The organism is Paraburkholderia sp. CNPSo 3274 (assembly GCF_024206475.1).
Classification (GTDB): domain Bacteria; phylum Pseudomonadota; class Gammaproteobacteria; order Burkholderiales; family Burkholderiaceae; genus Paraburkholderia.
The window spans coordinates 1-90,257 of the sequence record NZ_JAMBPR010000035.1; the positions used below are offsets into that span (position 1 = coordinate 1).

71 protein-coding genes, 1 rRNA gene and 3 pseudogenes are annotated in these 90,257 nt (G+C 63.4%); 42 read left to right on the plus strand and 33 right to left on the minus strand.

The window, feature by feature from the left end; genetic code table 11:
* Positions 1-54 precede the first annotated feature (54 nt).
* A 5S ribosomal RNA gene (gene rrf / locus M3I54_RS23335) occupies positions 55-168 on the plus strand.
* Positions 169-263: 95 nt separating this feature from the next.
* Here rrf and M3I54_RS23340 read toward each other — a convergent pair.
* Both M3I54_RS23340 and M3I54_RS23345 read right to left on the minus strand, forming a co-directional pair.
* Positions 264-842: a pyridoxamine 5'-phosphate oxidase family protein gene (locus tag M3I54_RS23340; protein ID WP_254340275.1), complete on the minus strand. Its 579-nt coding sequence runs from the start codon at positions 840-842 to the stop codon at positions 264-266.
* A 10-nt stretch (positions 843-852) separates the two neighbouring features.
* Positions 853-1,557, minus strand: coding sequence for an SDR family oxidoreductase (locus M3I54_RS23345; RefSeq protein ID WP_254340281.1), 705 nt, complete (start codon positions 1,555-1,557; stop codon positions 853-855).
* A gap of 188 nt (positions 1,558-1,745) precedes the next feature.
* Here M3I54_RS23345 and gcvA point away from each other — a divergent pair, with 188 nt between their 5' ends.
* Entirely contained in the window at positions 1,746-2,660 is a 915-nt protein-coding gene (gene gcvA / locus M3I54_RS23350; RefSeq protein ID WP_375542196.1) for a transcriptional regulator GcvA, read from the plus strand.
* 177 nt (positions 2,661-2,837) lie between these two features.
* Positions 2,838-7,679, plus strand: a complete 4,842-nt coding sequence (locus tag M3I54_RS23355; protein WP_254340283.1) for an NAD-glutamate dehydrogenase — start codon at positions 2,838-2,840, stop codon at positions 7,677-7,679.
* A gap of 33 nt (positions 7,680-7,712) precedes the next feature.
* On the opposite strand, the gene M3I54_RS23360 is transcribed toward M3I54_RS23355, so the two are convergent.
* Both M3I54_RS23360 and M3I54_RS23365 read right to left on the minus strand, forming a co-directional pair.
* The gene (locus M3I54_RS23360; RefSeq protein ID WP_254340284.1) at positions 7,713-9,629 is read right to left on the minus strand and encodes an AAA family ATPase; all 1,917 of its coding nucleotides are present in this window, start codon (positions 9,627-9,629) and stop codon (positions 7,713-7,715) included.
* A gap of 318 nt (positions 9,630-9,947) precedes the next feature.
* Entirely contained in the window at positions 9,948-11,246 is a 1,299-nt protein-coding gene (locus tag M3I54_RS23365) for a TAXI family TRAP transporter solute-binding subunit (RefSeq protein ID WP_254340285.1), read from the minus strand.
* Between the two features lie 705 nt (positions 11,247-11,951).
* Here M3I54_RS23365 and M3I54_RS23370 point away from each other — a divergent pair.
* Positions 11,952-13,310 (plus strand): aromatic acid/H+ symport family MFS transporter, encoded by a 1,359-nt coding sequence (locus M3I54_RS23370; RefSeq protein WP_254340287.1) that lies wholly within the window; start codon positions 11,952-11,954, stop codon positions 13,308-13,310.
* An 81-nt stretch (positions 13,311-13,391) separates the two neighbouring features.
* The gene (locus tag M3I54_RS23375; RefSeq protein ID WP_302059094.1) at positions 13,392-14,540 is read left to right on the plus strand and encodes a porin; all 1,149 of its coding nucleotides are present in this window, start codon (positions 13,392-13,394) and stop codon (positions 14,538-14,540) included.
* 209 nt (positions 14,541-14,749) lie between these two features.
* Here M3I54_RS23375 and M3I54_RS23380 read toward each other — a convergent pair.
* A pseudogene (locus tag M3I54_RS23380) lies at positions 14,750-15,022 on the minus strand (MFS transporter); the annotation flags it as partial.
* A 218-nt stretch (positions 15,023-15,240) separates the two neighbouring features.
* On the opposite strand from M3I54_RS23380, the gene M3I54_RS23385 reads away from it, so the two are divergent.
* Positions 15,241-15,954: a basic amino acid ABC transporter substrate-binding protein gene (locus tag M3I54_RS23385; protein ID WP_254340404.1), complete on the plus strand. Its 714-nt coding sequence runs from the start codon at positions 15,241-15,243 to the stop codon at positions 15,952-15,954.
* 63 nt (positions 15,955-16,017) lie between these two features.
* On the plus strand, positions 16,018-16,800 hold the full coding sequence (locus M3I54_RS23390; protein WP_254340289.1) for an amino acid ABC transporter permease: 783 nt from the start codon (positions 16,018-16,020) through the stop codon (positions 16,798-16,800).
* A 97-nt stretch (positions 16,801-16,897) separates the two neighbouring features.
* On the opposite strand, the gene speB is transcribed toward M3I54_RS23390, so the two are convergent.
* A complete protein-coding gene (gene speB / locus M3I54_RS23395; RefSeq protein WP_254340291.1) occupies positions 16,898-17,851 on the minus strand; it encodes an agmatinase in 954 nt (317 codons plus the stop codon).
* Between the two features lie 319 nt (positions 17,852-18,170).
* Between speB and M3I54_RS23400 the strand changes: the two genes are divergently transcribed.
* From M3I54_RS23400 to M3I54_RS23450, 11 genes are all read left to right on the plus strand, one after another.
* Entirely contained in the window at positions 18,171-19,865 is a 1,695-nt protein-coding gene (locus M3I54_RS23400) for a 5-guanidino-2-oxopentanoate decarboxylase (RefSeq protein ID WP_254340293.1), read from the plus strand.
* Positions 19,862-21,367 (plus strand): aldehyde dehydrogenase family protein, encoded by a 1,506-nt coding sequence (locus M3I54_RS23405; protein WP_254340295.1) that lies wholly within the window; start codon positions 19,862-19,864, stop codon positions 21,365-21,367. Before M3I54_RS23400 ends, M3I54_RS23405 begins: the two co-directional genes overlap by 4 nt.
* A gap of 146 nt (positions 21,368-21,513) precedes the next feature.
* Positions 21,514-22,611 (plus strand): PotD/PotF family extracellular solute-binding protein, encoded by a 1,098-nt coding sequence (locus tag M3I54_RS23410; protein WP_254340298.1) that lies wholly within the window; start codon positions 21,514-21,516, stop codon positions 22,609-22,611.
* A gap of 5 nt (positions 22,612-22,616) precedes the next feature.
* Positions 22,617-23,543, plus strand: coding sequence for an ABC transporter permease (locus M3I54_RS23415; RefSeq protein WP_302059095.1), 927 nt, complete (start codon positions 22,617-22,619; stop codon positions 23,541-23,543).
* Entirely contained in the window at positions 23,540-24,382 is an 843-nt protein-coding gene (locus M3I54_RS23420) for an ABC transporter permease (protein ID WP_254340300.1), read from the plus strand. Before M3I54_RS23415 ends, M3I54_RS23420 begins: the two co-directional genes overlap by 4 nt.
* Before the next feature lie 41 nt (positions 24,383-24,423).
* Entirely contained in the window at positions 24,424-25,497 is a 1,074-nt protein-coding gene (locus M3I54_RS23425) for an ABC transporter ATP-binding protein (RefSeq protein ID WP_254340301.1), read from the plus strand.
* Positions 25,498-25,584: 87 nt separating this feature from the next.
* Positions 25,585-26,379 (plus strand): transporter substrate-binding domain-containing protein, encoded by a 795-nt coding sequence (locus tag M3I54_RS23430; protein ID WP_375542198.1) that lies wholly within the window; start codon positions 25,585-25,587, stop codon positions 26,377-26,379.
* A gap of 43 nt (positions 26,380-26,422) precedes the next feature.
* Positions 26,423-27,181, plus strand: a complete 759-nt coding sequence (locus tag M3I54_RS23435; protein WP_254340308.1) for an amino acid ABC transporter permease — start codon at positions 26,423-26,425, stop codon at positions 27,179-27,181.
* Positions 27,181-27,837, plus strand: coding sequence for an amino acid ABC transporter permease (locus M3I54_RS23440; protein ID WP_254340310.1), 657 nt, complete (start codon positions 27,181-27,183; stop codon positions 27,835-27,837). The genes M3I54_RS23435 and M3I54_RS23440 overlap by 1 nt, the downstream gene beginning before the upstream one ends.
* 39 nt (positions 27,838-27,876) lie before the next feature.
* Positions 27,877-28,602: an amino acid ABC transporter ATP-binding protein gene (locus M3I54_RS23445; RefSeq protein WP_254340312.1), complete on the plus strand. Its 726-nt coding sequence runs from the start codon at positions 27,877-27,879 to the stop codon at positions 28,600-28,602.
* A 32-nt stretch (positions 28,603-28,634) separates the two neighbouring features.
* Positions 28,635-29,531 carry a LysR substrate-binding domain-containing protein gene (locus M3I54_RS23450; protein WP_254340314.1) on the plus strand — a complete coding sequence of 299 codons (897 nt, stop codon included), beginning with the start codon at positions 28,635-28,637 and terminating at the stop codon, positions 29,529-29,531.
* 21 nt (positions 29,532-29,552) lie between these two features.
* Here M3I54_RS23450 and M3I54_RS23455 read toward each other — a convergent pair whose 3' ends face one another.
* Positions 29,553-30,317, minus strand: coding sequence for an IclR family transcriptional regulator (locus tag M3I54_RS23455; protein ID WP_254340316.1), 765 nt, complete (start codon positions 30,315-30,317; stop codon positions 29,553-29,555).
* A gap of 217 nt (positions 30,318-30,534) precedes the next feature.
* Here M3I54_RS23455 and M3I54_RS23460 point away from each other — a divergent pair, with 217 nt between their 5' ends.
* The 3 genes from M3I54_RS23460 (at position 30,535) to M3I54_RS23470 (ending at position 35,089) form a co-directional block, all read left to right on the plus strand.
* A complete protein-coding gene (locus M3I54_RS23460; RefSeq protein WP_254340318.1) occupies positions 30,535-31,980 on the plus strand; it encodes an aldehyde dehydrogenase family protein in 1,446 nt (481 codons plus the stop codon).
* Positions 31,977-33,641, plus strand: coding sequence for an AMP-binding protein (locus M3I54_RS23465; protein ID WP_254340321.1), 1,665 nt, complete (start codon positions 31,977-31,979; stop codon positions 33,639-33,641). Before M3I54_RS23460 ends, M3I54_RS23465 begins: the two co-directional genes overlap by 4 nt.
* A 65-nt stretch (positions 33,642-33,706) precedes the next feature.
* Complete coding sequence (locus M3I54_RS23470; protein ID WP_254340323.1) at positions 33,707-35,089, plus strand: MFS transporter; 1,383 nt, start codon at positions 33,707-33,709, stop codon at positions 35,087-35,089.
* Positions 35,090-35,172: 83 nt separating this feature from the next.
* On the opposite strand, the gene M3I54_RS23475 is transcribed toward M3I54_RS23470, so the two are convergent.
* Entirely contained in the window at positions 35,173-36,090 is a 918-nt protein-coding gene (locus tag M3I54_RS23475) for an NAD(P)-dependent oxidoreductase (protein ID WP_254340325.1), read from the minus strand.
* Positions 36,091-36,343: 253 nt separating this feature from the next.
* On the opposite strand from M3I54_RS23475, the gene M3I54_RS23480 reads away from it, so the two are divergent.
* From M3I54_RS23480 to M3I54_RS23495, 4 genes are all read left to right on the plus strand, one after another.
* The gene (locus tag M3I54_RS23480) at positions 36,344-36,547 is read left to right on the plus strand and encodes a DUF3311 domain-containing protein (protein ID WP_254340327.1); all 204 of its coding nucleotides are present in this window, start codon (positions 36,344-36,346) and stop codon (positions 36,545-36,547) included.
* 75 nt (positions 36,548-36,622) lie between these two features.
* Complete coding sequence (locus M3I54_RS23485) at positions 36,623-38,035, plus strand: sodium:solute symporter (RefSeq protein WP_254340329.1); 1,413 nt, start codon at positions 36,623-36,625, stop codon at positions 38,033-38,035.
* Between the two features lie 15 nt (positions 38,036-38,050).
* Positions 38,051-39,727 carry an amidohydrolase gene (locus M3I54_RS23490; RefSeq protein WP_254340331.1) on the plus strand — a complete coding sequence of 559 codons (1,677 nt, stop codon included), beginning with the start codon at positions 38,051-38,053 and terminating at the stop codon, positions 39,725-39,727.
* Positions 39,724-40,731, plus strand: a complete 1,008-nt coding sequence (locus tag M3I54_RS23495; RefSeq protein WP_254340333.1) for a GTP-binding protein — start codon at positions 39,724-39,726, stop codon at positions 40,729-40,731. The genes M3I54_RS23490 and M3I54_RS23495 overlap by 4 nt, the downstream gene beginning before the upstream one ends.
* 52 nt (positions 40,732-40,783) lie before the next feature.
* Here the strand turns inward: M3I54_RS23495 and M3I54_RS23500 are convergent, their stop codons facing one another.
* The 3 genes from M3I54_RS23500 to M3I54_RS23510 all read right to left on the minus strand — a co-directional run bounded on the left by M3I54_RS23500 (position 40,784) and on the right by M3I54_RS23510 (position 44,927).
* On the minus strand, positions 40,784-42,103 hold the full coding sequence (locus M3I54_RS23500; RefSeq protein WP_254340335.1) for an MFS transporter: 1,320 nt from the start codon (positions 42,101-42,103) through the stop codon (positions 40,784-40,786).
* Between the two features lie 134 nt (positions 42,104-42,237).
* Positions 42,238-43,875 carry a GMC family oxidoreductase gene (locus M3I54_RS23505; protein WP_254340336.1) on the minus strand — a complete coding sequence of 546 codons (1,638 nt, stop codon included), beginning with the start codon at positions 43,873-43,875 and terminating at the stop codon, positions 42,238-42,240.
* A 197-nt stretch (positions 43,876-44,072) separates the two neighbouring features.
* Positions 44,073-44,927 carry an IclR family transcriptional regulator gene (locus tag M3I54_RS23510; protein WP_254340406.1) on the minus strand — a complete coding sequence of 285 codons (855 nt, stop codon included), beginning with the start codon at positions 44,925-44,927 and terminating at the stop codon, positions 44,073-44,075.
* Between the two features lie 377 nt (positions 44,928-45,304).
* Here M3I54_RS23510 and M3I54_RS23515 point away from each other — a divergent pair, with 377 nt between their 5' ends.
* The 4 genes from M3I54_RS23515 (at position 45,305) to M3I54_RS23530 (ending at position 51,570) form a co-directional block, all read left to right on the plus strand.
* Positions 45,305-46,720 carry an FAD-binding oxidoreductase gene (locus tag M3I54_RS23515; protein ID WP_254340337.1) on the plus strand — a complete coding sequence of 472 codons (1,416 nt, stop codon included), beginning with the start codon at positions 45,305-45,307 and terminating at the stop codon, positions 46,718-46,720.
* A gap of 604 nt (positions 46,721-47,324) precedes the next feature.
* Positions 47,325-48,794: an amino acid permease gene (locus M3I54_RS23520; protein WP_254340338.1), complete on the plus strand. Its 1,470-nt coding sequence runs from the start codon at positions 47,325-47,327 to the stop codon at positions 48,792-48,794.
* Positions 48,795-48,838: 44 nt separating this feature from the next.
* Complete coding sequence (locus tag M3I54_RS23525) at positions 48,839-49,846, plus strand: AAA family ATPase (RefSeq protein WP_375542197.1); 1,008 nt, start codon at positions 48,839-48,841, stop codon at positions 49,844-49,846.
* On the plus strand, positions 49,843-51,570 hold the full coding sequence (locus tag M3I54_RS23530; protein WP_254340340.1) for a cobalt chelatase: 1,728 nt from the start codon (positions 49,843-49,845) through the stop codon (positions 51,568-51,570). Before M3I54_RS23525 ends, M3I54_RS23530 begins: the two co-directional genes overlap by 4 nt.
* A 155-nt stretch (positions 51,571-51,725) precedes the next feature.
* On the opposite strand, the pseudogene M3I54_RS23535 reads toward M3I54_RS23530, so the two are convergent.
* From M3I54_RS23535 to M3I54_RS23555, 5 genes and pseudogenes are all read right to left on the minus strand, one after another.
* A pseudogene (locus M3I54_RS23535) lies at positions 51,726-52,118 on the minus strand (TSUP family transporter); the annotation flags it as partial.
* Positions 52,115-53,155 (minus strand): phosphate acetyltransferase, encoded by a 1,041-nt coding sequence (pta, locus tag M3I54_RS23540; RefSeq protein WP_254340343.1) that lies wholly within the window; start codon positions 53,153-53,155, stop codon positions 52,115-52,117. The gene pta and the pseudogene M3I54_RS23535, both read right to left, overlap by 4 nt.
* 164 nt (positions 53,156-53,319) lie before the next feature.
* Positions 53,320-55,131, minus strand: a complete 1,812-nt coding sequence (gene xsc / locus M3I54_RS23545; protein WP_254340344.1) for a sulfoacetaldehyde acetyltransferase — start codon at positions 55,129-55,131, stop codon at positions 53,320-53,322.
* Positions 55,132-55,312: 181 nt separating this feature from the next.
* Positions 55,313-55,717, minus strand: coding sequence for a nuclear transport factor 2 family protein (locus M3I54_RS23550; protein WP_254340346.1), 405 nt, complete (start codon positions 55,715-55,717; stop codon positions 55,313-55,315).
* A 151-nt stretch (positions 55,718-55,868) separates the two neighbouring features.
* A complete protein-coding gene (locus tag M3I54_RS23555) occupies positions 55,869-57,431 on the minus strand; it encodes a PLP-dependent aminotransferase family protein (RefSeq protein ID WP_254340348.1) in 1,563 nt (520 codons plus the stop codon).
* Between the two features lie 553 nt (positions 57,432-57,984).
* Between M3I54_RS23555 and M3I54_RS23560 the strand changes: the two genes are divergently transcribed.
* The 4 genes from M3I54_RS23560 (at position 57,985) to M3I54_RS23575 (ending at position 63,192) form a co-directional block, all read left to right on the plus strand.
* Positions 57,985-58,836, plus strand: a complete 852-nt coding sequence (locus tag M3I54_RS23560) for an ABC transporter permease (RefSeq protein ID WP_254340350.1) — start codon at positions 57,985-57,987, stop codon at positions 58,834-58,836.
* 24 nt (positions 58,837-58,860) lie between these two features.
* Positions 58,861-59,880 carry an ABC transporter substrate-binding protein gene (locus M3I54_RS23565; protein ID WP_254340352.1) on the plus strand — a complete coding sequence of 340 codons (1,020 nt, stop codon included), beginning with the start codon at positions 58,861-58,863 and terminating at the stop codon, positions 59,878-59,880.
* 40 nt (positions 59,881-59,920) lie between these two features.
* Positions 59,921-60,658, plus strand: a complete 738-nt coding sequence (locus M3I54_RS23570) for an ABC transporter ATP-binding protein (RefSeq protein WP_254340353.1) — start codon at positions 59,921-59,923, stop codon at positions 60,656-60,658.
* Between the two features lie 320 nt (positions 60,659-60,978).
* Complete coding sequence (locus M3I54_RS23575; RefSeq protein ID WP_254340355.1) at positions 60,979-63,192, plus strand: transglycosylase domain-containing protein; 2,214 nt, start codon at positions 60,979-60,981, stop codon at positions 63,190-63,192.
* A 233-nt stretch (positions 63,193-63,425) separates the two neighbouring features.
* On the opposite strand, the gene M3I54_RS23580 is transcribed toward M3I54_RS23575, so the two are convergent.
* From M3I54_RS23580 to M3I54_RS23610, 7 genes are all read right to left on the minus strand, one after another.
* Entirely contained in the window at positions 63,426-63,839 is a 414-nt protein-coding gene (locus M3I54_RS23580; RefSeq protein ID WP_254340357.1) for a hypothetical protein, read from the minus strand.
* 361 nt (positions 63,840-64,200) lie between these two features.
* A complete protein-coding gene (locus M3I54_RS23585; protein ID WP_254340359.1) occupies positions 64,201-64,989 on the minus strand; it encodes an enoyl-CoA hydratase in 789 nt (262 codons plus the stop codon).
* 30 nt (positions 64,990-65,019) lie between these two features.
* Complete coding sequence (locus M3I54_RS23590) at positions 65,020-66,246, minus strand: CaiB/BaiF CoA-transferase family protein (protein WP_254340361.1); 1,227 nt, start codon at positions 66,244-66,246, stop codon at positions 65,020-65,022.
* A gap of 29 nt (positions 66,247-66,275) precedes the next feature.
* Positions 66,276-67,085, minus strand: a complete 810-nt coding sequence (locus M3I54_RS23595) for an enoyl-CoA hydratase-related protein (protein ID WP_254340362.1) — start codon at positions 67,083-67,085, stop codon at positions 66,276-66,278.
* 100 nt (positions 67,086-67,185) lie between these two features.
* Positions 67,186-67,326, minus strand: coding sequence for a hypothetical protein (locus M3I54_RS23600; protein ID WP_254340363.1), 141 nt, complete (start codon positions 67,324-67,326; stop codon positions 67,186-67,188).
* A 99-nt stretch (positions 67,327-67,425) separates the two neighbouring features.
* Positions 67,426-68,385 (minus strand): 3-hydroxyacyl-CoA dehydrogenase NAD-binding domain-containing protein, encoded by a 960-nt coding sequence (locus M3I54_RS23605; RefSeq protein ID WP_254340364.1) that lies wholly within the window; start codon positions 68,383-68,385, stop codon positions 67,426-67,428.
* Between the two features lie 21 nt (positions 68,386-68,406).
* Positions 68,407-69,324 (minus strand): 3-hydroxyacyl-CoA dehydrogenase, encoded by a 918-nt coding sequence (locus M3I54_RS23610; protein ID WP_302059099.1) that lies wholly within the window; start codon positions 69,322-69,324, stop codon positions 68,407-68,409.
* Between the two features lie 296 nt (positions 69,325-69,620).
* On the opposite strand from M3I54_RS23610, the gene M3I54_RS23615 reads away from it, so the two are divergent.
* Positions 69,621-70,916 (plus strand): NAD(P)/FAD-dependent oxidoreductase, encoded by a 1,296-nt coding sequence (locus M3I54_RS23615; protein ID WP_254340372.1) that lies wholly within the window; start codon positions 69,621-69,623, stop codon positions 70,914-70,916.
* 127 nt (positions 70,917-71,043) lie between these two features.
* Here the strand turns inward: M3I54_RS23615 and M3I54_RS23620 are convergent, their stop codons facing one another.
* Genes M3I54_RS23620 through M3I54_RS23630 form a run of 3 tightly spaced genes read right to left on the minus strand, consistent with a single transcriptional unit; the run spans position 71,044 to position 73,820 of the window.
* Entirely contained in the window at positions 71,044-71,364 is a 321-nt protein-coding gene (locus M3I54_RS23620) for a DUF3331 domain-containing protein (RefSeq protein WP_254340374.1), read from the minus strand.
* A 44-nt stretch (positions 71,365-71,408) separates the two neighbouring features.
* Positions 71,409-72,392: a cytochrome d ubiquinol oxidase subunit II gene (gene cydB / locus M3I54_RS23625; protein WP_254340376.1), complete on the minus strand. Its 984-nt coding sequence runs from the start codon at positions 72,390-72,392 to the stop codon at positions 71,409-71,411.
* Between the two features lie 33 nt (positions 72,393-72,425).
* Complete coding sequence (locus M3I54_RS23630) at positions 72,426-73,820, minus strand: cytochrome ubiquinol oxidase subunit I (protein WP_254340378.1); 1,395 nt, start codon at positions 73,818-73,820, stop codon at positions 72,426-72,428.
* 248 nt (positions 73,821-74,068) lie between these two features.
* On the opposite strand from M3I54_RS23630, the gene M3I54_RS23635 reads away from it, so the two are divergent.
* The 3 genes from M3I54_RS23635 to M3I54_RS23645 are packed head-to-tail and all read left to right on the plus strand — an operon-like array spanning position 74,069 to position 75,321.
* Positions 74,069-74,599 (plus strand): lecithin retinol acyltransferase family protein, encoded by a 531-nt coding sequence (locus tag M3I54_RS23635; RefSeq protein WP_254340379.1) that lies wholly within the window; start codon positions 74,069-74,071, stop codon positions 74,597-74,599.
* A gap of 48 nt (positions 74,600-74,647) precedes the next feature.
* Entirely contained in the window at positions 74,648-74,890 is a 243-nt protein-coding gene (locus M3I54_RS23640) for a hypothetical protein (protein ID WP_254340380.1), read from the plus strand.
* A complete protein-coding gene (locus M3I54_RS23645) occupies positions 74,890-75,321 on the plus strand; it encodes a hypothetical protein (RefSeq protein ID WP_254340410.1) in 432 nt (143 codons plus the stop codon). The genes M3I54_RS23640 and M3I54_RS23645 overlap by 1 nt, the downstream gene beginning before the upstream one ends.
* A gap of 105 nt (positions 75,322-75,426) precedes the next feature.
* Here the strand turns inward: M3I54_RS23645 and M3I54_RS23650 are convergent, their stop codons facing one another.
* The 6 genes from M3I54_RS23650 to M3I54_RS23675 all read right to left on the minus strand — a co-directional run bounded on the left by M3I54_RS23650 (position 75,427) and on the right by M3I54_RS23675 (position 85,594).
* On the minus strand, positions 75,427-76,095 hold the full coding sequence (locus M3I54_RS23650; RefSeq protein WP_254340381.1) for a response regulator transcription factor: 669 nt from the start codon (positions 76,093-76,095) through the stop codon (positions 75,427-75,429).
* A gap of 31 nt (positions 76,096-76,126) precedes the next feature.
* On the minus strand, positions 76,127-76,498 hold the full coding sequence (locus M3I54_RS23655; RefSeq protein ID WP_254340383.1) for a response regulator: 372 nt from the start codon (positions 76,496-76,498) through the stop codon (positions 76,127-76,129).
* On the minus strand, positions 76,498-78,942 hold the full coding sequence (locus tag M3I54_RS23660) for a PAS domain-containing protein (protein WP_254340385.1): 2,445 nt from the start codon (positions 78,940-78,942) through the stop codon (positions 76,498-76,500). Before M3I54_RS23660 ends, M3I54_RS23655 begins: the two co-directional genes overlap by 1 nt.
* A gap of 89 nt (positions 78,943-79,031) precedes the next feature.
* Positions 79,032-79,862 carry an ATP-binding protein gene (locus M3I54_RS23665; protein ID WP_254340387.1) on the minus strand — a complete coding sequence of 277 codons (831 nt, stop codon included), beginning with the start codon at positions 79,860-79,862 and terminating at the stop codon, positions 79,032-79,034.
* Positions 79,816-84,567, minus strand: a complete 4,752-nt coding sequence (locus M3I54_RS23670) for an AAA family ATPase (RefSeq protein ID WP_254340389.1) — start codon at positions 84,565-84,567, stop codon at positions 79,816-79,818. Before M3I54_RS23670 ends, M3I54_RS23665 begins: the two co-directional genes overlap by 47 nt.
* Positions 84,568-84,832: 265 nt before the next feature.
* Positions 84,833-85,594, minus strand: coding sequence for a hypothetical protein (locus M3I54_RS23675; RefSeq protein WP_254340412.1), 762 nt, complete (start codon positions 85,592-85,594; stop codon positions 84,833-84,835).
* A gap of 135 nt (positions 85,595-85,729) precedes the next feature.
* Here M3I54_RS23675 and M3I54_RS23680 point away from each other — a divergent pair, with 135 nt between their 5' ends.
* The 3 genes from M3I54_RS23680 to M3I54_RS23690 all read left to right on the plus strand — a co-directional run bounded on the left by M3I54_RS23680 (position 85,730) and on the right by M3I54_RS23690 (position 87,878).
* Positions 85,730-86,278 (plus strand): carboxymuconolactone decarboxylase family protein, encoded by a 549-nt coding sequence (locus tag M3I54_RS23680; RefSeq protein ID WP_254340391.1) that lies wholly within the window; start codon positions 85,730-85,732, stop codon positions 86,276-86,278.
* On the plus strand, positions 86,214-86,714 hold the full coding sequence (locus M3I54_RS23685; RefSeq protein WP_309249632.1) for a DJ-1/PfpI family protein: 501 nt from the start codon (positions 86,214-86,216) through the stop codon (positions 86,712-86,714). The genes M3I54_RS23680 and M3I54_RS23685 overlap by 65 nt, the downstream gene beginning before the upstream one ends.
* A gap of 114 nt (positions 86,715-86,828) precedes the next feature.
* Positions 86,829-87,878: an acetylserotonin O-methyltransferase gene (locus tag M3I54_RS23690; protein ID WP_254340395.1), complete on the plus strand. Its 1,050-nt coding sequence runs from the start codon at positions 86,829-86,831 to the stop codon at positions 87,876-87,878.
* On the opposite strand, the gene M3I54_RS23695 is transcribed toward M3I54_RS23690, so the two are convergent.
* Positions 87,875-89,170, minus strand: a complete 1,296-nt coding sequence (locus M3I54_RS23695; RefSeq protein WP_254340397.1) for an NRAMP family divalent metal transporter — start codon at positions 89,168-89,170, stop codon at positions 87,875-87,877. The two genes, M3I54_RS23690 and M3I54_RS23695, sit on opposite strands and share 4 nt — an antisense overlap.
* Positions 89,171-89,608: 438 nt before the next feature.
* Between M3I54_RS23695 and M3I54_RS23700 the strand changes: the two are divergent.
* Together M3I54_RS23700 and M3I54_RS23705 are read left to right on the plus strand one after the other, a co-directional pair.
* Positions 89,609-89,719: pseudogene (locus tag M3I54_RS23700) on the plus strand (short-chain dehydrogenase); the annotation flags it as partial.
* 321 nt (positions 89,720-90,040) lie between these two features.
* Positions 90,041-90,257: PRC-barrel domain-containing protein (locus M3I54_RS23705; RefSeq protein ID WP_254340399.1), on the plus strand; the 217-nt coding region annotated here is incomplete at its 3' end.

Below are 90,257 nucleotides of genomic sequence, written 5' to 3' on the forward strand. Positions count from 1 at the left end.
CTTCTTCCCGATTGGCTGTGGCGCGATAACACCGCGACGCAGCAACCCGTCATGCCTGATGACCATAGCGAGCTGGTCCCACCCCTTCCCATCCCGAACAGGACCGTGAAACAGCTCCACGCCGATGATAGTGCGGATTGCCCGTGTGAAAGTAGGTAATCGTCAGGCTCCTTATGCTGTAACGTCCAGAACCCCGGTGTCTCCGAAAGAGAGCCGGGGTTCTGGCGTTTGGGCGCGTGGGAAATAAAAAACGGCTCGCCAATTTAAGGCGCGAGCCAGGTCCCGCGCCATTCGCCTTCTTCAAACACCAGACTGGCCCGCATAGGCCCTGCGGGATTCAGATCAAGATAGTCAATTCTCGATACGGTCACATCAATCAGGCAGAAGTTTTCGAATCCCGCTGATGAGTCGATATCTTCGGCGTGCTTCGTTGCATGCGCCTCGGCGGGAGACGCAACCGGTGTCGCGGGTGCAAGCGGCGTGCGATAGACGATCAACGTCCGAGGTCTGCTCGAGTTCCAGGCCGCTCTCGTTTCCAGGGGCGTCTCGACGATTCTCGCAACGCCGTGCAGCCTTATCTGGATCCCGCCGTCGAGATCACAGCCGACGAGCGATATGCGCGGGTCGCGCCTCAATTCGGACACCTTCGTAGACCGCACGTCGGTATGAAACACGACTGAACGCTGCTCGCGAGAGACACGGCGCAACACGACCGTCCGCACGGCAGGTGCCCCGTCTAGCGCGATCGTCGCGACCTGTAACATCGTGAAGGGCGAACGCTCTTTTCCCGCGTTTGCGCCCGCATGCAGGCGTGCCCAGACCTCATCGACGATCTGATCCATATTTGCCGCGTTACAGACCACGCACGATGCCGCCATCGACCCGGATGTTTTGCCCCGTGATGTATCCCGCGGCATCCGACAACAGGAACGCGACCGTTTGTGCGATTTCCTGTGTCTTCCCAAAGCGGCCAACCGGAATGCGGGCGACGATCTCGGGCGTTTCGGGCCAGCTGTCGATAAATCCCGGCAGTACGGAGTTGATTCGAATATTGTCCTTTGCGTAACGATCGGCATAAAGGCGCGTGAACGAACTCAATGCGGCGCGCAGCGCAGAAGAAACAGGCATGGCCTGCTCAGGCGCATCGGCGGCAAAGCTCGAAATATTCACCACCGCGCCGCCGCCTTGCTCGAGAAACGCAGGCGTCACGTGACGCAGCACGCGAGCGACGTTGAGCAAGATGAGATCGAGCCCGAGGTGCCACTGTTCGTCTGCGATAGAAAGCAGATCCCCCTTCGGCGGATGCCCCGTGTTGTTCACCACCGCGTCGATGCGGCCATACTTTTCGAGCGTTTCGCGAACGAATCGGTCGATACAGTCCGGCTCGGTAACCGAGCCCGTAAAGCCGAATCCGCCAAGCTCTCTCGCCAGTTCGGCCGCGCTGCCGGAGGGCGACATCAAGGCCAGTCGGTAGCCGCTGGCTGCCAGTTCGCGCGCGATCGCCGCGCCCATACCCTTGCCGGCTGCCGTGACGAGTGCTATTTTTTCTACTGCCATGGTGCTCCCTCCTTGAATTGGATTCAGCGCGTCAGAGCTACGCTGCATGAGACTTCGTCTGGAAACTGTATGGCGTTATGATTTGGTTGTCGAATGATGTTTTCTATCGTCTGACAATAAAATTCCTACTGGCTCATTGCTGGATCGCTGCTGGTTGATCGCCGGCTTTCCGCTAGCCAATATACGCGTTGAAGCACTCATTGAAGCCACGCCACCTGCCGCCGCTGAATGCGCTCCGCGCGTTCGACGCATCCGCCCGGCACCTCAATTTCCGCCTCGCGTCCGAGGAGCTCGGCGTCACGCAAGGCGCCGTCGCGCAACAGGTGCGTGTGCTGGAGGAAGCCCTCAATTTGCCCCTTTTCGCGCGGGGACCGCGGGGTCTCGCTCTCACGACCGAGGGGCAGACTTACTTCGCTGCCGTTCAACGGGCGCTCACGATCGTCGCCGACGCGACCGCGGCGCTGAACCGGCGTTCGACGTCCCTCACGATCAGCACGACGCCGTCATTCGCTTCGAAATGGCTGATACCCAGGCTAGCAGAGTTTGGAGAGAGCCACCCGGAAATCGACGTCCGTATTATTGCTGATGCGGCGCTTTGCAACTTCAGGTCCGATGGCGTGGATATCGCGGTTCGGCTCGGCAAGCCACCGTTCGCGAAAGGTCTCGTCAGCGACCTGCTATTTCCGTTGCAGGTGTTCGCCGTGGCCAGCCCGCAGCTGCTCAAGCCCGATTACCCGGTGCGCACGATCTCGGACCTGGAAAATTATGTGCTGCTCCACGATTCTCATGATCTGTGGCCGGAGTTTTTCAATGCATTGGGCTGCCCAAACGAACTGGGCACACTGAAAGGGCCGCACTTCAGTCAATCGTCGCTCGCCATCGATGCCGCCATTGCCGGGCAGGGCATTGCGCTCACGAGCGAACATCTCGTCGAGCGCGATATCGCGGCCGGAAGGCTGCGACGCCTGTTCGATTTTTCGTTGCCACTGTCGCTGGGTTACTACGTTGTCCTCCCGCAGACCAGCGTCCGGTGGGAGACGAGCCAGAAGCTGCGCACCTGGCTGCTCGCCCACTTCAAATCCGCATCGAAAGCGGCTACATAAGCGCGTTGAAGCGGGCGTTCGCAGCCAGCAAGTTCTGCGCCAATTCCGCATTGCATTGCAGCGCAGCGTCTCACCGAGAGGCAGCACGTGCGCACGCATTCATCGTTCGATCACCTTGCCGGTGCATAATGACTGAACCGCCGATGCAGTCGATGACTATCCGCCAAGGAGTTCGTCATGCTTGCGAGGAACGAAGAATTCGTCGCCCATCTGCTCTCCGACGTCATGGAATTTGCGCGGGCGCGCTTGCCCGAGCCGACATTCCAGATCGTCGAGCCATTCCTGCGGCACTACTACGATTTCGCCGACGCCGAAGATCTGCGTAGCCGCGGCATCGCCGACCTCTACGGCGCCGCCATGGCGCACTGGCGCACCGCGCAGCGCTTCGTGCCGGGCAGCGAGCGCATGCAGGTCTACAACCCGATCCTCGAACAGCACGGTTGGCATTCGGACCATACGGTCATCGAAATCGTGAACGACGACATGCCGTTTCTCGTCGATTCGGTTTCCATGGCCGTCAACCGTCTGGGCCTCGCCCTGCATTCCGCGCTGCACCCCGTATTCCGGATCTGGCGCGGCAAGGACGGCACGATCGAGCGTGTGGACGAGGGCGGCGCTAGCGCCGGCGACGGGCAATCGCAACTCGCCTCGTTCATCCATTTCGAGGTAGACCGCTGCGGCGACGCAGCAAAGCTCGACGAGTTGCGCCGCGACATCGCCAAGGTGCTTGGCGACGTGCGCGCGTCCGTAGAAGATTGGCCGACCCTGCTCGAGGCCGCGCGCACCACCATCAAGACGATGAAAGCGCGCGAAACGAGCGCAGAGGACATCGAAGCTCGCGCGTTTCTCGAATGGATGGTGGCCGATCATTTCACCTTCCTCGGCCAGCGCGATTACGCGCTGGTTTCGCATGACGGCGGCTACGCCCTGCGCGGCGAGGAAGGCTCGGGCCTCGGCATTCTGCGCGAATCGCTGCGCGCGCCGGGCACGCCCGACATCACGCCGCTGCCGCCCGCGGCCGTCGACATCATCAGCGGCGCGTGGCCCATTTTCCTGACAAAAGCGAACTCGCGCGCCACTGTGCACCGGCCCGGCTATCTGGACTATGTTGGGGTGAAGCTCGTCGGGGCGGATGGCAAGGTGTGCGGCGAGCGCCGCTTCGTGGGCCTCTACACCTCGACCGCCTATATGGTCTCCACCGCCGAAATCCCGATCGTGCGGCGCAAATGCGCGAACATCGTGCGGCGCGCGGGGTTTCTGCCGAAAGGCCATCTCGGCAAATCGCTGGTGACGGTGCTCGAAACCTATCCGCGCGACGAACTGCTGCAGTCCAGTGAGGACGAGCTTTTCGACATCGCGCTCGGTGTGCTGCGCTTGCAGGAACACCAGCGCACGCGGCTATTCGTGCGGCGCGACCGCTTCAACCGTTTCGTTTCATGCCTCGTGTATGTCTCGCGCGACAAGTACAACACCGATCTGCGGCGGCGGATTGCAAACCTGCTCGTGGAGGCCTTCAACGGCGTTTCCGTGGAGTTCACGCCGCTGCTTTCGGAGTCGGCTATCGCGCGGATTCATTTCGTCGTGCACGCCGAGCCCGGCACGATGCCCGAAGTCGACACGCACGAACTGGAAGCGCGGCTTGTGCAGGTCACGCGACGCTGGCAGGACGATCTGGCTGATGCGTTGCTCGACGCCTTCGGCGAAGAGCAGGGCACGAGTCTGTTGCATCGCTACGCCGATTCATTTCCACCGGGCTATCGCGACGACTATCCGGCGCGCACGGCGGTACGCGACATCGAGCTGATCGAGCGCGTGCAGGGAACGCCGCGCATTGCGATGAATCTGTACCGGCCCATCGAGGCGGGGCCGCGTACGTTCCGCTTCAAGGTCTATTGCGCGGGCGAAGCGATTGCGCTCTCGCGCAGCCTGCCGATGCTGGAACATCTCGGCGTGCGCGTGGATGAAGAGCGGCCTTATGTGATCGAGGCGCCGTCCTGCGCGCCTGCATGGGTCCACGATTTCGGCCTCGAACTCGCGGACGACGCCGAATTCGACATCGAACGTGTGAAGGGGCTGTTCGAAGACGCATTCGAAAGCGTCTGGAACGCACGCATCGAAAACGACGATTTCAACCGGCTCGTACTGCGCGCCTATCTGAGCGCGCGCGAAGTCACGATCCTGCGTGCCTATGCAAAGTATCTTCGCCAGGTGGGCTCGACATTCAGCGACGCCTATATCGAGCGTGCGCTAACCGGCAACCCCGCGATTGCCCGACAGTTCGTCGAACTGTTCATACTCCGATTCGATCCACGCGATTCACAGGCTCGGGAAGAACGCACGGCGCTCATGCTCAAGGCCATTGAAAGCGCGCTGGACCAGGTGCCCAATCTCGACGAAGACCGTATCCTGCGGCAGTTCCTCGGCGTGATCAATGCGACGGTGCGCACGAACTATTTCCGCCGCGAAGCCAATGGCGCTGAGCGGCCCTCGCTCTCGTTCAAATTCGATCCGTCAAAAGTGCCCGGGCTGCCCGAACCCAAGCCCATGTTCGAGATCTGGGTCTATTCGCCGCGCGTGGAGGGCGTGCATTTGCGCGGCGGGCGCGTCGCGCGCGGCGGCCTGCGCTGGTCGGATCGCCGCGAAGACTTCCGCACCGAAGTGCTGGGCCTCATGAAAGCCCAGATGGTGAAGAACGTCGTGATCGTGCCGGTGGGATCGAAGGGCGGCTTCGTCGTGAAGAATCCGCCGCCCGCGAGCGACCGCGAAGCATGGATGCGCGAGGGCGTGGCGTGCTATCAGACCTTCCTGCGCGGCCTGCTCGATCTCACCGACAATCTCGTGAACAACGCGATCGTGCCGCCGCCGGATGTCGTACGCCACGACCCCGACGACCCGTACCTCGTCGTAGCCGCCGACAAGGGCACCGCCACGTTCTCCGACTATGCGAACGCGATATCCGCCGAATACGGCTTCTGGCTCGACGACGCTTTCGCCTCGGGCGGCTCCGTGGGCTACGACCACAAGAAGATGGCGATCACGGCGCGCGGCGCGTGGGAGTCGGTCAAGCGGCATTTCCGCGAAATGGGCGTGGATACGCAGGCCACCGATTTCACCGTGGTCGGCATTGGCGACATGTCGGGCGACGTGTTTGGCAACGGCATGCTGCTCTCACCGCATATCAAGCTCGTCGCAGCCTTCGATCACCGTCATATTTTCCTCGACCCCAATCCCGATCCGGCCGTGAGCCTCGCGGAGCGCACCCGGCTCTTCGCGCTCGAACGCTCGAGCTGGGCCGACTACGATCCGGCCACGATATCGGCGGGCGGCGGCGTGTTCGCGCGCACCATGAAGACGATCCCGCTTTCGGCCGCGGTGCGCACGTCACTCGGCATCGAAGCGGCAGCGCTTTCGCCAACCGAGTTGATTCGCGCGATCCTGCTGGCGAACGTCGATCTGCTCTATAACGGAGGCATTGGCACCTATGTGAAAGCCGCGCGCGAGACCAACGCGCAGGTCGGCGACCGCGCCAACGACGCCGTGCGCGTCAACGGCTCGGAACTGCGCTGCAAGGTCGTGGGCGAGGGCGGCAATCTCGGCGCCACGCAGCTCGGGCGCATTGAATTCGCGCAGCATGGCGGCCACATGAACACGGATGCAATCGACAACTCAGCAGGCGTAGATTGTTCGGATCACGAAGTGAACATCAAGATCCTGCTCGGACTCGTGGTGGCCGACGGCGAGATGACGACGAAACAGCGCAACAGCTTGCTCGCGGAGATGACCGACGAAGTCGGACTACTGGTGCTGAGCGACAACTACTACCAGACTCAGGCGCTGTCGATCGCGGGCCGCTACGCTGTGGAACTGCTCGATGCCGAATCGCGCCTCATGCGCTGGCTCGAACGCGCTGGACGTCTGAACCGCCATATCGAGTTCCTGCCGACCGACGACGAAATCGCCGAACGCCAGGCCGCGAAACTCGGGCTCACGTCGCCTGAGCGCGCCGTGCTGCTCGCTTACAGCAAGATGTGGCTCTACGACGCGTTGCTCGACTCAGCCGTTCCGGAAGACCCGCTCGTCGCGGACTTGCTGATCGACTACTTTCCGCAGCCGCTGCAGCAGCGCTTTAGCGAACCCATGCATCGGCATCCGCTGCGGCGCGAAATTCTGGCGACGCATCTGACGAACGCGCTCGTGAACCGCGTGGGCTGCGCATTCGTGCACCGTTTGATGGAGGAAACCGACGCGCAGCCCGGCGAAATCGTGCGCGCGTGCATCATGGCGCGCGACGTATTCGGCCTTGACGATATCTGGCGCGCCATCGACGCGCTCGACAACCGCGTGCCCGACGACGTGCAGGCGCGCATGTTCGTCGACATAGCGCGGCTGCTCGAACGCGCGGCGCTTTGGTTCCTGCGGCATCTGCAGGCGGGCGCGGTGGGTAGCGATGGCGTGAGCACGCTGCTGGCGCGTTGCCGCGACGCCGCTCAGCGCCTCGCGCCGCAATTGCCGACGCTGTTGCCCGAAGCGGATCTCGAAGCGCTTTCGGCACGCCAGGGCGAGCTCGTGAAGGCGGGCGTCGAAAACGCGCTCGCGCTACGCGTGGCGAGCGGAGATATTTCGGTAGCACTGCTGGACATCGCCGATGTGGCGGCGGCGTGCGCCCGCCCGCTTGAGCGCGTAGCGGCCGCATACTTCGCCTTGGGCACGCGGCTCAATTACAGCTGGATTGGCGAGCGTGCGGCGACGCTGCCTACGCCGACGCATTGGGACACCATGGCGCGCGCGGCGGCGCTCGCCGAGGTGGCGCATCTCAAGCGCGCTCTCACGACGAGCGTGCTTGCACAAGACGCCGATGCCGCGGACGCACAAACGCTCGTGGACGCATGGTGCGCTCAGCACGAGGCAGCGCTTGGGCGCTATGGGCAGTTGCTTACGGAACTGCGTGCTTCGAGCGGTGTGAGTCTTTCCGTGCTGCTCGTGATCGTGAGGGCAATGGCGGCGCTCGAAAGGGCTTGATGACTCGAGCGATGACGGCGGTGGAAGCGGCTCTCACGCGGCGGCCGCTTCGGTCACCGCCTGCGTGCTCGCCACGGCTGCCGCATGCTCGCGAATCAGACGATAGACCGTCTCGCCGGGCACCGTCTCCGACTCGAGCAACTGATCGGCGATCGCGCGCAGCACCGGCTCGTTCGCACGCAGCAACACGAAGCACGCGTCGTTGAGTTCGTGCAGCAGCCCGTTCGCGTGCTCGATCGCCGTCTTCAACTGCAGGCCAGCAACCTGCTGCGGCAGGGCCGCGAGGCTGAACAGATTGCCATCCGCGTTGAAGCCGTGCTTCGACACCATGTCGAGGCCGATGCGCGAGGCCTCCTGCAAATCCTGCGCCGCGCCGCTCGATGCTTCGCTGAACATGAGCAGTTCCGCATTGCGCCCGCCCAGCAGCACCTGGATCTCGTTGCGCATTTCCGTCTCGCGATACAGGTACTTGTCCTGCATTTTCGTGATCAGCGCCACGCCCAACGCGCCGCCACGCGGCAAAATCGTCACTTCTTCGAGCACGCCGGTGCCGAGGAGGGCGGCGACGAGGCCATGTCCCGCTTCATGGATCGCAATGCGCGAGCGCTCGTCGTCCGAAAGCGCGCGCTCTGCGCCGTTGACGTCGCCAATGCGCGCAATCTTGGTCGCCTCGAGAAAATGCACCGCGGCCACTTCCTGCTTACCGGCTTTGCGCGCAACAAGACCCGCCTGATTCACGATCATCGAGAGCGTGGCCGGCGAAAGGCCCGTGGTCAGCCGCGCGAGCTGGTTAAAATCGATGTCGTCGGCTTTCGTCTTCAGATTGCCGGCGTAGAAGCGCAGAATTTCTGCGCGATCCTCCAGGTCGGGCAGACGCACCTGCACCGTGCGGTCGAAACGGCCAGGGCGGCGCAGCGCTTCGTCGAGATTGTCCGGATGATTGGTCGCGGCAACGATGATCACGCCTTCGTTCGACTCGAACCCATCCATCTCCGCGAGCAACTGGTTGATGATGCGGTTGCTTTCCGCCTCGACCGGGCCGCCGCCCGTATCGGTGCGCTTGCCGAGTCCGTCCGCCTCGTCGATGAAGATGACCGTGGGCGCGTTCTTGCGCGCGAGCTCGAACAGGCGCTTGACCTTCTGAATGCCCACGCCGTAATACTTCGCGCTGAAATAGCTGCCCGTGATGGCGATGAAATTCGCGCCGCATTCGCCGGCAAGCGCCTGCGCGAGGCGCGTCTTGCCAACGCCTGGGCCGCCCGTCATCAGCACGCCGCAGGGCGCGCGCACGCCCATGCCCGTGAACTGCGCCGGCTCGGTGAGCCACGCGCGCACGTCAGCGAGCGCGGCTTTCGCTTCGCCCGCGCCAATCACGTCGTCGAAGCGCAACGTAGGCGATTCGCCGAGCAATTGCGCGCCGCCGCCCATTTCCCGGCGCATGAACCACAGCAAGCCGCCTAGCATCAGCACGGGGAGCAGCAGACTGAGTGCGTCGCGCAGGCGGTCGAGGGCTTCTGTCCAACGCTCGGCGCCGATGCGCACATCGGCGTGCGGCAACCAGACGAGTTGCCAGGACGGCGTCGCGTCCGGCTTCAGATCGCCGAGTAGCAGGGCGTTCGCGAACGCGCCATTATGATCGGCCACATAATACTTTTCGCCCTTGAGCGTCGAGACGAGAATCGCTTCGCGGCTCACGCCGATTGCGGCGACATCGCGGTCGCGAATATCGCGCAGCAATTCCGAGGCATCTTTCTCGCGCTTCGTCCATGGCGACGCGTCATGCCGCATGTCGCTGGCGACACCGGTCAGCGCTGCAGGCTGGGACCGCGCAAGATTCGCTTCATGGTGCCAATAGAAAAAGCCAGCCGTCGCCGCGAGCGCGGCCGCGCATACACCCAATGCCACGTGTCGGCCAAAGCGTGACCACCGCGAATTCCTTGCCGGTTTCATGAATCCATTCCTGCCTGGCGTCGCCATGACGACGCCGGATAATCTATCGTGGGACTGGAGGCGCTCGAACGTCTCGCCTTGCGTAGTCCATGGATATTCAGGAATACGAAAACGACCCTTTTAATCGCGCTGCTCCTTTGGAATTATGCCTGCGTTGGGCGGTACGCGAATAAGAGGATTGGCGGATAAATACCTTTTAATCCGGTGATTTAGTGTGGGTGCCTGGTTTCTGACGGGGCGCGAACAGCGATCTACGCCTGTTTGGGGTGGTTTGCCGAAGAGGGCCAGACGATGCCAAGCCGGCTCGAACTTTTTCCGCTAACCCGTAGTTCGCTGCGCAACGTGTGCTATCCGGTCCCGCACGACACCGATCGCCTGCTTGAGCGCGTAGACGTCCTGAAAATATCGATACGGAATTCGTATCCGGCTCGCATTCGCGTCGATGTTTTCGATTTCTTCGCTCCATTGCGCAATCTGTGAGCGGGTCGGCTCGCTGTTGCTCCACACTTCGTCTTCCAGTGCCTTGATTTCGCGGTACCAGACCACGAGCCGCTTTTTCATCCGCGCTTCGAGCAGGCGCGGCAATGCCTGAAGCAAGCCGATCAGGAGCGCCGCGAACGGCACGAGGATCAACAGCCGTCGTTCAATCACACTCGCTAGCCAGAACGGCAGATAGCGGTACAGGAACGGCTGGCCGGATTTGAAGTAGCGACCGCTTTCGTCGGAGAGCGGGAATTCTTCCGTCTTCAGGTTAGGGAACGTGCCGAGCGGGGTGAAGTAATCTTCGCCACCGTGAACAGTGTGAGCCGCGTCGAGCAGCAGGTAGACGAGCGCGGGATGCAGCGTATCTTTCGAGACTAGCAGCGCCGTTGCTGCGAGCAGCGTGACGTCGGTGCGCGGCAGATCATCCGCGACACTTGTCGATGCGCGTGGCAAGACGATTTTTGAAAGCGACGGGAACTTCTGAACCAGCGCGTCGGCCTGCGCAAAATTCATCAACTTGAGACTGCTGTTCAGCAGCGTCTTCTGCATATCGGCGTCGGGCCTGCCGATGAAGAAAGCCGCGTCGATCTGGCCGCTTTCGAGCCCCCGATAAGCTGCAGGTGCATCCATTTGCAGCAGGGTGGAGTTCTGGCTCGTGATGCCACTGTAGCCGAGCAATACCTGCGCAACGTTGAGCAGGCCACTGCCGGGCACGCCCATCGAAATTCTCTTGCCACGGAGTTGCGACAGCCGGTCGATCGTCGTGTCGCCGCGATAGAACACCCAGATCGGTTCGTACGACACGGCGGCGATCGTCTGCAGACCGTCGGTCTCCTTCGGGCTGATGGTACCCGACTGGATGAAACCGACTTCGTAGGCGCTGTTCGGGTCTCTCAACCGCTCATAGTTCTCCACCGCGCCGGAAGAACTGCGGATATCGAGTTTGATGCCCGCGCGCTTCAGGATGGGCGCATATCGATCCGCGAAGCCGCGATAGATGCCGTTGTCCGCGCCGCTGGTCATGACGATGGTGCGCTGGAACGCGGGTGCGGCCACGATCGCCACCACCCAGCCAGACACTGCCAACAGAATGATTACGCCGATGATCAGGAAGTGCCGCCGCGCCCTGGTCATGGGGCCTTTCTGGCTGCGATGCAGTGCTGGATTGTGTCGGGGCATCGTTATCCACGCCTCCAGTATTCACCGCAGCAAGGATCGCGGTGCCATGATCCGCTGTGATCGAACATCGAAACGCATCGTAACGGACTCGTCAAGCATCAGGCAAGTGTGTCGAGTACCCGGTTGAGTCGCCGCCAAGGCTGCCGATTGGAAGGCCGCCACGCGTACAGGTGATGCGTCCGCGAAACTTCCTCCAGATTAAGATATATGAAAAAACATATGGAGGATATGAATTTGTCATTTTACTCGGCATATCTCCATGGCGTTTAATTGGCTCCGTCACATCGACCCATAGAGCCAGCGTGCTGCGCCAAAGGCTGAAAAAGACAGGAGACAACGATGTCAGCAACAACGCTGCGCAAGCGGCAGGTGGCGCTTGCGGACACACCGCGCGTCGGCATTCGCCACGGCGAACACTGCCCAGCGCGTTAAACCGGCGCGCGTCCCAAGACCTTTCAACGCTGCGCGTAACGCACAGCCTGGCAAGGCCCCCGATTCCCCGAAAAGCCCCGACGCAGCGCGCCTGCAACGCGCACCGCGCGGGATGGGACAGGCGCGCCAATGGGCGCCGCCTGGCCCTGACGTACCACCACAACCAGCTCGCAACGTAGTGCCTGAAGCGGTACGCATGGTGCGCAACCGCAATCTGAGGAGACAACCATGGCAATCTCACGCACCGTCGATGTGACGGCCTTCATCGATCGGCATCGCGTCTCGCGGTTTCAGACACTGGTCGTGACGCTCTGCTTCCTGATCGTTGCCATTGATGGCTTCGATACCGCCGCGATCGGCTTCATCGCGCCCGTGCTGCACTTGCAGTGGCAACTGCAGCCCGCGCAGCTCGCGCCATTGTTCGGCGCGGGGCTGGCAGGGCTGATGGTCGGTGCGCTCGTTTTCGGCCCATTTGGCGATCGGGTGGGACGCAAGCGGTTATTGCTCGTTTGCGTGTGCGCATTCGGGGTGGCGAGTGCGATGTCGGCGTTCGCGCCGTCGATCGGCGTGCTGATCGCGCTGCGCTTTCTGACCGGTCTCGGCCTTGGCGGCGCCATGCCGAACGCAATCACGCTCACTTCGGAGTACTGTCCGTCGACACGCCGCTCGTTTCTCGTCACGACGATGTTCTGCGGCTTTACGATCGGCTCCGCACTCGGCGGGTTCGCAGCCGCCGCGCTCATCGAGCATTACGGCTGGCGCTCGGTGCTGTTCGTGGGCGGCGTTGTACCGATCGCACTCGTGCCGCTCCTCGCGTGGCGGCTGCCGGAATCGGTGCGCTATCTCGCAAGCCGCGGCGAACATCGCGAGCGCATCGAACGCACGCTCGCGCGCATCGCTCCCGATGACGAACTCGCAGGCGCGACGTTCACGACGTCCGGCGCGAAAACGGGCGGTTCGCCGGTGAGTCAATTGTTCCGTCCCGAGCTGCTGCGCGGCACGCTGCTGATGTGGCTGGCCTTCTTCATGAGCCTGCTCGTGATCTACCTGCTGTCGAGCTGGCTGCCAACGCTGCTGCGCACGACCGGCGCCTCGCTGCGCACGGCTGCGCTTGTCACGGCGATGTTCCAGGTTGGCGGCACGGTCGGCGCGATCGTGCTCGGCTGGCTCATGGACCGGCTCAACCCCTGTTATGTGCTCGGTGCGAGCTATGCGGCGGCTGGCGTGTTCACGGCCGCCATCGGCTCACTCGCTGCAACGCCCTGGCTCGCGGCGCTTGCTGTATTCCTCGCCGGTTTTTGCGTTTCAGGCTCGCAGGTCGGCGCCAATGCGCTCACAGCGGCGTTCTATCCGACCGATTGCCGCGCAACCGGCGTGAGTTGGGCCAACGGCGTTGGCCGGCTTGGCTCGGTGGTCGGCTCGGTCGCGGGCGGCGCGATGCTCTCGATGGGGCTGACGTTGCCTTCGGTCTTCGTGATCGTCGGCGTGCCTGCGGTCGTTGCGGGCATTGCGATGACGGCACTCGGCCGCTGGCGAACGCAGGCGCTCCTGGCGCCGCAAGACGAATTGCTGCTGAGTGGGGAATGAACGGGGCGAACGCGCCGCATGAAGTGACATAAATAAAACGACGAACGCACGAGCGACGTCGATATGACTGGAGATCCTTTAATGAAAAAGTTCATCGCCGCGACCTGCGCGGCGTCATTCGGCATGGCGGCAAGCAGCGTGGCCCAAGCCCAGGGCAGTGTGACGCTCTACGGCATCCTCGATACCGGCATCGAATATGTGACGCATGCAAATCGCGAGGGCGACAGCCTCGTACGCATGCCCGGCATCACGGGCGAGATGCCATCGCGCTGGGGCCTGCGCGGCGCCGAACCGCTCGGCGGCGGTTTGTCCACGTTATTCGCGCTCGAAAGCGGCTTTAACGTGCGCGGCGGCGACAGCGGGCAGGGCGGGCGTCTCTTCGGGCGCCAGGCGTGGGTCGGCCTGGAAGGACCATTCGGAGTCTTGAGCTTTGGCCGTCAATACACGATGACGTTTTGGGCGCTGCAGGATTCGGATCTGCTCGGGCCGGACATCTACGGCGGCACCGGTACATTCGACAACTACGTGCCCAACGCTCGCAGCGACAATACCGTCGCCTGGAAGGGCAAATGGCACGGCGTAACGGCGGGTGCGACCTGGTCGTTTGGCCGCGACGCCGCAGGCACCGGCAACTCGCCCGGACAGGGCACCTGTGCAGGGCAAATACCGGGCGACTCGCGGGCATGCCGTCAATGGTCGGCGATGCTGCGCTACGACGCACCCCCGGGCTTCGGCGTCGCGGCCGCGTACGATCAGCAACGCGGCGGCCCCGGCGCAGCCGCGAACTTCTTCGACGGCGTGACACCACTACCGCTTACGGACTCGGGCGATACCGACTCGCGCATCCAACTGAACGGGTATGCCCAGCTCGGGCCGGTGAAGGTGGGCGGTGGCTGGCTGGGGCGTCGAGTCGACACGGTCTCGAGCGCGGTGCCGAACGTGCAATCGAATCTCTACTATATGACTGCATCGTGGTACGCGACGCCGGCATGGCTGCTCGATGGTGGCGTCTATCGCATGATCAACGGCGACCAGAACGCGCGCGGCACACTCGTTACGCTGCGCAGCACCTACCTGTTTTCAAAGCGCTCGGCGGTCTATTTGCAGGGCGGCTACCTCGCCAACAGCGCACATGCGGCTTACACAATAAGCCAGGGCGGCGCGGGCGCGTCACCGGGGGCGGGCATGTCGCAGCTCGGTGTGATGGCCGGCATCCGGCAGATGTTCTGACGCCTGGATGACGTCACGAAAGCGAGTGGAGACGAACAGGCACGGCACGCGGGCATCGAAAGCACGAGCATCGCGCCGACGACCAGCATCGCGGCCATCAGCCATATCGAAGTGTCACTGCTGCCGCTCCATTGCTTGACGAACCCAACGATATACGGTCCGAGAAAACCGGCGAGATTGGCGAGACAGTGGATCAGCGCGATTCCAGGACCCCAACTGACCATGATCCGCGCAAGCCAGCGGCGAGCGCCGACCCGATGCAGAAATAGATTGCTCTGCACTTCGAACAAAAAATAGCCGGGAAAAAAGATACCGGCGCCAAATCCGTACATCGCGTCGGAGAGCCCAGGCGCGTGTGCTATGTGCAGCTTCGCAAAGCCGACATTGACACGATCGATCGACGCCGCGAGATAGCCGAGCAGCAGAACCGGCAGGATGCGCACCGCGATTGAGGCGATCGCTAACGGGGAAGCGAGGCGCACGCGATGTTCAACGCACTCCGCTCGGCGAAGATGCGCCGGATGGTCGCGAGCGTTCGGGCAGCGTCCCGGCGCGGGACTGAAACGGGACGCCGACGAATTTTTGGCAGGTAGGTTTTTTTGTGGATTGCTATATACTTTTCGGACTTTTCTTGTCTCGGGGCGACGCCGCAGTGAAAAAATTCATTCTCACCCTTGCCGCCTCGGTGGCCGCCTGCGCTATGTGGTCTGCCGTCGCGCACGCGGAAGACCGCGAACTGGTCGTGGCATCGAGCGCCACGTATACACCGTTCGCGTTTGAAAACAAGGACAAGCAGATCGTAGGCTTTGACATCGACATCATCGACGCGATCGCCAGGCAGCAGCATATGAAACTGCGTATCGTGAACACGCCGTTCACCAGCATCTTCGCGTCGCTCAACAACGGAGACGTGGACCTGGTCATCTCAGGCGTCACGATCAACGATAAGCGTAAGCAGAGTTTTGACTTCTCGGCGCCATATTTCGATGCGCGCCAGTTGATCGCCGTGCCGAAGAACAGTCCGGTGAAATCGCTGAAGGACCTGGATGGCAAGAAGGTCTCCGTGGTGAGCGGTTCCACGGCTGACGATGTCATGAGCCGTGAGGTGGGCAAGACCAACCCGAATATCCGCCGATTCGAGAGCACGCCGCTCATCATTTCCGAACTGGTTTCAGGTGGTGTGGACGCGGCGATTGGCGACAACGGTGTCATTGCGTACCGGGTATCTCAGAACCCTGGCCTCAAGACCGTGGAAGACGCAAATTTCCCCAAGGAATATTACGGAATCGTCGTGCGAAAAGGCGACAAGGCCCTGCTGGACAAGATCAACGCCGGGTTGGCTGCGATCCGCGCAGATGGCAGCTACAACGTGATCTACAAGAAGTGGTTCAACCAGGACTTCAAGCCGCAGTAATGGTGTGATGCACTGGCGCGCACCGGGCCCCGCCCGCGCTTCGGCCTTTTATTGAAAGCGAGCATGGAAGACAGCAATCCGGTCATGTGGTTCGGGTGGTTCCGCCCGGACATCCTGGTGGAGTACAGGCAACTGTTCTGGGAGGGGGCGCTGGTCACGGTTGGCACGACGGTGGCGTGCGTGCTGATGGGCTGCGCCCTTGGCCTGTTATTGGCGCTGGCGCGGCTTGCCGACGCGAGGCATCAGCCGTGGCGGACGGTGTGCAAATATGCGCTGCGCTGGCCGTCTACGGCTTATGTGAGTTTCTTTCGTGGCACGCCGTTGTTCGTGCAGATCCTGCTGATGCATTTCGCGGTGATGCCGGTGTTCATCCATCCTGTGCATGGGCTTTTAATCAGCGGCGATCTGGCGCGTACCTTGAAGCAGAACCACGGGGCGCTGATCTCGGGTGTGGCGGCGCTAACGTTGAACTCCAGCGCCTATATCTCCGAGGTATTTCGCGCAGGCATCCAGTCGATTGCGATCGGCCAGAGGCAAGCGGGCCAGTCGCTGGGCATGACGCATGGACAGATGATGCGTTACGTTGTGATCCCGCAGGCATTCCGGCGCATGCTGCCGCCCCTGGGCAACAACGTGATTTCGCTGCTCAAGGACACGTCGTTGATCTCGGCTATCGGTCTCGGTGAAATGGCCTATGCTGCGCGCACCGTGGCCGGCGCCTACGGCCGCTACTGGGAGCCTTACCTGGCGATCGCGGCAGCATACTGGCTGATGACATTGGCGCTGACGATGGGCCTGCGCAGGCTGGAGGATCACCTGGCGCGGACCGATCACGTCGCGCGGTAACGCAAAAGACAAGGGCTGACGGCAGCGTAGGCTGCGTTAGCAGATTGCGGATGCGGTGATGATCGTCGCTCCGCGTTTCGCGAACGCTCGACCTGATTCACGCGCGGCGGTTTACACGCGGGAGCACGCAGAGCGCTTCGTATGCGAGATTGGCGCCAAGCAGCGCGGTGGTGCCGAACGGATCGTACGGCGGCGCGACTTCGACCACATCTGCACCCACCAGGTCGAGCCCCCATGCGCCACGAATGATTTCGAGGGCTTGCGGGACCGTCAATCCCGCGATCTCCGGCGTGCCCGTGCCGGGCGCGTAAGCCGGGTCGATTCCGTCGATATCGAAACTCAAATAGACCGGCCCTCCACCAACGCGCTCGCGCACCTCTGCCATCAGCGGTTCGAGCGAGCGGTTCCAGCATTCCTCGGCTTGCACCACGCGAAAGCCCTGTTCGCGACACCAGTCGAAGTCTTCGGCGGCGTAGCCGGTCCCGCGCAGACCGATCTGAACCACACGCTGGCAGTCGAGCAGCCCTTCCTCGACCGCGCGGCGAAACGGTGTGCCGTGCGCAATCTTCTCACCCATCATCGTGTCGTTGACATCCGCATGCGCGTCAACGTGAATCAGGCCAACCTTGCCGTGCTTGCGATGAATGGCACGCAGGATCGGCAGCGTGATCGTATGGTCGCCGCCGAGCGTGATCGGCGTTGCGCCGTGGCTCAGGATTGCGTCGTAGGCGGTCTCGATCCGTGCGATCGAATCGGGGAGGTTGTACGGATTGATCGCGACATCGCCGATATCCGCGACACGCAGCGAATCGAACGGCGCGGCGCGTGTCGCCATGTTGTACGGGCGCAGTAACACCGATTCGGTGCGAATCTGGCGCGGCCCGAAACGCGCGCCGGTGCGATTCGATGTGCCTAGATCGAACGGCACGCCGACGAAGCATGCATCGAGCCCTTCGGCATTCTGCACGTTGGGCAGTCGCATCATCGTCGCGATCCCTCCGCAGCGCGGCATCGCGTTGCCGCCCAGGGGCTGGAAGTATTCCATGTTCATGATTCGCTCCAGTTGCATTTGGTTAGACGCTTAAAAGCATTCACTGAATGCATTTTCTGCGCGAGGGCGGGACACGAACAATCGAAATAATTTCATGCGATGCATGTCTCCCAGTCATGGATCGGCGTAAACCCTTGCACTCAAGACACGGGTTTTCCTCAGGTCATGCAAGAACCTCATGCACCTCATGAAAACATATCGATTGTCCGCGCCGCGCGGCGCCGCTGAGAATGGTTTGGACAACGACGCAGATGCAGGTTCATAGGCCAACTGAGCCGGCAACTGCATCTGGCGGTACCAACCAGGAACGCGACCATCCATGAACTATCCGGAATTTACCGCCCGCTTCGAGGAAGCGGGCGCGCGGCCAATCCAATGGCCCCATACAACCGGCCTGACCTGCGGAGAGGCGCTCGTCACCCTGCTCGAGGGATACGGCGTCCAGTACGTTTTCGGGATCCCAGGCGTGCATACGGTCGAGCTCTATCGGGGTCTCGCCGCTTCGTCCCTTCGCCACGTCACGCCGCGCCATGAGCAGGGTGCGGGCTTCATGGCGGACGGCTATGCACGTGTGACCGGAAAACCGGGTGTGTGCTTCATCATCACCGGGCCGGGCATGACGAACATCGCGACCGCGATGGCGCAGGCTTATGCCGACTCCATTCCGATGCTGGTGATATCGAGCGTGAATGCACGTCGCGAACTCGGCAACGGAGACGGACGCCTTCACGAACTGCCGTCGCAGCGCGACGTGTTCGCCGGGCTGACTGCGTTCTCGCATACGCTGCTCGATGCTGCGGAACTGCCCCAGGTGCTGGCCCGAGCATTTGCCGTTTTCGGCGGCGCGCGGCCGCGACCCGTGCACATCGAGATTCCACTGGACGTGATCGTCGCGCCAGCTCGCGGCATGAACCTGATCCCGGCCGTGCTGCCAGCGAAGCCGGCAGGGTGCCCGGCGGCCCTCGCTGCGGCGGCAGACCTGCTCGCTACGGCGCAACGGCCGCTGATTCTCGCAGGCGGTGGTGCACTGCACGCCGCGGCCGAACTGGGGGAACTCGCCGAGCGCCTGCAGGCGCCGGTTGCGCTGACGATCAACGCCAAGGGGCTGCTGCCGCCGGGACACCCGCTGCTGATCGGCTCGACGCAATCGCTGCCGCCAACGCGGGCGCTGGTCCGCGAAGCGGATGTCGTGCTCGCGGTCGGCACCGAGTTGGGCGAAACCGACTATGACGTGGTGTTCGACGGCGGGTTTTCGATTGAGGGCAGGCTGATCCGCATCGACATCGACGCGCAGCAACTGATGCGCAACTTCAGTCCCGACGTGGCCATCGCCGCCGATGCGCGGCAAGCGCTTGGCAGTCTGTCGACGCGGCTGCATGAATGCGTCACGTCGGCGCTTCAGCGCGACTGGGGCGCGCAGCGGGTTGCGCTCGCGAGGCAGGCCGTGGAGGCCAGCTACGACGCGCCGACGCGCTCGCAGAAGCGCCTTGTCGATACGATCACTGCCGCGTTGCCACACGTCATCATTGCGGGCGACTCGACCAGCCCCGTGTATGCGGGCAACTTCGTGCACGATGCACCGGAGCCGCGTTCATGGTTCAACTCGTCGACCGGCTACGGCACGCTGGGCTATGGGCTGCCCGCGGCGGTTGGCGCGAAGCTTGCGGCACCCGATCGCCCCGTGGTGTGCCTGATCGGCGACGGCGGGCTGCAGTTCACGCTGCCGGAACTCGCCAGCGCCGTTGAAGCAAGGGTGCCCGTGACGGTTCTCTTGTGGAACAACTTTGGCTATGGCGAGATACGGCGGTACATGACGGCGCGCGACATCGTGCCTGTCGGCGTCGATATCCATACGCCTGACTTTCTCGCGCTGGCGCGCGGTTTCGGCTGCGTGGCCTGCCGCGTGGACACACCCGATGCGCTTGCTGCCGAGTTAAAGCAGGCCGTATCGCGCGACATCCCCACCGTGATCGAAGTGAACGAAGCAGACTGGTTTGCGCGGGTGCCGGCATGAAACAGCATGAATGGCTCGAGCCTGGCGTGGCACTGCGTACGCAGCTCTACATTGACGGCTTCTGGTGTGCGGGCGAGGGCGGCCAGCGTCTGCCGGTCGTCAACCCATCGACCGAAGCAACGATTGCCCAGGTCGAGGCCGGCAACGCCGCCGATGTCGATTGCGCCGTGCGTGCCGCCGCACGGGCTTTCCGCGCCTGGAAGAAGACAACCGGCGCACAGCGTGCAATTTTGCTTCGTGCGATCGCTCACGGCGTGAGCGACCGGCGCGAGCATCTGGCGGCGCTCCAGTCGCTCAACAACGGCAAACCGCTGGATGAAGCGCGAATCGACGTGAGCGACGTCGTCGCCACTTTCGAGTACTACGCGGGCCTGGCTGAACAACTCGACGCAATCGGCGAATCCGAGGTCGCCATTCCCAGCGACGACTATCAGGCGACCATCGTGCGCGAGCCAGCGGGCGTGGTTGCGCTGATCGTGCCGTGGAATTTTCCGATGGTCACCACGGCGTGGAAGCTCGCGCCCGCGCTTGCGGCCGGTTGCACGGTCATTCTCAAGCCATCCGAAATAACACCGCTGCCCGAGCTGGCGCTTGCGGCGATTATCGCGGACGCCGGTGTGCCGAGAGGCGTGGTCAACGTCGTTACGGGCACCGGCACCGAAGTCGGGGCGCCGTTGGCGGCACACCCGCTCGTCGCGAAGGTTTCATTCACCGGAAGCACGGCGGTTGGCGCGCAGGTCATGAAAACTGCAGCGGACACGATCAAGGGTGTGAGTCTGGAACTGGGCGGGAAGTCCTCCATCATCGTGTTCGCCGACGCGGATCTCGATCTCGCCACCGACCTCGTTGCAGGCGGCGCGTTCTTCAATGGCGGGCAGATGTGCTCGGCCACTTCGCGTGTGCTGGTCGAGAGACCTGTAGCGGACGCACTTGCCGCGCGTCTCGCAGACCGGGCGACGCGCACGGTCGTGGGCGATCCATTCAAGCCCGGCGTGCAAATGGGGCCGCTCACCAACCGCTCGCAGTACGAACGCGTGCGGCGCTACATCGCGCGCGGCAAGGCGGACGGCGCGCGTCTCGTGATCGAAGGCGAGGCGCCAGCCGGTCCCGGCTACTTCGTGAAGCCGACGATGTTCGTCGATATCCCACTCGAAAGCCCGCTGTGGTGCGAGGAGATCTTTGGCCCCGTGCTGTGTCTGCGCAGCTTCGATACCGAAGACGAGGCCATCGGCGCGGCCAACGATACCGAGTTCGGCCTGGTCGCCACGGTCGTCACGCGCGACGCCGGGCGAGGCAGGCGAGTGGCGGCCGAGCTGGAAGCGGGCGTGGTGTGGATCAACGCGCCGCAGGTCATCTTTCCTCAGACCTCATGGGGTGGCTACAAGCGCAGCAGCATCGGGCGCGAACTGGGTCCGTTCGGGCTCGCCGCCTTCCAGGAAATCAAGCAGGTGCTCATGCCTGCCGGGCGCGCCGGCGCTCCGGAATGCGTTCGCGGCGCATGAGCATTTGTCATGGCGCGCATGCAGAGATTTCGTTTGTTGCGGGTTATTGACGCACGTAGAGTCCATTCAAGCAGCACGTTCGCGTGACTTTTGGTAATGGCAGCGCGCAATGGGCAGCGGCCATACGGTTCAATCAGGAGATGACCATGCAGGGGATCAAGCTGGGGAGAAGGCAGGCCATTAAGGCAATCGGCACGGCTCTGGCGGCATCGGCGCTGCCCATGCCGTTCATCAGTACTGCCAGGGAACAGGAGAAGAGCTATGCGGGCAAGACGCTTCGTCTGCTTACCTGGTCCGACGATACCGGCGCAGCGGCCTTGCGTAACATCGCCGCCACGTTCAGCCAGAAGACCGGCGCGCAGGTGATCGCCGACCGCGCCGATGGCACCTCCGGCATGGTCGCGAAACTCAAGGCGGCCGGCGACCGGCCGACCTACGACGTGATCACGCTTGCCGGGGTCGGCGCCTCCGGTCTCGCCGATGCGGGCCTGCTGATGAAGCCGGACCTGAACAAGCTTCCAAACCTGAAAGACGTCGCGCCGCAGTACCGGACGGGTGCCAACGGATTCGGCGTCGGCTACCTGCTGTGGTCGGACGGGCTGATCTACAACACGTCCACCGTGAAGACCGCACCCTCGACGTACGAAGCACTTTGGGATCCGAAGTATGCGGGACGCCTGTTCCTTCCGCCGCCCGAGTGGGCCGAAGCGGTCGATCTGGCGATCATCGCCGCGAAGATGGCTGGCGGCTCCCAGCAGAATATCGACCCGGGTTTCAAAAAGCTCGCCCAGTTGAAAGACCGCGTGCTGACGCTCGGCGAAAACCCGAACCAGGTCGCCGATCTGTTCCGCACTGGCTCGCTCGATATTGGCGGCATCTATGCACCGGCATTCTTCCCGGACCAGATCCGCAAGCCCGAGTACAAGATGGCCGTGACTTACGGCATGAAAGAGGGCTTCGCAACCCAGCTGATGTTTACGGTGATTCCGAAGTCACATCCCGGCGATATCGATCTCATCCACGCTTTCATCAATCATTCACTCGATGCCGGCGTGCAGGGCCGCATGGCCGCCGACGTGCTCAATGGTCCGGTGAACTCGCGCGCGGTCATTCCCGCCGAAAGCCGCGCCTTCGTGCCGTCGCCGCAGCAGATCGCCGAGAAGGCCGTGCTTCATGACGACAAAGCGCTTGCCGCGTTGCAGCCTGCGTGGATCAAACGCTTTACCGAGATCTTTTCCGCGTGAGCGCCATGTCAGCACTCTCTTCTCGCCGCGCGGGCGCGCCGGCTTCTGCCGGGGAATCAACGGCCCAGCACAATACAGCAACGGCGCTGCCGCGCGTCCCGCCGTTGCTGCTGCTCGCGCCGATCCTCGCGTTTCTTGTCGTGCTGATCGCGGCGGCGCTCGCCGTGCTGCGGATGAGCTTCGGAACCCCAGGCAACGAGTGGCATGCCTTCACGCTCCAGAATTACGTCGACCTCGGAGACGCTTACTTCCTGCGCTCGCTCTGGCTGACCTTGCGGCTTGCCTTCCAGAGCATGATCGTCGCCGTCGTGCTGGCGATTCCAGTGGCACTCGCGATGGCGCGTACGCAGTCGCGCACCGCGCGGCGCCTCCTGCTTGCCGGCGTGCTCCTGCCGCTGCTGGTCAACCTGCTGCTGCAGGGCTATGGGTGGCTCGTGATACTGGGGCCCGCGGGCCTCGTCAATCACACGCTGATGGCCACCGGCCTGATCGAGCGTCCGGTGTTGTGGCTGTATCGCGAGAACGGCGTGCTGCTCGGACTGATTCAAACGGCCTTTCCGCTCGCCGTGCTTCCCATATCGAGCGCGATGCGCGCGGTGTCGCGCTCTTACGAGGAAGCGGCGGCTACCCTCGGCGCAAGCCGCTGGCAGACGCTGCGCCACGTGATGCTGCCGTTGGCGATGCCTGGCATCGTCTCAGGCGCGTTGCTCGTGTTCGCCTATAACGCGAGCGCGTTCGCGGTGCCATTGCTGCTGGGCGGACGCCGGGTGCCGATGCTCGCCGTGCTGGTGCACGATCAGGTGGCGCCGTTGCTGAACTGGCCCGCCGCGTCCGCCTCGGGTGTGGTCCTGATGGCTGCGACGCTTGCGGTGATGGCCATCTCGCAACGGCTGGTGCGCAACCTGCAACGCCACGCGGAGTCCCGCTCATGAATGCCTTGCGTATCCCCCTGACGATGCCCGGCCGCCTCAGTCGCGTGACGGGATTGTTCGCGACGATCGTGCTCGTTCTCGCCGCGCTGCCGATTCTGACGATGATCACGATGTCGTTCGGCAATTCCGACACGCTCGAATTTCCGCCGCAGAGCTTCGGCTTTCACTGGTATCGGGCCGCATGGCACACCTTCGTGTCGCCCGATGCGAGCGACGTGCTGTCCATGGGCACCGCGCTTACGACGAGCCTCGTCGTAGCGGTTTCAACGATGTTCATCGCCACCGCCGTCTCCGTGCCCGCTGCTTATGCGCTCTCGCGCTATCGCTTTCGCGGCAAGGCCGTGATCGAGCAACTGGTCGCGCTGCCGCTGGTTTATCCGCTCGTGATGCTGGGGCTTTCGCTGCTGCTCGTCTTCAATGTCCTGCCGGTGGAACTGGGCATGGGGCGGCTCGTCATTGCACACGTCATTCTTGCTCTGCCGTTCACGGTGAAGAACTGCGCGGCATCGGTTGCGTCGATCGGACCGGAGTTCGAGGAAGCAGCCTGCGTGATGGGCGCGAGTCCGCGGCGTGCGCTCGTTGACGTCGTGCTGCCGCTCATGCGCCCCGGCATTCTCGCCGGCATGCTGTTCGCGTTCATCATTTCGTTTAACGAATTCACGGTGACGTTCTTCCTCTATGGCATCAACACGATGACGCTGCCTGTCTGGCTCTACAGCCGCACCGTTTCGTCGCTCGACCCCACTGTGTTTTCGTTCGCGGTCTTCATCGGGCTGATCGACTTTGCCCTGATCTGGCTGCTCGAAAAGCTCGTCGGCGACGAAGGCGTGGCGCTCTGATCGCTGCTCCGTACGTGGTCCCCGGGCACAAAGGAACTCTCATGACCCATCTGTCTTTGCAGGGCATCACCAAGCGCTTTCACAACGCGTTCGCGCTCGACCATGTTGATCTCAACGTTCCGGACGGGAAGCTGGTGTGTTTTCTCGGACCTTCCGGCTGCGGCAAGACGACCCTGCTGCGTATCATCGCGGGCCTGGAAACGCCGACTTCCGGATCGGTGATGTTCGCGGGCCGCGACCTCACGCATGTGCCGGCGAACCGGCGAGACTTCGGCATGGTGTTTCAATCGCTCGCGCTGTTCCCGCATATGAGCGTTGCGGAGAATGTCGCCTATCCGCTGCGCTTGCGCGGCGTCGACAAGAGCGCACAAGCGAAGCGCGTGGCCGATCTGCTCGAACTGATCCAGCTTCCGCACATGGCGAACCGGCCAGTTACACAGCTTTCCGGCGGGCAACGCCAACGCGTGGCAATTGCACGTGCGATTGCCTCGTCGCCGAAACTGTTGCTGCTTGACGAGCCCCTCTCGGCGCTTGACGCGAAGCTGCGTGAAGCGATGCAGGTCGAAATTCGCCTGCTGCAACAGCGGCTTGGCATCACGACGATCATGGTCACGCATGACCAGCGCGAAGCGATGACGATGGCGGACGAGATCGTGGTGATGCAGAAAGGGCGCATCGCCCAGGTCGGCAGGCCGCTCGACATTTACCGCGATCCCGTGAATGAGTTCGTGGCGGACTTTATCGGCCTCGGCAACATTTTGCCAGTGACGCTCGAAGCCGACGCTGGTATCGCGCTGCCGGGCGGCCAGCGGATCGCCGTCAATGCTGCGATGCGCACGCCTGAGCGGGCGGGCGACATCCGCCTGCTCATTCGCCCGGAGGACGTGTGTGTACGGCCCGCGACTGCGAATCCCGGCCCGAACGTCGTTGCCGGCAAGGTGACGTTTGTCCGCGACGTGGGCGCGCAGATCGAAGCGACGATCGATTGCGACGGCTTCACGCTCACCGCCGCCACCACGCCCCGCGAGACGCCGGACCTCGAAGTGGGGCGGCCAGTGCTCGCCGAGATGCCAGCACACGCGTGGAGGCTGATTCCGGCGCACACCGGGCATTGAAACCCCGCAATGAACCTTTTTACCCCCAAGAGAAGCAGTTGGAAGGAGACACCCGTCATGAACACCACTCACTTCACCACGAGCCCCATGCAGCGCCTGGCGGCTCGCACCATCGCAGCCTTCGCGCTTGCCGGCACGGCTGCCCTCAGCGCGTTCGCACCGCTCGCACATGCGGACGCCCTCGACACGATTGCGAAATCGGGCGTCGTGCGTGTCGGCGTATTTGAGGACTATCCGCCGTTTGGGTCGATCGGGCCTGACATGAAGCCACAGGGCTACGACATCGACGTGGCCAATCTGATCGGGAAGGCCCTGAACGCGAAGGTCGAACTCGTGCAGGTGACCGGCGACAACCGCATGGCCTATCTGGCGGATCATAAGGCGGACATGCTGCTCTCGGTTGGCCAGACGCCTGAGCGCGCGAAGGTCATCGACTTCTCGCAGCCGTATGCGCCGTACTATCTCGCTGTATTCGGTCCGAAATCGCTGCCAGTGAAGAATGCGGGCGATCTGGCTGGCAAGACGGTCGCCGTTGCGCGCGGCACACTCGAAGATCTGAGCGTGTCCAAGGTGGCGCCACCCTCCGCGGTCATCAAGCGCTTCGACGATCCGAACGGCGCGATTTCCGCATTCCTGTCCGGCCAGGCCCAACTGCTCGTGGTTGGCAACGATGTCGGCGCGACCATTATGGCCCGTCATCCCGCCAACGATCCCGAGCAGAAGTTCTCGTTGTTCAGTTCTCCAGATCACGTTGGCCTGAACAAGAACGAGCCGCGCCTGAAGCAGAAGGTCGACGACGCCATCGCGGCCGCAAAAAAGGACGGCTCGATGAACGCCATCTCGCTCAAGTGGCTGCGCGCCCCGCTGCCGGCCAGTCTCTGATGCGCTCCGGCCCCCGCTTACCTGAACGATAGACGGCGCAGCGATGACTTACACATTCGACTTTAGTGACTTCGGTCTTTACGCGGGCATGCTCGCGCGCGGCGTGGAAGTGACGCTAGGCCTGACGGCGGTCTCGACCGTGCTGGGCGGCATGCTCGGCATTGCTGGCGCGAGCCTTGCCGTCGCGGGCCCGAGGTGGGTGCGCGCGCTGGTTGCGTCCTACGTCGAGCTGATCCGCAACACGCCTTTTCTCGTGCAGCTCTTCTTCGTGTTTTTCGGGCTGCCGGGCCTCGGCGTGCAGATCAACGAGATGCAGGCGGCGGTATTGGCAATGACCGTCAATCTGGGTGCCTACTCGACCGAGATCGTGCGCGCCGGCATCGATTCGATCCCTCGCGGCCAGCGCCAGGCGGCAATGGCACTCGGCTTGCAGGGGCGGCAGGTTTTCCGCCATGTCGTGCTGCCCCAGGCGCTCGCCAACGTCTTCCCGGCGCTGCTGGGCCAGGTGCTGATCGTGATGCTCGGCTCGGCCGTAGTCTCGCAGATTTCCGTGCCCGACCTGACCTATGCAGCCAACTTCATCCAGTCGCGCAACTTCCGCTCGTTCGAGAGCTACGTGATCGTCACTGTGATCTATCTGCTGCTGTCGATCGTGCTGCGGCTGCTCATCAACCGGCTTGGCAAGGGTCTCTTCGCCGGACGCACCGCACGCGGCGCTGGTGCCTCACGCACCTCTCTGCGCTCGCGGTTTTCCGGTCACGCCCGCATGGCTGCATCCCGCCTTTCGAAGGAGCGTTCGTAATGGTCGAGTTCACTCTCTGGGATATCGCGCGCAACCTGCTGCTCGCCGCGCGCTGGACCGTTTTGCTCTCGCTTTGCGCATTCGTTGGAGGCGGCATCGCGGGCCTCGTGCTGCTGGCGATGCGAGTTTCGCCAGTGGCCTGGCTGCGTCGCATCGCTGTGCTGTACGTCGAGCTGTTTCAAGGCACGCCACTGCTGATGCAACTCTTTCTCGCGTTCTTCGGGCTGCCCCTCGTGGGAATCGAAGTTTCGCCGTGGCTGGCCGCAACGGTGACGCTTATCCTCTACACGAGTGCCTACCTGGCTGACATCTGGCGCGGGTGCGTCGAAGCCGTGCCGCGAGGGCAGTGGAGCGCCGCAGCCAGCCTCGGCATGACATGGCCTCAACAGTTGCGTTACGTCGTCTGGCCCCAGGCATGGAAGATCGCCGTGCCGCCCACGGTCGGCTTTCTCGTGCAGGTGGTGAAGAGTACGGCGCTCACCTCGATCATCGGCCTGACCGAGCTGACCAAGACCGGAACCATGATCACGAACGCCGTGTTTCGTCCATTCCCGATCTACGCGATGGTCGCACTGCTGTACTTCGCGATGTGCTTTCCGCTCACGTGGTATGCGCGTGTGCTCGAAGGCCGTTACCAGCGCGGCCGCCACCGCTGAACACATGAACTTCAACGCTCTTCAGACGCAGGTTTCGACATGATTACCATTAGCAACGTATCGAAGTGGTACGGTCAGTTCCAGGTGCTCACTGACTGCACGACGGAAGTGAAAAAGGGCGAAGTCGTCGTGGTGTGCGGCCCGTCGGGCTCGGGAAAATCGACGCTCATCAAGACGGTCAATGGCCTCGAACCGTTTCAGAACGGTGAGATCAGGATCAACGGCGAGTCGGTTGGCGACAAGAAGACCAATCTGTCGAAGCTGCGCTCGAAAGTGGGAATGGTTTTTCAGCATTTCGAACTATTCCCGCATATGTCGATTACCGAAAACCTTACGCTCGCACAGATGAAGGTGCTCGGCAGGCGAAAGGACGAGGCCGCCCAAAAGGCCTTGGGGCTGCTGCATCGCGTGGGCTTGCGCGCTCATGCGGACAAGTTCCCTGGCCAGCTCTCAGGCGGTCAGCAGCAGCGTGTTGCGATCGCCCGCGCGTTGTCGATGGACCCGATAGCGATGCTATTCGACGAGCCAACTTCGGCACTCGATCCGGAGATGATCAACGAGGTGCTGGACGTGATGGTCGAACTCGCTCAGGAAGGCATGACGATGATGTGCGTCACGCATGAGATGGGCTTCGCGAAGAAGGTGGCGAATCGCGTGATCTTCATGGACCAGGGGTGTATTGTCGAAGACGATCTCAAGGAGGCGTTCTTTGCACAGCCGAAGTCCAGCCGCGCGAAGGACTTTCTTTCAAAGATCCTTCACTAGCACGCTCCCGTCAAACCGGACACGCGGATCCCATGCGACGCCTTCCTCCACTCAACGCATTGCAGGTATTTGAGGTGGTTGCCCGCCACCGCAGTTTCACCTGTGCTGCGGAACATCTGTGTCTCACGCAGGGAGCCGTGAGCCGGCAGATCCTCACGCTGGAGGACTACTACAAGTTTCCGCTTTTCATAAGAGGAAAGAAGGGGCTTACCCTGACGACCGAAGGAGAGATGCTGCTGCCCGTCGTGAAGGAGGGTCTCGCGCGCATCGAAGAGATGTCGCTGCGTTTGACGCGGCAGCGCACGGATCTCGCAATGAAGGTGCCGACCTGCATCATGCGCTGGATGTTGCCGAGAATCATGCGGTTTCAGGGGGAACACCCCGACTTGCTGGTGCAGATCACAGCAACCTGGCAGCATGACGTTGACTTCCAGGTCGAGCCGTTCGATGCTGCGATCATCTACGGTTCGTCCCCAGGGGCCGATGTTCACGCGGTGCCGCTCTTCGACGAGCGGATTACACCGGTATGCGCGCCGGAACTGCTGAACAGCAAGCCGCTCGCACAGTTCGACGATCTCTCGCATTTCACACTGCTGCACCCGACGCGAGACCATCGTGACTGGAGACAGTGGCTTGATCAGGTCGGCGCGACCCAGGTGGACGCGAACATGGGTCCGAGTTTCGAAACACTCGATCTGGCGACGAACGCGGCCATGCAAGGCTTCGGCATCGCAATCGGCGACCGGACGCTGGTCGATGACGACCTCGTGGCGAGGCGGCTTGTGATGCCGTTCGACAAGGTGATCGAAACGGGCGCGCGCTATTACTTTGTCTATCCCGATTGCGTGGCGCATCAGCCAAAGATGAAACTCTTTAGCGAGTGGATGGCACTGAATCGCCAACAGCAACCGGCGATGGCGGCTGTATAGGAAGACCGCAGGCGAGCGCGCTTACTCGCGGAACGTCTTCGCGGTTTCCGTTGCGGCACGCCTTAGGTCTGGCACGAAGGCGAGCAGGTCGTCGAGTGCGACGCGTCCGACCGGCGCCTGGACGGCGATTGCCGCGCACGCACGGTTGCGGTCCAGCATTACGGGAACGGCGATCGCGATCAAGCCCTGTAAATGCTCCTGATTATTGATCGCGAGCTGCCGGCGACGTGTCACCGCCAGCTCCTTGCGCAACGCTTCGCGGTCGGTGATCGTTTGCTCCGAATGCGCGCGCAGCGGCAGCGTGTCGATCATGCGGTCGCGCCGTTCCTTGGGCAGAAAGCTCAGGAGCAGCTTGCCGCTTGCCGAGCAGTGCAGCGGCACGTGCGAGCCCGGCTGCAGATGCATGCGCAGCGGCCATTCGGTCTCCACGCGGTCGACATAGACCACGTCGTTGCCGGCGAGCATGGTGAGATTGCAGGTCTCGCCAATCTTTTCGACGAGCTGTTCGAGCAGCAGATGCCGCGCCGCCGCCGGCCCCGCATGCATCAGCACGTTCACCGCCATCATTCTCACGCGTGCCGAACACTCGTACAGCTTGTCGTTGGCGCCGCGTGTGACGAGCCACGCGTCGGTGAGCTGGGTCAGAATGCGGTGCACCGTCTGCTTGGGCAAACCGAGCGCCTCCACCAGATCCATCATCGCCAAAGGATGGCCCGCCTGGGCTAGCGTTTCCAGCACACGGAACGCGCGGACTGCCGCCGCATTCGATTGGTTCGATGTGGACACGCTTGTCTCCTGCGTCGGGTGCATTGTGCGGTTGACGCTAGCTTTCCCGTCATTGTGCATCTCCCGGTGCGATTTTCGGGACTGGTGAAAGTCCCGAAAATCGCATATTCCGCGGCTCCATAGCCGTGTGTCTCCGATTGTGCGGGAATCGGGACTCGCATTCACGCGCCGATGAATAGATTGGCAGTACAGCCAATTATTTGATCGGAGCGCGCCGATGAATGTGAGAGAGACCGTTGCCAATGCCGCCGGTGCGGGCAAACCCGAAGCGCCCGCGCCGCAGGTCGCCGCGCTCGTGGCGCGAGCGCGTGCGGCGCAGCAAGCCTTCGAGTTCGCCGGGCAGGCAACCCTGGATACCGCTGCGGCGGCGGCCGCGTGGGCGATCATGGAGCCCGGCCGAAACCGCGAGCTTGCCGAGCGGGCTGTGCGCGACACAGGGCTCGGGAACGCCGAAGACAAGTTCCGCAAGAACTACCGCAAGACGCTCGGACTGCTGCGCGACCTGCATGGGAAAAAGACCTGTGGCGTGATTGCGCGAGACGAGGCCACGGGCATCGTCGAAATCGCACGCGCGGTCGGGGTGGTCGCGGCGATCACGCCATCCACCAATCCGGCCGCGACGCCGGCCAACAAGATCATCAACGCGCTCAAATGCGGCAATGCGGTGATCGTCGCGCCCTCGCCGAAGGGTTATGGCGCGTGCGAGGCGCTCATCGGCTTCATCCATACGCAGTTCGCCAAAGCGGGGCTGGACCCGGCGCTCGTGCAGATGCTGCCCGCGCCCGTGGACAAGACCGCAACCGCCGCGCTGATGCGCGAGGCCGACCTCGTGGTCGCGACGGGCTCCCAGGCCAATGTGCGCATGGCCTACGCCAGCGGCACGCCGGCCTTCGGCGTGGGGGCCGGCAACGTGGCCTCGATCGTCACGCGCACGGCGAACCTTCGCGATGCGGCGCACAAGATCGCCGCGTCGAAGACCTTCGACTACGCGACGAGTTGCTCGTCGGAGAACAGCGTCGTGATCGACGAGGCGGTCTACGACGCGATGCTGCGCGAACTCGCCACCTGTGGTGGCGTGCTGCTCGACGCGCAGCAAAAGGCGCAATTGCAGGCGGCGATGTGGACCGACGGCAAGCTGTCCTCGCGTTGCACCGCAAAATCTGCGGCACAGATCGCGCGCGCGGCGGGCCTCGACGAAGTGGCGACGCGCGAGAGCGCGTTTCTGATGGTCGAGGAAAGCGGCTTCGGGGCGAACCATCCGTTTTCGGGCGAAAAGCTCGCGCCTGTGCTCACGGTCTACCGCGCGCGCGATTTCGACGATGCGGCGGATATCGTGCGCAGCCTTTACGCGTACATGGGCGCGGGTCACTCGGTCGGCCTGCACACGGGTGAACCGAACCAAGCCGTGACGCTGGGTTCGAGGCTGCCGGTGGCGCGCGTGATCGTCAACCAGGCGCATTGCTTCGCGACGGGCGGCAACTTCGACAACGGCCTGCCGTTCTCGCTCTCGATGGGCTGCGGAACCTGGGGGCGCAACAACTTTTCGGACAATCTCGGCTTTCGCCAGTACCTGAACATCACGCGCGTGGCGTACCCGATCGCGGAGCACGTTCCCGAGCTCGACACCTTGCTCGGCGACTATTTCCGGAGGTTCGGCCAATGAGCGCGCCCGCCACGATCCGCGCGCTGATCGAAGCACGCGCCGCCCAGTACCCGGACAAGCCCTTCCTCCTGGCGGCGCCCGACGAAGGTGCCAATGAAGGTGCCAATGAAGGTGCCGAGGAGACTGCCAATTCGGCCACAACAGGCGCGACACTCACCTTCGGCGCGCTGCTCGAGCGCTGCCAGGCGCTCGAGCATGGTTTTCGCGACGCCGGCCTGAAGCCGGGCGACGTCGTTTCGGTCCTGATGGGCAACGGCATCCAGACTGCCACGCTGCTGCTCGGCGCGATGTACAGCGGACTGATCGCGCATCCGCTGAACCTGCTTTGCCAGGCGTCCCAGCTTGCCTATGTCGTCGAGCATTCGGATACGCGGATGATCTTCGCGAGCGCGCAGACCAGCATCGCGCTTTCGGCGGCGCTCGCCGCGCTGCGCGAGCAGGGCATGTCGCGCAACATCGCGCTCGTGCGTACGGAGCCGGATGCCGTCGCATTGCCGGTGCTGCCCGCGCTCGAAACGGCGGCCGCCGATGTGGCGAGCGCCGTGCCGGCGTCGTTCCTCACTGGCCTCGAGCCTGCGCCAGCGGAAGTCACTGGCGGGCCCGACTGTGCGGACATCGCCCTCCTGATGTACACCTCGGGCACGACCGGTGCGCCGAAGGGCGTGCTGCTCAGCCACGAAAACCTTTATGCGAACGCGCGCAACATCAGCCTCGAGCACCGGCTCGCCGACGATGACCGCGTGCTGGCATCGCTGCCGCTGTATCACATCAACGGCCTCGTCGTGACCTTGCTTGCGCCGCTCTGGCACGCGGGCTCGGTCGTGCTGACGCCGCGTTTCTCCGGGCGCACGTTCTGGCGCGACGCCGCCAGCTACGGCTGCACGTGGATCAACGTGGTGCCGACCATCGTCGCCTATCTCCTCAACGGCGACGCACCGCGCGGGCTCGATCTCTCCGCGCTCAAGTTCTGCCGCAGCGCGTCTGCTGCGCTGCCCGCCGACCATCATCGCGCATTCGAGGCGCGCTTCGGCATTGGTGTCATCGAGACCATGGGGATGACCGAGACCGCCGCGCCGGTCTTTAGCAATCCGTACGACGCATCGCAGCGCCGGATTGGCAGCATCGGCCTGCCATCGGGTGGCGAAGCGCGCGTGATCGATCGTGACGGCCACGAATGCGGGCCGAACGAGTGCGGCGAAATCGTGTTGCGCGGCGCGCAGGTCATGCGCGGCTACTACAAGCGCCGCGAGGACACGGCGAAGGCGTTCACCGCCGACGGCTGGCTGCGCACCGGCGACCTCGGCTATCGCGACGACGAGGGCTACTTCTATATCAACGGCCGCTCGAAGGAGCTGATCATCAAGGGTGGCGAAAACATCGCGCCGCGCGAGATCGACGAGGCGCTGCTACGCCATCCGGGCGTGCTCGATGCGGCGGCCGTCGGCGTGCCCGATCCCGCCTATGGGCAGGAGATCGTCGCGTTCGTGGTTCCGCGCGAGGCTCACTGGCAGGGCGCGCCCGACCCGGACGATCTGCGCGAGCACTGTCTGCGCGAGCTGGGCCGCTACAAGACACCGAGAGAGTTCCGCTTCGTGAGCGAACTGCCGCGCGGCCCTTCGGGCAAGGTCCAACGGCTGAAGCTCGTGACGCCCTCGGGCTGACACGCGCCTCGCACCAACGCGCATTCGCCCCGGCGACACAAAAGAGAGACTCAGGAGACGATGACATGAAGCAGCACGCGCAGCGCATCAAGACGCGCCATATCATTCTCGCGGTGATGTGCCTGATGTATTTCATCTCGTACATCGACCGCGTGAACATCGCGATCGCGGCACCGCTGATCCGCCACGAAATGGGCCTGAGCGCGGTGCAGCTCGGCCTGGTATTTTCCGCGTTCGCCTATCCCTATGCCGTCATGCAGATCATCGGCGGCTGGCTTTCGGACAAGTTCGGTCCAAAGCTCGTGCTCACCGTGCTCTCGTCGATCTGGGGCGCGGCGACGCTCGCCACGGGCTTTGCCGGCAGTGTCGCGATGCTCGTGGGGCTGCGCTTCGCGCTCGGCGTGGGCGAGGGTGGGGCGTTTCCCACGGCCACCCGCGCTTTCACGTACTGGATGCCGGTGGGCGAACGCGGTTTCGCGCAGGGCATCACGCACAGCTTCGCGCGCCTGGGCGGCGCCGTCACGCCGCCGCTCGTGCTCGCGGTGGTCGTTGCAGGCGGCTGGCGCGACGCGTTCATCTTGCTCGGCATCGCGAGCCTCATATGGACGGTGCTCTATCTCTTCGTATTCACGAACTCGCCGGAACAGAACCGGCGCGTCACGCCCGAAGAGACCGCCGAGATCGGCTATTGCAAGGGCGACTGCGACCGCGCGAAGCGCGCGGCGACACCGTGGCGCAAGCTCGTGCGGCGCATGTGGCTCGTCACGTTCGTCGACTTCTGCTATGGCTGGCTGTTGTGGGTCTATCTCACCTGGCTGCCGTCGTATCTGAAGGAGTCGCGCGGCTTCGACCTCAAGCAGCTCGCGCTCTTCACGGCGCTGCCGCTGCTCGCAGGCGTGGTGGGCGACACGCTTGGCGGCGTGGTTTCGGACAAGCTCTACAAGTGGACGGGCCGGCTACGCTTCGCCCGCTGTGCGGTGCTCGTGACCGGCATGGGCGGCTCGCTCGCTTTCCTGCTGCCCATGGTGTCCGTCGCGAACCCGATGGTCGCGGTGCTCTTCCTCTCCGCTTCGTTCTTCTTCCTCGAGATCACGAATCCGGTGCTGTGGACGCTGCCGCTCGATATCGCCGGCAAGTACGCGGGTACGGCGGGCGGCATGATGAACACCGGCTTCGGCATTGCGGGGATGGTGTCGCCGGTCGTGTTCGGCTACCTGATCCAGCACACCGGCAGCTATAACGTGCCGTTCATGATCTCGGCTGGCTTGCTGGCGCTTGGCATCGTCGCAGCGCTCTTCATCGATACCGCGCGCACGGTCGAGGCCGACGAGGAACGCGAGCGGCGCATGGGCCCGGAAGAGGCGGGGGCCTTCGCGTTCCTCGACAGCATGCCGACGGTGCGGCTCGAACGGCACACGCTGCGGCGCCCGCTGCGCTGGTGGCGCTGAGCCGGTGTGGACCGCACAGCGTTGTTCAGGGCATGCATGCGGCGGCCCCAAAGGCATCCGGGGGACCGCCGCGCAGGTACGCGTTACGCGCCGCCGTCGAGCTTGCGCAGGCGCCAGATGAGGCTCGACGTGTCGAAGCGGCTGCCGCCCAGGCGCTGCACGTCGCCATAGAACTGATCGACGAGCGCGGTAACCGGCAGCGCCGCGCCGTTGCGCTTCGCTTCGTCGAGACAGAAGCCGAGGTCCTTGCGCATCCAGTCCACGGCGAAACCGAAGTCGAATTTGTTGGCCATCATGGTCTGGCCGCGGTTGTCCATCTGCCAGCTCGCGGCGGCGCCCTTGCCGATCACGTCGAGCACGAGTGCCATGTCGAGCCCCGAGCGCTCGCCGAAGTTGATTGCCTCGGAAAGCCCCTGCACGAGGCCGGCAATGCAGATCTGATTGACCATTTTGGCGAGCTGGCCGGCGCCCGCCGCGCCCACCAGCGTCACGGCCGCCCCATAGTGGGCGAGCGTGGGCTTCGCGCGCTCGAAGGCCGTGGCTTCGCCGCCGCACATGATCGTGAGCTTGCCGTTCTGGGCGCCCGCCTGGCCGCCCGAGACGGGCGCGTCGATGAAATGCAGGCCATGTTCGGCGGCGCTCGCCGACAGCTCGCGCGCCACGTTGGCGGAGGCGGTCGTGTGGTCGGCGAACACGGCGTCGCGCGCCATGCCGGCGAATGCGCCATCCGCGCCGAGCGTGATGCTGCGCAGGTCGTCGTCGTTGCCGACGCAGGCAAGCACCAGATCGGCGCCCTGAGCCGCTTCGCGCGGCGTGGCGGCCGCGCGGCCGCCGTATTCGGCGACCCATTGCGCGGCCTTTTCGGCGGTGCGGTTGTAGACCGTGACGTCGAGCCCGGCTTTGGCGAGATGACCGGCCATGGGATGGCCCATCACGCCGAGGCCCAGGAACGCGACACGGCGTACCTGATTAGGGGCGGACGAGGATGCGGATTGGCTCACAGTGGCTCCTTGGGGTGGGGTTTGAGGCTGGGGCGGCTTCATTATCTCAGCTATCGGCGCGGCGCTTGAGCGGCGTCCGCACAAGGCTGCGCCGTCCGGGACGCGACCTGCACTCAGCCTGGACTCAACGATAGGGCGCAACTGGCACTAGCCTCGCGCGTTTTTGTCAGCCGATACTCGGTACAACAAGACGGCCTGGCTGGCCTTGCTCGCGATCGGAGCAGGGCGTCCAGGCCCGCAAAAGGAGACAAGGATGCTCAGGTATCTGATCGGAATCGGCCTGCCTTTTCTGGGCGTCATCGGCGCGCTGCCCTGGGTGGCCGCGCAGCAGGACCGCTACGTCTTTGGCGTGCCCTTCATCTACGCGTGGATCTTCGCGTGGTTCCTCGTGACCTCCGCGTGCCTTTTTGTCTGCTGGCATTTCTTCGACCGGCACCGCTACGCGAACGAGAACTAGCGAGCGCCAGCTGCGCAGACAGCATCCGGGCGCCACCGCCGCCCCTCCCACCGTCTCCACCCTGGAGAGCCGCGCATGTCCACATTCGTTTTCTCGCTCCTGATCGCCTTTTCGCTGTATCTCGCCATCCGCTCCCGGCGCGGCCACGGCAAGCAGAGTGTGCACGACTTCTTCGTCGCGTCGCGCCAGTTCGGCGTCGCGCTCGTGTTCTTTCTCACGGCAGGCGAGATCTACAGTATCGGCACGATGGTCGGCTTTCCGGGCGGCATCTATGCGAAAGGGCCGACCTACGGCATCTGGTTTCTCGGCTACATCCTGCTGGCTTACCCCATCGGCTATTTCATCGGGCCGCGCATCTGGGAGGTCGGCAAGCAGCACAACGCCATTACGCAGGCGGACCTCTTCAAGGGCCACTATCGCAGCCGCGCGCTCGAGCTGATCGTGGCGGGCTCGTCTATCCTGTTCCTGATACCCTGGGGCGAACTGCAGTTCACGGGCCTCGTCGCTGCGCTCAAGGGACTCGGCTGGCACGTTCAGCCGGTTTGGCTGATCATCGTTTGCGCCGCGCTTGCGTTCACCTATATCGCCATTTCCGGCGTGCGCGCCTCCGCCTGGATCGCCGTGCTCAAGGACATCCTGATGCTGCTCGCGATCGTCGTGACGGGCGTGGCCGCCGCGTGGATGGCGGGCGGCACGCACGAGGTCTTCCAGGCCGCGAGCCACCAGGTGAGCAACGCCATGACGACGCCGCAACTGCGCTTCTCCATGAGCACGATGCTGTTCCAGTCGCTCGGCTTCTACATGATGCCGTTCGCGGCGCAGGGCTTCTTCACGGCGCGCGGGCCCAACACGATCCGCCGTACCCAGATCGCGATGCCGCTCTACATGATGATGTACCCGTTCCTCGTGGTGGCCTCGTACTACGCGATCAGCGCGAACCTCAAGCTCGCCTCGCCCAACGACGCGTTCTTCGCCGCCGCCGTCCACCTGCTCCCGGACTGGCTGCTCGGCCTCGTCGCGGCGGGCGCCGCGCTCTCGGGGCTGCTCGTGCTGGCGGGCATCTGTCTCGCGATCGGGCCGATCGTCACGCGCAACCTCATTCCGAACCTGCCCGAGGCGCGCCAGAAGCGCACCGCGAAATTCGTGATCGTGGCCTATCTGGTGGTGTCGATCACCACCACGCTGCTCACGCCGAACCTCATGCTCTCGCTCATCAACACGACCTACTATGGCATCACGCAGTTCCTGCCCGGCATGCTGATCCTGCTCGCCGGGCGCCAGGTGCGGCCGGGTGCGGTGGCGGCCGGCATCGTCTGCGGCCAGGGCCTCGCGATCGTGTGCTACGCGCTGCATATCGGCTTCGGCGGCATCAATCTCGGGCTCGTATGCCTCGGCGTGAACGTACTCGTCGTCTTCGTGGGACATATCCTGTTGCGGCCGTCCGGGCGGCGCTATGCCATGCCCGATCCGCTTCACCGTCATTCATAGGAGTTGAGCCTGTCAATGAATCCGCAAGCCTCGTCCTCTTCTGCCGGTCAGCCGGTCACGGTTTTCGCGGCGCGCCGCATCCTCACGCTCAACCCCGGCCAGCCGCATGCGACGCATGTGGCCGTGCGCGAGGGGCGCATTCTGGCGGTCGGCACGAGCGAGGACGCCGCGCGGTGGGAGACGCAATTCGGCGCCTGCGCGCGGGACGACACGCTGCGCGACAAGGTGCTGATGCCCGGACTCGTCGAAGGCCATTGCCACCTGATGGAGGGCGCGGTATGGGATGCAGTCTACGTGGGCTACTACGACCGTCGTGGGCCGGACGGCACGCTGTGGCACGGGCTGCGCACGCTCGACGCGGTGCTCGAACGCCTCTCGGAAGCCGAACGCGCCATGACCGACGACGGCCCGTTGCTCGCGTGGGGCTTCGATCCGATCTACTTCGGCGCGGCCCGTCTTAAGACACGCGAGATGGACACGGTCTCGGCGAGCCGCCCGATCGCCATTCTCCATGCGAGCGTGCATTTGATGAACGTAAACAGCGCGATGCTCGCGCTCGCCGGCATCGATGAGGACACGGACGTGGACGGCATCGCGCGCGACGCGCAGGGCCAGCCCACGGGCGAGCTGCAGGAATTCGCGGCGATGTTCCCGATCTACCAGGTGATTGGCGGCAAGCTCGCGATCGCGGCCAGCGAGAAGCCGCACGCGGTCTGGAATTTCGGCCGCGTCGCGCAGCTCGCGGGCGTGACGACCGCGACCGATCTCGTGAACGACCTTTCGCCCGAGGGCAACCGGACCTTGCACAGCGTCACTGCCGACCCCGACTACCCGGTGCGCATCGTGCCCGCGTTCGCTCCGCAGCGTAATCCCGCGCAACGCGCGGCCGGCGTGCTGGAGGCGATGGCGGGCAATACCGACAAGCTGCGCTTCGGGCCCGTCAAGTTCATCGTCGATGGCTCGATCCAGGGCTTCACCGCGCGCGTGCGCTGGCCCGGCTACGCGGGCGGGCAGCCCAACGGCCTGTGGCTGATTCCGCCCGAGCAGCTGGTCGAGGTGTTCGAGCCGTACCACTGCGCAGGCCTGCAACTGCATATCCACACGAACGGCGACGAAGCGACCGAAGTGGTGCTCGACGCGCTTGCGACGCTGCTCGCGCGCCATCCGCGGCCCGACCACCGGCACACGCTGCAGCACTGCCAGATGGCGGACGCGGCGCAATTGAGGCGTATCCGCGCGCTGGGCCTGTGCGTGAACTTCTTCGCGAACCACATTTACTATTGGGGCGATGCGCACTACAGCCAGACCATGGGCCCGGACCGCGCGAACCGCATGGACCCGGCCGGTTCGGCGCAGCGCATGGGCATTCCCTACGCGTTGCATTCGGACGCGCCCATCACGGCGCTGAGCCCGCTTTTTACCGCTTGGTGCGCGGTGCGGCGCGAAACGGCCACCGGGCGCGTGCTGGGCGAGGCGGAGCGGCTCACGGTCGATGAGGCGCTGCATGCGATCACGCTCGGCGCCGCGTACACGCTGCGCCTCGATCACCTGATCGGCAGCGTCGAGGTGGGCAAGTTCGCCGATTTCGCGGTGCTCGACGAAGACCCGAGCACCTGTGCGCCGGAGCGCCTGAAGGACGTGCCGGTGTGGGGCACGGTGCTCGGCGGACGCGTCATGCGCGCCCCGCGATGAATCCCGCCGCCACGCCGCCGACCGTGCGTGAGCCGATCGACCTCGCGGTGATCGGCGGCTACCTCGGCGCGGGCAAGACCACGGTGGTCAACCATCTGCTGGAGGCGCCGCACGGCAAGCGCATTGCGGTGCTCGTCAACGACTTCGGCGCCGTGAATATCGACGCGCGGCTCGTGCGCGCGCGCAGCGACGACGTGATCGAGCTCGACAACGGCTGTATCTGCTGCACGATCGGCGGCGCACTCGTCGATGCACTCGCGCGCCTCGCCGCGCGCGAAGAGCGGCCGGACCTCCTGCTCATCGAAGCGAGCGGCGTATCGGACCCGGCGAAGATTGCCCAGGTGGGCTTGCTCAACGGCGCGTTTCGTCTCACGGCGGTGCTCGTGGTGGTGGACGCGCCGGAGCTCGTGCGCACGCTTGTCGATCCGCTGGTCGGCGCGATGGCGCAGCAGCAGATCGACAGCGCGAGCGCGGTGATCGTCACGAAGCTCGACCTCATCGCGCCCGAGTCGCGCGAGCGCGCCGTCTCGGATGTGCGCGCGCTCGCGGCGACCGATATCGTCGTGGCCGCGAATCACGGCCGCGTGCCGCTCGCACTGCTCTTCGACGCGAGCGCGCCGCAAACACCCGCACTCGCCGATGCCGGCCGCTGGCAGCATCGGCCTCTCGGGCAAAACGCCAGCGTGTTCCCCACCTTTCAGAGCCTGGCGCTAGCCGCGCCCGCTGTACTGGAAAAGGTGCGCCTGCGCGCGTGGCTCAAGGCGCTGCCGCGCACGATCCTGCGCGCAAAGGGCTTCGTGCGCGTGGTGGATGCAGAGGGCCGCGTCAGCACGCGCGTGTGCCAGGTCGCGGGCCGCCGGCTGCGCATGACGCCGCCCACACAGGGCGAGCAGGCGGCGAACGGGACGGAGAGCGTCATGGTCTTCATCGGATTCATCGATACGCAGACCGAAGGGATGCTGCGCGACGGACTGCTCGCGTGTTGCGTGCGTGCCGCCGCGTAGTGGCGCCATGTAGTGCCGCATTGAATGCCGTGCGCTAAGCGCGGCGAGCCACTCATCGCGCGCCGCTCATGGCAAGATGCCGCGAGTGATGCCGGCGGCCCACCCACGCGGCCGAGAGCGCGCTCACGAGACCCGCGAACATCGTATAGAGGCAGATGAGCCACGGATCGCCGCCGTTGCGCTGCAAAAGCCAGGTCGCGATGATCGGGCTGATGCCGCTCGCGAAGATGCCGGAGAACTGATAGACGAACGAAATGCCGGAGTAGCGCACGTTGGCGTCGAACAGCTCGGCGAAGAGCGCCGCCTCGGGCCCATAGACGGAAGCGTAAACCACGCCTAGCGGAATGATCACGGCGATCCATACGAACACTGGCGACCCGCCGCTGTGCTTCATGAGCCAGAAGCCGAAGAACGACGACAAGCCCGTGAAGAGCGAGCCCCAGAAATAGATGCGCGTTCTGCCGATGCGGTCCGAAAGGCGGCCGAAAAACGGAATCGTGAAAATCATCGTGAAAGCGGCGGCCATGACGGCGAGCAGGGCGTCGGTGCGCGAGAGCTTGAGCGTCTGCGTGAGATAGGCGATCGTGAAAACGGCGAAGACGTTAAAGAACACACCGTCGATGAAGCGTGCCCCCATGCCGGCAAGCACGTTGCCGGGATAGCGGCCGAGCACCTCGGCGATCGGCACGCGGACCTCGGCGCCCTGTTGCTTCACGCGTTCGAACTCGGGCGTTTCCAGCACACGCAGGCGGATATACATGCCGATTGCCACGAGCGCGAAGGAAAGGAAGAACGCGACGCGCCAGCCCCAGGCGAGAAACTGCGCATTGCTGAGCACGGAGGAGAGCAGGGCGACCACGCCCGACGCAAGGCAGAGCCCGATCGCGAGGCCAATTTGCGGAATGCTCGCATAGAGGCCGCGCTTGCCTTCGGGCGCGTATTCGAACGACATCAGCACGGCTCCGCCCCATTCGCCGCCAAGGCCAAGGCCCTGCGCAACGCGCAGGATGAGCAGCAGCGCGGGCGCCCACAGGCCGATCTGCGCATAGGTCGGCACCATGCCGATCAACACGGTGGCCACGCCCATGATTGAGAGTGTCATGATCAGCATGCTTTTGCGGCCGAGCCGGTCGCCGAAGTGCCCGAAGATGATGCCGCCGAGCGGACGGCTCAGGAAGCCCACAGCGAAGGTGCCGTAGGCGAGCATCGTCGAAATGAGGGGGTCGCCGCTCGGGAAATAAAGCTTGCTGAATACGATGCCGGCGACGACGCCGTAGAGGAAGAAGTCGTACCACTCGATGGTCGCGCCGATCAGGCTCGCAACGACCACGCGCCTCATCTGCCGGGCGTCGGTGCGGGGCAATGCGTTCATGGCTGTCTCCTTTTTGGGGCGCACCTGGTGCGGTGCGGTTCCTTGAAATGCAGGTATTTTCGTAAGGTATCCTTTGTTTGCTGCCTGTCGTTGCGGTGCTGCATGTACTACGTGAGCCCCTGCGCCGGGTGACTTCAGGGGTTGGTCTCGGCATGCTCCTGTTGCAGCCGGGAAAGGGTCGTGTGGTCCTCGAGAATCATGTCGGCGGCTTTCTCCGCGATCATGATCACGGGAGCGTTGGTGTTGCCGGAAACCAGCTCGGGCATGATCGACGCATCGACGACGCGCAGCGCGGCGAGGCCATGCACGCGCAGGCGTTCGTCGACGACCGCGGTCGCGTCGCGGCCCATCTTGCAGGTGCCCGCGGGGTGATAGATGGACTGGCTGAACTGGCGCGCCGCATCCAGCAACTCGGCATCGCTCTGATACCGCTCGCCGGGCACGAACTCGGACACGATGTGCGGTGCAAGCGACGGCGCTGCGGCGATGCGGCGCGCCACGCGAATGCCGCCAATCACGACGGGATGGTCGCGCGGATCGGACAGATAGTTGGCGCGAATGGCGGGGTACTGGAGCGGGTCGGCGCAGCGGATTTCGACGCTGCCGCGACTATGGGGCCGCAACTGGCAGACGGACGCCGTGAACGCCGAGAAGGGATGCGCGCCCTGGCCGGGCTTGTCGGCACTCAGCGGCTGCATGTGAAACTGGATGTCCGGGCGTTCCAGTTCGGGGCTCGAGCGCGTGAAGATGACCACCTGGCTTGCGGCCAGCGTGAGCGGCCCGGTGCGCCAGAGCGCGTATTGCAACCCGATCAACGCCTTGCGCAACGGATGGTTGACCTCGTCGTTGAGCGTGCGTTCGCGCGTGCGGAACACGAGCCGCACCTGAAGATGGTCCTGCAGGTTCTGACCGACGCCCGGCAAGTCGTGCAGCACGGGAACGCCGGCGTTGCGCAACACGTGCGCAGGGCCAACTCCGGAGTGCTGAAGAATTTGCGGCGAGCCGATCGCACCGGAAGCGAGAATGACCTCGACGCGCGCACGTGCGCGCTTCTTCACGCCGCCCTGCACATACTCCACGCCGACCGCGCGGCGCCCTTCAAACAGGATCCGGCTCGCCTGCGCCCGCGTTTGAACGATCAGATTGCTGCGTTTGCGCGCGGGCTTGAGAAAGCCCTTCGCGGTGCTCCATCGAAAGCCGTTATAGGCCGTCTGCTGGAAGTAGCCGACCCCCTCCTGGACCGCGCCGTTGTAGTCGTCATTGAGCGGGATGCCGATTTCCTGTGCGGCGGCGATGAAATGATCGGCAATGGGCCGGCGCAAGCGCAGGTCGGAGACTTTCAGCGGTCCGCCCACGCCGTGCCAGGCGTTCGCGCCGCGCTCCTGATCTTCGGATTTCAGGAAATACGGCAGAACGTCGGCATAACTCCAGCCGCGATTGCCAAGCGCGGCCCAACGATCGTAGTCCTCACGCTGCCCACGCACGTAGAGCAGACCGTTGAGCGAGCTGGATCCGCCGAGCACCTTGCCGCGCGGCCAGTCGATCTGCCGGCCGGCCACGCCTTCGTCCGGCTCGGTGCGGTAGCACCAGTCGAGCGCGGGGTTGTGCATGGTCTTGAAGTAGCCGACCGGGACGTGGATCCACGGATTGTTGTCCTCGCCACCCGCTTCGAGCAGCAGCACGGCGTTGCGCGCGTCGGCACTCAGCCGGTGGGCAAGCACGCAACCGGCCGATCCGGCGCCGACGATCAGGTAGTCGACCTCTTGGTCCATGAATCCCGTCTCCTCGAAATCCAGGAGCGGCGTGACATGCCGCGTTTTCGGATCAATGTCGGGGAAGGGGATGCCGACCGCAAGCGGCGATCGTGCGCACAGGCCGAAAGTGAAACGGAAACTGCCGAAACGGAATCAGAAGTCCACGGCGAAGCGCGCACGTTTTGCCGCCGAAGCGGCGACGAGCCGGCGCCCGTTCAGGCCAGCGAGAGCCCCTGAAGCAGCGGCGCGAGTCTGCTCGCCGTTTGCTTCATGCGGCCCACCGACTCCAGCAGTTCCTCGAGGGTCGCGCGCGCGGTCGGGGCATGCACGGCGAGCGCCGCGAGCACGCGTTTGCTGGCGGGGTCGCGCACCGGCACCGCAATCGCAACCATGCCGCGCACGAACTCTTCGTTGTCGATGCCGATGCCGCGCACCGCGAGCTGTTCAAGCTCGGCCTCGAGCGCCTTGGGGGCGGTCAGGGTGCGGTGCGTCATCTTTGTCAGCACGAGGCGTTCGAGCAGCGCGTTGCGCTCGAGCACGGTCATCTGCGAGAGAAAGAGCTTGCCGCTCGCGGTGCAGTGCAGCGGAACATGCATGCCCGGACGCATCTCCATACGCAACGGCTCCGTCGTCTCGACGCGCTCGATATAGAGAACGCGGTCGCCGTCGAGCGCGGTGAGATTGCAGGTTTCGCCTAGCGATTCCACCAGTGTGCGCAGCAGCACGCGGCACGAGCGCGTGAAGGTGTTGTTGGCCAGCGTGGCGAGCGCGAGCTGCGCGGCGCGCGGGCCCAGCGCGATGCTGCGGTCGTGCCCACGCGAATCGGGCATGTGGATCACGTAGCCGCGCGCTTCCAGCGAATCGATGAGCCGCAGCAGCGTCGCCTTGGGAATATGCAGCCGGGCCGACAACTGCGAAAGCGTATACGGCTGGCCCGCCGACGCCAGTTGCTCCAGCACCACGAGCGCGCGCAGCACGCGAGCGTCGTCCGCCGACGATTCTTCGCGCAGCGCGGGGGCGCTGTCTTGCGCCCTGTTTTGCGCTGGGTTTTGCCCTGGGTTTTGCGTCATCTCTCGCGCTGTGTCGCGCATCGGTCTCCTCCTGAAGGGCGTGGAATTGAGACGAATTGTTCGAGTTTCCGGGCACATTTCAGTATGAGCGCAAAGTTCACGGGGTTACGTAGCGGATTACCCCGATACGTCATGCAAATCATCCCCACGCTGTACCAGGCGATACCGGGCCACTGGCTCTACCTGCGCAATTCTGGTCTGCCTAGAATTTTTCCCAACAGAGCGAGAACGACGACAGCTTTGCATGGGATCAGAGTCAGGCGCCAAAGCGCCAACTCTATTCGACAGGAGACAGGCATGACGAACAGGCAGTCGACAGGGACCGCTCTCGCAGCGGAGCGTGCAAGCGTCTTCACGAAGCCTGTGGAGCATTGATCATGGGATACAGCACAGTCGATTCCGCCGCCGCCGGTTTTGCCGCAAGCGACTCCGGCTCCACGAAGTACGACCCCAAGTACGATCCGCTCGTCTCGCCGGGCCCTGGGGTCGGCAAGGATTACGCGCCGACCTACTGGGTCGCGACGGCGGGCAGCCCGCCCCCCGACGACGGCCCGGTCACGAAAGATCTCGACGTGGATGTCGCGATCATCGGTGCGGGCTACACGGGGCTCGCTACGGCGCTCTGCCTCGCGCGCGAGCATGGCATCAATGCAGCGGTGCTGGAGGCGAACCGCACGAGCTGGGGCTGCAGCAGCCGCAATGGTGGACAGGGGCAGAACGCCTCTGGCCGCCTCTCGCGCTCGCAATGGATCGAGCGCTGGGGCAAGGATGTCGCCCTGAAAATGCACGACGAGATTCAGCAGGGCTTTGATCATTTCAAGGAACTCGTGGCCGAAATCGATTGCGATCCGCAGCCGGGTGGCCACTTCCTGATCGCGCACCGGCCGCGCATGATGGCAAAGCTCGCCGCCGAGGCGAAGGTCTGGAAGGACGTATTCGGCTACCCGTCGGAGCTTTTGAGCGCGCAGACGTTTCGCCGCGAATTCATCGACGACCACGAGGCGGCCGGTGCGCTGCACGAGCCCGAAGGGATCGGCATACATGCGCTGAAGCTCGCGTTTGGCTATCTGCGCCTCGCACGTGCCGCTGGTGCAAGGGTCCATACGAGCAGCCCGGTGATGGGATGGGAAACCATTAACGGCGTGCACCACCTGCGCACGCCGGGCGGCGTCGTGCGGGCGCGCGCGGTTGGCATCGCGACCGGCGCGTACACGGCGCAGACGCTGCATCCCATGCTGCGCAGCAAAGTCATGCCGATCCTCTCGAACTCGATGGTCACGCGCCCGCTCACCGAAGCCGAGATCGCCGCCTGCGGCTTTCGCACGACTCAGGTGCTCACGGACACGCGCACGCTGCGCTTTTACTATCGGTTCTTGCCCGACGGCCGGTTGCAGATTGGCAGCCGCAGCGCGATTACCGGCGAGGACGCGCCCAATCCGCGCCACCTCGATCTGCTCAAGGAAGGCATGGTGCGCAAGTTTCCGGCGCTGCGCGGGGTGCAGATCGACTATTCGTGGTGGGGCTGGGTGGATGTGAGCCACGACATGATGCCGCGTGTGTGTCAGCCGGATCCCCGGCAATCGGTGTTCTACGCGCTTGGCTATGGCGGCAATGGCGTGTCCTATTCGCAGCAGGCGGGGCGGCGGCTTGCCGAGCGCATCGCGGGTAAGGGTGGGCAGCAGACGCTGCCGATTTTTACGTCGCCGCTGCCTGGGCATCCGTTTGCACCCTTCCGGCGGATTGGGCAGAGGTTGCTTTATTTGCAGTATTTCCGGCGGGATGAGAAGGCTTGATGGTGCGCTTTTTTGGCCTTTCCTTGTGTTCGCGTCGGTATGCGAGCGTTGCCCCTGTGCGGGGCGCAAAGAAAGCCGCTCAAACCGCCAGCGCCTGCCACCGTTCACCTCGCGACATTATTGGTGAATGGCTCCGGAGCGTCTGTCACCACTCGCCCCCAAACGGAGTGACAAGGCGCTCATCCCTCCGGCGGCGCTGCGCGCGCCGAAGGGCACAACCAAAAAACCGGTGGGGCACATGTGTTCTCGCGAATGCTCATTCGTACCATTCGGTTTCCCATGCAGACCCAACCGCAGCGCGCGAAGCGAGCAGCGGGATGAATGAGCGCCTTGTCACTAACCTGGAAGGTGCGAGGCGACAGACGCTCCGGAGCCACTACCCATGACGGCGAGTGGTGCAAGGGGACAGGCATTAGCGGTTTGAGCGGCTTTCTTTGCCTACTTTCTTTGCCGCGGCAAAGAAAGTAGGTGCCGCCCCGCACAGGGGCAACGCTGGCATACCGACGCGACCACTGGAAAACCCACAAAAACCAAAACACACCACAAAAAAAAGCGCCACCCAAAAGGCGCCTCGAGAATCGAACCCAAAATCTGTGGAGGTGACATGCAACCCCCGATGGACAACCATGAACTGAAATGCGGCCTCAAGCAGCGCCACATGACGATGATCGCGCTAGGCGGCGTGATCGGCGCCGGTCTTTTTGTCGGCAGCGGCGTCGTGATCCAGCAGACCGGCCCAGCCGCCGTGCTCTCATTCCTCATCACCGGCGGCCTCGTCGTGCTCGTCATGCGCATGCTCGGCGAAATGGCGTGCGGGATGCCCGCAGTCGGTTCGTTCTACGAATATGCACGCCTCGCGTTCGCCACCTGGCGCGGACCGGGCAAGCTGGCCGGCTTTCTGACCGGCTGGATGTACTGGTATTTCTGGGTGATCGTGGTCGCCGTCGAGGCGGTGGCCGGTGCCAAGCTCGTCCAGTTCTGGCTACCCGACGCGCCCGCGTGGATCATCAGCCTCGTGTTGCTCGTGCTCCTGAGCGCAACGAACCTGATCTCGGTGGGCAGCTACGGCGAATTCGAGTTCTGGTTCTCTTCGATCAAAGTGGCGGCGATCATCGTTTTCCTCTTTCTCGGCGGGCTCTATGTACTTGGATTGTGGCCGTCGTCGCTGCACACGAGCGCCGTATTGCCAACGCTGCTCAGCCATGGCGGCCTCATGCCCAAGGGCATCGGGCCGGTGTTGAGCGGCGCCGTCGCGGCAACGGGCTTTTACTTCGGCGCGGAGATCGTCACGATTGCGGCCGCCGAGGCGCGCGAACCCGCCAAGGCCGTCGCGAAAGCCACGAACTCCGTCATCACGCGCGTGCTCGTGTTCTACGTAGGCTCCGTGCTGCTCGTGGTCGCGCTCGTGCCGTGGAATTCGCCGGCCATGTCGACGCCCTATGTGAGCGCGCTCCAGGTGATGGGCTTGCCTGCCGCCGCGAACATCATGAACGCGATCGTGCTGACTGCCGTGCTCTCTGCGCTCAACTCGGGGCTTTATGCGGCCTCGCGGATGCTGTTCGCGCTGACCCGCCACGGCGACGCACCAGCGGCGCTCGCGAAAGTCAACCGCCGTGGCGTGCCGGTGCGCGCGATCCTGCTTGGCACCGTGTTCGGCTATGTGTCGGTCGTGATGTCGTACGTGTCGCCGGATACGGTGTTCGCGTTCCTCGTCAACTCGTATGGCACGGTCGCAATCTTCGTCTATCTGCTGATCGCCCTGTCGCAATTGCGCCTGCGCAAACGCCTCGATCCGGTGGCCGTTGGCGAGCTACGCGTGAAGATGTGGTGCTTCCCCTACCTCACATGGGTTGCGATTACGGGCATGGTGGGTATTCTCGTGGCGATGGCGTTCATCCCCGAGCAGCGCAAGCCGCTCTGGCTCGGCGTGGCGAGCCTCGCCGTGGTGCTCGTCACCTACGCATGGCTGCAGCGCCGCGCGCGCATCCGTGAGCGCGCCCGCGACTACGCGCCGTCCTTCGCGGCGTGGCCGCCCGCCGCTACAGAGACAGGTGCGGGCCGCTTCGGCAAATGAAGCCGCCGCCTGCATGCAGTCATGAAAGCGATAAGGAGGACGCGATGACCACAGAACGCGCGATGGAGGGGCCGGACCGCATGGTGTCGGTGCACGAGCGCTTCGGCTTCGATTCGAACTTGATGGTGCCGGCCTTCAGCGAGCGCGACGCCCACGTGCCGGACGTGGACGAGGCTTATCGCTTCAACCCCGAAGTCACGCTCGCGATACTCGCCGGCTTTACGCGCAACCGGCGCGTGATGGTGCAGGGGCTGCACGGCACCGGCAAGTCCACGCATATCGAACAGGTCGCCGCGCGCCTGAACTGGCCCTGCGTACGCGTGAATCTCGACGGCCATATCAGCCGGCTCGATCTCGTTGGCAAGGACGCCATCGTGGTACGCGACGGCCGCCAGGTCACGGAGTTCCAGGAGGGTATCGTACCGTGGGCGCTGCAGCGCCCGGTCGCGCTGATCTTCGACGAATACGATGCGGGCCGCCCCGACGTGATGTTCGTGATCCAGCGTATTCTCGAGCGCGACGGCAGCTTCACGCTGCTCGACCAGAATCGCGTGATCCGCCCGCACGCGCACTTCCGCCTCTTCGCGACCACCAATACGATCGGCCTCGGCAATCTCAACGGCCTGTATCACGGCACGCAAATGCTGAATCACGCGCAAATGGACCGCTGGAACGTGGTCGCCACGCTCAACTATCTGCCGCGCGAGGAGGAGGCCGGCATCGTGCTCGCCCGCGTCCCGGAGATGACCGACGACGTGGGCCGGCAGCTCATCGATTCGATGATCAGCATGGCGGCGCTGACGCGCAAAGGGTTCGCGACCGGCGATCTTTCCACGCTGATGTCGCCGCGCACCGTCATCGACTGGGCCGAGAACTGCCAGATTTTCCGCGATCCCGCGCTGGCGTTCCGGCTCACGTTCCTCAATAAATGCGACGAGGCGGAGCGGCCGATCGTCGCCGAGTATTACCAGCGCTGCTTTGGCGTCGAGCTGGACGCGGCGTCTACCGCGAGGGGCGGCGAGGGCGGCGAACTGCGGGAGCCGCGCGCGTGACGTCCGTGCCCACGCCCGAGGCCGTGCGCGCCGCGCTGCGGCGCGAGGCGCTATGCGCGGCCGCCGTGCGCGCGCTCACCGGCGACGCCGCGCTGCATTATCGCGGCGGCCGGCTTTGCCGCGAGTCGAGGCCCTTGCCGCTTCATGCGCCGCACCTGCGCAGCAACGTCTACGAGGACGCGTTCGCCTCGCTGCGTGGCGCCGCCGACGCCGCCGCGCAGCGGCTTCTCCATTCCGATGCAGCGTTGCACCGGCTGCTGTCTCCCGAAGCCCCGATCGAGCGCCTGCTGTTCGAGCTGTTCGAGCAGGTGCGCTGCGAGGCGCAATTGCCGCCCGGCATGCCGGGCCTCGCGCACAACCTGCGGCACCGGTTCGAAACGTGGTCGCGCGCCTGGTGCCGGGCGGGCTTGAGCGAAGGCCATCTCGGCATCCTGCTCTATACGGTGGCGCAGATCGTCTGGTCGCGCGTGAGCGGCTGGCCCGTGCTCGACGAGACCGAGGATCTGATCGAAGCGACACGCGCCGGCATCGTGCCGGAGATCGGCGTGCAACTCGCGGGGCTGCGCGCGAGTCGCGCGAATCAGCGCGCCTATGCGGCGCATGCCCGCGAACTGGCGCGCCGCGTCGCGACGATGCTCGACGACGCGCGCGCGGCGCGTGCAGGGGACGACGCCGAGCAAGCGCGCGCACCCGACGACGCATTGACGTCGTTCTCGCTGTGGGTCGACTTCGACGAAACAAGTGTCGAACTGCCCGCACTCGCGCCGACCGGCGTGAGCCGCGTGCTGGCCGAGGCGGCGGATGGCTATCGCGCATACACGACGCTGTACGACCGCGAGATCCGGCCCGCCGTACGCGTGCGCGGACCGCTGCTGCGCGAGTATCGCGAGCGGCTCGACGAGCGCATCGCCGCGTGCGGCATCAACGTCGCGCGGCTCGCGCGCGCGCTGCAGATGGCGATTGCGGTGCCGCAGCGCGATGGCTGGCTTTTTGGCGAAGAGGACGGCCGCATCGACGGTAGACGCCTCGCGCAGGTCGTCAGTTCGCCCGCCGAGCGGCGCGTGTTCAGGCGCGAGCGACTCGAGCCGCGCAGCGACTGCGTGGTGGGCTTCCTGATCGATTGCTCGGGCTCGATGAAGGCGCATATCGAGCCCGTTGCGGTGATGGTCGATTTGCTCGCGCGCGCGTGCGAGCAGGCGGGCATCGCGACCGAGGTGCTCGGCTTCACGACGCTCGCCTGGAACGGGGGCCGTGCGCGTGCGGACTGGCTAGGGGGCGGACGGCCGCCCCATCCGGGGCGCCTGAATGAGACCTGCCACATGGTGTTCAAGTCCGCCGACGAGACCTGGCGACGCGCTCGCCCGGCCATCGCCGCGCTTCTCAAGGCGGACCTGTTTCGCGAGGGCGTGGACGGGGAGGCCGTCGAATGGGCGTGCGCGCGGCTCGCGGGCCGCGCCGAGGCGCGCCGCATTCTCGTTGCGATCTCGGACGGCAGCCCGATGGACACGGCAACGGCGCAGACGAACGACGCCTTCTATCTCGACAACCACCTGAAGGAGGTGGTGGCGAGGCACGAGGCGATGCGCGATGTCGATGTGATTGGGCTGGGTGTCGGGCTGGACCTCAGTCCGTACTACCGGCATTGCGTCGCGCTCGACTCCGGTGAGGCGCTAGATATGGCGCGGCTGATCGATCTCGCGCGATGGATCGGGGCGCCGCGTTAGCGCAATGGGGGCGCCCCGCGCGCACCGATCGATTCCTGCGCCGGGCGCCCCCCAGACCGCCTTAGCCAACCAGCTCCTTCACCGCACACAGCACGAGCGAAGCGCCAATGATCATCAGCACGCCGAACGCCAGCCTGCGCATCGCGATGGAAGAAGGACACGCCGAACATGCCGCTCAGGAGGCCGCCACACACGCCGCTCACGAAAAAGCTGCGGTCGCCCGAGCGTTGCGCGAGCGGCGCGGGCCGCAGCGCGGCGCCCAGGCCGCCGTACAGCACGACGGCGCCGAGCAGCAATTGCAGCATGCCGGAGGCCGAGGCGCTCAGGTAGTCGAGCACCATTACGCCCACCACGACCGAAGGCAGCACACCTAGCGTCGCGGCCCCCACCGCCCGCCAGTCAATATGGTGGAGCTTGCCGGGCAGCGCGAGGCTGAATCCGCTCGTGGCGCCCATGACGATCATGCTGAGGCCGAAGCCTGTGATCGTCTGAAAATAGCTGGCCAAGCCGATCACGGCGATCAGCACCAGGACCTTCTCATGCGTCATGCTGCGTGGGGTTCCTTCGAATGAGTGACGTCGCGCTGGCGGGCCGTCTGCGCCTGGACCGCCGTCGTAGCGATCACGTAATAGATATCCTCGGGGCAGCAGCCGCGCGAGAGGTCGTTGGCGGGCCGGTTCAGACCCTGCATCAGCGGGCCGATGGCCTTCGCGCCGCCGAGACGCTCCGCGAGCTTGTAGCCGATATTGCCTGCATCGAGATTCGGGAACACCAGCACGTTCGCGTGGCCGCCGCACTGCGAATGCTCGATCTTGCGCTCGGCGATCTCCGCCACGAGCGCCGCGTCGAGCTGCACGTCGCCGTCCACGCAGAGCGCGGGGCGCTGCTCGTGCACGCGCCGTGTCGCCTCGATCACCTTGTCCACGCTCGCATGGTGGGCGCTGCCGCTCGTCGAGAACGACAGCATCGCGACGCGTGGCTCTTCCATCAGAAGGCTGCGCGCGCTGTCGGCGGCGGCCATGGCGATCTCGGCGAGCTGTGCGGCGTCGGGGTCCACTACGAGCGCGCAGTCGGAGAAGATCAGGCCGCCTTTATAGCGATGAAACGGCTCGCACAGCATCATCAGGAAGAAGCTCGACACGAGCTTGAACGACGGCTCGACGCCGATCAGCTGGATGGCCGTGCGCACCACGTCGGCGCTCGTGTGAACGGCGCCCGCTACCGAACCGTCCGCGTGGCCGAGACGCACCATCAGGTTGGCGAAGACGAGCGGTTTCGTGGCCTCCTCCCACGCAAGCGCGGGCGTCATGCCCTTGGCGCGGCGAAGCGTGACCAGTTCGTCGGCGAAGGCCGCGCGCCATGCGCTGCTTTGCGGGTCGATCAGCGTGATCTCGCCGAGATCGAGCGACTCGCGCGCAGCGGCCGCGCGGATCGCGCCCGGGTCGCCCAGGAGCATGATGCGCGCGATGCCCTCCTGGTTCGCTCGCGCCGCGGCGCCGAGCACGCGTGGGTCATCGGCTTCGCACAGCACGATGCGCATGGGCGCAAGGCGGGCGCTTTCGACGATACGGTTCAGGGCTTTCATGGTGTCATGGGCTCATGGGCTCACAAACGGATGGACTTACACCAGCGACTGGCGTGTCCAGACGAAAACCGGCCACAAGCGGGTGCACCGCCTGCGGCCGGCGACCGGACGCAGCCCGCGCACCTGCTTGCAACATACGGCGCGCGCGGGCTGCTGCTGGCCCTTCAGACGAAGTCCTTGTACTTGTCGAGCAGGCGCACGGGCTTCGAGAGCGCGTCGCGGCGGAACGGATCGCCAAGCTCGCGCGTGCACATGATCTCGACGATGGTCGTCTTGCCCTGGTTCATCTGCAGATCGATCGCGCGCTTGAGCGCCGGACCCACATCCTCCAGCTTGTCCACCACGATGCCTTCCGCGCCCATCGCCTTCGCGATCCCGGCGAAACTCGGGCTTTCCAGCTCGCCCGCCACGAAGCGGCGATCATAGAAGTCCACCTGGTTCTTCTTCTCGGCGCCCCACTGACGGTTGTGGAACACGACGGCCGTCACCGGAATGTTGTGGCGCACGCAGGTGAGCGTTTCCATGAGGCTCATGCCCCAGGCGCCGTCGCCCGCATAAGAGATCGCGGGGCGGTGGGGCGCGGCCACCTTCGCGCCCATGATGGTCGGGAACGCATAGCCGCAGTTTCCCCAGCTCATCGCGGCGAAGAAGCTGCGCGGCTTGTTAAAGCGCAGATAGCTGTTCGCGACGGAGTTGATGTTGCCGATGTCGGTCGACACCATGACGTCCTCGGGCATCGCCTTCTCGAGTTCGCGCAGCACCTGGCGCGGATGCAGATACTCGCCGCCGGTGGGCGTGCGCTCGTGCTTCTGCTCTTCGATCATGTCGAGGCTGTAGGCGTCGCGCTCGTGCGTCCACGAGTCGAGTTCTTTTTCCCACGCGGCCTTTTCGGTGGCGATCTGGTCGGCGCGCTCGCCGCGCGAGGCGTCGCTCGCGAGGGTGCGGTTCGCGAGGCGCTCGGTCAGCGCCTGCGCCGAAGCCTTCGCGTCGCCGCAAATGCCTACTGAGATCTTCTTCACGAGCCCGAGCATCTTGTGATCGGCGTCGATCTGGATGATCTTCGCGTCTTTTGGCCAGTAGTCCATACCATGCTGCGGCAGCGTGCCGAACGGTCCGAGGCGCGAGCCCAGCGCAATCACGACGTCCGCGCGCGAGATCAGCTTCATCGCGGCCTTCGATCCCTGGTAGCCAAGCGGGCCACACCAGAGCGGATGATTCGCCGGGAACGAATCGTTGTGCAGGTAGCTGTTCACGACAGGCGCGCCGAGGCGTTCGGCGAGCGCCTTGCACTCCTCGATCGCATCGCCCATCACGACGCCGCCGCCGGAGATGATGACAGGGAACTTCGCGGCGGCGATCAGATCCGCCGCTTCGTTCAGGCTTTCGGCGCCGCCGGGGCCGCGGTCGAGCCGGCGCGGCTGCGGAATCTCGGCCTTGATCTTGCCGTAGAAGTAATCGCGCGGAATGTTGAGCTGGGTCGGGCCCATTTCGGACATGGCGCGGTCGAAGCAGCGCGCGGTGTACTCGGCCATGCGCGCGGGGTTCGTCACGTGGCCCTGGTACTTCGTGAACTCCTGGAACATCGGCAACTGATTCGCTTCCTGGAAGCCGCCGAGGCCGATGCCCATCGTGCCTGCCTCGGGCGTGACGATCACGACCGGGCTATGGGCCCAGTAAGCCGCCGCGATGGCCGTCACGCAGTTGCTGATGCCGGGACCGTTCTGACCGATCACGACGCCGTGGCGGCCCGAGACGCGCGAGTAGCCGTCGGCCATGTGCGCTGCGCCCTGCTCGTGAACGACGGGAATGAGGCGAATGCCGGCGGGCGCGAAGATGTCCATCGCGTCCATGAACGCGGAGCCCATGATGCCGAACATGTCGGTTACGCCGTTGGCCGCGAGGGTTTCGACAAAGGCCTCGGACGGGGTCATGTCCTGCGGGCCGCTGGCGGTCTGGGTTGGGGTCTTTTCGCTCATCAACTGTCTCCAGTTATCGTTTGACGGAATGCCGTGTTTCGAATGCTATTCGGCGCCCAATGAGGGTCAAGGGATTCCGTCCTTGATGGGTGAATCTGAAATGGAATGGAACGTTTCGTTTCAAAACACTGGCGACCGATGCGCCGATGCGCCGGTGCGCCGCTGCGCCGATGCACTCGAGTCAGGCGGCCTGCTTCGGGCGCTCCTTGCGGAACGCGCGCTTCACGGCGATCAGGCCGTCGCGGAATTCGAAGAGATCGCAGCCTTCGGCTTCGATCCGCCAGCCTTCGGCATGCGTGCCGCTGAACACCCATTCGGATACGCCGCGATCGCCCGCGACGTAGTGGCGGCCGTCGCCCCAATGGGCGTCGGGGAACGTGCGAAAGACCGCTTCGAATGCGGCGCGCACTGCCTCACGCCCGACGAAGCGGGTGCCATACACCTCCGGGCCGCCGGCCGCGTCGAACACGCAGTCTTCGGTCATGAACCCCATCAGCGCGCCGGCGTCATGGCGGTTGAAGGCTTCGGAAAAGGCGGCGAGCGTGTCGGCCGTGACGGCGGGTTGGGCGCTGAGCGTGTCTGCCATACGTGTCTCCAGTGGAAAAGCCGGTGCCGTCCGGTGCGCGAGGACTCGCGCGCGGCACGGTATATCGACACGTTAGGGTTTGCCTGTCGAGGGCGGTAGCACCAGTGCGGGGCTTTCGCCTGGGCCAGCGCCCGGAGACTTCCTGAGCGACTCAGGCGGGCCGCTGCTTGCGCACGACCTGGGCGAGCGCGCGCACGCCGGGTTCGATTTTCTCGAGCTTGATGGCGGAGAATCCCATGCGGAACCACGGGCTGTGTTCGGCATCGTCGGCAAAGAAGACGCCGCCGGGCTCGATCAGAATGCCGGCTTCGCGCGCATCGTCTGCCAGGCGCGCGGAGTCCAGCCACGCTGGCCCCTGGACCCAGCACGACGCACCACCGCCGATCGGTACGTACTGCACCTCGGGCAGATGGGTGTCGAGCGCCGCCATCAACGCGCGGGCGCGCTCCTTGTAAGCATGCGCGAGCCGGCGCAGGAGCGCGTCGTGGTGTCCGAGCGCGAGGAACGTCGCGAACGCGCGCTGGATATAGGCCACAGGGTGCCGGACCATCAGGCGGCGCAGCGAACGCAACTCGCGCACGAGCTCTTGCGGGCCGACCACGTAACCGAGACGCAGGCCGGGGGCGAACGTCTTCGAAAGGCTGCCGACGTAGATCACGCGATCGGCCGTGTCGAGGCTCTTCAAGGCGGGATGCGGCGTGCCGGAGAAGGTGTTTTCGCTCTCGTAGTCGTCTTCGATGATGACGAAGTCGTGCTGCTGGGCGAGTTCGAGCAGCGCCTGGCGGCGCGCGATGGGCATGGTGGCCGTGGTCGGGCACTGGTGGCTAGGCGTGACGAACACGTAATCGCAGCGGGCGAGCGAGTCGCGAAGGCGTACCGGATCGACCCCTTCGCCGTCGATCGGCAGTTCGAGCAACTGCGCGTTACGATTCACGAAGATGTTGCGTGCATCGGGATATCCCGGATTCTCGAAGCCGACCGTTGTGTTCTTGCCGCAGAGCAGGTCGGCGACGAGATAGAGCGCCTGCTGGCAGCCGTTCGTGATGATGATCTCCTCGGGCATGGCGAACACGCCGCGCCGCGGCAGCACACGCGTGCGGATCTGCTGGATCAGCGATTCGTCGTCGCGTTCGATCAGGTCGGGCGCCCAGTTGCGGATCTCCATGATCGAGAGCGCCTTCAGGCAGCACTCCCGCCAGTCGTTGGTCGGAAAGAGCGATTGGTCGAACTGCCCGTAGATGAAGGGATATGCGTAGTTCTGCCAATTGGCTGGCTTGACGATGTTGCGCTGGGCAGAGGGCGGGCGCACGATGCGCGATTTCCACGCGGGCGGGGCGGCCAACTGCGCGCCATGGGGCTCGACGACGTCGGGCTGCTGCACCCGCTGCTGTACCCGTTGTTGCACGCGCTTTTGCACCGTTACGCCGTGCAGGCCCTCCAGCATGTCGGGGTTGACGAAGTGGCCGCTGCGTTCGCGCGAGACCAGATAGCCTTCTTCCACGAGCATCTGGTAGGCGAGCACCACGGTATTGCGCGCCACGCCGAGCTGCTCGGCCAGCTCGCGGCTCGAAGGCAAAGCGGCGTCCGCGGGCAACTGCCCGTCGAGGATCGAGGCCACCAGCATCTCGCGGATCTGGTGCTGCAGACTTGTCTTCGACTCCGGTGACCGTCGGAATTGCTGTGCCCAAAGGGCGGACGGGGTACGGGTCGGCATGCTTGCTCCTGTAATTGATGACAGCGGCGAGAGGACGTTTGAGCAACCGTATTGCAGCAAAATCGGCCAGTCAATCGACGCACGATATTCAACACTGGCCGTCCAAGTCGATTAGGTAAATTTCGGAGCGACTGTTCGCGATAAGACGGTCAGCCCTGCGCTTTAGGGTGGAAGCTCGACATGCTCGCGCTTGCCAGGCCCTTGCTGCGGCGCAGCGCGCCCGCTGGGCGGGCTTTCGGGCTCCGGGCATGCGTCGTTCAAATAATCGGAGGAAATCGGATGGAGGGTGCCTGCGGCGTTCCGGGAAACCGGGAAACAACGCGGGGGCAACGCTCGTCCGCCACTGGCCCCATCGGAACTTCCCGCCTGGTACTACCCGCCGCTTTATTGATTGAGAATGCTTGACTCAACGGGCGAGTTCGCAAGTGCGCAATAAAAGAAGCCGAAATTTGCCCTGGTAGCCGCTGACTATACTTGAATTGAGACGGAACCCGAACCGGACGCGGAGCTTCGCGCTGGCGTGCGCATTGTTTTTCAACTTGAGGAGACGGCGGTGAGAGCCTTACCCAGACTAAAGACGATGAAGCATCCCGCGGACTCGCCGATCGAGCCGGTGATCAAGATTCGCCGCGGCCACGGGAAATTGAATTCCTGGTGGTTGACCACTGCCGTGCTCGTGATATGCGTCGTGCTTTGGCAGGCGGTATCGATGGCGGGCATCTTCCCGGCGTTCGCGCTGCCCTCGCCGGCGGCGGTGTGGCAGGCCTTCGTCGAAATCGTCCGCAACGGATACGGCGGCCAGTCGCTGATCAGCGACATCCTGATTAGTTGCTTTCGCATCGTTATTGGTTTTGTGGGTGCGATTGCGATCGGCGTACCCATCGGGCTGCTCATGTCACGCAACAAGATCGTGTTCGACATCATCGATCCGCTGCTGCAGTTCGTCCGGCCGGTTCCGCCGCTTGCCTATATTCCGCTGCTGGTGGTGTGGTTCGGCATCGGCGAATTGCCCAAAGCCATTCTGATTCTGGTCGGCACCATTCCTGTGATCATCATCGGCACGATGTCGGGCGTGAAAAGCACGCCGCCGCTGCGCATCGAGGTTGCCCGCACGCTCGGCGCGACCAACGCGCAAATCTTCCGCAAGGTCGTGCTGCCCTCGGCAATGCCGGAGATCTTCACCGCAATGCGCGTGGGTATCGGCGTGGCGTGGACCTGTCTGGTTGCCGCGGAACTGATCGCGGCGAGCAGCGGCCTTGGCTGGCTCGTCCAGTTCGCCGGACAGGCCTTGCAGGTTGCCATCGTGATCGTCGGCATCGTGATCATCGGGTTGATCGGATATGGAATGGAGCTGGCGATTCGCAAGATCGAAAATATCGTCGTACCGTGGCGCGGACATAACTAATCGGGTAATCGGAGGAGACGAAAAATGAAAAGGATGCAATGGGTCTATGGTGTGAGCGCGGCTGTGCTTGCCAGCAGTTGTCTGGTTCCTGGCGCGGTTCATTCGCAGAGCAAGCCCGAGGTGATCATCGGCTACGAGGACAACGGCGCCGATCCGTACATGGTGTCGATGGCCGAGCATCTGTTCGAAAAGCAGATGAACGCCGATGTCCAGTACAAGCTCTTCAGTTCGGGTCCGGCGGCGATGAGTGCATTGGCATCGAACAGTCTTACGTTCATGTGCGGTCTGGGCGTTCCACCGCTCGTCACCGCTATTGCACAGGGCTTGCCGATGACCATCGTGTACAACCAGGAGCGCTATACCAATGCGGCCGGCATCGTGGTCAAGCCGGATAGTGGCATCCACGACGTCGCGGGGCTCCAGGGCAAGAAGATCGCGATCGTGGCCGGCTCGCAGGCCTCATTCGAGCTGGCGACCTTCCTTGCGGCTGCGCATGTGCCGTATGAGTCCGTCACGCAGATCAATATGGCGCCCCCGCAGATGCGCACCTCATGGGTGACCGGTGCGATCGACGCGGCGATCGTCTGGGATCCGGTATTCAGCGCGTTGCGTACGACTGGCGGCAAGGCAATCAAGACGGACGGCGATTTGCCGCGAGAAGCCTCGAGCTACAACGTCTGTATCGCCAACTCCGATTGGGCGAAGGCACATCCGGACCTGGTCCGCGGTTTCGTCGCGGCGCTCGACCAGGGCTATCAGGTGACGATGAAGGATCGCGACAAGGCGCTCGCCGAGATGGCAAAAGCGACGGGCGTGAGCGTGCCTGTTGCGACGAGCGAACTCGCCGGTTACGAGCTGTTTTCCGGCGCGGACCAGACCACGCCGAAAGTCATGGGGCTCGACGCAGGCGTCAAGACCTCCGCTACGTACCTGACTCTGGTGAACACGGCCAAGGTGCTCAACTCGATTGGCCGCATTTCGAGTGTGCCGGCGAATTTCGACAACAACGTCGCGCCACAGTACTCGAAACATCTAGCGCATTGATTGACTCATTGACTGTCTGACTGGCAAGCAGGAGACGAACTTGAACATCGTCATCGATTCGCTGTACAAGACATTCGGCGCCACATCGGCACTGGAAAACATCAATCTGCAGTTCCGCGGCGGCGAATTCATCACCGTGCTCGGCGCCTCGGGCTGCGGAAAGACGACCTTGCTGCATTTGCTCGCCGGTCTGACTTCGCCCACGCGCGGCAACATCTATGTCGATGGCGAGATCAAGGATCAGCCAGGGGCCGACCGTGTCGTCGTGTTCCAGCAGGCCGGCTTGTTTCCGTGGCTCAGCGTGGAAGAAAACATCGAGTTCGGGCCGTCACTGCATGGAGTGCCCAAGGCGCAACGCCGCAAGGAGTCGGCGGACATTCTGCGGATCATCGGTCTGGAGTCTTTCGCCCGGCACAAGCCCTATGAGCTATCTGGCGGCATGCAGCAGCGCGTGGCGATCGCGCGGGCGCTCGTGATGAAGCCGAAGGTGCTCCTGATGGACGAGCCCTTCGGCGCACTGGATGCGCAGACGCGTAGTTCCATGCAGACGTTTTTGACCGCGTTGTGGGAGCAGCTCCACTGCACGGTCGTCTTCATCACCCATGACATCGATGAAGCGATCTTTCTCGGTACGCGCCTTGTTGTGCTTTCAGCGCGACCTGGGCGGGTGGCACTCGACGTACCCATCGAACTGGAAAGGCCGCGTACGCCGGAGGTCGCATTCGAACCACACTTCCTGGATCTGAAAAAACGCTCGATGGGAATTCTTGCGCACTGATTTTGTGCGTGAACATGACGTCCGTGGGTGCGCCGACGGCGGGGTATCGTGTCGAAAGCGCGTTGCACGAGATCCGCTTCGACCTGACTGCTGTTTGACAGCACCGCATTCGAGCGACTACACAACGTGTGTGGATTGCCGGGTTCCATTCCGCGCGACATTCTTTCCGCGGCGCCGATGCCGCGCTTCGGGCGCGGCGGCGCCGCAGATTCGAAACAAGTGTAATGATCTGTTAGCGGCAGGCATCAAGCCCGGTTTTGCCGCGAGAAATGCGCCGGCGCTTTGGTACGATCCGGCCTTTCGTCCATTGCGCAGCCATCGTGAATCACCCGTATGTGTCGCTATTTCGTGAACTCTGCGCACGCTGGGTGAGCCGTGCCCGCTCACTTGCCGCCACCGCCGGCGCGAAGGCACGCCGCCTTCTCCGCGCGGCGCTGCACGGCGTTCGCCACCCGACACGTCGCGGCATCGCACTGGCGGTCGCTGCACCAACACTGTTTTCGCTGGCCTACACGCTGGCGCTTGTTCCGTTCACACCTCGCCTCGTTGATATCCGCAAGGCCCGGGTCGATCGTCCCGCGCTGATCCTTTCCGCCGATGGCAATGTGCTCGCCGAGTTCAAACCGGTAAATCGCGAGTGGGTCACGCTCAACCGGATTTCGCCGCACGTGATGGACGCCCTGATTGCGACCGAGGATCACCGGTTCTACGAGCATCACGGGATTGACCTCCAGCGCGTTGCGGCGGCCGCGCTCCATACGTTCACTGGCCGTCGTCAGGGTGGCTCCACCATTACCCAGCAGCTCGCGCGCAACCTGTATCCGGATGAAATCGGCCGCGCACCAACGTTGACGCGCAAGCTCAAGGAAGCGATCACTGCGCTCAAGATCGAATCCGTGTACAGCAAGGACCAGATCCTGGAGACGTACCTGAACACGGTGCCCTTTCTGTACAACGCATACGGTGTGGAGATGGCCGCGCGTACGTACTTCGGCAAGCCAGCCGCGGATCTCGATGTCCTCGAGAGTGCGACGCTCGTTGGCATGCTCAAGGCGAACAGCGCCTACAACCCGGTGCTCAATCCCGAGCGCGCGCTGGAGCGCCGCAACACGGTGCTCGCGCAGATGGTGAAGTTCGGCAAGCTCAGCCCGCGCGCGTATGCCTGGCTGAAACGTCAGCCGATCGACGTCAATTTCGAGCCCCAGTCCGAGCAGGTTGGCGCGGCTCCCCACTTCGCCGCCCAGTTGCGAAGGTGGCTGACTGCATGGGCGGATCGCAACGGCTACAACATCTATTCCGACGGGCTCGTCGTGCGAACGACCATCGATTCCCGGCTTCAGGCAATGGCAGCACAGGCCGTTGCCTGGCAGACCAGCCAGCTGCAGTCGATCGCCAATGGCGCATGGAACGAGCGTACGGGTTGCTGGCCGGGTAACGCGCTGTTCCAGTCGTTCATCAGGCAGACGGCGGAGTACCGCACAGCGCGCGACACGGGCCTGCAGGATCAGACCGCCATCAGGAAGCTTGCGACGGACGCTTCGCTTGTTGATGGCCTTTGTCATGGCAAGAGACAGGTCCAGGCCGGATTCGTGGCCATGGATCCGCGCAACGGGGACATCAAGGCCTGGGTCGGCAGCCGCGATTTTCACGACGAACCTTTTGATCACGTGCAGCAGGCACGACGGCAGCCCGGTTCCACGTTCAAGGCCTTCGTCTATGGCGCCGCCTTCGCGGATGGCGCACAGCCGGGTGACACGATCGTCGATCGCAACGTCGCGATCCCGTTGAAAGGCACTGCGGCATGGACGCCGACCGATCCCGAGCCGCCGACCGGCCGCCCGATGTCGCTGCGTGACGCCCTTGCGTTTTCACGTAACCGCGTGACTGCGCAGCTCATGCAGCGTGAGGGGCCTGCCAAGGTCGCCGCACTCGCGCGTGCGATGGGCGTGCGCGAGAGCCCACTGGATCCGGTGCCGTCGCTCGCGCTGGGCACGAGCCCGGTCACGCTCAGGGAGATGGTCTCGGCGTACGGCACGATCGCCAACCGGGGTGCCTATGTCGAGCCGCGCATGGTGACACGCATCGAGGATCGCAACGGCAACGTGCTCGCCGACTTCCCGGCCGCGCAGCCGGAGCAGGCACTTCCGGCCGCGGCCGCACTGAAGCTGGTCGACGTGATGCGCGACGTCGTTAATCGCGGCACCGGTAGCGACATCCGAACCCGTTTCGGGATTTACGTCGACGTGGCTGGTAAGACGGGAACAACGCAGGCCGGCACGGATAGCTGGTTCATCCTGATCCACCCCCAACTGGTTGCAGGCGCATGGGTGGGATTCGACGACGCACGCGTGACGTTACGCAACGACTATTGGGGCGAAGGTGCGCACAGCGCGTTGCCGGTGGTGGGTGCTTTCTATGACATGGCGCTGCGCGCACGAGTCATCGATGCGCACGCCCAGCTTGCGCCAGCGACCAATCCGTCGCACTCAGGCCATGCGCGAGCGCATCATCATTTTCTCTTCTGGAAATTCTGAGGCTCTTGCATCGCGGCAGCTTTCGCACCGGTGAGGGCGACCGGCACTTCTTCTACCGGCACAGGCTCGACCAGATGACGGGCGAATCCCGCCTGACGCGTGCGCTCCAGATCCTCGGGCTGGCCATAACCGGTAAGCGCCGCCAGTACGGGGGCAACGGGTGCCAGTTCCGCAAAGCGCCGTGCAAGGTCGCACCGGAAGTCCGCCAGACTTGTTCCAGACCAATGGCGTCACTATCCCTGCGGCATGACGACCTTCACGGACGCGGTGCTGCCGATTTGAAGAAGGCGCTCCCTCACCGCGTCTTCCCCTGCCATAACGACAACACCATAGACTTGACGCGGCGCTCCGTTACCACCGGCCGTCTGTTGGAGCGCCCCATTATCCGGGACAGAGCCAAATACAGCCTGGACTTTGAATCCGAGTGCAGTCAGGCTTTGCTTCTGCCCGGGACGATACGCATTGACTGAATTGGCCGACACTTTCATCGGTCGTGGATCTATTTCCTTTTTGGCAAGTAGCTGTTGGATGAATTCGTGCGACCCAGCATGGCAATCCAGGCTTGCGCCGATCTCACGCGCGTAGATCGCATTCGAGGCGAGGGCCGTACCAACAACGGCGCGCCGCATCAAATGAGAGAGTTTCACGGCAACCATATCCTTTGGCGCTTCAGCAGCGCAGAACTCGCACCACTGTATGAAGTTGCTCGCCGTTTGCCGGGCAACGGCCGGCCGAAGCCAACGTCGATCTGGCCGGCCCGATCGTGGCCGGCCGTATTGAAGCTCAATTCGGTGCTTCTGCGGGGCCGAAGGACTCGTATCGGCTTCTATCATCGGGGACGCCCAGTTCGCGCAGTGACCGTTTGATGAAAGCCATGAACGGCTTCGGACCCAGGAAGTAGGCGTCGAATGTGTGGTCGATGGAGAGACGTCACGTCCAATATGAACGTAACGCCGTCGGGTTCATGACTGTGGCGTGCAAGCATGCAGGCGCTGCGGCGGACAAAGACTATTTGGCCGCCGGTTGCTTTGGGATCTTCGTGAAGTCGGGCGGACGTTTCTCGAGGAAAGCCGATAGCGCTTCCTTGGCCTCTGCTGAGCTAACCCGCACCATGAACTCCTGGTTCTCTGCGGTTACAGCCTCGTTGAGCGGGTCGATAGAAGCCTGCTTGATGAGCCGTTTGCTCGCCAGCAACGCGCCGCCCGGTTTTGCAGCGAGCTTCTGGGCCGTTGCCGTGGCCGTCGCGAGCAGATCGTCGTCGGGCACCACACGAGTCGCTAGGCCCAGCTCGACCGCCCGCTGTGCTGTGAATGGCTCGCCCAGCAGGAACATTTCCGCTGCCCTCAGATGACCCACGCGCGCGGGTACCGAAAAGCTCGATCCGAATTCCGGCACCAGGCCAAGATTGATGAACGGCATCAGAAACTTTGCACTCTCGCCCGCGTAGACGAAATCGCAGTGGGTTAGCATCGTGGTGCCGCTGCCGACCGCCGCGCCCTGCACAGCCACGACGATCGGCTTGTCGAACGCGATGAGCGCCTCCATCAGGCGGCCCTGCGGAAAATCGCCCGGCTTGGGCGGACGATCGAGAAAGTCCCCGATGTCGTTTCCCGCGCAGAACGACTGCCCGACGCCATGCCAGAGCACAACGCGGACTTCCTCATTTTCGGAGGCCTCGTTGAGGATATCCGCGAGGCGCGAGTACATGTCTCCCGTCATGGCGTTTTTCTTCTCGGGCCGATTGAGTGCGACACGCAGAATGCCGCCGTCGGTATGTTCGGTAGTGATGTCACTCATGGTTTGCTCCAAACTTTCGTCGCGCCCGTGTCAAGCTAATTGCGCCTTGACGCTCGGCACCGTGCCGGTCTCGCGCAGGTTGTCGATGTCCTTCGCATCGAATCCCAACTCGCGGAGGATCGCGTCGTTATGCTCACCAAGGTCGGGCGCACGACGCGCAGGCACTTTGGCAACGCCATGCACCTGAATCGGATTGCTGATCGTCGAGGTCAGCTTGCCGCCGGCACCTTCGAGCGGAACGATGACATCGTTTGCGTGCAACTGCGGATCATCGATCACCTCCAGCGGTCCACGCACCGCGCCATACGTGACATGTGCGCCACTGAATACGTCGTGCCAGTGCGTCATCGGTTGCGCGTCGAAGACTTCGTCGAGAATGGCTGTGAGCTGTCGCATATTCGCCGTCAGCTTCGCGGGATCGGAAAACCGTTCATCGGTCAGCAGATCCGGGCGGCCAACCGCGTTCGCGACGGCGGCCACCTTGTCGGGTGTCACGACGAGAACGAACCAGGTGCCGTCCGCCGCGCGGTACACGTTGAGCGCTGCATTCGCGGGATGCTCGCGATTGTGAGGCGGAGCGAACTTCGCGCCGGCCAAAGCGGCCTGGATCGCAACGCTTGCCGACCAGACACCTGAGGCAAGGAGCGAAGTCGTGACATAAGATCCAATGCCCGTGCACTCGCGGCGGTAGAGCGCGGTGACGATCGCCGCGTAGATTCCGAGCGCTGTTGCATTGTCGCCGCTTCCGGCCACCGGCCAGGTCGGCGGTGCGCCGGCATCGCGCGTCATCGAGAGCAGGCCGCTACGCGCCCAGAACGCCGTGATATCGAAGCCGGGCATTTCCGCATCCGGCCCGCTTTCGCCAAAGCCGGTGAGATCCGCATAGATCAGGCGCGGGTTCCAGCGCGCCACGTCGTCGTATTCGAGCTTGAGTTTTTTGCGCGCGGGGTGGGGCGTATTGACGATGAAGACATCCGCCCACGCGACAAGCTGCTGGAGGACCTGCTGGGCGCTCGGCGACTTCAGGTTTAGCGTCATGCTGCGCTTGTTGCGGTTGGCTAGATGCCATTGATAGGGTTCATCCGCCGCTGGCTGTGGCGCGATCTTGTGCCCGTGTCTCCACGGGTCGCCGCCCGGCGGTTCGACTTTGATGACGTCGGCACCGAAGTCCGACAGGATGACGGCGGCGCCGGGCGCCGCGATGAAGCTGGAAAAGTCAACCACTTTGAGTCCAGCAAAAATGTTATCGCTTGCCATTGAATCTCTCCTGAATCGCGGCCTTTGTTTCACCGCCCCAGAAACTGCGGGGTGCGTTTTTCAAGGAAGGCGGACGTGCCCTCCTTTTTATCCTCCGTCCCGGCGCACAGTCCGAAGTAGGAGGCTTCAAGGGCGAGGCCCTCGCTCTGGTCCGCGTCCAGTCCCTTGTTCACCGCTTCGAGCGATAGCTTCACGGCGACAGGGGCGTTCGAGGCGATCGTCCTCAGAATGGCTTCAGCACGTTCCATGAGAGCGGCCGGCGCAACGACTTCGTTGACGAGGCCGATGCGCCAGGCTTCCTGCGCGCTGATCAGCTCCGCGGACAAAATGAGCTGGAGTGCGCGGCCCTTTCCGACGAGGCGCGGAAGCCGCTGCGTGCCGCCTCCGCCGGGCAGCAAGCCGAGCTTGACCTCGGGCTGACCGAGCTTCGCGTGCTCCACGGCAATGCGAAGGGTGCACGCCATGGCCGTTTCGCAGCCGCCGCCAAGTGCAAAGCCGTTGATCGCCGCTACCACGGGTTTGCCAAGGTTCTCGATCAAGTCGAGCACGGCTTGCCCGAAGCGGCTCGACTGCTCCGCTTCGATCGCGCTCGCGTGCGCCAGCTCGCTGATGTCGGCGCCGGCGATGAACGCCTTGTCGCCCGCGCCGGTGAGAATGACGCCGCGCACGGCAGCGTCCTCGCGCGCATCCTCGAAGGCCATTCGCAGATCCTTCCATGTCTGCGTGCTCAGGGCATTGAGCACTTTGGGCCGGTTCACGGTCACGTAAGCGAACGCGTCGCGCTTTTCGTACAGGACCGTTGCGAGCGTTGTGACTTCTGTCGGCGAGGTGTCAAGCACTGCTCCAGGTGATACTAAATTCGCCATGGTTGTTGATGGCATGATTAGCTTTCCTTATCGATAGCGTGACGGCAAAAAGCTCGCCGTCACGCCTTCGGTCTTAAATGAACGCGCTGAACCCGGTGATCGCCTTTCCGACGATCAGGTTCTGCATCCAGGTCTCAGCGAAGTGATAGAAGTCGCCGTTCGGCGGCGGCAGCTGCTTCGGGGTAGTCTTGTTTTCTGCGGCCGTAGTGGACATTTTGCGATTCCTGTTGCTCCGGCTTGAAAGCCCAGAGAAGACTTATTGAAGGGGCGACCGATCCCTCGATCGCGCCTGGGATTACGCGGCCGAATCCAGCTATTGATTGTGTTTCCGACTGCTAACATTCCGGCGCAGTTCAAGCAGACCGAGCAGAACTTCATCGCGCTCAGCCTCCAGCGACTCGACCGAACGCGACCCGGTCTCGGCGTGGACACTGTCGATGAGCTTCTTTTGCACGTCGGGGCTCAAAACTGGCGCGCCGAGGGTCTTCCACCAGGCCGTCATCGGGCCGCTGAACTGCTGGAAGAAGTGCTCGATGCCGCCTGGGCCGCCGCCGAGGTGGTTGAGCATCATGTTGCCCATTACGCCCCAGCGCAGACCCGGTCCCCACGAGAGGGCCGTGTCCACATCGGCGGCGCTCACCACGCCCTCGGCAACGAGGTAGTACACCTCGCGCGCCAATGCGGCCTGAAGCCGGTTTGCTACGTGACCGGGCATCTCCTTGTTGACCCGCACCGTGCGCTGCCCGATCGACGTATAAAAATCCGCCACGCGCTGGATGGTCGCTTCCGAGGTCTTTGCGCCGCCAACGATCTCGACTAGCGGGATCAAGTGGGGCGGGTTGAACGGATGCGCGATGACGCAGCGCTCGGGATGTGTCGCGGCGCCTTTCTGGATTTCGCTCATGGTCAGTCCCGACGAGCTGGATGCAATGATTATGTCGGAATGCAACAGCTCGTCGAGTTGCCCGTAGAGCTTTTGCTTGAAATCGATCCGCTCGGGTCCGTTTTCCTGTATCAGATCCGCGCCGACGAGTGCTTGCTCGAGCACGGGCGTGAACGTGAGGTTAGCGAGCGACGCTCCCGACGAGAGGCCCAATCTCGTGAGCGCCGGCCAGGCGGTCTCCACGAATTTTCTCAATGACGCTTCCGCGTTCGGTGCGATGTCGGTCGCCACGACATGCAACCCTTTGGCGAGAAACAACGCGGCCCAGCTCGCGCCGATCACGCCCGTGCCGATGATGGCGACGCGGCGAATGGGCTTGGTGTCAGTCATGTGATTTCTCCAATGTACGGGTCAGACTTCGGCGTAGGCAACCCCGGTGAGATTGCCTTGGGCATAGAGGAAGTTGCGCAGATTGCTTCCGTCGAGCTGTGCGGAATAGACCGAGCCACCCAGATCCGTGACGAACATTCGGTTACCGGCAACGTCGAGCGTGATGCCGATGCCTTCCAGCAGGTGGGTGATCACGATCTCGGGCGTTGCCGCTGCGTCGACCGGGGCGCGATTGACCGTGTTGCCGCGCGGGGGATCACCGCGGTCCGTCCAATACAGGACGCGGTTCGCGCGATCGAACTCGAGGTCGATCGGTTCCGGCAGATGGTCGAAGAGCACTTCGATGTCGGAGCGGGTGGCCGGATCTTCGCCATTCGGCATCTCCAGGTTCGCGCGGAAAATACGGCCCTGGTCGCCGTTGTCCGGGCCCTTTTGCGTCCAGTACAGCTTCCCTGCCTTGCGATCGACGGCGACGCCGACGCACCATTTGTTTTGGTCGTGCCGGTCGTTGTCGCTTCGCCCTGACTCGACCAGCGTTTCGACTTGAGAGCCGTCGCAGTTGACGCGCATCACGCGCATGCCTTCGCGGTCGCACCAATAGAGCTTGCCGCCGTCCTTGTCGAACTGAAGCTGCTTGGGTGTGTGCGTGACGCCTTGCGGGACGATGACGACGCGGTTGTTGCCGTCGAGGTCGGCGCGCTCGATCGAGCCGTCGTTGGCGCTCAGGGAACCGCCCATGTTGGTCCAGTAGATATGACCGGCGTCCGCATCCACTGCGATGCCGTCGGGGAGGCGGCAGTCCGTGACGATCGTCTTGCGATCAGAGCCGTCCGGATTCATCGAGTGAATGGAGTTGCTGCTCAATTCAAGGAAAAATAAACGTCCCGAGGCAATCGTTCCCTGAGAAACGTTGTCTGAGAGGGTGCGAGTCGTAGTCATTTGGCATCCTTAACAGGTTTGAGCGATGTCGATTTCGGAAGACCCTGCTCATGGACACCAACTTTATGAGTCGTCGGCGTGCGACTCAATTGCACGATGGTGTAACGACACCTTCGTGCAGGTGGGAAGGCTGGTCGTTCAACCCTGCACCCAAGGTGTAATTGCAGCTGTTTGCGGCATACCCTAAGTTGCGAAAGTACCGATGGGTCTCATCGGAGCGGGCGTTGTTGCCCAACCTGAGCATTGCCATCGGCGAAGAGTATTGGAAATCGTCTTTCATTCATTGAGTGCTTGCCATGAAAAAGCCAACTCGTGTCGTTATCGTAGGTGGGGGAATCGCCGGGATTCTGCTTGCAACCAGGCTCGGCGACGGGCTGGGCCGTTCGGGTGAGGCTAGTGTCACGTTGATCGACCGAAGCCCCACGCATATCTGGAAACCGATGCTGCACACCATTGCGGCAGGTACGCGCGATGTGAATCAGCAGCGCGTCATTTATCTCTCTCATGCGCGTGAACATGGCTTCACGTATCAACCGGGTGAGATGTGCGGACTGGACCGACAGCGGCGCGAAGTCCAGCTTGCCGCGATAGAGGCGCACGAGGGCGGCTTGATGCTCGAGCCGCGAGCCGTGCCATACGACGTGCTGCTGCTGTGTATAGGCAGCCGTGCGAACGACTTTGGCGTGCCTGGAGTCATGGAGCATTGCCATCTAATCGACAGCCAGCAGCAGGCGGAGGCATTCAACGTCGCGTTGCGCGAGCGTTCTCTTCGTTCTGTGGTCAAGGATGAGGTACTCAGGTTGGCGATTGTGGGCGCCGGTGCGACCGGGGTTGAGTTGTCTGCCGAGCTCAGTCATCTTTTCGAACTTGCGGCCGGCTATGGCGATCCCGCGATCAGAGAAAGGCTGTGCTTGACGCTGCTCGAGGCGGGGCCACGTGTGCTCCCGGCCTTCCCGCCGGAGATCTCGTCAGCCAGCCAGCAGCGACTCGAGAAAATTGGTTTTCGCGTCATGACCTCGACGGGCGTCTCCGCCGTCGAACCGGGCGGCCTGCGTTACGGAGACGGGAAACTTGCCGAAGCGGACTTGATGGTATGGGCTGCCGGTGTGAAGGCTCCTGATTTCATGCACCGGCTAGCGGGCCTCGAGACCAACCGGTCGAACCAGATCGTGGTATCGGGCACGCTGCGGGCGCTACAGGACGAAAATATTTTCGCGCTCGGTGATTGCGCTTCACTCACGCCGGAAGGTGTACAGCGTCCACTGCCTCCTACTGCGCAGGTCGCCGCTCAACAGGCGGAGCACCTTGCGCGCCATCTGCCGGAATGGATCCGTTACAACAAGCCACTTCCGGGCTTTGCATTCCGGGATTTCGGTTCGCTTGTATCACTGAGCGAGTACGACTCCTTTGGCACGTTGGGGCGCTTTGGCTTGTTTCCCGGGGGGCTCATTCGAGGCAAACTCGCCCAGCTGAGCCACGCGATGTTGTACCGACGCCATCAGCAGGCGCTGCACGGTTTTCGCAGGGCGACGCTGCTCTGGACGGCCGAACAGATCAACGGGCTGGCTCAACCGGATATCCGGCTCGCTTGACGGGATTTCGTGGCCCAACAGCCCTGCATATTTGCCGCTCTTTTGAGCGGCATTTTATTTTTCGATGCAAGTTGTCTGGGGGAACGACGCTGCATCGCAGCGTCGCTTATGAGGAAATGAAGCCGGATTACACGCAAAGTCCAGATCCCGTTGAATCGACGCCAACGCTGCGACCTGGATAGCCGAACGCTTCGACGGCGATCATTGCAGATGCGTTCGATGGGGCGGGGCGTTCGGCGGGGCGAAAGACTGCATCGCCGCGGCGGATCGTGCGTCGAGACACAACGCACACGCCAGACGCGCTCGCATAACGGCGACGCCAGCGCTGCTCGCCATAATGGCATCGTCCGGGCTCCACCCAGCGAATGATGAGTATGTTTTCAGACCGTTCGAGAATTTCGATCTGGACTCGTGCGGCGTCTACCGCGGCGTACTCGCTCGTCTTCATTGGCTGGTCCTGGAATCGAGACGTTTTGATGAATTCGCCTACCCTCACGCGCGGGTCGTGTCGATCACCTTGCCGCGGAAGACCGCGTACTGGTACAGGTTGTAGCCGATCATCACAGGGAACACGAGGCCAATGCCGATCAACATGAACGCGAGGGTCAGGGTGTCCGACGCCGCTTGCCAGATCGTCAGCCGGCCCGGGATGAAGTCCGGAAAGAGGCTGATCGCGAGGCCAGCGAACGACACCATGAAGAGCGTCACCGCCGCGCTGAAGGGCTGGCGTTCGCGTCCCCGATAGAGCGACGCGAGCAGCCACACGAACGAGAGGACCGCGAGCGCGCCAAGTACCACAAGCGGGGCGAACACGCGAGGCTGGAACCAGCGGGCATGGACCGCCACGCCGTCAAACCATGTCGCGGCGGTGAGCACGATCGCGGCAGCCACAGTGAACTGCGCGCTCACCACGGCCAGCCGTCGCGCCCAGCGCTGGATCGAGCCCGCCGCCTTCTTCACGAGCCAGGTCGCGCCGAGCAGGGCATAGCCGCTCACAACTCCAATGGCTGTCACCGCGATGAACGCGGTGCTGGACCCATCAGGCAGGAAGCCCGTGATCACCTTGCCGAGTACGATGCCCTGCGAGACGGCGGCGACAAGGCTGCCCACGCCGAACACGGTGTCCCATAGCCTTCCATGCTGCGAGCTGTGACGGAATTCGATGGCTGCGCCCCGCATGATCAATCCGGCAATCATCGCCATGACGGGCAGATACAGCGCTTGCATCAGGATCGCGTAGGCAGCGGGAAACGCGCCGAACAGGCCGCCGCCGACCACGACCAGCCATGTTTCGTTCGCGTCCCACACGTGACCGATGGATTGAATCATCACGTCATGGTCTTCGCGCTTTCTGCTCAGCAGCGTGAGCATGCCCACACCGAGATCGAATCCGTCCGTCACGACGTAGAAGACCAGCATCAGGCCGATCAGGCCGAACCACGTGAGGGTAAGCAGGGAATGAGTGGTGCTGTCCATCGAACTATCTCCCTTCAGTTGGAAAACGAAGATTCAGTATTCGCTAGCCGCCGTTTGAGGCGGGACGAGGGTGGTCGCGGGCGGTGTGGCCGTGAGATCGGGACCGTTCCTCAACCAACGCCGCGCGAGAAGGAAGAAGGTGATGAGCAACACGACATCGAAAGCGAATAACATCGCCATGCTGGCCGTTACCGACGACGCGGGCACTGCCGACACGGCTTGACTCGTTCGCAGCAGGCCATACACAACCCACGGCTGGCGTCCTACCTCGCGCACGATCCATCCGGCCTCGACAGCCACGTAGGGCAGCGGGATGCACAGCACCCACGCGAGCAGGAGCTTGCGCTGCGCGACAAGGCGCTCGAGACTGCCGCGCGCCTTATGCAGCGCATATGCGGTCCAGAACGCGAGCAGCATGAACGCGAAGCCGATGCCGGCCATCACGCGGAATGCGTAGTAGAGAAGCGGCACCATGGGCGGCTGGTCGGCGCGCGGGAAGTCCGTGAGACCCGAAACGCGTCCGTGCAGCGAGTGCGTGCCGATGATGCTTAGGAGTCCCGGCACTTCGATTGACCAGTCGTTACGCTGCTTTTGCTGATCGGGCCACGCAACGAGCGACCATGCGGCGCCCGTGCCGGGCGGATTGGTCTGCCAGTGCCCTTCGATTGCAGCGCCTTTCGCAGGTTGCGTGGCGAACACGCTGGTGCCGCTCGAATCCCCCAGCCAGACCTGAAGCGGTGCAACGAAGATGAGCACAGCCAGTGCGATCTTGAACGAACGCGCAAAGAACTCCGAATGCCGTTGGCGGAACAGATGGTACGCGGAGATGCCCGCGATCACGAACATGCCGGTTTCGATCGCTGCCGTCCACATGTGCGAGACGCCCCACACCATGTCGCGGTTGAAGATGGCGGCCAGATAGTCCGTGACGACGATCTTGCCGTTGACGACGGCGAAACCGGCTGGCGTCTGCATCCACGAATTGGCGACCATGATCCAGAACGCGGAAATGCTGGACCCGAGCGATACCATCGCTGAGGCAAAGAGGTGGACGCCGCGCGGTACGCGTCCCCAGCCGAGCATCATCACGCCGACGAATCCGGCTTCGAGCATGAACGCCATAGCGCCTTCGAAACCCAGGATGTTGCCGACGAACTGGCCACTGTACTGCGCAAAACCAGACCAGTTGGTGCCGAACTGAAATTCCAGCGGAATCCCCGTGACCACGCCGACCGCGAAATTGAGCGCGAGCAGCTTGCTCCAGTGGCGTGCATGGCGGTAGTACATCACGTCGCCAGTGCGGATCCACAGTGCTTCGACCAGCAGCAGGAATGCGGAGAGACTGATGGTCAGGATCGGCCACACGATGTGGAAGATCGTCGTCATCGCGAACTGGGCTCGCGAAAGATGGAGTACGTCGGTGAGCATGATGGCCTTCCCGTTGCGGAGTGCGAATGGCTGCGTTTGAGCGACGCCAGCGTTGGGAGACGTTGCCCGTGCAGAGCCACTTTAGGCCGTTGGAGGTGGGCGGCTCAATTGCACGATGGTGTAACGCAGCCGCCGTATCGAAGGGAAGGAGTGTCGTGAAAACCTGAACCCAAAGTGTAATTGCGGCTCCTCCGGGCACCCCCTAAATTGATTCGCATGCCGACACACACCGGAGCTGGAGCAGAGCCATGGACCGCGACCGCCACCAATCAGGGAGCGAACGTGACGCACGATGCGCAGCCGCTTATGCGCCGGCGGATGTCGTACTGGATGGATCGAATGGCGAACTCGCGCTCGGTGCCCACCTGATCACGAAACGCCACGGCTACGAACATCACGGCATTTATGTCGGTAGCGGCATGGTCATTCACTACGCGGGTTTCGCGAAGTCCGTGTATCGCGGCCCTGTCGAAGAAGTCCCAATCGAGCAGTTCGCCGGCGGTCACACCGTTTCTGTGCGCGCGCGTCAGCTTCCGACGTATTCAGGCGCGCAAGCCGTGCGGCGCGCCCGCTCGCGGCTCGGCGAAAACCGCTATCGCCTGTTGACCAATAACTGTGAGCACTTCTGCACATGGTGCCTGCTCGGCGAAAGCCGCAGCGAACAGGTTCATGCATGCCTGAGACGTCCGCTCGTGGGCGTTCACGCGCTGCTGTGTCTTGTGAGCACCTTCATCGGCAACCGGAGCAAAACCGATCACGCGGTGGTCAGCGCCGCGTGAATCCCGTTACTCAACCTTGATGTAGACAACGACGCGAAGGAGGCCACCATGAGCCCGACCGAAATGACGCTGCGCTGGGCCGTCGAGAAGTGGCTCGCGCCCACGCCTGCAATGCCCGCGCATGTCGTGCGGGTCCGCCGCACCCGAAGGCATCGGCGCCGCGTGTGCATCGAGGCGGGGCGCCCCAGCGGTCTGCTGTCGATTTTCTTCTTCCGTCACGACGACGGATCGTGGAACGTGTATCCACCCGTGCAAGCGCGGCTGGCCATGTCCGTGTGGAGGACTGCGTGATGAACTACGGCTCTGGCAATCTGATGAAGCGCGCTCCTGGCAGGCACGAGGTCCTGGCGGGATTCCAGGCGGATGCCGACGACCCGGTGTCCAGAGCAGAGCGCCCGTTCAAGATATCCGTCGTTGCGGTCTGTTGCTGGGTACTAATCGAGGCGCCGCTGGAACTCAGCGGATCGATCAGTTCGACCTCGCTGCTCGCGGTGCTGGCGTCGAAGGTAGTCATGTGCCTAATTGGTTTTGCCGCCATAGGCGGCTTGCGCTTTACGCGTCACGTCTTCGCTTTCATTTGCGCGGCGAGTGTGTTCGCAGTAGCACCGGCGTTGCCCCTCGAGTACGCGCACAGCGTTGCCATAGCACTCGTCTCGACGGTCGAGTGCATTGCCAAGGCCGCATGCGTTGTCGCGTTCGCAATCGCCCCAAGACGAGTCTGATGAGCGCTCTGGGGCGGGCATGGCTGTCGATCGCGCTGTCGAAGGCGCTTGGAGGCGGGTATCGCGAGGCGGCGCCTGTCGAACTGGGGGACGCTGACGCGGCCGTCACGCGGATGCGCCCTCAGCGTGCAGTTTTCCCGCAATGTTGACCAGTTCGGCGAGCGAGCGGGCGTCCATCTTGCGCATGACGTGCCGGCGGTGCACCTTTACCGTGATCTCGCTGATGCCCAATTCCGCGCCCACCTGCTTGTTCAGCAGCCCTGATACCACCAACGCCATGACTTCCCGCTCGCGTTTGCTGAGCGAGGTGTAGCGCTCACGGATCGACTGCATCCCGGCTTCCTTGCTCAATGCCGCGCGACTGCGCTCGATAGCGTGCCGAATGGCATCGAGCAGAATCTGATCGTCAAAGGGCTTGGTGAGAAATTCGGCCGCTCCGGCCTTCATGGCCCGTACCGTCATCGGCACGTCGCCGTAACCGGTGATGAAGATGATGGGCATGTCTGTGCGCTCGGATGCAATGAGATTCTGCAAGTCGAGGCCGCTTAGATCGGGAAGGCTCACGTCCAGCACCAGGCAGTTCGGGACCATCGCGCGCGGGCGTCCGAGGAAGTCCTGAGCGCAAGCGTACGTCTCCGCCCTGAGACCCGCAAAGCGGATCATCGCTTCGAGCGACTCGCGCACCGAGACATCGTCGTCGACGACGAAGACAACCGGCGCGGCTTGCGGCGACGACGATTTCGATGCGAATTCAACTGCATGTGCGGGTGTCATTGCGAACTCCATTCACAGGCCCCGAAAGGAATCATTCGACCTTGAGCGCGGCCTGGATCGCCCCGAGCAGGGCGGTGTCGCTGAAGGGTTTGAACAGACAGTCGACGGCGCCCTGTTCGAGCACGTGTGGGCGCAGCGTCTCGTCTCCATGCGCCGTGATGAAGACGATCGGAACGGCTTGCCGGCGCTGCTTGAGCTCGTGCTGCAGGTCCTGGCCGGACATGCCAGGCATGGCGATGTCGACGATCAGGCAGCGCGCTTCGCCGGCACAGCCAGATGCCAGGAACTCCTCTGCCGACGCAAATGCCCGCGCTGCGAAGCCGAACACGCGCAGCAGGTCGGGCAGCGATTCGCGCACTGACTCGTCATCGTCGACCACCGCGATTAGCAAGCGTTCGGCCATCACAGGTTCCTTTCGGTTTGCTCAGCGTCTGCGCGCGCAGGCTGACCTGTCGGTACGGACTGGTCGGCAGCCGCCATGCTGTCCGTTCGAAGCGGGATGGAAAACGTAAAAGTGGCGCCCGGGTCCGCGTTGGATGAGGCCCACAGGCGGCCGCCGTGACTTTCGATGATGCGGCGGCTCACAGCCAGGCTGATGCCCATGTCTTCCCGCGTGGTCGTAAAGAACGGATCGAAGAGCTTGGCCGAATTTTGCGGGTCGATGCCAACGCCGGAATCGGTCACGGCGAGGCGCACGCAGTCGCCATCGTCGTGCTCGATACTCACCCGCATCTGCCGTGGGCGTTCATCGACGCCACTCATCGCTTCCACGGCGTTGAGAAGCAGGCTCAGCACCACCTGCTGGAGCTGGATTCTGTCCCCGGTGACCGGCGGCAAGTCCTCGGCCGCCTTCACATGCAGCACGATCCGCTTGTTGCGAATCTCGCACTGCAGCAGCTCGATCACCTCGTGTGTGGCTTCGACCAGATCGACCGCATCCGTCGTCACGGCTTGCTTGCTGAACAGCGCGCGCAGGCGTGCCATCACCTCCGACGCCCGATGCCCGTCACGGATCGTGCGCCGTACCGTCTCGAGCGCGCCTTCGACATTGGGCGGCTGTGCACTCAGCATTCGCAATCCGGTGCTGGCGTTGGTCACGATGCCAGCCAGCGGCTGGTTGATTTCGTGCGCGATCGAGGCCGTCAACGCGCCCTGGCTATTGACCCGGCTCAGATGCGCCAATTCGGCGCGCAGCGCGAGGAGCGCACCCTCGGACTCACGGCGCTCCGTCATGTCCTGGGCGGCGCCGATGTAGTCGAGGCCGCCTTGCGAGTCGCGCGTGGGGTGCGCCTGTATGTGAATGTGCCTCACCGAGCCGTCGGGCAGCAGCAGGCGGTGTTCCAACTCCAGATCCTTGCCTGCTTGTGCCCGCTCGATCATTTCATCCAGTATGAGACGGTCGCCAGGGTGGAAGCGCGCTGCGATCATGTCTAACGTAATCGGCACGCCTGGTTCGATGCCGAAGATGCCATACAGCTGCTCCGACCACGTGATCGAGCCGGTCTGCGGGCACCAGCAAAAGCTTCCGCTCGAGCTGAGCTGCTCCACCTTGGCCATCAGCGCCGCGCTTTGCCGTAACCGCTCATCCACTTGCTGACGTGCCGCGATGCTGTGCGCCCGTTCGATGGCGATGCTCGCGATGTGCGTGAGCTGTGCGATCAGGTCGTGCTGGAGAGGCGTGGGATTGCCGGTATGGGACCGAAACAGGGTGAATGTTCCGAGCACTTCGTTGGTACGCGACAGAATCGGTGTCGCCCAGCAGGACCGCAGTCCGTGCGCGAGGCTGCGCTCGCGCCACGCCTTGGTCCAGCGTACGTCCGACGCGACATCGGGCACGATCACCGGCGCCTTGAGGGACACCGCCATGCCGAGTGGACCGGAATCATGGGAGGCGGCACGCGTACCGGGACGTGGGAGAAAGAGCTTCGGGAGGCCAGGAGACCCCAGGTGCCGGCACGCCGTACTGCGGGCATCCTGAAAGGTGACTCTGCAAACGCAATCACTCGCGATCTCTTCGACGAGGCGGCACAGCGCATCGAGCACGGTTGGCAACGGCTGCCCCGTGGCGATCATTTCGAGGAGACGGTTCTCGCCCGCAAGCAGTGCCTCCGCACGCTTGCGGTCATCGATATCCGTCTGGAGGAAATACCAGAGTGCGATTCGCCTCTCGTTGTCACGCAACGGAAAACCCTGCACGCGAAACCATCGGTAGACGCCATCGGCACTGCGATGGCGCGACTCCGCGTCATAGGGCTCGCCGGTGCTGATCGACGCATGGAACCGGGCGACCACCGCGTCCCGATCGTCCGGGTGGGTCAGGCCATTGGTCTTCCACGCACGTAACTCATCGAGGGTCGCACCGGCGTATTCGAGCGTATGGCGGTTGGCGTGCAACACGTCGCCGTCGGGTGCAAAAAGGACGACCCGGGTGGGGAGGCTATCGACGATCAACTCGAAGCGCTGCTCTTGCACGCGCAGCGCCGCTTCGGTCTGCTTACGGTCCTCGATGTCCGAGTTGATCCCGCACCACTTTACGACTTCACCGGCAGCGTCGGTAATCGGACTGGCTCGACATGCGAACCAGCGATACGTGCCATCGAAGCGGCGCATTCGCGCTTCCGCGTCGCCTTGCTCGCCGGAGGCGACGACGGTCCGCCATGCTTCGAGCAGCGCGGGCTGGTCGTCGGGGTGGAACGCCGTCTGCCAGCCTTCGCCCGACGCCTGATCAACGGAAAGCCCCGTATATTCGCACCAGCGCCGATTGACGAACTCGATACGGCCGTCGGGAAAGGCAGTCCATACCAGCCCCGGGAGCGCATCCACAGTACGACTGAGTTCGGTGTCCATCTCCGTCCCTTTACGGCGCGCCTGACGATACAACAATCGGCTTTTGAGAACGGGGAGTCAATATACCTTGGTGTCGGTTTTGGGCCGGCCTACGCAGAAACAGCGGGGTTGACTGGCAACGTGAATTGAAAGAGCGCGCCGCGGGGGACGTTGGCGCTAGCCCACAATCGGCCGCCATGCGCCTTGACGATCGAGTGGCATATCGAGAGCCCCATACCCATCCCGCTAGCCTTCGTCGTATAAAACGGCTCAAACAGGCGCTCGGTGTTCTCCGGGGCGATACCCGGGCCGCAATCGCGCACTGCCACAAGAACGGCACCCGGCTCGTTGATGGCGGTGCTGATCGTCAATTCTCGCGTCCCATCGTCAACCGTGCTCATGGCGTCGATGGCATTGATAATAAGGTTCAGCATCACCTGCTGGACTTGCACCCGGTCGCCTTTGATGGGCGGTAAAGCTTCCGCAAGCTGCAGCCGCACGGAAACGCCGTTCCGGTTCGCCTCGCTGGACGCGAGCGCCAGGACCTCGCGAATTGCCTCGTTGATCTGCAGGATCTCGTTGGTCGTCGGGGCCTTGTTGACAAGGCCATGAATCCGCTTGATCACTTCGCCTGCGCGCCTCGTGTCACGTACGATACGATCGAACGCCTGGCGGGCCTCCCCGACGTTGGGCGGATCGAGCTCGAGGCAGCGCAGACCTGTTGACGCATTGACGGCCGTCGCAGCGATCGGCTGCTTCATTTCGTGGCTAATCGACGCCGCGAGCTGGCCAATGGCCGTGACACGGTTCGCATGCGCAAGCTCGAGCTGCAGTTGGCGCGCCTGCGCTTCCGCCCGTTTCAGCTCGCTCAGATCGAGCACAAACGCGATAGCTTCAGTCGCGTTCTCGCCCAGCATGGCCATGCCGATCAGTACCGGCACGCGGCTGCCATCTTTCCTGAAGTATTCCTTCTCGTAGGGCTGTAATGTCCCAGTCTCGTCCAGCTTCTCCCACACCATTCTGCTGCGCTCGACCCACTCGGGCGGTGTGAGCCCCCCCCCAGCTGAGATTCCCAAGCTGCAGATCGTCACGGTCGTATCCCAGCATACGGAGAAACGCGTCGTTGGCTTCGAGGATCCGACCCTCGACGTCCCCAATCAGGATCCCGACGATGTTGGCGTCGACGAGCCGCCGGATCTTCGCTTCACGTTCCGCGAGATCGCGGTACAGGCCCGCGTTTTCCAGTGCAATCGCCGCCTGCGAAGCGAGCAGCTTCAACATGGCGATGCGCTTCGGGGCAAAGACGCCGGACGCGAGGTTGTTCTCGAGGTAGAGGACGCCGATCAGCCTGGCCTGCTTGAGTAACGGCAAGCAAAGGACGGAACGCGCGCATTTCTGGCGGATATAGGGATCGGCGGAAAACCGGGCTTCCGCAGAGGCGTCGTCGATGATGACGGGCTCGAGCGTGCTTGCGACATAGTGCAAGAGCGAGTCGGGCAACGCGGCCGAACTCGGCGGCTGTTGCGGCATTTGCACGACGACCTGGCCGCCTTGCGTCGTGGCTTCGGCCTCGATGCGCAGGTGGGCGCCCTGTGGAAGGATCAACAGACCGCGTTCGGCGCCAGCGTGCTCGACCGCGGTCACCATCAAGGATTTGATCAGATTCTCAAGCACCATTTCACCTGAGATTGCCTGAGCCGTCTTCACGATTGTCGCAACATCCAGTTGCTCGGCGTACTCCTCGATAGTCACGCGCGAGACAGACGCCGCTTCGGGTTTGCTAAAGGGGTAGCGCTGCTCCAGCTGTTCGATTTTGCCGTGTGCGCCCCATTGCGAATAGCAGTCCCGCGCCTCGCGCAAATAGGCGTGCGCGGCGCGCTCGAGGCCAGCGGCGAGGCAGCACTGCCCAGCCAGTTCGTTAGCCAGTGCCTGATCCTGAACGAAGCCTCGCTCGCCTGCCAGGTGCGCGGCATCCTCATAAAGCCGCAAGGCCTGCATTGCATCTCCATTCAGACGGGCCAGTTCCGCGCACAGCAGCAAATGCTTGTGCGCAAACGTGACCGGGCCGCTTTGTGCCCATCTTTCGAACGCCTGAATGTTTGCGGCGATGTCAGCCTCGATCTCGGCTTGTCGCTGGCGCGACGAGGTGTTGTGAACTGCAGCGAGTGCAAGCGAATAGTAAAGGCAGTAGTTGGAGAACTGAAGATGGCAGCGTCCGGACCAAAGAATCGGCTTGGCGTGGGCGGCGCACGCGAGCGCCTTCTCGGGTTCGCCCAACAGATAGTGGCGCTGCACCCGCAAGATCCAGTAGAAGCAGCTGACCACGGCGATACCGCTTTCCGTGATTTGCGCTTCAATCGTCGCGTCTTCGATGACCATCTGGTCGCCAGCGCGCCCGCGAAGCTTCTGAATGAAATGCTGGATGCACGTGAGAATATCGTGCACGTGACGGAAGTTGATGCGATTGACGAACGCGATGGCCTTGATCGATTCGAGCCACGCCTCATCGAGGTGAACCCCGCGTGCCAGAAGATCCGTTAGCCGATGTTCGAGGCTGAAGCTGGCATAGATGACCTCGCCAGTCTCCTGCGCATACCGAATGGCTGTATCGACGCTTCCTAATGCGACTTCGATCGGTTGCGTCCAGAGAACCGCCATTTGCATGAAGAAATGAGCGGCCACGTGTTGAGCCGCGAAGCGGTGTTTCTCCGCCACTGCGACCGCCAGCCGGGCGAACGCCTCGCCGTCCTGGTATCGGTGGAAGAACGGACCCAGAAGGATGGAAAGGAATGCATAGGCGATGACAGCCGAATCGGTTATGCCGTATTGCAGCGTCACGGCGACCATTCGGCACGCAATTGTCTGGGCGAGGTTGATATCGGTGAAATAGGCTGCCTGCCCCAGCATGTGGAAGATGTTCATGACCTCGCGCATCTCCGGGTCTTTCATCATCGCGAGGTCAAGAAGGCTTTCGATCGGGCGCGCGCCGAGATGCGCCCAGACGGCTTCGTACTCTGCCGATACTTCGCTATCCGTCAGATGATCGGGCAAGTCGATGCCGAACATGCCCAGACATTCGCGTGCGGTCCTGACTGCGGACGCATTATCGCCGCTCACCAACTGCAGGACCATCCTGAGCCGGTAGGCTTCGGCGCGGTGGATCTTCGATCGCGCTCGAAGCAGTATTTCATCGATCCATTCGGTAGCCTCGCCGAGGTGGGAGAGAAGAAACTCGCAGTCAGCCCGCTCGAACCAGACGCTGAAGGTTAGCTCGTAACACTCGTCCCATCCTTGATGCGAAAGCAGCGACGCAGCGGTCGCCAGATAATTGCAGGCCGAACGGTAAGCGGTGGAGGCCTTCGCCTTTTTCGCGGCTTCGAGGTTGAGGGCGGCTGCACGATGTCGTTCGGGCTGCTCGACCATCAACTCGCATCCAAGATTCACCTGGTTCACGAGATCGAATATTCTGGCCGCAATGTCCGCGTCATCGAGCCGCGACAACAGCAGGCGGCCAATGCGCAAGTGGTGCTCGGCGCGCGAAGCGGCCGGGATCAGCGCATACGCGGCTTCTTGCACCCGGTCATGCACGAACTTGAAGCTGCGGTCCATGGAGATGATCGCGCCGGCGCGGACGGCGTCGGCGAAATCCGCATGGACCTTGGCTTCGGAGCCGCCCCAGACGCTCGCCAGGGTACCGAAGTCGGCCTGGCTGCCGAGGCAGGCAAGCAGCATCAGCGCGTCCTGTGCGGTGGGCGAAAGCCTTTGTAGCCTGCGGATCATCAGATCCACGACGTTTTCAGTGAAGCCTTTCGCGTCGATTTGTTCGAGACTCCATCGCCACGAGGCCGAATTCGACTCGAACTCGAGGAGACCTTCCTCAGCGAGATTCGTCAGAAACTGCCCCGCAAAGAATGGATTGCCGCCGGTTTTCCGGTGAACCAGCCTGGCCAGAGGCAAGGCTTGCTCGCGCGTGCATCTGAAAGCGTCGCAAAGCAGTTCGCTGAAATCATGCGGCGAGAGCGGGCCGAGTGCGATCTCGTGCACTGTCGTTCCCGCCTTGCGAATCGAACCGAGCGTACTTATCAAGGGATGCCCGGGCGCGACTTCGTTGTCGCGATACGCGCCGATCAATAGCAGGTGGTGCGTATGGGCATGCGTGATCAGATATTCGACCACGGTCAAGGTGGCCGGATCGAGCCACTGGAGGTCGTCGACGAAAATGACGAGCGGATGCTCCGCGCGCGCGAACACGCCAACGAACTTTTGAAAGACGGATTGAAACCGCAACTCAGTTTCGAGTGGCGAGAGTGCGGGAACCGGGGGCTGCGGTCCGATCAGGCTGGCGAGGTCGGGGATCAGATCGGTTAGCAATCTTCCGTGCTGGCCAACCGCTTCTTCGATCGCGTCGCGCCAGCGCGCAACGTCGGCATTCTGGCCGTTCAGGATTTGCCGGATCAAATCGGCGAACGCCTGAGCCAAGGTGGAATAGGGAACGTCCCTCAGGCGCAGGTCGAACTTTCCCGAGATGAAGATACCGCGGGGCAGCACGATAACCTTGTGCAATTCATTGACGACGGACGACTTGCCAATGCCCGAGTAGCCGGACACGAGGACCAGTTCCCGCGTGCCTTGCGTGGCGACGCGCTCGAAGGCATCCAGAAGCGTCGCGATTTCCATGCGGCGCCCATAGAGCTTCTCCGGAATCAGAAGCTGTCGCGTCGTGTCGTGCGTTCCGAGCGGGAAAGGAGCGATTTGATGAGCGTTTTGCCATTCCGCCAGGCACCTTCTGAGGTCCCACTCCAGGCCGCTCGCGGTTTGATAGCGATCTTCGGCGGGTTTCGACAACAGCTTCATGACGATGGCCGAGAGCGGGGCAGGGATGCCTTTGGCGCGCTCGTCCGGCGCAGCGGGCTGCCGTGCGATGTGGCAGTGCACCCATTCCAGCGGGTCCAGCGCAGTGAACGGAAGGGTCCCGGTCAACAGCTCGTACAACGTGACCCCGAGCGCGTAAAGATCGCTGCGCGAATCGATCGACCGGTTCATCCGGCCGGTCTGCTCAGGCGCCATGTACGCGAGGGTTCCGGCGATCAATTCGGGGTGTTCCGGGCTCTGGCGTTCGCGCGGAAGTCGCGACGCGATGCCGAAGCCGGTCAGCCTGACCTCGCCCGTTGCGTCGTTCACCAGGATATGCGCCGGCTTGATGTCCTTGTGGATGAGACCGCGGTGATGAGCCTTGCCCAAGGCAGCGACGATGTCGATGGCGAGTTGCAGGAAGCGTTCTAGCCGAAGCGGCGAACCGATCAGCCGGTCGAGCGGAGCGGCGCCCGAATCCTCGAGCACCAGTACGGTTTGAGTGCCCTCCCGCACGAATTCGAGCGGCCGCACTGCCCAATCGCCGGAAAGCTCGTCCTTCAGTTGGTACTCGTGCGCGAGGCGTTCGAGGCACGCGGGCGTGCGGCCGGCGGCCGAAGGCCGCAACTCCATGACCGAAGTCTGCGCGCCATCCAGGCTCAAGCGCCATGCGCGGGAAAAGACCCGGTCGCCATCCTCCCATAACACCTGGCTGCTATCTATCGAGTTGGACCGAGTCTCAGATGACATGCTCTGAAGGACGCTTATAGATTCAGATTCCGCTTCTGCGTGCAACGCAACGCCATGTCATAGTCCATTGCTCTTTTTTTTGAAGTTATGCCGCAGGACTGTCGATTCGAATGGTAGCAGATGCTTCAACGCACTTGCGCACGGGAAAACTCGCGGCGTTGCGCCGACCTGTTTCTTCAATGCCACGGCAGCGCGTGCTTTCATGCGTGCGATCGGATGCAGTTAAAACTTACATAAATATGAGTCTATCGTCGCTGTTTCGCACTACGCGCTACACCATCGTGCAATTGAGTCACGCGCCACGCGATGGCTACTGCCCAAGTATGGAGAGCGCCTCATGCACCGGCGCAAGGGAGACAGCGACGATTCCGCCGAGCGGCGTGTTCATTTCCAGGATCAGAAAAATTGCGATGGAGGTGGATATCGCGCCCAGAAAGAACGTGGCGACGATGGTCGTGTTGGGTGACGTGAACAGCCCAAACGAGCCGAAGATGATGCACAGCCACAACACAAGCGTTAGCAGTAGCGGCGTCGGGGTTGAGCCTGCCGCCTGCAGCAGCGCAAGCTCTCGCATCGCCAGCACGTCGCCGGCGATCTGGATGGCGCGCGCCTGTAGCCGACGTTGCGTTTCGCTGTTCGGCGACAGTTCCGCCAGCCTGCGTTGAATAGTTTCCCCGCGTTTAAGCTCCTCGGGGCTGCGCATGCTTGCCAGCTGACCCGGATCGCCGGAACTGATCTTCTGGATTCCTGTGGCGAGGCTCTGCTTCAGAAACACCCTGATCTCCTGCGTTTCTGGACCATATTGGGCCAGTGTGCGATCCAGCAGAATGATATCGGTGGCGTCGCGTACGACCGCGGCGTTCGCCGCATCGAATGAGTTTTTCGCCGACGAGATCAGCAGCCCAAGCACCAATGCGGCCATCGTGGCTATCAGTCCAATCGTCAGTTTAATGACGCTGACCGATTCGTCGCTGAGATGGTGCTCTGGCAGCATGGCGTGCAGATACAAGCCGAGCAGGGCGCTACCGAACACGCATGCAAACACAATGACCGCAATGGCTAGATGGTGCACCGTTCGATTCTCCATTTTTGCATCGAGCATTTTCTATTACACGCCATGTAATTGGCGAGGCTGCGGCGCATCTCTACTCTTTGCTTGTCGTGTCATCGCCCCTTGATGCACGCATCCCACTCCCAAGGCAATATCATGGCTAAGTTCCCCGTATATACACTCGAATCGGCACCGGAGGCCTCGAAGCCGGCATTTAGAGGTCTTGCTAAAGCATTCGGCATGGTCCCCAACATTGCCGGCGCAATTGCCGGTTCGCCGAAACTGATCAACGGCCTGACCGGCGTGTTTCAGCAAGTCCACGGCGGCAGCTTCACGGAGGCCCAGGTCCAGACCCTGTTGCTCACGAATGCCGTCACCAATGGCAGCACCTGGGCCGTCGCCTTCCACACCTTCCTCGCACTCAAGGAAGGGCTCAGCGAAGCCGATGTGCATGCCATCCGCGCCCGTCGTCCGCCGCCCGACGAGAAGCTCGCGGCGCTCTCGCATCTCGCGCGCACGTTGATCGACAAGCGTGGCCGTCTCGACGATCAGGACGTCGCGTCCTTCACGGCCGCCGGTTTCGCCCCGGCTCTGGTACTCGATGTCATCCTGGTTGTTGCTGCGTCGACCATGACGAACTATACCGGTAGCGTCGCCAACCCGCTGCTCGAGGAGATGTTCCAGCAATACGCCTGGCAAGCCTAAGCACCAGGCGGGCGCGCGCTACGTCTTTTCGGTCTGTACCGGCGCGCTGCTCTGCGGTGCGGCTGGCTTGCTGCATGGCAAGCATGCCACGACGCACTGGACAGCAATGGACGTCCTCCCACTATATGGCGCGATTCCCAGTGGCGAGCGTGTGGTGATCGACGGGCAACTGATCAGCGCGGGTGGCGTGACGTCGGGAATCGATGGCTCCCTGGTCGTGGTCTCACTGCTGCGGGGAGAGACGGTCGCCCAGGAGCTGCAACTGTATATGGCCTATGACCCGCAGCCACCATTCCAGTCGGGCTCTCCTGAAACGGCGCCGGCGCACATCCTGGCGACGGTGACCGAACGTGCGCAAGCCATTACCGAAAAGCGGATGTCTACCGGACGCGTCTACCAGGACGGTGCGGGAAAGCACATGGTGTCCGGAATATGAGGCAAGCGCGGAATAGTGTTCGCCCGCAAGGTGTTCTGCTGATGCAAAGAAGATTCACCTAGCGAAGCAAATCCATCGAGAACCCTTGGTACATCTGCAACAGGAGACAAGACAATGGAAACGCAGCCGAGCACCTTCACGTCTGAAACCGGGAGCGCATCTGCCGCTTCTCCGCAAAAGCTGCTTCAGTTGGCCATGGGTTTTTGGGCCTCGAAGACGCTGCTATCCGCGGTCGAACTCGACCTGTTCACCATTCTTGGGAGCGGCCCGCGCACCGCACCGCAATTGATGGATGAATTGCAATTGCATCCGAGATCGGCACACGACTTTCTCGATGCTCTGGTTGCGCTAGGGCTCCTGGATCGAGACGACGGCCTATACCGGAATAGCGCTGAGGCCGGTGCATTTCTGGACAGAGCGAAACCGGGTTGTATCGCCGGATTTTTGCTCATGACGAACAACCGCCTATACCCGTTCTGGGGGGCGCTGACCGAAGCGCTGCGCACGGGGCTACCGCAGAACGAAGCAAAGCAGGGCGGTGACCCGTTCCAGGCAATCTATCGTGACGAACGCGGGCTCCGTGAGTTTCTGGGCGCGATGAGTGGTGTCAGCCTGGATTTGGCAAAGGAGATCGCGCAAAAATTTCCATGGCAGAACTATCGCACGGTCGTTGACGTCGGCACCGCGCAGGGTGCCTTGGTGGTGGAGGTTGCGCGTACGCACGAGCATCTTGCGGGAATTGGGTTCGATCTGGCCGCCGTCGCTCCCGTGTTCAACGACTACGTCGCGGCGAACGAGCTACAGGATCGAATACACTTTCATCCAGGCGACTTCTTCAAAGACGCGTTGCCTTCAGCCGACGTCCTGGTGATGGGACACATTCTTCACGACTGGAATCTCGAACAGAAGCGCGAATTGCTCGCGAGGAGTTATCAGGCGTTGCCTACCGGCGGAAGTCTGATCGTCTACGACGCAGTGATTGACGACGAGCGCAGGCGCAATGCGTTTGGTTTGATGATGAGTTTGAACATGCTGATCGAGACTCCCGGTGGTTTCGACTATACCGCCAGGCAGTGCCGTGAATGGATGAGCGAGGCGGGCTTTCGCGAGATTAGAGTCGAACCGCTGGGCGGGCAAAACTCGATGATTATTGGAGTCCGTTAGCCGGTGATGAACATGCCGACGGCGGCGAGCGCCATGAATGCAGTCGCGATCCATCCTCCTGCTTTCAGCAGCCCCGCGATCGCGAACCTGCCCATCACGCGCCGGTTCGTGCCCATCAGCATGACGACGATCATGACAGGTACGGCAGCCAGTCCGTTGACGACGGCACTCCAGTACAGCGCCTTGACCGGATCCAGGTGGAAGAACGTGATGGCGGTGCCGCCAAGGATGGCCACGGTAATGACGGCATAGAACTCGCGCGCCAGCGTCAGGTGCAGGGAGAGGCTGCTGCGCCAGCGGAACGCGCCCGCAGCCCCATACGCCGCTGAGCCAGCCAGAACAGGCAGCGCGAGCAACCCCGTGCCGACAATGCCAGCGGCGAAGACGTATGCAGCCAGATGGCCCGCAACCGGTTCGAGCGCTCTCGCCGCGTCGGCGGACGTCTGGATCTTCACGTGATGGGCGTAAAGCGTCGCGGCGGCCGTCAGCATGATGAAGAACCCCACCCCGTTGGATACGGCCATGCCGATCCAGGTGTCGGCCGCGATCCGGTCGATGTGCCGGTAGGCATGAAACGACGAGATCCATCGGAGCGGCCGCTCGCCAGGCTTCGAGCGCATTTCCTCAACCTCCTGCGAAGCCTGCCAGAAGAACAGGTAAGGGCTGATCGTGGTGCCGAGTACAGCGACGACCATAGTGAGGTACTCGCCTGAGAGGTGGGCCCGCGGCCACACCAGCGAGACGGCGACCTTTGGCCAGTCGACCGGGACGACAAACACGACCGCGACATAGGCGAGCAGCACCAGGGTCAGCCATTTGAGAAAGCGCGCATAGCTTTCGTAGGGCAGCGAAATCTGGAGGATGGTTGAGAGGGCGCCAATCGCAACGACGTAGAGATGCTCGGGGCCCGGAACAAGAAGATGGATCGCTGCGCCCATCGCGGCGAGATCCGCGGCGATGTTGATGGTGTTTGCCACGGCCAGCAGCAGCACCAGCAGCACGACAAGCCATTTCGGGCCGAACGCTCGCATGTTCGAGGCGAGCCCCTTGCCCGTGACCCGACCGATCCGCGCGCTGGTCATCTGGATCGCGACCATGAGGGGGTACGTCAGCAGCAGTGTCCACAGCAGCGTAAAGCCGAATTGCGCGCCCGCCTGAGAATAGGTGCCGATCCCGCTCGGGTCGTCGTCCGCCGCGCCGGTCACGAGGCCGGGGCCGAGGCGCGACAGCCACGAGCGTTCCGTGCGATCGGTGACAGCGGTTTCGGGCTCGAGGTTCTGGTCGTCCAGCATGGAGCGGCTCTCCTTTCCATGGCCACGGCGTGCGCGGCGTGGACCGTTACAGCAACTCCCGTGCCGCAACCGGAGGAGGTGGTCGCCGCCCGACGGGGAATGCCACTTGCTGACACCCTCCAACTGAACCGGGGGCGCAGAGGTTGCGGCCGTACTGCTGGTAGCGACGACCCGCGGCTGCTCGATGCGCTGGCCGCGCTCCTCGAATCCGACGGCTTTGACGCAATAAGGGCGCTCGACAGGTCGCAGGCGTTGCGCCTCGCCCGCGCGGTACGGATGCAACCTCGAGGGGGCTTATGTAGGCGGCGCGAGCGCGCACCTCATCCGAAAGACGCGCGCGTTCAGAAGCCGGCACCTCTCCATGCTTTTTCATTGCGACATGCCGGGCATCGGGCAACAGGCGTCGAGCATCAAGCCCATGTGTCCAGACTCGCTTCGCGTGCTGCTCCACTGCAGTCGGCCGATTGCGGCGCCAAGTTCGCGGTGCGCGGCTTTTCGGATGCCTTGCGCTCGGAACTAATTCACGATGGCCTCAACGTATGGCTTTCGCATCGTCGACGCTCCACTGTTCGGATTCGCTATGGGAAGTCGCCGCGCGCGGCGCCGGTGTGGAAACGCTGGCCATCGATGCCTGCAATGTGGGCGCCGCACGTGCGGCTGAAGCGAGCCGTTGCCGATTGCCGCGCGTCAGATCGAGAAAAATAAGGCATTAGTCAGGATGACTGATACTTTAAGGAACCGGAAGCGTCGCCTATTTCTCAGGTCTGCCGTGAAGTGCCCACGAAACGAGATCAGTGCATGACGACTTGCGACGTGGCACGCGCCATGCGCCAGGAGGCATCGCAACTCTTAACCGAAAGGAGCACAAGCATGACTATCCTTGATCCCCAATCAGGAGGCGCTGGCGCGCAAATCGTCGGCGGGGGCACTGGCGAAGGTCCGGGTCCCGAAATCATGGCCGCGGCCACGCTCGACGGCAACAAGGTGATTTCCGCAGATGGCGAACATGTCGGCAAGATTTCCGACATCATGCTCGACGTGCGTAGCGGTCGCGTCGCGTACGCGGTTCTGGCGGAGGGTGGATTTC

Excerpts from the sequence above, each read along its gene's own strand:
- M3I54_RS23505 (WP_254340336.1), bottom strand. The coding sequence starts at position 43,875 with ATGGACCAAGAGGTCGACTACCTGATCGTCGGCGCCGGATCGGCCGGT.
- M3I54_RS23585 (WP_254340359.1), bottom strand. The coding sequence starts at position 64,989 with ATGAGTGACATCACTACCGAACATACCGACGGCGGCATTCTGCGTGTC.
- M3I54_RS23555 (WP_254340348.1), bottom strand. The coding sequence starts at position 57,431 with ATGCCGACCCGTACCCCGTCCGCCCTTTGGGCACAGCAATTCCGACGG.
- M3I54_RS23365 (WP_254340285.1), bottom strand. The coding sequence starts at position 11,246 with ATGACCAGGGCGCGGCGGCACTTCCTGATCATCGGCGTAATCATTCTG.
- M3I54_RS23385 (WP_254340404.1), top strand. The coding sequence starts at position 15,241 with ATGTGGTCTGCCGTCGCGCACGCGGAAGACCGCGAACTGGTCGTGGCA.
- M3I54_RS23600 (WP_254340363.1), bottom strand. The coding sequence starts at position 67,326 with ATGTCCACTACGGCCGCAGAAAACAAGACTACCCCGAAGCAGCTGCCG.
- M3I54_RS23630 (WP_254340378.1), bottom strand. The coding sequence starts at position 73,820 with ATGCTCACCGACGTACTCCATCTTTCGCGAGCCCAGTTCGCGATGACG.
- M3I54_RS23695 (WP_254340397.1), bottom strand. The coding sequence starts at position 89,170 with ATGCTGGACGACCAGAACCTCGAGCCCGAAACCGCTGTCACCGATCGC.
- M3I54_RS23615 (WP_254340372.1), top strand. The coding sequence starts at position 69,621 with ATGAAAAAGCCAACTCGTGTCGTTATCGTAGGTGGGGGAATCGCCGGG.
- M3I54_RS23485 (WP_254340329.1), top strand. The coding sequence starts at position 36,623 with ATGTCCACATTCGTTTTCTCGCTCCTGATCGCCTTTTCGCTGTATCTC.
- M3I54_RS23605 (WP_254340364.1), bottom strand. The coding sequence starts at position 68,385 with ATGACTGACACCAAGCCCATTCGCCGCGTCGCCATCATCGGCACGGGC.
- pta (WP_254340343.1), bottom strand. The coding sequence starts at position 53,155 with ATGAAAGCCCTGAACCGTATCGTCGAAAGCGCCCGCCTTGCGCCCATG.
- M3I54_RS23690 (WP_254340395.1), top strand. The coding sequence starts at position 86,829 with ATGGAAACGCAGCCGAGCACCTTCACGTCTGAAACCGGGAGCGCATCT.
- M3I54_RS23680 (WP_254340391.1), top strand. The coding sequence starts at position 85,730 with ATGGCTAAGTTCCCCGTATATACACTCGAATCGGCACCGGAGGCCTCG.
- M3I54_RS23345 (WP_254340281.1), bottom strand. The coding sequence starts at position 1,557 with ATGGCAGTAGAAAAAATAGCACTCGTCACGGCAGCCGGCAAGGGTATG.
- M3I54_RS23435 (WP_254340308.1), top strand. The coding sequence starts at position 26,423 with ATGACTTACACATTCGACTTTAGTGACTTCGGTCTTTACGCGGGCATG.
- M3I54_RS23655 (WP_254340383.1), bottom strand. The coding sequence starts at position 76,498 with ATGGCCGAACGCTTGCTAATCGCGGTGGTCGACGATGACGAGTCAGTG.
- M3I54_RS23520 (WP_254340338.1), top strand. The coding sequence starts at position 47,325 with ATGCAACCCCCGATGGACAACCATGAACTGAAATGCGGCCTCAAGCAG.
- M3I54_RS23430 (WP_375542198.1), top strand. The coding sequence starts at position 25,585 with ATGCAGCGCCTGGCGGCTCGCACCATCGCAGCCTTCGCGCTTGCCGGC.
- M3I54_RS23635 (WP_254340379.1), top strand. The coding sequence starts at position 74,069 with ATGGACCGCGACCGCCACCAATCAGGGAGCGAACGTGACGCACGATGC.
- M3I54_RS23590 (WP_254340361.1), bottom strand. The coding sequence starts at position 66,246 with ATGGCAAGCGATAACATTTTTGCTGGACTCAAAGTGGTTGACTTTTCC.
- M3I54_RS23440 (WP_254340310.1), top strand. The coding sequence starts at position 27,181 with ATGGTCGAGTTCACTCTCTGGGATATCGCGCGCAACCTGCTGCTCGCC.
- M3I54_RS23465 (WP_254340321.1), top strand. The coding sequence starts at position 31,977 with ATGAGCGCGCCCGCCACGATCCGCGCGCTGATCGAAGCACGCGCCGCC.
- M3I54_RS23620 (WP_254340374.1), bottom strand. The coding sequence starts at position 71,364 with ATGAAGACGAGCGAGTACGCCGCGGTAGACGCCGCACGAGTCCAGATC.
- M3I54_RS23525 (WP_375542197.1), top strand. The coding sequence starts at position 48,839 with ATGACCACAGAACGCGCGATGGAGGGGCCGGACCGCATGGTGTCGGTG.
- M3I54_RS23375 (WP_302059094.1), top strand. The coding sequence starts at position 13,392 with ATGAAAAAGTTCATCGCCGCGACCTGCGCGGCGTCATTCGGCATGGCG.
- M3I54_RS23565 (WP_254340352.1), top strand. The coding sequence starts at position 58,861 with ATGAAAAGGATGCAATGGGTCTATGGTGTGAGCGCGGCTGTGCTTGCC.
- M3I54_RS23480 (WP_254340327.1), top strand. The coding sequence starts at position 36,344 with ATGCTCAGGTATCTGATCGGAATCGGCCTGCCTTTTCTGGGCGTCATC.
- M3I54_RS23495 (WP_254340333.1), top strand. The coding sequence starts at position 39,724 with ATGAATCCCGCCGCCACGCCGCCGACCGTGCGTGAGCCGATCGACCTC.
- cydB (WP_254340376.1), bottom strand. The coding sequence starts at position 72,392 with ATGGACAGCACCACTCATTCCCTGCTTACCCTCACGTGGTTCGGCCTG.
- M3I54_RS23405 (WP_254340295.1), top strand. The coding sequence starts at position 19,862 with ATGAAACAGCATGAATGGCTCGAGCCTGGCGTGGCACTGCGTACGCAG.
- M3I54_RS23355 (WP_254340283.1), top strand. The coding sequence starts at position 2,838 with ATGCTTGCGAGGAACGAAGAATTCGTCGCCCATCTGCTCTCCGACGTC.
- M3I54_RS23640 (WP_254340380.1), top strand. The coding sequence starts at position 74,648 with ATGAGCCCGACCGAAATGACGCTGCGCTGGGCCGTCGAGAAGTGGCTC.
- M3I54_RS23340 (WP_254340275.1), bottom strand. The coding sequence starts at position 842 with ATGGATCAGATCGTCGATGAGGTCTGGGCACGCCTGCATGCGGGCGCA.
- M3I54_RS23550 (WP_254340346.1), bottom strand. The coding sequence starts at position 55,717 with ATGGCAGACACGCTCAGCGCCCAACCCGCCGTCACGGCCGACACGCTC.
- M3I54_RS23410 (WP_254340298.1), top strand. The coding sequence starts at position 21,514 with ATGCAGGGGATCAAGCTGGGGAGAAGGCAGGCCATTAAGGCAATCGGC.
- M3I54_RS23390 (WP_254340289.1), top strand. The coding sequence starts at position 16,018 with ATGGAAGACAGCAATCCGGTCATGTGGTTCGGGTGGTTCCGCCCGGAC.
- M3I54_RS23370 (WP_254340287.1), top strand. The coding sequence starts at position 11,952 with ATGGCAATCTCACGCACCGTCGATGTGACGGCCTTCATCGATCGGCAT.
- M3I54_RS23460 (WP_254340318.1), top strand. The coding sequence starts at position 30,535 with ATGAATGTGAGAGAGACCGTTGCCAATGCCGCCGGTGCGGGCAAACCC.
- M3I54_RS23450 (WP_254340314.1), top strand. The coding sequence starts at position 28,635 with ATGCGACGCCTTCCTCCACTCAACGCATTGCAGGTATTTGAGGTGGTT.
- M3I54_RS23470 (WP_254340323.1), top strand. The coding sequence starts at position 33,707 with ATGAAGCAGCACGCGCAGCGCATCAAGACGCGCCATATCATTCTCGCG.
- M3I54_RS23515 (WP_254340337.1), top strand. The coding sequence starts at position 45,305 with ATGGGATACAGCACAGTCGATTCCGCCGCCGCCGGTTTTGCCGCAAGC.
- M3I54_RS23400 (WP_254340293.1), top strand. The coding sequence starts at position 18,171 with ATGAACTATCCGGAATTTACCGCCCGCTTCGAGGAAGCGGGCGCGCGG.
- M3I54_RS23415 (WP_302059095.1), top strand. The coding sequence starts at position 22,617 with ATGTCAGCACTCTCTTCTCGCCGCGCGGGCGCGCCGGCTTCTGCCGGG.
- M3I54_RS23650 (WP_254340381.1), bottom strand. The coding sequence starts at position 76,095 with ATGACACCCGCACATGCAGTTGAATTCGCATCGAAATCGTCGTCGCCG.
- xsc (WP_254340344.1), bottom strand. The coding sequence starts at position 55,131 with ATGAGCGAAAAGACCCCAACCCAGACCGCCAGCGGCCCGCAGGACATG.
- M3I54_RS23610 (WP_302059099.1), bottom strand. The coding sequence starts at position 69,324 with ATGACTACGACTCGCACCCTCTCAGACAACGTTTCTCAGGGAACGATT.
- M3I54_RS23500 (WP_254340335.1), bottom strand. The coding sequence starts at position 42,103 with ATGAACGCATTGCCCCGCACCGACGCCCGGCAGATGAGGCGCGTGGTC.
- speB (WP_254340291.1), bottom strand. The coding sequence starts at position 17,851 with ATGAACATGGAATACTTCCAGCCCCTGGGCGGCAACGCGATGCCGCGC.
- M3I54_RS23645 (WP_254340410.1), top strand. The coding sequence starts at position 74,890 with ATGAACTACGGCTCTGGCAATCTGATGAAGCGCGCTCCTGGCAGGCAC.
- M3I54_RS23660 (WP_254340385.1), bottom strand. The coding sequence starts at position 78,942 with ATGGACACCGAACTCAGTCGTACTGTGGATGCGCTCCCGGGGCTGGTA.
- M3I54_RS23490 (WP_254340331.1), top strand. The coding sequence starts at position 38,051 with ATGAATCCGCAAGCCTCGTCCTCTTCTGCCGGTCAGCCGGTCACGGTT.
- M3I54_RS23445 (WP_254340312.1), top strand. The coding sequence starts at position 27,877 with ATGATTACCATTAGCAACGTATCGAAGTGGTACGGTCAGTTCCAGGTG.
- M3I54_RS23360 (WP_254340284.1), bottom strand. The coding sequence starts at position 9,629 with ATGAAACCGGCAAGGAATTCGCGGTGGTCACGCTTTGGCCGACACGTG.
- M3I54_RS23420 (WP_254340300.1), top strand. The coding sequence starts at position 23,540 with ATGAATGCCTTGCGTATCCCCCTGACGATGCCCGGCCGCCTCAGTCGC.
- M3I54_RS23510 (WP_254340406.1), bottom strand. The coding sequence starts at position 44,927 with ATGACGCAAAACCCAGGGCAAAACCCAGCGCAAAACAGGGCGCAAGAC.
- M3I54_RS23425 (WP_254340301.1), top strand. The coding sequence starts at position 24,424 with ATGACCCATCTGTCTTTGCAGGGCATCACCAAGCGCTTTCACAACGCG.